General features: G+C 42.5%; 110 protein-coding genes and 2 riboswitches (2 of these 112 only partly in view). Of the genes, 62 read left to right on the top strand and 48 right to left on the bottom strand.

The window, feature by feature from the left end; genetic code table 11:
- The 3 genes from IUZ65_RS18415 to IUZ65_RS18405 form a co-directional block, all read left to right on the top strand.
- A protein-coding gene (locus IUZ65_RS18415) for a sodium ion-translocating decarboxylase subunit beta (RefSeq protein WP_195705490.1) crosses the window boundary here: on the top strand, positions 1–997 show its 3' portion. The gene continues 308 nt to the left of window position 1, outside the view; 997 of the gene's 1305 nt are visible here — the last part of the coding sequence; its start codon lies beyond the left edge, outside the window; it ends in the stop codon at positions 995–997.
- A 254-nt stretch (positions 998–1251) separates the two neighbouring features.
- Complete coding sequence (gene citG, locus IUZ65_RS18410; RefSeq protein WP_195705489.1) at positions 1252–2193, top strand: triphosphoribosyl-dephospho-CoA synthase CitG; 942 nt, start codon at positions 1252–1254, stop codon at positions 2191–2193.
- Between the two features lie 142 nt (positions 2194–2335).
- Entirely contained in the window at positions 2336–3118 is a 783-nt protein-coding gene (locus IUZ65_RS18405; RefSeq protein WP_195705488.1) for a DUF5718 family protein, read from the top strand.
- A 61-nt stretch (positions 3119–3179) separates the two neighbouring features.
- Here the strand turns inward: IUZ65_RS18405 and IUZ65_RS18400 are convergent, their stop codons facing one another.
- Positions 3180–3455, bottom strand: a complete 276-nt coding sequence (locus IUZ65_RS18400) for a hypothetical protein (protein WP_195705487.1) — start codon at positions 3453–3455, stop codon at positions 3180–3182.
- A 504-nt stretch (positions 3456–3959) separates the two neighbouring features.
- Here IUZ65_RS18400 and IUZ65_RS18395 point away from each other — a divergent pair.
- The 4 genes from IUZ65_RS18395 to citC all read left to right on the top strand — a co-directional run bounded on the left by IUZ65_RS18395 (position 3960) and on the right by citC (position 8344).
- On the top strand, positions 3960–4949 hold the full coding sequence (locus IUZ65_RS18395) for a Bug family tripartite tricarboxylate transporter substrate binding protein (RefSeq protein ID WP_195705486.1): 990 nt from the start codon (positions 3960–3962) through the stop codon (positions 4947–4949).
- 97 nt (positions 4950–5046) lie between these two features.
- Complete coding sequence (locus IUZ65_RS18390) at positions 5047–5541, top strand: tripartite tricarboxylate transporter TctB family protein (RefSeq protein ID WP_195705485.1); 495 nt, start codon at positions 5047–5049, stop codon at positions 5539–5541.
- Positions 5542–5551: 10 nt separating this feature from the next.
- Entirely contained in the window at positions 5552–7054 is a 1503-nt protein-coding gene (locus tag IUZ65_RS18385; RefSeq protein WP_195705484.1) for a tripartite tricarboxylate transporter permease, read from the top strand.
- A 198-nt stretch (positions 7055–7252) separates the two neighbouring features.
- Positions 7253–8344 (top strand): [citrate (pro-3S)-lyase] ligase, encoded by a 1092-nt coding sequence (citC, locus tag IUZ65_RS18380; protein ID WP_195705483.1) that lies wholly within the window; start codon positions 7253–7255, stop codon positions 8342–8344.
- Positions 8345–8438: 94 nt separating this feature from the next.
- Here the strand turns inward: citC and citX (IUZ65_RS18375) are convergent, their stop codons facing one another.
- Positions 8439–8963, bottom strand: a complete 525-nt coding sequence (citX, locus tag IUZ65_RS18375) for a citrate lyase holo-[acyl-carrier protein] synthase (RefSeq protein ID WP_195705482.1) — start codon at positions 8961–8963, stop codon at positions 8439–8441.
- Between the two features lie 357 nt (positions 8964–9320).
- Between citX (IUZ65_RS18375) and IUZ65_RS18370 the strand changes: the two genes are divergently transcribed.
- Positions 9321–10955, top strand: coding sequence for an ATP-binding protein (locus IUZ65_RS18370; RefSeq protein WP_195705481.1), 1635 nt, complete (start codon positions 9321–9323; stop codon positions 10953–10955).
- A complete protein-coding gene (locus tag IUZ65_RS18365; protein ID WP_195706428.1) occupies positions 10952–11644 on the top strand; it encodes a response regulator in 693 nt (230 codons plus the stop codon). The genes IUZ65_RS18370 and IUZ65_RS18365 overlap by 4 nt, the downstream gene beginning before the upstream one ends.
- A gap of 66 nt (positions 11645–11710) precedes the next feature.
- Here IUZ65_RS18365 and IUZ65_RS18360 read toward each other — a convergent pair whose 3' ends face one another.
- A complete protein-coding gene (locus tag IUZ65_RS18360) occupies positions 11711–11956 on the bottom strand; it encodes a hypothetical protein (protein WP_195705480.1) in 246 nt (81 codons plus the stop codon).
- Between the two features lie 48 nt (positions 11957–12004).
- Between IUZ65_RS18360 and citD the strand changes: the two genes are divergently transcribed.
- The 4 genes from citD to citX (IUZ65_RS18340) are packed head-to-tail and all read left to right on the top strand — an operon-like array spanning position 12005 to position 15243.
- Positions 12005–12298, top strand: coding sequence for a citrate lyase acyl carrier protein (gene citD, locus IUZ65_RS18355; RefSeq protein WP_195705479.1), 294 nt, complete (start codon positions 12005–12007; stop codon positions 12296–12298).
- Positions 12298–13176 (top strand): citrate (pro-3S)-lyase subunit beta, encoded by an 879-nt coding sequence (citE, locus tag IUZ65_RS18350; protein ID WP_229638238.1) that lies wholly within the window; start codon positions 12298–12300, stop codon positions 13174–13176. The genes citD and citE overlap by 1 nt, the downstream gene beginning before the upstream one ends.
- A 9-nt stretch (positions 13177–13185) precedes the next feature.
- Positions 13186–14715, top strand: a complete 1530-nt coding sequence (gene citF / locus IUZ65_RS18345; RefSeq protein WP_443083754.1) for a citrate lyase subunit alpha — start codon at positions 13186–13188, stop codon at positions 14713–14715.
- Positions 14716–14718: 3 nt separating this feature from the next.
- Complete coding sequence (gene citX / locus IUZ65_RS18340; protein WP_195705478.1) at positions 14719–15243, top strand: citrate lyase holo-[acyl-carrier protein] synthase; 525 nt, start codon at positions 14719–14721, stop codon at positions 15241–15243.
- A 308-nt stretch (positions 15244–15551) separates the two neighbouring features.
- On the opposite strand, the gene IUZ65_RS18335 is transcribed toward citX (IUZ65_RS18340), so the two are convergent.
- The 3 genes from IUZ65_RS18335 to IUZ65_RS18325 all read right to left on the bottom strand — a co-directional run bounded on the left by IUZ65_RS18335 (position 15552) and on the right by IUZ65_RS18325 (position 17747).
- A complete protein-coding gene (locus IUZ65_RS18335) occupies positions 15552–16748 on the bottom strand; it encodes an NnrS family protein (protein ID WP_195705477.1) in 1197 nt (398 codons plus the stop codon).
- Positions 16749–16794: 46 nt separating this feature from the next.
- The gene (locus IUZ65_RS18330; RefSeq protein ID WP_195705476.1) at positions 16795–17235 is read right to left on the bottom strand and encodes an Rrf2 family transcriptional regulator; all 441 of its coding nucleotides are present in this window, start codon (positions 17233–17235) and stop codon (positions 16795–16797) included.
- An 83-nt stretch (positions 17236–17318) separates the two neighbouring features.
- Positions 17319–17747: a hypothetical protein gene (locus tag IUZ65_RS18325; RefSeq protein WP_195705475.1), complete on the bottom strand. Its 429-nt coding sequence runs from the start codon at positions 17745–17747 to the stop codon at positions 17319–17321.
- A gap of 174 nt (positions 17748–17921) precedes the next feature.
- Here IUZ65_RS18325 and IUZ65_RS18320 point away from each other — a divergent pair, with 174 nt between their 5' ends.
- Entirely contained in the window at positions 17922–19121 is a 1200-nt protein-coding gene (locus IUZ65_RS18320; RefSeq protein ID WP_195705474.1) for a putative manganese transporter, read from the top strand.
- 196 nt (positions 19122–19317) lie between these two features.
- On the opposite strand, the gene pepE is transcribed toward IUZ65_RS18320, so the two are convergent.
- From pepE to IUZ65_RS18300, 4 genes are all read right to left on the bottom strand, one after another.
- Positions 19318–20049 carry a dipeptidase PepE gene (gene pepE / locus IUZ65_RS18315; protein WP_195705473.1) on the bottom strand — a complete coding sequence of 244 codons (732 nt, stop codon included), beginning with the start codon at positions 20047–20049 and terminating at the stop codon, positions 19318–19320.
- Positions 20050–20059: 10 nt separating this feature from the next.
- A complete protein-coding gene (gene pepT, locus IUZ65_RS18310) occupies positions 20060–21328 on the bottom strand; it encodes a peptidase T (protein WP_195705472.1) in 1269 nt (422 codons plus the stop codon).
- 64 nt (positions 21329–21392) lie between these two features.
- Positions 21393–22754: a C4-dicarboxylate transporter DcuC gene (gene dcuC / locus IUZ65_RS18305; protein WP_195705471.1), complete on the bottom strand. Its 1362-nt coding sequence runs from the start codon at positions 22752–22754 to the stop codon at positions 21393–21395.
- Between the two features lie 111 nt (positions 22755–22865).
- Positions 22866–23720, bottom strand: coding sequence for a MurR/RpiR family transcriptional regulator (locus IUZ65_RS18300; RefSeq protein WP_331275678.1), 855 nt, complete (start codon positions 23718–23720; stop codon positions 22866–22868).
- Positions 23721–24066: 346 nt separating this feature from the next.
- On the opposite strand from IUZ65_RS18300, the gene IUZ65_RS18295 reads away from it, so the two are divergent.
- A complete protein-coding gene (locus IUZ65_RS18295; RefSeq protein ID WP_195705469.1) occupies positions 24067–25056 on the top strand; it encodes a 2-hydroxyacid dehydrogenase in 990 nt (329 codons plus the stop codon).
- Here IUZ65_RS18295 and IUZ65_RS18290 read toward each other — a convergent pair.
- The gene (locus IUZ65_RS18290; protein WP_195705468.1) at positions 25051–25500 is read right to left on the bottom strand and encodes a DUF1499 domain-containing protein; all 450 of its coding nucleotides are present in this window, start codon (positions 25498–25500) and stop codon (positions 25051–25053) included. The two genes, IUZ65_RS18295 and IUZ65_RS18290, sit on opposite strands and share 6 nt — an antisense overlap.
- Before the next feature lie 21 nt (positions 25501–25521).
- Positions 25522–26412 carry a PA4780 family RIO1-like protein kinase gene (locus IUZ65_RS18285; RefSeq protein ID WP_195705467.1) on the bottom strand — a complete coding sequence of 297 codons (891 nt, stop codon included), beginning with the start codon at positions 26410–26412 and terminating at the stop codon, positions 25522–25524.
- 470 nt (positions 26413–26882) lie between these two features.
- Here IUZ65_RS18285 and IUZ65_RS18280 point away from each other — a divergent pair, with 470 nt between their 5' ends.
- The 3 genes from IUZ65_RS18280 to IUZ65_RS18270 all read left to right on the top strand — a co-directional run bounded on the left by IUZ65_RS18280 (position 26883) and on the right by IUZ65_RS18270 (position 29184).
- Positions 26883–27821, top strand: coding sequence for a LysR family transcriptional regulator (locus IUZ65_RS18280; protein ID WP_195705466.1), 939 nt, complete (start codon positions 26883–26885; stop codon positions 27819–27821).
- A 157-nt stretch (positions 27822–27978) separates the two neighbouring features.
- On the top strand, positions 27979–28569 hold the full coding sequence (locus tag IUZ65_RS18275; protein WP_195705465.1) for a YadA C-terminal domain-containing protein: 591 nt from the start codon (positions 27979–27981) through the stop codon (positions 28567–28569).
- 105 nt (positions 28570–28674) lie between these two features.
- A complete protein-coding gene (locus IUZ65_RS18270) occupies positions 28675–29184 on the top strand; it encodes a hypothetical protein (RefSeq protein ID WP_195705464.1) in 510 nt (169 codons plus the stop codon).
- An 87-nt stretch (positions 29185–29271) separates the two neighbouring features.
- Here IUZ65_RS18270 and IUZ65_RS18265 read toward each other — a convergent pair whose 3' ends face one another.
- Positions 29272–29631 (bottom strand): DUF413 domain-containing protein, encoded by a 360-nt coding sequence (locus IUZ65_RS18265; RefSeq protein ID WP_195705463.1) that lies wholly within the window; start codon positions 29629–29631, stop codon positions 29272–29274.
- A gap of 272 nt (positions 29632–29903) precedes the next feature.
- Here IUZ65_RS18265 and IUZ65_RS18260 point away from each other — a divergent pair, with 272 nt between their 5' ends.
- Positions 29904–30728: a mechanosensitive ion channel family protein gene (locus IUZ65_RS18260; RefSeq protein ID WP_195705462.1), complete on the top strand. Its 825-nt coding sequence runs from the start codon at positions 29904–29906 to the stop codon at positions 30726–30728.
- 22 nt (positions 30729–30750) lie between these two features.
- Here IUZ65_RS18260 and IUZ65_RS18255 read toward each other — a convergent pair whose 3' ends face one another.
- The 7 genes from IUZ65_RS18255 to IUZ65_RS18225 all read right to left on the bottom strand — a co-directional run bounded on the left by IUZ65_RS18255 (position 30751) and on the right by IUZ65_RS18225 (position 37154).
- Entirely contained in the window at positions 30751–31656 is a 906-nt protein-coding gene (locus IUZ65_RS18255) for a LysR family transcriptional regulator (protein WP_195705461.1), read from the bottom strand.
- A 69-nt stretch (positions 31657–31725) separates the two neighbouring features.
- The gene (locus IUZ65_RS18250) at positions 31726–33069 is read right to left on the bottom strand and encodes a magnesium transporter (RefSeq protein ID WP_195705460.1); all 1344 of its coding nucleotides are present in this window, start codon (positions 33067–33069) and stop codon (positions 31726–31728) included.
- Positions 33070–33076: 7 nt separating this feature from the next.
- The gene (locus IUZ65_RS18245; protein ID WP_195705459.1) at positions 33077–33526 is read right to left on the bottom strand and encodes an ATP-dependent zinc protease family protein; all 450 of its coding nucleotides are present in this window, start codon (positions 33524–33526) and stop codon (positions 33077–33079) included.
- Positions 33527–33555: 29 nt separating this feature from the next.
- Complete coding sequence (locus IUZ65_RS18240; RefSeq protein WP_195705458.1) at positions 33556–34560, bottom strand: succinylglutamate desuccinylase/aspartoacylase family protein; 1005 nt, start codon at positions 34558–34560, stop codon at positions 33556–33558.
- On the bottom strand, positions 34560–35465 hold the full coding sequence (gene rimK / locus IUZ65_RS18235; protein WP_195705457.1) for a 30S ribosomal protein S6--L-glutamate ligase: 906 nt from the start codon (positions 35463–35465) through the stop codon (positions 34560–34562). Before rimK ends, IUZ65_RS18240 begins: the two co-directional genes overlap by 1 nt.
- Positions 35466–35616: 151 nt before the next feature.
- Positions 35617–36441 (bottom strand): hypothetical protein, encoded by an 825-nt coding sequence (locus tag IUZ65_RS18230; RefSeq protein WP_195705456.1) that lies wholly within the window; start codon positions 36439–36441, stop codon positions 35617–35619.
- Positions 36441–37154 carry an IclR family transcriptional regulator gene (locus IUZ65_RS18225; protein WP_195705455.1) on the bottom strand — a complete coding sequence of 238 codons (714 nt, stop codon included), beginning with the start codon at positions 37152–37154 and terminating at the stop codon, positions 36441–36443. Before IUZ65_RS18225 ends, IUZ65_RS18230 begins: the two co-directional genes overlap by 1 nt.
- 272 nt (positions 37155–37426) lie before the next feature.
- On the opposite strand from IUZ65_RS18225, the gene maoP reads away from it, so the two are divergent.
- The gene (gene maoP / locus IUZ65_RS18220) at positions 37427–37708 is read left to right on the top strand and encodes a DUF413 domain-containing protein (RefSeq protein ID WP_195705454.1); all 282 of its coding nucleotides are present in this window, start codon (positions 37427–37429) and stop codon (positions 37706–37708) included.
- A gap of 84 nt (positions 37709–37792) precedes the next feature.
- Positions 37793–38353 carry a mechanosensitive ion channel family protein gene (locus tag IUZ65_RS18215; RefSeq protein WP_195705453.1) on the top strand — a complete coding sequence of 187 codons (561 nt, stop codon included), beginning with the start codon at positions 37793–37795 and terminating at the stop codon, positions 38351–38353.
- A 60-nt stretch (positions 38354–38413) separates the two neighbouring features.
- Here the strand turns inward: IUZ65_RS18215 and IUZ65_RS18210 are convergent, their stop codons facing one another.
- Complete coding sequence (locus IUZ65_RS18210; protein WP_195705452.1) at positions 38414–39340, bottom strand: sensor domain-containing diguanylate cyclase; 927 nt, start codon at positions 39338–39340, stop codon at positions 38414–38416.
- Positions 39341–39706: 366 nt separating this feature from the next.
- Positions 39707–40699: a sugar-binding transcriptional regulator gene (locus IUZ65_RS18205; RefSeq protein ID WP_195705451.1), complete on the bottom strand. Its 993-nt coding sequence runs from the start codon at positions 40697–40699 to the stop codon at positions 39707–39709.
- A 147-nt stretch (positions 40700–40846) separates the two neighbouring features.
- Between IUZ65_RS18205 and IUZ65_RS18200 the strand changes: the two genes are divergently transcribed.
- The 7 genes from IUZ65_RS18200 (at position 40847) to IUZ65_RS18170 (ending at position 48138) form a co-directional block, all read left to right on the top strand.
- Positions 40847–41278 carry an RbsD/FucU family protein gene (locus IUZ65_RS18200; protein WP_195705450.1) on the top strand — a complete coding sequence of 144 codons (432 nt, stop codon included), beginning with the start codon at positions 40847–40849 and terminating at the stop codon, positions 41276–41278.
- Positions 41279–41412: 134 nt separating this feature from the next.
- Positions 41413–42966: a sugar ABC transporter ATP-binding protein gene (locus IUZ65_RS18195; protein WP_195705449.1), complete on the top strand. Its 1554-nt coding sequence runs from the start codon at positions 41413–41415 to the stop codon at positions 42964–42966.
- Positions 42950–43933, top strand: a complete 984-nt coding sequence (locus IUZ65_RS18190; RefSeq protein ID WP_195705448.1) for an ABC transporter permease — start codon at positions 42950–42952, stop codon at positions 43931–43933. Before IUZ65_RS18195 ends, IUZ65_RS18190 begins: the two co-directional genes overlap by 17 nt.
- A gap of 16 nt (positions 43934–43949) precedes the next feature.
- Entirely contained in the window at positions 43950–44981 is a 1032-nt protein-coding gene (locus IUZ65_RS18185; RefSeq protein WP_195705447.1) for a substrate-binding domain-containing protein, read from the top strand.
- A gap of 91 nt (positions 44982–45072) precedes the next feature.
- The gene (mtnK, locus tag IUZ65_RS18180; protein WP_195705446.1) at positions 45073–46338 is read left to right on the top strand and encodes an S-methyl-5-thioribose kinase; all 1266 of its coding nucleotides are present in this window, start codon (positions 45073–45075) and stop codon (positions 46336–46338) included.
- Positions 46339–46347: 9 nt separating this feature from the next.
- Positions 46348–47454: an S-methyl-5-thioribose-1-phosphate isomerase gene (gene mtnA / locus IUZ65_RS18175; RefSeq protein ID WP_195705445.1), complete on the top strand. Its 1107-nt coding sequence runs from the start codon at positions 46348–46350 to the stop codon at positions 47452–47454.
- 39 nt (positions 47455–47493) lie between these two features.
- Complete coding sequence (locus IUZ65_RS18170) at positions 47494–48138, top strand: L-fuculose-phosphate aldolase (RefSeq protein WP_195705444.1); 645 nt, start codon at positions 47494–47496, stop codon at positions 48136–48138.
- 235 nt (positions 48139–48373) lie between these two features.
- Here IUZ65_RS18170 and IUZ65_RS18165 read toward each other — a convergent pair whose 3' ends face one another.
- Positions 48374–49912: a methyl-accepting chemotaxis protein gene (locus IUZ65_RS18165; protein WP_195705443.1), complete on the bottom strand. Its 1539-nt coding sequence runs from the start codon at positions 49910–49912 to the stop codon at positions 48374–48376.
- Between the two features lie 182 nt (positions 49913–50094).
- Here IUZ65_RS18165 and IUZ65_RS18160 point away from each other — a divergent pair, with 182 nt between their 5' ends.
- The 4 genes from IUZ65_RS18160 to IUZ65_RS18145 all read left to right on the top strand — a co-directional run bounded on the left by IUZ65_RS18160 (position 50095) and on the right by IUZ65_RS18145 (position 53550).
- Positions 50095–50295, top strand: a complete 201-nt coding sequence (locus tag IUZ65_RS18160) for a hypothetical protein (protein ID WP_195705442.1) — start codon at positions 50095–50097, stop codon at positions 50293–50295.
- Positions 50296–50342: 47 nt separating this feature from the next.
- Entirely contained in the window at positions 50343–51512 is a 1170-nt protein-coding gene (locus IUZ65_RS18155; RefSeq protein WP_195705441.1) for an alpha/beta hydrolase, read from the top strand.
- A gap of 221 nt (positions 51513–51733) precedes the next feature.
- Positions 51734–52498, top strand: coding sequence for a phytanoyl-CoA dioxygenase family protein (locus IUZ65_RS18150; RefSeq protein WP_195705440.1), 765 nt, complete (start codon positions 51734–51736; stop codon positions 52496–52498).
- Positions 52499–52680: 182 nt separating this feature from the next.
- Positions 52681–53550: a helix-turn-helix transcriptional regulator gene (locus tag IUZ65_RS18145; protein WP_195705439.1), complete on the top strand. Its 870-nt coding sequence runs from the start codon at positions 52681–52683 to the stop codon at positions 53548–53550.
- Between the two features lie 32 nt (positions 53551–53582).
- Here the strand turns inward: IUZ65_RS18145 and IUZ65_RS18140 are convergent, their stop codons facing one another.
- The 7 genes from IUZ65_RS18140 to IUZ65_RS18110 all read right to left on the bottom strand — a co-directional run bounded on the left by IUZ65_RS18140 (position 53583) and on the right by IUZ65_RS18110 (position 60387).
- On the bottom strand, positions 53583–53918 hold the full coding sequence (locus IUZ65_RS18140) for a fructose PTS transporter subunit IIB (protein WP_195705438.1): 336 nt from the start codon (positions 53916–53918) through the stop codon (positions 53583–53585).
- A gap of 95 nt (positions 53919–54013) precedes the next feature.
- A complete protein-coding gene (locus tag IUZ65_RS18135) occupies positions 54014–54691 on the bottom strand; it encodes a fructose-6-phosphate aldolase (protein WP_195705437.1) in 678 nt (225 codons plus the stop codon).
- Positions 54692–54721: 30 nt separating this feature from the next.
- Positions 54722–55585 carry an SDR family oxidoreductase gene (locus IUZ65_RS18130; RefSeq protein WP_229638237.1) on the bottom strand — a complete coding sequence of 288 codons (864 nt, stop codon included), beginning with the start codon at positions 55583–55585 and terminating at the stop codon, positions 54722–54724.
- The gene (locus IUZ65_RS18125) at positions 55585–56457 is read right to left on the bottom strand and encodes a [formate-C-acetyltransferase]-activating enzyme (protein WP_195705436.1); all 873 of its coding nucleotides are present in this window, start codon (positions 56455–56457) and stop codon (positions 55585–55587) included. Before IUZ65_RS18125 ends, IUZ65_RS18130 begins: the two co-directional genes overlap by 1 nt.
- Positions 56447–58747 carry a formate C-acetyltransferase gene (locus IUZ65_RS18120; RefSeq protein ID WP_195705435.1) on the bottom strand — a complete coding sequence of 767 codons (2301 nt, stop codon included), beginning with the start codon at positions 58745–58747 and terminating at the stop codon, positions 56447–56449. The genes IUZ65_RS18125 and IUZ65_RS18120 overlap by 11 nt, the downstream gene beginning before the upstream one ends.
- A gap of 116 nt (positions 58748–58863) precedes the next feature.
- Positions 58864–59181, bottom strand: a complete 318-nt coding sequence (locus IUZ65_RS18115) for a PTS fructose-like transporter subunit IIB (protein ID WP_195705434.1) — start codon at positions 59179–59181, stop codon at positions 58864–58866.
- A gap of 132 nt (positions 59182–59313) precedes the next feature.
- A complete protein-coding gene (locus tag IUZ65_RS18110) occupies positions 59314–60387 on the bottom strand; it encodes a PTS fructose transporter subunit EIIC (RefSeq protein WP_195705433.1) in 1074 nt (357 codons plus the stop codon).
- Between the two features lie 536 nt (positions 60388–60923).
- Between IUZ65_RS18110 and ptsP the strand changes: the two genes are divergently transcribed.
- From ptsP to IUZ65_RS18085, 5 genes are all read left to right on the top strand, one after another.
- The gene (ptsP, locus tag IUZ65_RS18105; RefSeq protein WP_195705432.1) at positions 60924–63428 is read left to right on the top strand and encodes a phosphoenolpyruvate--protein phosphotransferase; all 2505 of its coding nucleotides are present in this window, start codon (positions 60924–60926) and stop codon (positions 63426–63428) included.
- A gap of 13 nt (positions 63429–63441) precedes the next feature.
- A complete protein-coding gene (locus IUZ65_RS18100; protein WP_195705431.1) occupies positions 63442–63906 on the top strand; it encodes a heme-degrading domain-containing protein in 465 nt (154 codons plus the stop codon).
- Between the two features lie 852 nt (positions 63907–64758).
- Positions 64759–66225 (top strand): tryptophanase, encoded by a 1467-nt coding sequence (gene tnaA, locus IUZ65_RS18095; protein WP_195705430.1) that lies wholly within the window; start codon positions 64759–64761, stop codon positions 66223–66225.
- A 110-nt stretch (positions 66226–66335) separates the two neighbouring features.
- Positions 66336–67589, top strand: a complete 1254-nt coding sequence (locus IUZ65_RS18090; RefSeq protein ID WP_195705429.1) for an aromatic amino acid transporter — start codon at positions 66336–66338, stop codon at positions 67587–67589.
- An 83-nt stretch (positions 67590–67672) separates the two neighbouring features.
- The gene (locus IUZ65_RS18085; RefSeq protein ID WP_195705428.1) at positions 67673–68053 is read left to right on the top strand and encodes a RidA family protein; all 381 of its coding nucleotides are present in this window, start codon (positions 67673–67675) and stop codon (positions 68051–68053) included.
- Positions 68054–68139: 86 nt separating this feature from the next.
- Here IUZ65_RS18085 and epd read toward each other — a convergent pair whose 3' ends face one another.
- From epd to IUZ65_RS18070, 3 genes are all read right to left on the bottom strand, one after another.
- Complete coding sequence (gene epd, locus IUZ65_RS18080) at positions 68140–69159, bottom strand: erythrose-4-phosphate dehydrogenase (protein WP_195705427.1); 1020 nt, start codon at positions 69157–69159, stop codon at positions 68140–68142.
- A gap of 83 nt (positions 69160–69242) precedes the next feature.
- On the bottom strand, positions 69243–69980 hold the full coding sequence (pdxJ, locus tag IUZ65_RS18075) for a pyridoxine 5'-phosphate synthase (protein WP_195705426.1): 738 nt from the start codon (positions 69978–69980) through the stop codon (positions 69243–69245).
- Positions 69981–70464: 484 nt separating this feature from the next.
- Positions 70465–71394, bottom strand: coding sequence for a LysR family transcriptional regulator (locus tag IUZ65_RS18070; RefSeq protein ID WP_195706424.1), 930 nt, complete (start codon positions 71392–71394; stop codon positions 70465–70467).
- A 260-nt stretch (positions 71395–71654) separates the two neighbouring features.
- Here IUZ65_RS18070 and IUZ65_RS18065 point away from each other — a divergent pair, with 260 nt between their 5' ends.
- The 3 genes from IUZ65_RS18065 (at position 71655) to IUZ65_RS18055 (ending at position 75606) form a co-directional block, all read left to right on the top strand.
- Positions 71655–73625 carry an alkyl sulfatase dimerization domain-containing protein gene (locus tag IUZ65_RS18065; RefSeq protein ID WP_195705425.1) on the top strand — a complete coding sequence of 657 codons (1971 nt, stop codon included), beginning with the start codon at positions 71655–71657 and terminating at the stop codon, positions 73623–73625.
- 324 nt (positions 73626–73949) lie between these two features.
- Complete coding sequence (locus tag IUZ65_RS18060; protein ID WP_195705424.1) at positions 73950–74456, top strand: hypothetical protein; 507 nt, start codon at positions 73950–73952, stop codon at positions 74454–74456.
- A gap of 187 nt (positions 74457–74643) precedes the next feature.
- A complete protein-coding gene (locus tag IUZ65_RS18055) occupies positions 74644–75606 on the top strand; it encodes an aldo/keto reductase (RefSeq protein ID WP_195705423.1) in 963 nt (320 codons plus the stop codon).
- Between the two features lie 80 nt (positions 75607–75686).
- On the opposite strand, the gene IUZ65_RS18050 is transcribed toward IUZ65_RS18055, so the two are convergent.
- On the bottom strand, positions 75687–76115 hold the full coding sequence (locus IUZ65_RS18050; RefSeq protein WP_195705422.1) for a MarR family winged helix-turn-helix transcriptional regulator: 429 nt from the start codon (positions 76113–76115) through the stop codon (positions 75687–75689).
- A gap of 100 nt (positions 76116–76215) precedes the next feature.
- On the opposite strand from IUZ65_RS18050, the gene IUZ65_RS18045 reads away from it, so the two are divergent.
- Positions 76216–76956, top strand: a complete 741-nt coding sequence (locus IUZ65_RS18045; RefSeq protein ID WP_195705421.1) for a siderophore-interacting protein — start codon at positions 76216–76218, stop codon at positions 76954–76956.
- A 42-nt stretch (positions 76957–76998) separates the two neighbouring features.
- On the opposite strand, the gene IUZ65_RS18040 is transcribed toward IUZ65_RS18045, so the two are convergent.
- From IUZ65_RS18040 to IUZ65_RS17995, 10 genes are all read right to left on the bottom strand, one after another.
- Positions 76999–77499, bottom strand: coding sequence for a flavodoxin (locus IUZ65_RS18040; RefSeq protein ID WP_195705420.1), 501 nt, complete (start codon positions 77497–77499; stop codon positions 76999–77001).
- 74 nt (positions 77500–77573) lie between these two features.
- Positions 77574–81146, bottom strand: a complete 3573-nt coding sequence (nifJ, locus tag IUZ65_RS18035; protein ID WP_229638236.1) for a pyruvate:ferredoxin (flavodoxin) oxidoreductase — start codon at positions 81144–81146, stop codon at positions 77574–77576.
- A gap of 8 nt (positions 81147–81154) precedes the next feature.
- The gene (locus tag IUZ65_RS18030) at positions 81155–81382 is read right to left on the bottom strand and encodes a hypothetical protein (RefSeq protein ID WP_195705419.1); all 228 of its coding nucleotides are present in this window, start codon (positions 81380–81382) and stop codon (positions 81155–81157) included.
- A gap of 2 nt (positions 81383–81384) precedes the next feature.
- Positions 81385–82650, bottom strand: coding sequence for a 4Fe-4S binding protein (locus tag IUZ65_RS18025; RefSeq protein WP_195705418.1), 1266 nt, complete (start codon positions 82648–82650; stop codon positions 81385–81387).
- Positions 82651–82845: 195 nt separating this feature from the next.
- Positions 82846–83625: an ABC transporter substrate-binding protein gene (locus IUZ65_RS18020; RefSeq protein WP_195705417.1), complete on the bottom strand. Its 780-nt coding sequence runs from the start codon at positions 83623–83625 to the stop codon at positions 82846–82848.
- On the bottom strand, positions 83579–84316 hold the full coding sequence (locus IUZ65_RS18015) for an ABC transporter ATP-binding protein (protein WP_195705416.1): 738 nt from the start codon (positions 84314–84316) through the stop codon (positions 83579–83581). Before IUZ65_RS18015 ends, IUZ65_RS18020 begins: the two co-directional genes overlap by 47 nt.
- A complete protein-coding gene (locus tag IUZ65_RS18010) occupies positions 84309–85259 on the bottom strand; it encodes a FecCD family ABC transporter permease (protein ID WP_195705415.1) in 951 nt (316 codons plus the stop codon). Before IUZ65_RS18010 ends, IUZ65_RS18015 begins: the two co-directional genes overlap by 8 nt.
- Positions 85256–85993: an ABC transporter permease gene (locus IUZ65_RS18005; protein WP_195705414.1), complete on the bottom strand. Its 738-nt coding sequence runs from the start codon at positions 85991–85993 to the stop codon at positions 85256–85258. The genes IUZ65_RS18010 and IUZ65_RS18005 overlap by 4 nt, the downstream gene beginning before the upstream one ends.
- Positions 85986–86903, bottom strand: coding sequence for an ABC transporter ATP-binding protein (locus tag IUZ65_RS18000; RefSeq protein ID WP_195705413.1), 918 nt, complete (start codon positions 86901–86903; stop codon positions 85986–85988). The genes IUZ65_RS18005 and IUZ65_RS18000 overlap by 8 nt, the downstream gene beginning before the upstream one ends.
- A gap of 42 nt (positions 86904–86945) precedes the next feature.
- On the bottom strand, positions 86946–87980 hold the full coding sequence (locus tag IUZ65_RS17995; protein WP_229638235.1) for a sirohydrochlorin cobaltochelatase: 1035 nt from the start codon (positions 87978–87980) through the stop codon (positions 86946–86948).
- Positions 87981–88151: 171 nt separating this feature from the next.
- Positions 88152–88332, bottom strand: a riboswitch (cobalamin riboswitch).
- A 498-nt stretch (positions 88333–88830) separates the two neighbouring features.
- A riboswitch (cobalamin riboswitch) is annotated at positions 88831–89001 on the top strand.
- A 101-nt stretch (positions 89002–89102) separates the two neighbouring features.
- Here IUZ65_RS17995 and IUZ65_RS17990 point away from each other — a divergent pair.
- The 19 genes from IUZ65_RS17990 (at position 89103) to IUZ65_RS17900 (ending at position 109039) form a co-directional block, all read left to right on the top strand.
- Positions 89103–90320 (top strand): cobalt-precorrin-5B (C(1))-methyltransferase, encoded by a 1218-nt coding sequence (locus IUZ65_RS17990; protein WP_231363624.1) that lies wholly within the window; start codon positions 89103–89105, stop codon positions 90318–90320.
- Positions 90308–90961: a precorrin-8X methylmutase gene (locus IUZ65_RS17985; RefSeq protein WP_229638234.1), complete on the top strand. Its 654-nt coding sequence runs from the start codon at positions 90308–90310 to the stop codon at positions 90959–90961. The genes IUZ65_RS17990 and IUZ65_RS17985 overlap by 13 nt, the downstream gene beginning before the upstream one ends.
- Before the next feature lie 4 nt (positions 90962–90965).
- The gene (gene cbiE, locus IUZ65_RS17980; protein ID WP_195705412.1) at positions 90966–92219 is read left to right on the top strand and encodes a precorrin-6y C5,15-methyltransferase (decarboxylating) subunit CbiE; all 1254 of its coding nucleotides are present in this window, start codon (positions 90966–90968) and stop codon (positions 92217–92219) included.
- The gene (gene cobI / locus IUZ65_RS17975; protein ID WP_195705411.1) at positions 92212–92976 is read left to right on the top strand and encodes a precorrin-2 C(20)-methyltransferase; all 765 of its coding nucleotides are present in this window, start codon (positions 92212–92214) and stop codon (positions 92974–92976) included. Before cbiE ends, cobI begins: the two co-directional genes overlap by 8 nt.
- A gap of 12 nt (positions 92977–92988) precedes the next feature.
- Positions 92989–94644: a cobalamin biosynthesis protein gene (locus IUZ65_RS17970; RefSeq protein WP_195705410.1), complete on the top strand. Its 1656-nt coding sequence runs from the start codon at positions 92989–92991 to the stop codon at positions 94642–94644.
- Positions 94645–94674: 30 nt separating this feature from the next.
- Positions 94675–95547 (top strand): precorrin-3B C(17)-methyltransferase, encoded by an 873-nt coding sequence (gene cobJ / locus IUZ65_RS17965; protein WP_195705409.1) that lies wholly within the window; start codon positions 94675–94677, stop codon positions 95545–95547.
- The gene (gene cobM / locus IUZ65_RS17960) at positions 95544–96371 is read left to right on the top strand and encodes a precorrin-4 C(11)-methyltransferase (protein WP_195705408.1); all 828 of its coding nucleotides are present in this window, start codon (positions 95544–95546) and stop codon (positions 96369–96371) included. Before cobJ ends, cobM begins: the two co-directional genes overlap by 4 nt.
- Positions 96358–97731, top strand: coding sequence for a uroporphyrinogen-III C-methyltransferase (gene cobA / locus IUZ65_RS17955; RefSeq protein ID WP_195705407.1), 1374 nt, complete (start codon positions 96358–96360; stop codon positions 97729–97731). The genes cobM and cobA overlap by 14 nt, the downstream gene beginning before the upstream one ends.
- Positions 97721–98704 (top strand): adenosylcobinamide-phosphate synthase CbiB, encoded by a 984-nt coding sequence (gene cbiB, locus IUZ65_RS17950; RefSeq protein WP_229638233.1) that lies wholly within the window; start codon positions 97721–97723, stop codon positions 98702–98704. The genes cobA and cbiB overlap by 11 nt, the downstream gene beginning before the upstream one ends.
- Positions 98704–99765 carry a threonine-phosphate decarboxylase CobD gene (cobD, locus tag IUZ65_RS17945; protein ID WP_195705406.1) on the top strand — a complete coding sequence of 354 codons (1062 nt, stop codon included), beginning with the start codon at positions 98704–98706 and terminating at the stop codon, positions 99763–99765. Before cbiB ends, cobD begins: the two co-directional genes overlap by 1 nt.
- Positions 99758–100324, top strand: coding sequence for a bifunctional adenosylcobinamide kinase/adenosylcobinamide-phosphate guanylyltransferase (gene cobU / locus IUZ65_RS17940; protein ID WP_195705405.1), 567 nt, complete (start codon positions 99758–99760; stop codon positions 100322–100324). The genes cobD and cobU overlap by 8 nt, the downstream gene beginning before the upstream one ends.
- Positions 100325–100326: 2 nt before the next feature.
- On the top strand, positions 100327–101346 hold the full coding sequence (locus tag IUZ65_RS17935) for a hypothetical protein (RefSeq protein ID WP_195705404.1): 1020 nt from the start codon (positions 100327–100329) through the stop codon (positions 101344–101346).
- Positions 101347–101387: 41 nt separating this feature from the next.
- Positions 101388–102854, top strand: coding sequence for a cobyric acid synthase (locus IUZ65_RS17930; RefSeq protein WP_195705403.1), 1467 nt, complete (start codon positions 101388–101390; stop codon positions 102852–102854).
- Positions 102855–102865: 11 nt separating this feature from the next.
- Positions 102866–104185 (top strand): cobyrinate a,c-diamide synthase, encoded by a 1320-nt coding sequence (locus tag IUZ65_RS17925; protein ID WP_195705402.1) that lies wholly within the window; start codon positions 102866–102868, stop codon positions 104183–104185.
- Complete coding sequence (locus IUZ65_RS17920) at positions 104182–104745, top strand: histidine phosphatase family protein (protein WP_195705401.1); 564 nt, start codon at positions 104182–104184, stop codon at positions 104743–104745. Before IUZ65_RS17925 ends, IUZ65_RS17920 begins: the two co-directional genes overlap by 4 nt.
- A gap of 119 nt (positions 104746–104864) precedes the next feature.
- Positions 104865–105965: a tetratricopeptide repeat protein gene (locus tag IUZ65_RS17915; protein WP_195705400.1), complete on the top strand. Its 1101-nt coding sequence runs from the start codon at positions 104865–104867 to the stop codon at positions 105963–105965.
- Positions 105966–106001: 36 nt separating this feature from the next.
- Entirely contained in the window at positions 106002–107639 is a 1638-nt protein-coding gene (locus tag IUZ65_RS17910; protein ID WP_195705399.1) for a 4Fe-4S dicluster domain-containing protein, read from the top strand.
- On the top strand, positions 107639–107956 hold the full coding sequence (locus IUZ65_RS17905; RefSeq protein ID WP_195705398.1) for a hypothetical protein: 318 nt from the start codon (positions 107639–107641) through the stop codon (positions 107954–107956). The genes IUZ65_RS17910 and IUZ65_RS17905 overlap by 1 nt, the downstream gene beginning before the upstream one ends.
- A 213-nt stretch (positions 107957–108169) precedes the next feature.
- Positions 108170–109039, top strand: a complete 870-nt coding sequence (locus tag IUZ65_RS17900) for an AraC family transcriptional regulator (protein ID WP_195705397.1) — start codon at positions 108170–108172, stop codon at positions 109037–109039.
- 95 nt (positions 109040–109134) lie between these two features.
- Here IUZ65_RS17900 and IUZ65_RS17895 read toward each other — a convergent pair whose 3' ends face one another.
- The 4 genes from IUZ65_RS17895 to IUZ65_RS17880 all read right to left on the bottom strand — a co-directional run bounded on the left by IUZ65_RS17895 (position 109135) and on the right by IUZ65_RS17880 (position 113376).
- Entirely contained in the window at positions 109135–111408 is a 2274-nt protein-coding gene (locus IUZ65_RS17895; RefSeq protein WP_195705396.1) for a YjbH domain-containing protein, read from the bottom strand.
- Entirely contained in the window at positions 111405–112184 is a 780-nt protein-coding gene (locus IUZ65_RS17890) for a capsule biosynthesis GfcC D2 domain-containing protein (RefSeq protein ID WP_195705395.1), read from the bottom strand. Before IUZ65_RS17890 ends, IUZ65_RS17895 begins: the two co-directional genes overlap by 4 nt.
- A 3-nt stretch (positions 112185–112187) precedes the next feature.
- A complete protein-coding gene (locus tag IUZ65_RS17885) occupies positions 112188–112874 on the bottom strand; it encodes a YjbF family lipoprotein (RefSeq protein ID WP_195705394.1) in 687 nt (228 codons plus the stop codon).
- Positions 112875–113013: 139 nt separating this feature from the next.
- On the bottom strand, positions 113014–113376 hold the full coding sequence (locus IUZ65_RS17880) for a hypothetical protein (protein ID WP_195705393.1): 363 nt from the start codon (positions 113374–113376) through the stop codon (positions 113014–113016).
- Positions 113377–113733: 357 nt separating this feature from the next.
- On the opposite strand from IUZ65_RS17880, the gene IUZ65_RS17875 reads away from it, so the two are divergent.
- Both IUZ65_RS17875 and IUZ65_RS17870 read left to right on the top strand, forming a co-directional pair.
- Positions 113734–115077: a capsule assembly Wzi family protein gene (locus IUZ65_RS17875; RefSeq protein WP_195705392.1), complete on the top strand. Its 1344-nt coding sequence runs from the start codon at positions 113734–113736 to the stop codon at positions 115075–115077.
- Positions 115078–115151: 74 nt separating this feature from the next.
- A protein-coding gene (locus IUZ65_RS17870; protein ID WP_195705391.1) for an SLBB domain-containing protein crosses the window boundary here: on the top strand, positions 115152–115343 show its 5' end (the start). The gene runs 2436 nt beyond the window's last position; the window shows 192 of its 2628 coding nt (coding positions 1–192); it begins with the start codon at positions 115152–115154; the stop codon falls past the right edge of the window.

Genomic DNA, 115343 nt, shown 5'->3' with positions numbered 1-115343 from the left:
GCCAGAGCAAAAAATGCACCTTCACTTAATGGCCGAGCAGTACAAATATTCTGACGGTATGCTTTATACTTTTTATAATGTTTCTATTGCATCAGGTGTCGCTCCTCTGGTTATCTTTATGGGTGTTGGGGCAATGACTGACTTTGGTCCGTTATTGGCAAACCCGAAAACCTTGTTGCTTGGTGCGGCGGCTCAGTTTGGTATTTTTGCTACTGTGCTTGGTGCCTTGGCTCTAAGCCAATTTGGTATCATGGATTTTAGCGTGGCACAGGCGGCGGCTATTGGCATCATTGGTGGTGCAGATGGTCCAACCGCGATTTATGTGTCGAGTTTGTTAGCGCCCGAGTTGCTTGGTGCAATTGCGGTTGCGGCATACTCCTACATGGCGTTGGTTCCAATGATACAACCGCCGATAATGCGAGCATTAACTACGGAGGCGGAACGCAGAATTGAGATGAAGCAACTTCGTCCAATAAGTAAAATAGAGAAGGTATGTTTCCCTCTAATGCTGCTTATTTTGATTGCGATGCTGCTTCCTTCAGCAACGCCTTTATTGGGTATGTTTTGCTTTGGTAACCTGATGCGTGAATGTGGTGTGGTAGAGCGTTTGTCTGACACAGCACAGAATGGACTGATCAATATTGTGACCATTTTCTTAGGCTTATCGGTTGGATCTAAGTTGATGGCAGACAAATTTTTACAGCCTCAAACATTAGGGATTCTTGCGCTTGGTATTGTGGCATTCTGTATCGGAACCGCAGCTGGTTTGCTGATGGCTAAACTAATGAACCGAGTGTTCAAAGATAAGGTTAACCCCTTACTTGGTTCTGCCGGCGTTTCGGCAGTACCGATGGCGGCACGTGTCACCAATAAAATTGGACTAGAAGCGAACCCACAAAACTTCCTTCTTATGCATGCAATGGGCCCCAATGTTGCTGGTGTTATCGGTTCCGCAGTGGCGGCCGGTGTGATGATAAAGTATGTGTTAGGTGGTTAAGCTTAATAGCAAATAAACAATCTATAGCAAATAAACAATCTAATGGAAAAAGGGAGAGCAGTGCTCTCCCTTTTTTTGAGCTTAATTGATCCACTCCATAATTACCGTCATAAAAACCATAAATGATGTTTAACCTGTGCTAAAACTTGATTGCAATCGCCATCTTGTTTCTCTCTTTAGGAAACAATGATGATCTATATAGTGCCTGATTCAGTCGTTATCCAAATTGAACAAGAAATTGAGCGAGATTGTCTATGATTGCAAGTAATTCTATTCGATGGTTATTAGATGACTGTTGTCTATATGAACAGACAGCCAGTGGTAAATTAGAGCTCAATATCTGTGAGTTAGCAGGTAATCTTGCTTACCATGCGATGATGTTAGAAGCACACCTTACACCAAAAGCTGGTTTGGTTGATTGCCTGTCGACAGGCTCGCATTCAGACATGGATATCAACACGTTTATTGCTAGTTCAAATGCGTTAAGATCATTCATGAAAAAGTTTGTTCGAACCGGATATGACAATCATCACCTTCCCGCAAGTCAACTTTTGCCTCGCTTACGTCGAGTTGGTATTGAGGCAGAGAGGGCCATGTTTAACGCAACGGATGGTGTCAATACCCATAAAGGGATGATATTCACGCTTGGTTTGATCTGTGGTGCCGTTGGTTGGTTGCATAAGAAGGGCATTGCCTATGATGCGATCCATATTCGAAGTGTCATCATGGAATGTTGCGCCAGTTTAGTGAAAGATGACTTAAAGGAATCCGCTAAGATGCCTGCTACAGCAGGGGAAAGGTTATTTAGAGAGCACGGCTTGACCGGTATTCGGGGTGAAGCTGCGTACGGATACCCGACTATTTTTCAATACGGTTTACCCATTTACGAACGGTGCATTTCTGACGGAAAATCCGAAGAACAAGCGATGTCAAAAACACTATTGTCACTAATGGCGAATAATAGTGATACGAATCTAGTCAATAGAGGCGGTTTACAAGGCTTAACATTCGTTCAGGAACAGTCGAGAGATATGCTCGTAGCGTTTGATAGCAATCATCTTGATTATGAGAAGGTGATATTGGCGTTCGATGAGAAACTCGTCGATCTGAATCTAAGTCCTGGAGGAAGTGCAGACTTACTTGCTGCCACATGGTTGCTTGCGCAGCTCAATATATGTTCTGACGCAAACCCATAGGACCCAATGTAACGGGTTATTAATGAATTTTATTTATCACACTCGGTGAATTAGTGTGATAAATAGAGTTCATATGTTTTATATTATCTTCGATTTTCCCTGTAGCCTTCGTTATGGGGACTTTTTTTATTTAAGGGAAACCATGACTTCAAGTATATGTATCGGCATTATCGGTAATTATTTTGGCCATCTAAGTGGTGCGGAAAATGTGCAAGAACATCCATTGCCGAATGGCATTTTTGTCATCAATAAAGATCACGAAGAGACGCTAACCAGCAATGGACACGTGATGTACCCAAAAGCAGGGTCTAATGTTGATATTGAACCAGAATTCGTCATCAAATTTAAAGTGGCTTACCAAAATGGACGCATTGTCGATTTACAGCCGTTACAAATAACGATTGGTAATGATTTCACCATTCGAAAATTAGAAGGCTCACAGAAGATCTCCCAACGTAAAGCCTGGGGAGAAAAGTCAAAAGGGATCAATCAACTTTGGTGGGACATGAAACCCTTTACACCAGAGAATTACGGAAAAAACTTAAAACTGGTGTCATACATAGAACGTGAGGGCGAGTTCCACTGCGCAACGCCATTGGTTGATTGTTCTGATACGAAGGTTTTTTGCTCGGATCTAGTCACATGGATCGTGGAGCAAATTAACAATCAAAAAAATGAAGGGATGTATGAAGAAATATTGCCTTCAATCATTGAGAATAATTATCCTGAGGAATTGGTTTTATATACTGGCGCACCAAACTACTCAAAGTGGGGTACGGATAACTTTATTAAGGTGGGTGATAAAGTGCATATCGCGGCTTGCGACGCCGAGGTTTTGGATGAAAATGACATTAAAGCGCACTTCAAATCTGGTGAGTTAGTTAATAACCAGAATGTAATGACGTTTACACAAGAAATTATTTAGGCGTTGTTCTGAAAAAAAAAGAGCAATGAAAATAGTTCATTGCTCTGTCCCAATAAAATCCCTACAAGCACAGTTCCGCTGGCACGATATCAACTCTCTCGTCTATCTCGAGTTGACTTTGATAGCCATAACTATGTTCTTTGCACAAAGGAACAACAAAAAGTTTTTCTGAAGTCGGTGTTCTATGTTTGACTAAAACACCATGGTCATGTTTTTCAGTACAATTGACTTCAGAACAATAACAATAATCTTGTGTAGAAAAATGTTTCCAATATTTTAGCCAATGATTTCTAGCTTCTTCGGTAACAGTATCATCTGATATGTTGGTAACGATCATATTTATTATCTCGCGGCTGTGGAACGAGAGCAATGTTATATATTATATCCGAATCAATCTTTGAACTTCGACACACCAATAAACGGAGTTAAAGTATTTAGTGGTGTTATTGATTTAAACGTAAAATTTATTTAGAAAATTAACACGTACTCCTAAAAACTTATTTTGATAATATAATGTCAATTTATTATTTCAGTTGATGGATGTCGATATGTACAGTTATATTAATGTGTTTTTTTTGATTTCTGCGTTTGAATGCCTGAATTGTGTCTGTTTTCCATTGGCCCAGTTTTAATAAATCATTGTAATGTATGGGTATTGTTTCTTTAAATTCATTTACGCCATTTGTAACATTAAAGAACTACTTTTAAGAGTTTTAAATCACATAACCATTTCTCCTTATATTTAATAATGTTGTTATCAATTAATGATTGATGACAAATTCTCATACTAGCAATTTAGAATGAATACTAATAAATACTAATAAATATTATAGGTAATTCAATGAACATGAAACTCAAAAACGTGATGATGGGTGCTGCTATGGCTTCTATCGCTACAATGCCTCTAAGCAATGCTATTGCTAAAGATTATCCACCAAGAACTATTTCTATGGTTGCACCTTCTGGCGCTGGTGGCGGTTGGGATTTAACGATTCGTACTGTTGCAAAAACACTGAAAGATACCGGTCTTGTTGAATCTAACATGCCTGTTACTAACCGTCCTGGTGGCGGTGGTGCAGTCAACCTTGCTTACATGCAAACCAAAAAGAGCAGTGACAAACTTATTTCAGTTTATTCTCCTCCTATTTTGCTTACAAATCTTACGGGTGCAAGTAAGTACAGCTACCAAGATACAACACCATTAGCTCGTTTAATTACGGACTATGGCGCATTTGTGGTTTCTAAAGACTCTAAGTACACATCTATTAATGAAATAATGGAAGCACTGACGAAAGACCCTAAATCAGTGAAAATTGGTGGTACTTCTTCTGCTGGCTCAATGGATCATATCCAGTTTTTGATTATTGCTAAAGCGGCAGGTGTTCCTAACCTAAGCCAAATCGACTATATCTCATTCCAAGATGGTGGTGCGGTTGCTCAAGTTCTTGGTGGCCACGTTGACCTAATCTCAACTGGTCTTGGCGATGTAACTTCTCTTGTTAAAAGCGGTGATTTGCGTGCTTTAGCACATACGGCTGACAAACGCATTGGTGAAGGTTTGGTTGCAGAAATCCCTACAGTAAAAGAACAAGGGATTGATGCAACGTTTGAAAACTGGCGTGGACTGTTCGGGCCTAAAGATATGCCTGAATATGCGGTAACTTTCTGGAACAAGACATTGAAAGATATGGTTGCTACTCCAGAGTGGGCTGAAGCTCGTTCACGTAATGGTTGGGATGATGCTTATCAAAATGGCGAAGAATTCACTAAGTTCCTTGCTACAACGAACGAGCAGTACAAAGCTATCCTTGCAGAAATTTTTGCAAAGTAATTGATTAGTTATACGAAAATAAGAGGGAAGGTGACTTCCCTCTTCATTGTGTCATTTATCAATGTTCCTCCTAGAACTCCTAACATAAGGTTATTCCATGAATAGCAAGAATGTTCGCCCAAATTGGGACGCATTTACGGGTTTATTTAGCGTAGCATTCGGTCTGATATATGGCGGTCAAGCCTATACGATGCCAAGAGCGATGTTTGGTAACCCAATGGACCCAATTTATTTTCCATTAGGCATTGCAACTTTAGCAATTTTAATCGGTGTGTTATTGCTGGTTAAAAGCAACTTTAAAGCATCAATAATGGCTTTCACAAATATTATCAATGAAGACTCGGTCAAAAAAAATGATCGGAAAAGAATTTTTTACACTTGTATAATTTCTGTCGCATATGCTTTGTTATTTGAACATTTAGGTTATGTAATCAGTACATTCCTGTTTATGTCAGCCATGTTGACTATTACAAGTGGGCGCAGTGGTTGGAAAATGAGCATAGTAGTGGCATTGGTTTTCTCAGTAGCAATATTTTTTATATTCAACACTTTGCTCGCTGTAAGTCTCCCACCTCTGCCATTTATGGAATAAGGCGATAATCATGACTGATGTATTTGCGAACTTAATAAATGGTTTTGGCATCGCGCTACAACCATATCATTTACTACTTGTTACCGTTGGTGGCGTTTTAGGTACCATCGTAGGTATGCTTCCGGGCTTAGGCCCTGCAACCGGTGTAGCAGTGTTACTGCCACTGACTTTTGCTATGGGGCCTACAGCAGCACTCATTACCATGACTGGTGTTTACATCGGTGCGATGTTTGGTGGGTCTCGTAGTTCAATTTTAATAAATACCCCGGGGGATGGTGCGGCCCTTGCTGCAACTTTCGACGGTTACCCAATGGCGATGCAAGGTCGAGCAGAATCTGCATTAGCAATTTCCGCAATTGCCTCGTTAATAGGCGGCACAATAGCGGCCGTATTGATGACGCTTTTAGCTGAACCAGTTGCGGGCTTTGCCTTAAAATTTGGACCTGCAGAATACTTTCTGTTAATGGTTGCTGCGTTGTCAATGACAGCATCTATGTCTAAAAATAACATGTTGAAAGGATTCCTTTCAATGGTGGTAGGCTTAGCGATAGCGACAATTGGTATCGATGCACAGTCTGGACTTGACCGTTTTACATACGGCAGTTTAGAGTTGCAAACTGGCGTGGATTTCCTTGTTGTAATTATCGGTATCTATGCAATGGGAGAGGTGTTTAAGAGCTTCCGTTCATTGAGCGACGGAACCAAAAAAGCACAGACTAAATTCAAAAGAATTTGGATTAGTGGTGATGATTGGAAGCGTTCTAAATGGCCTATCCTGCGCAGTGCCCCAGTGGGTTTCATTATTGGTTCACTTCCTGGAGCTGGCGGTACAATGGCTTCACTTATGTGCTACAACAATGAAAAACAGTTGTCGAAAAACAGTGAAGAGTTTGGTAACGGTGCGATTGAAGGCCTTGCTGCACCAGAATCTGCGAATAACGCAGCATCCATTGGTGCAATGATCCCTATGTTAACATTGGGGGTTCCTGGTTCAGGTACCACGGCAGTAATGATGGGCGCATTGTTAATGCTCGGTATTCAGCCTGGTCCGCTATTGTTTACTCAGTATCCAGATACAGCTTGGGGCTTAATTGCGTCAATGTTTGTAGCGAACTTCATTTTAGCGATTGTAAATATACCGTTGGCAGGTGTTTTAGTGAGAGTGCTTGCTATACCACCTAAGGTTCTGTACCCGATTGTTCTTGGTCTTGCTTTTGTAGGCTGTTATGCAATCAGTAGTTCGGTGATGGATTTCTATATTCTGACTATATTGGGTGTTGCTGGAGTTGTCATGAAGCGTGCAGATATTCCTACTGCACCTATGATTCTTGCTGTCATCGTTGGTGGCACTATGGAACAGTCATTCCGTCAGGCTTACCGGATAGCGAACCAAGATGTATCAATATTTGTGGGTTCTTCTGTATCACAAGGACTGATATTAATTACTATCTTGTCCGTTGTTTTGCCAATCTTAGGTATGATGAGAAAACGTAAGAAAGAAGCAATCGCTTAATATAAAAGTGATTAACAACGGTGCAATCTATTAGATTCGCACCGTTTTTTTAATTTATATATATCTACCAATATTATTGGAATAAATTCATTTACGCCATTTAAATATTATTAACTAAATTCAGTTATGATTTAAATCATGATATTAATGCCGCATATAAACGATACTTAACAAGTTATTAAGTAGTAGGAAAAGTCAGTGGACTTCGCTTTCAATTTTATTCGTGTGAGCACGAAAAACAACCAAAAATTAGAAAAGGTAAAATCCTTTCTAGACAAAATGGGATTGGGTGTTGATTCCGATGTCGAAATGTTTGTGGTTGCTTTAAACAATGAGCGAGTAGTCGCAACCGGTGGTTTGGCTGGAAATACGCTTAAGTCGATAGCCGTTGATGACCGCTATCAAGGCTATGGGTTATCGACACAATTACTGACCGAACTGGTGACATATGCCTATGATATTGGGCGTTTTAATCTGTTTATTTACACTAAACCAGAAAATTATCAGATGTTTCATAAAGCAGGGTTTTATAAACTTACGTCAGTAAAGGATAGGGTGGTTTTACTCGAAAACAGCAAAACCAGGCTTAAAAATTACTGCAATAAACTGGCCTTATTGAAACGTTCAGGGGATAAAATTGGCAGTATCGTAATGAATGCCAATCCCTTTACTTACGGCCATCGTTACTTGGTTGAACAAGCTTCTCAGCAATGCGACTGGGTTCATGTATTTGTAGTTAAAGAAGACCGATCTTTTTTCACCTATGAAGATAGGTTGAATATGATCCGTGAAGGGGTAAAAGAGTTCCCTAATGTCATTATCCATCCTGGGTCAGATTACATCATTTCTAGAGCAACATTTCCAAGCTACTTTTTAAAAGATGACGGGGTGATTAACTATTGTCATACTGCGGTCGACCTGCAAATGTTCAGAGGATATATCGCTCCGTCCCTTGGTATCACCCACCGCTTTGTCGGTACGGAACCTATCTGTGCTGTGACACGTTTCTATAACCAGCAAATGCACCAATGGCTAACGACACCAACACTTGAGTGTGAGCCAGTAAATTTAGTTGAGTTTCCTCGTTGTGAGAAAGAAGATCAGCCTATCTCTGCCTCTTTGGTAAGGCATCTGTTATTCAATAATCAATGGGATGACTTGAAAAAACTTGTCCCACTCACGACCTACAACTATGTTAAAAACCTTTTTAGCAAAGAAAGTGAAGTGTACGAACTGAGGTGTAAAGAGGCGAGAGTTGCTCCGATTCAATACGAGGCAACGGTGCTGTAAATTTTATTGTTGAATCAAATACCCTAGAAAAATCAACTTGCTAATCACACGTTATCAAAGTGCTTGGTACGTGTGTTTAGCATGAGGAAAGCCACTATGAAATAACCATAAACGTTTCTAATATCTGTTTGATTTTGAGGTCCAAGTCAGCAAGGCTGTGCTGATGTTTTTTAGCACATTCAGGTGCAGGACAGTCACAAATTATGCACTTACGAGCCGAGAGTTCACACGAGCCCCTAGAGATAGTTTTGCCCTCGCGATTCATAACATTTAGATCCATTAACTGGCCTAAAGGATGTGTATTTTCAATGGCCATCATGAATTTTTTAAGTTCACTTGCTGAACGACATTGAACCGCTAGATATCGCTCTTCACCGACATTACTTTTGTGCTCGTCGTTACCGATGCAAGTAAACTCGTGTTGTGACAATACGTCTTTGACCGATAAGTAGGCTTGCTCGATGATCTCATTGACATACATATTACAGCGAAGCTCTTTGGGCATGTGAGCCTTTATCGTGATGAGTGGTGTTGCATACTTTTTAATTAGTTGCTGTTGTTTTTTAGCTCTGGTTTCTTTACAAAGAAAAGAGTCATATAGGGATACGCTGGTGCTCATTTACTGTCCTCCATAATCAATATGAATAAGACAATAACAGAACAATGCTCTTTTACTTTGAGAGTTAATGCATATATATAAAGCGAAAGAGCTTTAAATGGTTTTAATGAATTTAATTATTGTCGTTTAAATTAATTTAAGATATCTAATATAAATTGACGTCTAATTGAATGTCAAATTCATTGTTGTTAGTTTAATATAAGTAATGTTGATTTTATTATTGAGTATAAATATGTGACCTATGACTAACTATTGGTCTTATTTATAACTGTAAGCAATTATTTGTTGATTAAAATGCCAATAACAAATACCGTTTATCGTTAGGTTTTTGTCTTCGTTTGAAGGTGTAAAGATATTATGGAAAGTAGGACTGCGCGTTTGAAAGAGAGACTAAAAATAGGCATGTCCTTTAAAGGGCGCGTATTCGTGCTTATTTTGGGCCTCTTAATGCTACAAGCCGTCATCATGGGGTTCAATTTTCATAATGCACTAATCGATACGCTGCATCATCAAGTGGGTACTAGAGCGCTCATTCAAGCACAGGAAATTGCGAGTGACCCTGAACTGATACAAGAAGTTCGCATCAAAAATGTCCCAGCAGTAGAACATGTGATCGACAGGTTGCATGGGATATCAGACGCAAGCTTTATCGTCGTAGGTGACGAGAAAGGCATACGACTGTCTCATCCTGTAAAAGAACGAATTGGACTGCCTATGAAGGGTGGGGACAATGCGGGTGCTTTGGAAAGGGGAGAGTCGTATATTTCGGTTCGAGAAGGCAGCCTTGGGTATGGAGTACGAGGTAAAGCGCCAGTTATTGACTTTGATGGTCAAATAATTGGTGTTGTGTCTGTAGGTTATTTACTCAACCGATTTGAACAATGGTTTTTATTTTATAGCCAACCGCTTATCATAGAGATCGCGATCATACTGTTCTTAACCATGGTCGGGGCATGGACCTTTTCGTCTCATATCAAAAAGAAAATGAATGGAATGGAGCCGTCTGAAATTGCATTAGCCTTGCATCTACAAAAATCGATCCTAAGTTCTGTTTACGAGGGTGTCATTGCGATAGATAAGGCAGGATACATTTTAGCTGTTAATAATACGGCTAGAGAACTGCTCGGAACCGAAAGAGAGATTAAGTATCTAAAAACTCGCCAAATTATTGAATTTGTATCTCAAACACAGTTTTTCTTTCAAACCCCATTTGATAAAAATATAAAAGATGAAATTGTGTCGATCAACGGAAAGACATTGATAGCGAATAGAGTGGCCATTTTTGATGGAGACATTTTGAGTGGCTGGGTCATTAGTTTCCGACATAAAAATGATATCAATTCACTGACAGCAGAGCTAAGCCAAATAAAACTATATACCGAAAATTTACATGTAATGCGCCATGAGCATGCCAATAAACTGTCGACGATCGGTGGTTTGATTGGGATTGGTGATAGTGCCGCCGCACTGAGGCTTATCAATCATGAGAGCAACATGAAGCAGCAACTGATAGACTTTATCAGCACGAGAATTCAGTGTCGTCAGGTTGCCGGTATATTACTTGGGAAGTACTCTAGAGCTCGGGAGTTAGGGTTAGAACTCGAGTTTGATCCTACCTGCCAGTTATATCATTTGAATGAAAGAATAGAGCCTGATGAGCTCTCTGCAATCATAGGTAATTTAATTGATAATGCTTATGAAGCCACGCTCAATAATCCAGAAAGTAATAAAAAAGTATCGTTGCTCATCACGGATGCAAGCCATGAATTAGTGATAGAGGTAGCGGATAACGGTTGCGGGATCCCTGCTGAACTAGCCGCAGACATATTTAACCGCGGAGTAACGAGTAAAATGGATAGCGATGGTCACGGAATTGGACTTTACTTAATTAACCGTTACGTCACAAATGCAGGTGGGGTAATCTTAGTGGACAACGCCGAACCGAAAGGTTCAATATTCTCAATTTTTATACCAAATAGTGATGACAAATAATGAATATCATTGATGTGTTGATTGTCGAAGATGAATCAGCAATTGCTGAATTACATGCGCAATTTTTAAGGCAAACTCAACGATTTCGACCAATTGGAATCGCCTCGAATTTAAATATGGCTAGAACCATGATTAAGGTTCAAAAGCCAAAGTTAATTATCCTCGACAATTACCTACCGGATGGCAAAGGTACGGAGCTACTGAGGGAAATTGCCGCGGATAAAAGTGCCGACAAAGTAGACGTTATTTTAGTGACGGCGTCTAGCGAAATGGAGACAGTCAAAGAGGCGATGCACTGTGGTTGTTTTGACTACATATTAAAGCCAGTCGCATACGACCGATTGCAAGATACGCTGGATAGGTACTTAAAATTTACCAGCGCAATAAACGCCTTTGATAATATCAGTCAAAGACATGTTGATGATCTATTTAATATTCAAGCGCGAGATAAAACGACGGGTTCATTACCGAAAGGCATCGGTGATCTAACACTTGATAAGATTAAGCAGGTGTTTTTGCAGAATATTGGTGTCAAATATACAGCCGAAAGTTTAGGTGGCGAGGTTGGCATAAGTAAAACTACAGCCAGACGCTATTTGGAGTTTTGTTCCGCGAGTGGTTTTTTGATTGCTGAAAATGAACATGGTCGAGTTGGACGTCCTGAACGAGTCTATGTAAAAACTAGTTAGGTAATAGGTCAAAATTCCCTCGTTATTTTAGGATGATATCGCTTTTTATTCCGTCATTTTATTAGCCTAAATATAATAGTAAGAACCTACTTTTGGTGGCCGAGAGGTCACCAAATTTTGATAATTGAATACTAAGCAACGTTGTTTTCGCCAATTAACACCCATCATTCCTCCAACTTCCCAGTTAAAACCATTAAATACATAAACGATTTTTACCTTTCGATGAAACTTGAGTCTCATCATCATAAAGTCTTGCTCATCGGGGAAAATAACACCCAGATAATGACTTGGTCCGTGTTTATATCGTGCCATTTCTTAGTAAACATTTCCCCCCAAATTCTTAACTCATGAGGAGTTAACATGCAAATTAATCAGCGATCGTACGCTGGAGGTCTTGAATCTAGTGATCTGCTAGTTGAGATCTTGCCATCTGAAACAAACAGTTTAGAAATCGAACTTACCAGCTCTGTAGAACAGCAGTTCGGAGATCTTATTCTCAAGGTGGTTACCGATACTTTGAACGAGCTAGGTGTCACTAGTGCGACAGTGGTTATCAATGACAAAGGTGCATTAGATTGCGTGATTAGAGCTCGAGTTCAAGCGGCGGTTATGCGTGCGTCGGACAGTACAGAAATTGATTGGAGTGCGGTGTAATGAAAGCGAAATTACGTAGAAGCATGTTATTTGTTCCGGGTTCAAACGCAGCGATGTTGAGCAATACATTTATCTACACACCTGATGCGATAATGTTTGACCTTGAAGATTCTGTATCAATACGTGAGAAAGATACCGCACGTATGTTAGTGATGAATACGCTTCAGCACCCTCTATATCAAGATGTAGAAACCGTTGTCCGTGTTAATGGGCTCGACTCGGCGTTTGGACGTGATGATGTAAAGGCCGTGGTGAAAGCAGGCGTTAATGTTGTACGGTTAGCCAAAACGGATTCCCTTCAAGATGTATTAGATATGGAAGCCGAGATTGAAGCGGCAGAAAGAGAGTTTGGAAAAGAGTTGGGTAGTACCAAAATGTTGGCGGCTATTGAATCCGCGATGGGTATAAATAATGCTGTTGATATCGCTTTTGGATCGAAAAGACTGATCGGTATAGCGTTAGGTGCTGAAGACTATGTTCGTGACCTAAGAACAGAACGAACCGCCGAAGGTACCGAATTGTTGTTTGCGCGTTGTTCTATATTACAGGCTGCCCGCGCGGCGGGAATTATGGCATTCGACACCGTGTATTCTGACGCGAATAACGAAGAAGGGTTCTTGAACGAAGCAGAGCACATCAAATCACTCGGGTTTGATGGTAAATCGCTAATCAATCCGCGTCAGATCGAAATATTGCATAATGTTTTTGCACCTTCTCAAAAAGAAATAGACCACGCACACGCTGTCATCGAAGCGGCGGAAGAAGCGGAAGAAATGGGCTCTGGCGTGGTTTCGCTGAACGGAAAAATGGTCGATAGTCCAATTATTGAAAGAGCGCATTTAACATTAAAACGTGCCGAGTCTGGTATCAAACAGTAGGGTACGCTAATGAAGACAAATAACGAAATAACAGCCAATAATCCACAAACAGAACTGGACCAGCTTGCTATGAGACCTTTTACTGACGCGCACGAAATTACGCCGCATTTACTTAACAAAGAGACAAAAAAAAGCCGTAAGATTCATGAATCTTTACAAGATGCGATACGAGTGTCTGGGTTAGAAGACGGTATGACGATCTCTTTTCACCACTCTTTTCGAGGTGGCGACAAAATCATCAATATGGTGATGAACATTCTTGCTCAAATGGGCTTTAAAAACCTAACGCTTGCATCGAGTTCACTGTCCAGTATTCACTCACCTATCATAGGCCATATAAAAAATGGCGTTGTAAATAAGATATACACCTCTGGTATTAGAGGTGATTTGGCCGAGGAAATCTCTAGAGGCATCCTGGCAGAACCCGTTCACATCCATTCGCATGGTGGTCGAGTACACTTAGTAAAATCGGGCGAGCTGAACATAGACGTCGCCTTTTTAGGTGTTTCTACCTGTGATGAATTTGGAAATGCGAACGCAACGATGGGTAAATCGCGCTGTGGTTCGTTGGGTTATGCAAAGGTGGATGCAGAACACGCTAAGAAAGTAATCATACTTACTGAGAAAATCGTACCATTCCCTAACATGCCAGCATCAATTGGTCAGGATACTGTTGACGCCATTGTGCAGGTAGAGGAGGTGGGTGACCCATCAAAAATTGGTGGAGATGCCACTCGTTTAACGACGAACCCTCGTGAGTTACTTATCGCCCGTAAAGCGGCGGAAGTTATCGAGCATTCAGGCCACTTTTTTGATGGTTTTTCGTTACAGACAGGTTCTGGTGGTGCATCGTTAGCGGTGACTCGTTTCTTGGAAGAGAAGATGGAACGAAAAGGGGTGACAGCAAGCTTTGGACTGGGTGGCATTACATCAACGATGGTGAACATGCATGAAAAAGGGCTGATTAAAACGCTATTAGATGTGCAGTCATTCGACTCAAGTGCTGCAGACTCATTGGCCCGAAACCCTCTTCATATGGAGATTTCGGCCAATCAATACGCCAATCCATCTTCAAAAGGCGCAGTGGTTGATCGCTTGGATGTGGTTGTGTTGAGTGCTTTAGAAATAGATACAGATTATAACGTCAATGTTATCACCGGTTCTGATGGCGTTATACGTGGCGCGTCTGGTGGCCACAGTGATACCGCGGCGGCGGCGAATTTAACCATCATTGTGGCGCCATTAGTACGCGGTCGTATTCCGACGGTAGTGAATAAGGTGCTGAATATCATTACTCCAGGAACAGAAATCGACGTATTGGTTACCGACCACGGTGTGGCTGTTAACCCGGCACGTACCGATGTCAAAGTACGCCTGGCTCGATCTGGAATTCCGGTTTTTTCAATTGAAGAGCTTCAGCAAAGAGCTGAGCTACTTACTGGCAAAGGCAAGCCGATTCAATATTCAGATAACGTTGTTGGTTACATTCGTTACCGTGATGGTTCTGTTATTGATACCATCAAACAAATCAAAGAGTAGCCAGTGTATTCAGGTGAACCCGTTTCTCTAGAGCAGTTATTAAGCTCTAGAGAGCAACGAGGAATAAGACAAAGAGAGTGGCTGACTAAACACTCTCTACCTTTAATCAGTTTCACCATTAATATGGTGGGTGAGGTTAAAGTCAATACCTTGTCTACGGTTGCTTTCAAGCAAGGGATAGAAGCGATTGCTGAATGTTGCCAGCACGCATCCGTCTTTTTTTCTGAGTCCCAAAGCTTTGATCCGAATACTGGTTTGGAGTTTATCGCTGTAGCCAGCAATATCACTGCGCTTGAACTGAAAGCTCATATGGTGGATATAGAAGATAGTCACCCTTTGGGCCGTCTATTCGATATTGATATTATTGATAGCGATGGTGTTGCGGTTTCGAGAGACAGCATGTCGCTGCCAAGGCGTCGATGTATGGTGTGTAATGATGATGCAAAAATTTGTGCAAGAAGCCGCCGTCACGAAAAATCGGTGATCATAGAAAAGATGAGTGAGCTAGTGAGTTCTACCCTTCGGTAAGGCGTTGGTCATTTAATAAAGACCGAATCAAAAATGCTGCTAGTTTTTAGTACTGAGCATTTGATTCCCTGTACTCCACAAACAAAAAAACCAATCACTTTTTGGTGATTGGTTTTTATCTATCTAATTAACAAAGATTAAAAACTACTCTTCATCTTCTTGTTTTTCTGCTTCATCTTTTTTCTTTTCTTCTGGCTCGCTTCCACCACATTGTCCGCAACAGCTCATAATATTCTCCAATTAATTCAAGTAAATTTGTAAACAGCTTAAGGTGTGTTTGTTACCTATAATTCTATAAAAAGTAGGCGTTATCGTTTCGCACTGGGTTTCGTTAAAATAGGCAGATAAAGTACGACAAAGCAACCAAACCCTAAGGTCCAGAAAGCCACCGCTAAAGTGAGAGCGACGGTGTAGCTCTCTAACCAGTAAATGCCAAATACGCGAATGATGAACGCCAGAAGGATGGCAACAAATGCCACGATCATGGTTTTTCCAACAATGATTATTCGACCAGTATGACCGAGAGAAACACGAGAAATCATCGATAAGATCATAGAAGCCATTGCTCCAACGGTCAGGGCATGGATAGCCTGGCTGTGGCTCACAATTGTCGTGATTTCAGATAAACCAAACATCAATAAGCCAATCACAATACACCAGTAACTAAGATGTAAAGACCAGACTAATGGGGTTTTAAATGTCACCCATATCCGCCACCTGAACGCACGAACCGCATGAATAGTGCTAGTGCAAAAGAATATGGTCGCTACGACGACAGATGGGAGTTCAACAAAGCCAGCGCCTACAATGACGGCAATTAAAATACTGGCAATGGACAGCTTTTCTAAGGTTGGGATTGCATTCACTCGCGTCGTTTGTGTGCCGTTTGCCGTAAACATTGGGAATACTCGGCCTCCCATAATGCACATCACTAATGTCACCAGAAGCACCATAAAAGTGCTGGCTTTGCTTAATAGAAGATAATCACTGCTTGAAACGCTGTAATGAGTAAGGACATTGCTTATCGACATAACCAGTAAGATGGGTATAAAGATCAAGTTCCGCCACAATTTTGCTTTAATAATTGGGTAGGCGAGTGCTGCCGCCGCTAAAGGCAAAAAGGCGAGATCAAGGACAGCGATGAGTATATTAGGAAGTTGTTCGGGAAAGAAAAATGCAATACGAGCGCTCAACCAGACCGACACTAAGCCAAGTAACGTTTTTCCATTTAGCCCTCTGACGCCACTCCAATTTTGAACGGCGGTTAGTAAGAAACCAACAATAATAGCAGCCGTAAAACCGAATAGCATCTCGTGCATATGCCACCAGAGGCTACCACCATAAAGATTTACAACGATATTACCGCCTAAAACACCATTCCAGACCAACAAACTAATAACGCTAAATAGAGCACCAAGCAAAAAGAAAGGTCGAAACGCAAACTCTAAGAATGGCAGAGTGTCTATGGTTGTTTTTTTATTGTCTGGCTCGGAAATATTCATCATGTTGATGGTCCAATTATTCGATTATATTAGAAGTAAGGTAGTTCAATTAGGCTATTTTTATGGTCAATAAATCAACTAACGCTTTGTTATTATTGCCTATGATATCTTCAAGAGTGTAAGTATCGAGTGTTTTGAAAAAGTTTTCTTGAGCTTGTGAGAAAATATTTTTTAACTGACAACTTGGCGTTATCACACATTGATTACTTTCACCAAAACACTCGACGAGATTATTTTTGTCTTCAATGTCTCTCACTAAGCTGCCAATGTTTATTTCATCAACAGGGCGGTTTAGTTTAATGCCACCATTTTTTCCACGAGTGGCCAACAAATAACCTTGAGAATTGAGTTTCTGCACGATTTTCATCAAGTGATTTTTCGATATACCGTAACTATCCGCTATCTCACTGATAGTACAAAGTTGCTGATTATTGATTGCTAAATAGATCAATACCCGCAGTGAGTAGTCCGTATATCGAGTGATGTGCATGAAAAAATCCAACGCATTTAAAGATGCATATATTATGCATCTTTAAATGCGGCTGTAAACTGTTTTGTGAAAAATGCAGCGAATCAATGATATTTTGTATCGTCATTATTGATGATAGCAAGTTGTGATCGTAGTTTTTGCATACAGTTTTCACAGGGCGGATACACTTTAGCAAATTCCAATAACGGTGGTAGGGTACTATTAATTGCCTTTATGGCGATGAGTTCTATATCTTCATCACCGTTATTGTTCTCAGCCATATAGAGCATAGATTGGTGCGGTATGAGCAAACATTTTTGTGCCGTCTCTAACTCGCCTTTTTGCTGATGTATGGATGCTAATTTATGATAACTCGTAATCCATTCTCGAAGAGATTGAACGCACTTAGGATTGCTCGTGAGCTTTTTTTCTAGGAGATATATTACCTCCCGATGATGGCGCTCACTATGAGGTGAATCTCTATATTCAATGGGTAAAGAAACAATCGACGGTAAGTTATCTAAGATATTCATTTTGATCCTTTTATGCTAATGATTCTCATTCTCAATGTAGCATCGATTTGAAGATTGTGAAGAATTATTTGAACATAAATTGCAAAAGAACAAGCTAGATCAATATCTCCGATTGCGAATAATTCTCATTCGCATATAATGATAGTCATTATCATTCCTCTTGGTGTAAATATAATGACTACTTTTATACAAAGAGCCGTAACTCATCAGGTGAAGGGCTCTCAATTCAGTTTTAAGTACAAAAGAGCGCTGTTGCCTGCGTTTTTGATCGCATTATTGCTTACTGAACCTACTCGACATATTGCGGTAAAGACGCTTGCCGATGCTTTTTGGGCTGTGTCAGCCTATGTTGCTTTTACGCTAGCGCTTTATCACTATATTTCTCTTTTTATGAATCGAGAGAATAGTGTTATTCGCTTATACAATAGCTCTCGGCATTATCAGGTGTTATTTTCTGCTTTGCTTGGGGCGATGCCAGGTTGTGGAGGCGCCATCATAGTGACCACTCAATTTGTTAGTGGTCGAGTTGGGTTTGGTGCTGTCGTTGCTGTACTAACGTCTACTATGGGTGATGCCGCGTTTCTGCTACTCGCCAGTGAACCTAAAGTAGGGCTGAGTGTTATTGCTCTTGGCGTCGTAGTAGGTACATTATCAGGGTTGGTCGTTAATGCGATACACAGTGATGACTTCTTAAGACCTAAGCCTAAAACGGATTCCGTTCGCAGCAACAATGAAAAACATCATAGTACCTTTGAAAAAACCGCAATAAATTTACAAGGGAAGTTTTGGGGTATATTGATATTACCAGCCACTGTTGTCGCCTTGCTTGGTTCATTTCAAATAAATATCAACCAACTTATTGGCTTGCCGGAAGAAACAATGGAGTGGCTAGGGACAATTGCAATCATTACCTGCATGACGTTATGGGCTTTTACCAAAGAAATAAAAGATTATGAATCAAGCGTGTCTGAAGATAAAAAATGTATCACGTCACACCCTTTGCAGAAGACCGCTCAAGATACCAATTTCGTGACGGCATGGGTTATAGGTGCATTTTTAGCTTTCGAAATGATTACTGTATTCTCAAACGTTGATCTCGCAGAGTTATTTTCTGGTTGGGGAGTATGGATGCCTTTAGTTGGTTTGTTGGTTGGATTATTTCCGGGTTGTGGACCTCAGATATTGGTCACAAGTTTGTACATTTCAGGGGCGGTTCCTATGTCTACTCAAATTGCAAACGCCATATCCAATGACGGCGACGCGCTATTTCCTGCAATCGCTTTGGCCCCTCGTGCTGCGCTTGCGGCTACGTTTTATTCTGCATTTCCAGCTCTGATTGTTGGCTATGGATACTACGCATTGTTTGAAATATAGACGTATCTATTGCTGCATTAGTGCGCGGTATTACCTACATTAGGCCGCTTCATTAATAGTTCGAGACTTGTAATTAAGTAATATTAATAATCAGGCCTTTCAAGAACTTCTATTTACTCATGAGAAAGCATCACACAAGCTGATAAAAAACTCAGCCTATGGATGCTTTCTACTCTAAAACTAACGCTTTATGCCTTTAGCAGCTATGGTCTAGACAGTGAGTTAAATCGCTGTCACTGTCGACTGATAGGGCTGGCTTACCATGGGAAAATATTTTTAGTTTTCTCTCTTCTACAGAATGGTATGAGAGTTTTTTCCCTTCTACTTTTAACATGGAACCTTCGGGGATGGCGACGACAAATTCATGTTGGTTTAGGATCAAAAATTCTTCAATCCTTTCATCTCTTGTTTCGCCCATGTGCCCTGAAACACTTGCCTCAATGTAGTGCGGGTTGATCTGGAATGGTACCAAGTTCAAGGAAGGTAAAATGGCAGCGGTAACGATTGGCATATCGTTGGTGGTACGGATAGTTGGTGACGCAATATTGGTGCCCGCGCTCCATCCTATGTAGAGTTTTTCCTGCTTGATTATTGCATCTCGAAGAGGCCCAACCAAACCTTGGTCGTGGATCATCTTATTCAATACCCATGTGTTACCACCGCTAACGATAATACCGTCACATTCGTTAATTGCTGCAATAGGGTCATCGCATGTGTGAATACCAGTCACTTCACATCCAAATTGACCCAAGCCATCGTTGAGCTGCTGAGTGCGGTCGTCATAATGCCCACGAATCATGGCGTATGGGACAAACAATAGCTTTTTGGCATTGGTTTTTTTTATCATTGGCTTTAGCCATGAAAAACCGAATTCCAATAGCATTGTGTTTCCGGCAATCTTACCGTTACTAAATAACATGATGTTCATAAATTAATTCCTAGATCACAGCTTCGCTTTGAGCTTCAATACGCTGTTGGGTAATGATGACAATTGATTGAATAACCTTACTGGCAGCCTGTAAGGACGGAACAGGAAGGTATTCATAAATTGAATGAAAATTGTGGGCGCCAGTGAAAATATTAGGACAGGGGAGTCCTTTTTGAGAGAGTACAGCGCCGTCGTAACCCCCTCTCATGGGTGTTGTTTTCATATCTATGCCGTTGTCTTGATAGGCTTGCTTGGCAATAGCGATGGGATAATTGTGGGTGCCTTGAAGACGATTGGCCACATTCTCGTAGCGATCCATCAACGCCAACTCTACAGACTCCTCTCCCCAGAGTGACTGACAGTTTTGGCCGAGCTGTTCAAGAAAGGCCATGCGTTTTTTATACCCTGCTTGAGAGAAATCGCGAATGTCGAGCTTAAGTAGAGTGGATGCGCTATTACCTGACAGCTCTTTAACCCAATAGTATCCTTCTCTTCCTTCTGTATATTCCGGCGCTTCTCCAGCGGGTAGCATACTGATAAATTTGTGTGCCATAAGCAGTGAGTTTTTAAGCTTTCCTTTGGCAGACATAGGGTGCGCTGATTGGCCAACAAAACGCACTTCTGCATTACCTGCGTTCCAATTCTCGCAAACAAACTCACCAATACCACAACAATCGAGAGTATAGCCGAAGTCAGCACCAAATGATTCGACATCGAATGCTTTTGCTCCCCTCAACCCTTGTTCTTCGTCGGGCAAAAAGGCGATTTTAATATCACCACGTTTTAAGGCGGTGTCACCTTTTGATTCTAATGAAGAGAAGTGCTGCAACATATCCATAATGGCGGCAATGGCCGCTTTATCATCCGCACCTAACAGACTGGTTCCGTCCGTGACAATGATGTCTTGGTTTTCATATTGAGCAAGCTCAGGAAACTCTGATACTTTGAGCCAAACCTTTTTACTGAGTTCAATATCACCACCTTGATAATTGACAATATGAGCATTGGTATCGTTCGATTGCTCAGCGCTGGTATCGAGATGCGCAAAAAAAGACACGGTTGGTACATTGGCGTCATTTCCGCGTAAGGTAGCGGTGAGTATGGCCGTATCTCTGAGCGTGACCTCGTCGAGTCCGAACGCCTCAAGTTCTGCCTTGAGTAGGGTTGCTAATTCAAACTGGCCGGGCGATGAAGGCATGACTCCTTGCGCACCTAGTTCACGGTTTGTTGTTGTGTTGATTTTAGTATAGCGAAGAAACCGATCGGTAATATTTTCCATATTTACATCTTATGATTGTTATTTGTGTCGTGAATAGCAGGAGCATGCTCCTGCTATCGGCTATTTAAAGTAATACCTGAGAACAAACTAAAACAGTGACAAGGCCACCAACCATAGGGATGGCAGTGCGTTTTACAAGTTCCATTGGTGATACATTTGCCACACCAGCACAAGCAATCACGACACCAGCAACCGGTGATGCAGAGCGCATTAGACCCGATGCCAATTGCATTGGAAGTGCCACAGTTGCCGCCGCTGTTCCTACCTGTGCCGCTACATCCGGCGCTAAGTTAGAAAAGCTAAAGAATGATGCGTTACCTGAACCTGAAAGTAACGTGACAATGGCGATAATCGCGACAAGAACGAGTACCATTGCAATGTAGCCAAAACCAGCACTGGCTGCACTGTCTAATAATAGGTCGATAAATCCAATCGTTGAAAGGCCCGTAACAAAAACTTTTGCTGAGATGATAAGGCTAACAACACTTGCAAATACTGCCCCCATACCTTCTAAATATATTTTAAGGGATGCGCAGACTTTTTTGCCGTCTCTTGTGTAGATATAGTCACATATCATCGCGACGAATAAAGCAATAAACATTGCAGTAACCACATCAATTTTGACACTGGTAATTGCAAATTTGCTAAAGGTAAGTAGAAGGGCTAACGGTAGGACAGGAAGAATGGCAAACCATTTTGGTGCTTTTCGATGATCCTTACTTTCTATGTTGAAGTCGTGTTTGATGCCATTTTCTTCATCTTTTTTGTCAAAGTGTTTTTGACAAAAAAAGTGTAATACTGCAATCACTATTATTGCAATAACAGAGACGACCAATTGATAGCTGACAAAATACGTTGCGACATCGATACCAGATATCTCAGCCGCTTTGTTTGCAGCAGAAGACGCAGGGCCTAAGTCGAGACAACCAGTAGTGGCAACCACCGCCGCTGCCGCTGCAGGATTACACCCAACACCGACCAATACTGGGTACATAGCAACCAATAACAATAGAGCAAGCCCGGTTGCACTTGGAATAAATATATTGATCATCTGACCAATTACATACGCCATAGCAAGTACAACGTACGGATTCTTGATGCGTGACAATGGTTTCGTCGCAATCTGAACGAGGGCATTAGCGGCGCCAATGTGGCTCATGTAACGTGAGAACCCACCAACAGCCATGATAATCAGACCAAGCTTAGCGAGTGTTGATGAGGAGATAACTTTGATAACCTCAAAAAAATCGACAATAACGGAACCTGTCGACGTTCCGCCTTTCGGCATGAAATCTGGATTCCCTGAGATAACACCGAGTGCGATCATCGTTAAACCTGCCAAAAACAATACTGCTTGAGTATTGTATTTCTTTACTACGAAATAGCCGACGGAGAAAATAACCGGCAGTGCTAATAAAGTAATCATTTTTCTATCCTTGTAATTAATTAATTTTGTCTGTCAACTTAATTTTGAATGTGTTTATCCCTCAAATTAAATGAATATAATTCGATTGTATAAACGTGATTAAGTTAAGTGTTAATTCTTAAATATTTTAAATTCTTTAAAAATGTCTTCCATTTTATCAAATCTTTGTTTGTTATTTGTACGATTAGACATGCATTTAATCAATAGCTCGATAATGGAAAGCCCTGCCGAACGATTATTGAATATAGTACTACTTTCGCTCGCAACGACGATTTGAATATCGCTATAAGATACAAAAGGGTTAACCTCTTGATCGGTCATAACAACGGTTTTACCACCAACCTGACTAAACCAACGAACAACCTTAACCGTCGTACTTGAAAATCGGTGATAAGACATGGCTAGCAGCGTATCATCCTCGTTAATGTCGACAAGTTGGTGTGGCAATGTAGACGAGTCCGCGTTGAGCAAAATAACGTCTCTTCTTAGATAACGTGCTAATAAATAAAAATAATTGGCTAATGCTTCAGCGGATGCGCTTCCAATGACATAAAGTTTGCCTTGTGGATTGAGAATAAGATCTGTGGCTTTATCTATATTTAAGGCATCGAGTGATTGATAAGTTTTTTCAATATTATCCAGTATTTCTTTTTGATGTTCTTTAATTAATTGAGATGTAGAGTCATTTCTTTTTGTGTTATTACAGCGATCTACTGGAGTACTTAATTCAATAATTAAATCATTCGAAACCGCTTTTTTAAAATCCAGAAAACCATGGAACCCAAGGCGCTGTAAAAATCGACCAAGTGTTGCCTTTCCAATTCCAATCTGATGGCATAGGTCATTTATTTTGGCAAAAGGTAGCATTTCGAATTGGGCAATAAAGTGCTCAATAATTCTGTTGTCTGATTCAGTCAAGTTATCAATTGTATTGACTGATCTAATAAATTCTTGCCTATCCATCATTATTCCTTTTCTCTTATGGAGCGGATTGTCACGCTTCTATTTAGTGGGAGCAAGGGAAACAATTTTTCCCACAATCAAAGTGTGATCTTGTCGATTTTATTGGTCGATTGTCTTTTACGGTTCAGCAACAAAACGTTGTATAAGCCTGATAATACATGGCTTTTAGTGAATTGAGTTAAATGGATTTAATTGCGGTGACGATTCGGAAATGGTCGTACTTTGGCGTGTAATGAGAACCTTTGCACCCGACATTCTGATGGGGTACTGTGAACGTAACGCTAATCGAATGAACTCATCGAGTATTGTGTGGATATGCGCAGCTTTCAGTGTAGATTTGGGGAAAAACATGAAACATATAGCCTTTTTTAGTAGTAAATCTTATGACGAAAAATCCTTTGAACTGTTAAACGATAAAGATGAGTTTGTATTTCATTTTTATGACTTTAGGTTGACCACTAAAACGGCCGCCTTAGCGAAAGGTTGCGAAGTCGTCGTCGCATTTGTCAACGATGATCTATCGCGACCAGTGCTCGAAAGGCTTATCCAAGAAGGTGTTCGATTGGTGGCTCTAAGGTGTGCTGGTTTCGATAATGTAGATGCAGAGGCGGCGAAGAGCATCGATATGAAAATTGCACGTGTTCCAGCTTATTCACCAGAGTCAATTGCTGAGCATGCCGTGGGCCTTATGATGACGTTAAATCGGCGCTTTCACAAAGCTTATCAGAGAACACGAGATGCGAACTTTTCACTTGAGGGACTGGTTGGCTTTAATTTTCATGGGAAAACGGCAGGTATTATAGGGTCAGGAAAGATTGGGTTAGCAACGATGAGAATTCTGAACGGATTAGGAATGGATATATTGTGTTACGACCCTTACCCAAATGATGAGGCTATAATGCTGGGCGCTCGCTACTGTACGCTGGACGAGATTTTTAAAGAGGCCAATATCATCTCTTTGCATTGCCCTATGACAAAAGAAAATTATCATCTTTTAGATGGCGAAGCATTTCAAAAGATGCGCGACGGCGTCATGATAATCAATACCAGTAGAGGAGAGTTGTTGGATTCATCTGCCGCAATTGAAGCTTTGAAAGTTGGTAAAATAGGGGCGTTAGGTCTGGACGTTTACGATAATGAAAAGGATCTGTTTTTTCAGGATAAATCGAATGACGTTATCGTGGATGATGTATTCCGTCGATTATCTGCTTGTCATAATGTCATATTTACTGGACATCAAGGTTTTTTGACGGAAGATGCTTTACAAAATATTGCGGAAACGACGTTAGACAATATCCGATCGCTTGATTCCAATAAGACAAACAACAATTTTTTATAGTGAATCGAACTTGCCTCGAATACGCTCTATACGCGTTCGATTTACTCCAAAATCTGAGCGTCCAATTCGGGATGCAGATCGAATGTGTATCTGTGTCTTGTCAGGACGCTCTTCTACAAAGTAAAACTCTACGTCATCAACAAATTGAAAGAAAGTGGAGGTGTATTCTACATGGATGTAATTGCCTTCACTTTCTATGGTTTTTGCATTGCCTTCCGATTCAATTATCTGGACAAGAGCAGTATGTGCGTCAGACAACGTTCCTGAGTAAACAATGGACTCAACCTGATGTGTGTCGTCGCCACTGACTTGGCTATTTAGGCAGTTTGGTGTGTTAGGGCAAGGCGCGAGCTTGCCCTCATTTATACCTAGTAAAGGTGTAGTGCTTGAGCATCCAAATAACAGGGTTATGCTTATTAGAACAACGGCTATCTGAATGTTCATTTTGTTTGCCTTCGCGATATCTTAATCGCCATCAGTCCAATTAAATTTACTTTCGTCGACACCTTCCTTCGCCTCTTTTAAGCGCTCTCGCTTGTATCGCTCTTCGTTTCTGGCAGCATCAATTTCTTGCATAATTACGGTAATATCAGCATCGATATCACTTTCCGTAAATGTACCAGTTAGCTCACGATCCGGCGTGAGTTCGCCTTTCTCAAATAGAGCCCAAATCTCTTTGGCATAACTGGTGGTCAGTATCTCTGGAGCGTATTGGCCGTAGTAATCACGAATATTGTTAATGTCACGCTCTAGCATCCACTCTGCGTTGTTATTGGCGGAGGCGTCTACGGCTTGCGGTAGATCAATAATCACAGGACCATATTCGTCGACCAGCACATTAAACTCGGATAAGTCACCATGGATTAATCCCACGCAAAGCATCTTAACCACGTAAGACATCATGACGAGATGGTCTTCAATCGCTTGCTCAGCAGACATGGTGACATCGTTTAGCCTTGGGGCAACGTACCCGTCGTCATCTGTGACCAATTCCATAAGCAAAACCCCATCAAAGCAACCATAAGGTTCTGGCACTCTAACGCCTGCGGCAGCGAGTTTATACAATGCGTCGACTTCGGCGCTTTGCCATACTTTTTCTTGCTGTTCACGACCAAACCCCGAGCCTTTTTCCATGGCTCGAGCTCGACGGCTATTGCGGACTTTACGGCCCTCTCTATAGGAGACAGCTTGCTTAAAACTGCGTTGATTCGCTTCCTTGTACACTTTGGCACAACGGATCATATCGCCACAGCGCACAATGTACACAGAAGCCTCTTTGCCACTCATTAATTGGCTCTTCACCTCGTCGACCAAGCCATCGTCAACGAGAGGTTGTATTCTCTTAGGTATTTTCATAGCTTCGTTATACCTTAGTTAGCCAATGGATGTAATATTAAGCTGGCAAACGGAGTCAATTTATCATTGTTTTTATGACATTTCGGCGAAAAAACAACCAAATCGTATTTTGCTTAATAAGAGAATCATTATTAGTAGGCTAGTGATTATTCGTCTCATTTTGTCATTTGAGTTCTGAGTCGTGCAATGCAATCGAATACATCGCTCACCTATTCATGCCATGAATTAATGATATTTTACGCAGCGAAGCGTTTTTTCTGACGTGTTTTGTGAACAATATTCTACTTGAACATTATTAATAATAGTGGTCAAAATTGGTGTTTGTCGGAAAGGGAGCCTTCAGATAAACGAAGGTCTTATTAACGTTACGATACGTTCATATTAAGTGCCCAATTTTGTCGTAATGGCTGTCTTCTTATTGGAAACTCGAATAGACTGAGAATACCTGTGTTTAGCGCTAAATGGTCGGTATGAAAAAAGACTTATTCACTAACTTAGACCTTAATTTATTAAGGACCTTTTTGATACTTTCTCAAGAGCTAAATATGAGAAAAGCATCAGAGCGGCTTTTTGTGTCTCAACCTGCTATTAGTCAATCGCTTGCAAAGCTTAGACACCATTTTGATGATGAACTGTTTGTAAAAGTACAGAAAGGGCTACAAGCCACTCCGTTTGCCGAGGCACTCGCAACCTCTATATCTCCCCACATGTATGGTCTCGCTAATAGCGTTAATAACCACTTAGAATTTTCCCCGGAGACATTGGAAAAATCAGTAAAAATTGCCCTTTCTCCAGTGGTGCTCGCGAGCCTGTCCGGTTCGCTTTACCAAGCCTTCAAAAAAGCAGCGCCCAATGCCATCATTGATTTAGTGAGTTGGTCTGGCAGTACGATAGAGGACCTAAAGAGAGACAATGTTTACTTAGCGATAAGCTATGAAATAGAAACGCCATCTGAGGTATACGCCAAGAAGCTTGTGAGTTTAAACGGACAAGTCATCGTGCGAAATGAACATCCAATAAAGAAAACTCTGACCACTCCTGCAGACTATGCCGGCTATGAAATTGCGTCAATGGTTTCACCTGGCTTCAATGAAAACTTCAGTATTGCAGCTGATATCATGCAGCAGTACGGATTTGAATCCAAAGTAGGATTTCGCTCTGAAATCATGATGGCACTCATTGATATTATTCAACATACCGATATGTATCTACCCCACACGAATCTTTTTCCTATTCATTTGTATCCCAATTTACGTGCTTTGGATATTAATATTGAGGGAAAAGGTTACATGATTGACGTATATAGTTATTGTCACAGCCGACATAGAAATACAGCCATGTTTAACTGGCTACACAACCTGATATCGGCAGTAATACAAGAACAACTCGTCAGTCGTTCTAGCAAATAACGTTAAGCTTGATAAGCGTTGCTTATTACCAATATAAGGAATAACGTTTAGTCCGCACACCTAATTTTCAATAATATTCTGGCCATCGACAAGAAGTTGAACGCAATAGATGTTGCCAACAGAAGGATTTTTATTATTAAATATTTTAGGTGTGCAAATGAACAAATCAATCATCACTCTTTCTCTTATTTCAGTTTTTTCTGCCCAAGCTTTTGCAGGTGTTCAAATTGAAAACCCGATCTGGAACGATAAGCCAAGTATAGACAACAGTATTCCCGGCATTGCAGAACGTCCTCAACCTCAAGTGCCAACACAACCGCCTGTTGATAGCGTGCCTGATCGACCAGAGAAAGATTCAACACCAGATAGAATACAGCCTACCGACCCAGAATTTGGTCTTCCTTATGAACCTCAAATGCCATCCATATCAGATGGTCAGCGTATTTCCTCTCTTGAATTGGATTTCGAAAGAATGGCAAACCAACTAGAAGAGCAATCAGAGCAGATGGATGGCGTTCGCGCAAGCTTGCATGCGGTAACGAATGCCCGCCCATTTGTTACCAATGGTGAGTTTGCTATCGGCACCGGCGTTGGTTTTGCTGGTTCTAAAGAAGCTCTAGCCATAGGTGGTGCATACGGAATTAACGAGAAATTAAGTGTTTCAGGTACTTTCCACTATGAAACTAAGGGTAAACATTCGTCATCCGACGTGGCAGGCGGCGTTGGTGTTCAATACACATTTAACTAGCACACTAAGGCTGGCCAAGGACGGCTTAGTCCCTTAAAGGCGATGTAAAGAATATTCAATACTCGCACTGAACGGATTTTTATTTATTACTCTGAATGTGAAAGAATGAGAAAAATACTGTTTTTAATATTACTTGTTAGTGCGAGTAATATATCCGCTAATACATTGCATATTTCCCCAGAGATTAAGTTTGGGCCATATATTGGGGCAGGTATTTCTGGAGGTGGATTACAACTGGGTTTATCTGATAGCTTGGGTTTCGACGCAATCTACTTTTCATACAGCGACATATACGCCGAGTTTTTGTCTATTGATGAAGACCAAATACAGACTTATCGGCTGGGTGGCCAATATCAATTGGTTAATGTACCAAAAATGTCACTGCAACTTGAAGTTGGTGCAGCCAAGTACAAAGGGAATCGAAAATATGTAGGCGGCTCAACCCGCGCTTTAGAAGGCCAAGGAGGTAGTTTTTCGGCGTCATGGGTAATCGCGGTGACGGACAATATTGGTTTTAGAGCCGGAGCAGATTTCAATTATATTGATAAAGACAAAACGTTTTTACCCAATTCTCTTACGGCAACAATTTCTACAGGGGTCGTTTTTAGTTATTAATTGTGAGCGCATTGGTTATCGGTTAGCCCTATGCGCTCTAATTATTTTGTTCTTCAATACCGCATTTTATGTACAAATTGGGTCATATTATTCATAGGTTTGTTCCAAGTCATCGGAATAACTTTTTTCGTATATTTCATAGTGTTTGCTTCTGCCATTCAAGGTATGAAAGTTTTTCCTTCCTCTTGCCAGTCTAATGTACTTGAGCCATGTTCTTTCCAGTTTCGTCTTTGCTTTGCCAGGATTCTGCAATACCTTAATGAAATGTCTTTCTTCGGAGTTTATGGGTGAAATATCACTTTCTTCTAATGCAAGCAATGTTTGACCATATGAACTAAGAAGATAATCTTCCTCCACAGTGAAGTCCCCAGACTTACCAAATCCACGAGAAAATACATTGTTATCATAAAAACGTTTCTCTCCAATTCTAATTTCAGTATCAATCATTTATTTGCCCTTGAAAGCGTAAATCAGTGCTGTTGAGTGAACGATATTTCGTCTCTCAATAAAAATAAAGCAAATAATTTAACTCATGACGACAAAAACTTTTTGTCATCAATCTGGGTGATGATTGACAAATTATTTCAATCGTTTCAATAGAAATATTTTCACTTATAACATTGAAAATACAGGTTTTTTATGATGACAATGCGAGTTGTTTAATTATAATCACGGCGTTTACGTACTGTATTTATTAACCTAATATTTTGAGCTTGAAAATGCTGATATCCGAAATCCCTATGCCGCCAAAAATGATTATTACAATCGTTTTGATATTTAGCGTGTGGTCACTAAAATACCTCTGGATTGCGGCTATTCGACACCGCAATAGTCCTTTACAAGAGAGGCATAAAAACTGGATCAGTGTTGCCAGAAACTTGAGTAACCTTGGTTTGGTTATTGGCGTAGCGGTTGTTTGGCTTTCTGAACTACAGAATTTTGCAATTTCTGTCGCGGCATTCACTGTGGCAATTGTCATTGCCACGAAAGAGTTGTTGCAGTGTTTTCTGGGTTTCTTTTCATGGGTGACAAACCGTCCATTTAGAGTAGGGGATTGGATCGAAGTGAACGGCCATTGTGGTGAGGTGTCTGATATCGATTGGATAAAATTCCGGTTATTAGAGGTGGATTTGGAAAACGGCTACACATATACAGGTAAGTCTATTACGGTAATGAATAGCGTTTTACTCATCCAGCCAGTCGTTAACCTGAACTTCATGCGTAGGTATGTAATGCACAGTTTTTCCATAGTACGTGAAAATAATGTTAATTTATTCGAACTTAAAACACCAATTATGGAAACTATTGCAGAATTAATAAGCCCATTTCAAGACGTTGCTTCTCGTTACTCTAATTTAATCAGCAAGCGATTAGAGATTGAAGCGACATCAATTGAACCGTTTATTTATATTCATACAACCGATGTGGCTAATCAAGTGATCTCAATTACTATTTTTTGCCCAACGGAAGAAGCACATTCATTGGAACAAAAAATAACTGAGCGCTTTATGGCACTCTGGTATGAAAAATTGAAAGTCGTCTAAAATCAATAGATAGAGCGATGAATTATTCGCTCTGAACTTCCATATTTTCGGCCTCTCCGGCCTGAACCAAACTATATGCCGTGGAAGGCTCAATCTTATGAATAAGCTTTTCGACAGCAATAATGGCTTCTAAAGAGGTACTTTTCTTTCTATAGCTTAGGTATAACGGTCTATCCCAATTTAAGCTATTTTCTACCAACAGCAACTGTCCAGAATTTAAAAAAGGTTCAACAACCGATGCTGGTAAATAGGCACTGCCACCTTTTTCTAAAATGAAATCTAACGCGATTCTGCCTGTAGATGTTCTTAGGTAGGGGGCATTTATCTGAGGATGCCTATCAGCATGCTCGGAAGAGAAAGCGGTACCCCAATCTACGTATACGTATCTTTCGGCAAGCGCGTTCTCGACATCGCACTGAATGGTCGAGACCAGAACCAAAGTTAGATCAGCGATTTTTTTACACTCTAATTCTTCCGCCTTTAGGGGATCGAATGCAAACGCGATATCTAATGTGCGCTCAATTAATCCTCTGTTGATCTGATCTCTGCTCAGTACTTCCGCGTTAAAACCATATCCATGAAACTCATCGGTCACAATGCTAAGGCAATTTTGTAGATAGGCATCCCAAATATTGGGTGTTCCACCAATCGTAAGTTGGAGTGCTTTAGAGCTTTCTAGCGATAACTCATATTTGGCTTGTTGAAGGGTTTTGACCATGACTTCAGCGTAACCAATTAACCGTTCGCCTGAAGACGTTAATTTAATATTGTTTCTATCTCTGGTGAATAAAACAGTATTAAAGTAACTCTCTAACTGTTTTATTCTTGCACTAACAGCTGCCTGGGTAATATGTAGGTTTTCTGCGGCTCGGCCAAAATGCCTGACACGAGCCAACTCTAGAAATGTATTTAGTACTCTAACGTCCACTATTGATTTCTCTTTAGGTCTTTGTTTATGTCGTTATGATTACTCAAAGTGCAATAATTAGACATAACTTTACACTAAAAAGATAGCACCTAACCCGAGAAATACGAGGAAGCCAACGACATCCGTTACTGTGGTGAGAACCACAGAACCCGCTACGGCAGGATCTATGTTTAACTTTTTGAGCGTGAAAGGAATCAAGGTTCCTGACAAAGCCGCCGCCAGACTGTTTACTCCGATTGCACAACAGATGATCAATGAAAGCGGCATTGAGTCAAACACGTAGTAAACAATACCACCGATAACTGCCCCCATTACCACACCGTTAATGAGTGCAATTTTTACTTCTTTGTTTACAAGTAGCCATAAGTTACTTTGGTGTAAGTGATTCAGCGCAATGCCTCGTATAGCGACGGCGAGAGTTTGGCTTCCTGCAATCCCTCCCATGCTGGCAACGACGGGCATAAGAATAGCCAAAGCGACAACCTGCTCGACAACGTTTTCAAAAATACCGATGATTGCCGATGCGGCAAAAGCGGTGACCAAATTAATAACTAACCACAAAGCCCGCAGTCGTGTTGCGACTTTTAAAGGGGTAAACAGATCCTCTTCGCTTTTTACATTTTCAGCGACAACCGCCTGTAAGCTTAATTCTCTTAAGGTGAGCGCAATAGTGGTCATGGACATTACTCCCATGACTTTTCCCTCAGACAGAACGGGAAACCAGTAAGTATTGCCATCAATAGAGAGTTGTTTACTGATCTCTTTAATGTCTTGTGTATCCTCGAGAATAGGTGTGACAACCGCTAAATCTCTTAGTTTTTTCTCATCCTCTTGGACCAAAAATACCTCTGGTTTAACCGTGCCAACAATCCCTAAAGTATCCCTTACAATAACAAGACGGATAGGGTTTTCTGTTCTTTTTGAGATCTCACTTTTGATCCGTCCAACACTATTTTTAGCGTTAGCGACGAGAAAAAAGGGCTCAACATATCGCCCAACTTTGTCGTCTTCATAAGACAACGCTTGTTGAATATAGGCAACGGTCGCTTCACTTTGTGTAAGAAGATACTCATCAACAAATTCATTTGGTAAGAAGTCGGAGAAAGTAATGACATCATTTTCGCTAATACAAGAAAGTCTTTCAACGGCGAGTTCTTCAGATAGTGATTGATGGATATGCTTAGCAGTGTCGTACTGTAAGAAGTTTACAATGGTCCAATATCGATCCGCAGGGATCACTTCTACAATTTGTAGCCTGTATTGAAGGTTGACAGACTCCAATATATTGGCAAGCTCAGCATCCTGATAATCTTTAAGAAAACTTAGGTCAACGGACGATCCCATTGCGCTAATAAATTCAGCCAATAACTGTGGGTTATTCTCTGTAATTTGCATTTGATTAAAGTCGGTCATTTCAAATTTATCCTGATCTTGTGTCTGCAGATTCTTCTACTAATGTGAAGGCTCTGCTGGGATCAACATAAACGCGATCCCCCATACCTTCTCGGCCTAATAGCATTAGGTAGCTCATTTCTTTACGGTTGGTTAGTGTTATCTCAATAGGCCAAGAACGCCCTCCAATGGAGAAAAGTGTGCTAATTACAACACGCTGCTCTGACTCGCCATTTGAAGACTTTATTTTTCGTGAGTCGACGACCGGCGCGGATGTTTTTACCGTTTGCTCCATGTTGTAGATATCCGGGTGTAGGTCAAACTCTACATAGAGTTGGCCCTTTTTGCGAAACCGACGAATGTTGTCTACATGCATAGAGGATGTTTTGGCTCCGGTATCCACACGAACCTCTAAGTCTGAAATCCCTAGGTCTGGCAAACAACATAGTTCGAGGTTTCCAATTATCAGTCTGTCCATTGGTTTTCCTGTTAATCAATGTTTCTATTTTACAAAAGTATAGAGTCGTGCATCATTTCAATGTGTTCGGCGACATCATTTTCGTCTTTGCCAAAATAGGCAACATGGAACATAGCATCGCCTTCTTGTACTAAAGGTATATTCTGTTTGCCGATTATGATCCCTGAACGTGTAGACACGGCCTTATGAATCAACTCTCCTAGAGGTGAGTTAATCTCAGCAAGAATCTGTCCCTTTTCCACCTGTTCTCCAAGTTTCACAAATTCATGAACAAACCCACTTCCTGCGGCTCTTATCCAGTCACTTTTATTGGCGATGTAAGGTTCAATCTTTCGTTTACTCGGACGTTTTCGCAGGAGTCCGAGCCCCATTAATACTTTTTGAACACCTTTAAACCCGGCTTGGATAGACAGCTCATCAAAACGCAGTGCTTCCCCTGCCTCATATAATAGAATACGCGTTCCTCTGCTCGTGGCGGCCTCTCGAAGAGACCCATCTCTCAATACAGAATTAAGTAACACTGGAACGCCAAATGCTTGGGCAAGCTCTAATGTTTTATCATCACTCAAATCGGCTCTAATTTGGGGCAGGTTTGAACGATGAATGGCGCCTGTATGTATATCGATTCCGTAGTCACAATGCTCTACGACATTCTGCATAAAATCTTGCGCAAGCCTTGCCGCTAAAGACCCTTTCGCTGACCCAGGAAAACACCGGTTTAGATCTCTTCTATCTGGCAGATAGCGACTTTGATTAAGCACGCCGTATACATTGACCATTGGAACGAGAATTAGCGTTCCTCTGATTATGTTCAAGTTTGCTTCTATTAGTCTGCGAATGATCTCTATACCATTTAGTTCATCACCATGTATTGCCGCGCTTACGAATACAGTTGGTCCTTTCTTTACGGCTCTTTGTACATGAACAGGAATGGACAGCTCCGTGTTGGTATATAATTTGGCCACTGGGATACTAATTTGACACTTTGTACCTGCTAAAATCTCAGTGCCAGCTATCGATAGGCGGCTTGCCATCACCCTTTTCCTCGAGTTTTATTTGCATTTGGTTTCGCTGTTTTTTCAATAAAATCAAAAATCATTCCTGCAACATCTTTTCCTGTTGCGGTTTCTATTCCTTCTAGACCGGGAGATGAATTGACTTCCATGACGACTGGGCCATTGTTTGACTGCAGAATATCAACGCCACAGAGGTTGAGGCCCATGGCTTTCGCTGCGTTAACCGCTGTAAGACGTTCTTCTTTTGTTAGGCGTACTAACTGAGCTGAGCCACCGCGGTGCAGATTGGAACGGAATTCGCCTTCACCTGCTTGACGCTTCATCGCAGCAATCACTCGATTACCAACTACAAAACAACGAATATCGGCACCGCCGGCTTCTTCAATGAATTCTTGAACGAGAATATTCGCTTTTAGTCCCATAAATGCTTCAATAACACTCTCAGCGGCTTTATTTGTCTCAGCTAAAACAACGCCAATACCTTGAGTCCCTTCGAGTAGCTTGATAACAACCGGCGCTCCACCGACATTCTTAATAAGGTCTTGGATCTTGTCTGGTTTGCTAGCAAAACCTGTTTTTGGAAGTCCAATACCCTTACGTGATAGCAGTTGTAGCGATCTCAATTTGTCACGAGAGCGGCTTATCGCCACAGATTCGTTGATACAAAAAGTGCCCATCACCTCAAACTGCCTGACGACAGCGGTACCGTAAAAAGTGATGGATGCGCCAATGCGCGGAATCACTGCATCATAAGGCGGTAAACTTTCGCCGTGATAACGAACTCTAGGATTGCTACTGGTAATATCCATATAGCAATGTAATGTATCAATGATATCGACTTGGTGGCCTCTAGCTTCGCCCGCTTCCTTTAAACGGCGAGTAGAATATAAAGATTCATTGCGAGATAAGATGGCAATACGCATGTTAATTTTCCAACTATTTGGGATTTAATATGGCGCGAAAATAAGGCCAAAAAGGAACAATTGAAAGCAAATAATATCTATCTTTTCGACAAAGAATTTCTATGGTTATATTGCTATTGTTCATACCCATATTTCTTATGCAAGATAGAATTTATGTTCCGTTTTTTCTTATGATATTTAATACAGATTGTACTTCTTTCGCAAAAATTAGTGCGTCGTTGTCTCCCGTCAGCTGTATCAGTACGGTCTTGTTTGAATGGATACATCGGCTGACAATTGACAGCAACAAATCTAAATCAATTGCGTAAGGTGGCTTTATAGTCATTCCTCGAACAATCGTTTTTAAATCTATGTTTAAAGTAATAGCATTATGGTCAAAGAGAAAAATATCGAGTTCTTCGTATATAGATGGCGACGTTGAATAAAAAGCAGTGCTGTTGAGCCATTCAACCCCCATACTTTTCGCCAAATTTAGCTCTGGTATTGTATGAAAGTCTTCAAATACACCAATACTCAACATATTAATATCAGACTTTTGAGTGAGAATGGAGGCATATCCTTGCATCGGGATAAAGTTTAGTCGATTGACTAAGTCCACTCTGTGGTTGATGTTGATGACACCAATATCGCTAGTATCATAATCGGCTAGGCATTCAATGAAACTTTCACAACTATTTGAAAAAATAACGGGTAAGATCTCTTGTTCAAGTAAGCCATATATATACTGAGTAAACGCCATGCTTTCGATGATGTTTGAATTTGTGATAGGAAAGTATCCGCCATTTTTTACCGGAAGCGTGCAAGGTAAACCGGTTTTAGCGTACCAATGGTAGGTGTGTTCAATGGCTTCTTCTGCTTCCTCAAATAACAAGTTTTCTTCTTCGGAAGACTTAAAGCAAGTACCAACAAGTACGATTTGTCTGTTACGGATGTGAGACCTTCTTTTAATAAAGCGCTCAACCATATTTTTAAACATTATCTACTCCCATTTAGTATTGATGCTTCATTCAGTAGGTCTTGAATAACTCGTTCAAAACCTGTTCTTGCTCGTTCATTCGGCGCCATAACAGTAATAGCGCCAACTAACGTTTTTTTACGGATAATTGGAACACTAATGCCAATAACACCCGCATTGTATTCAGCCTTACTTATTGAAAATCCATCATATTTAGTTTTTTTGATAGATCGTTTCCAATGGGGATCGTAAGTATCTAGTTCATAATATTTAGCCACTTTTTCTTGTCGTTCTTTAGGCAAGTTTGCGAGTAAAACTTTTGACGAGGCCCCTTTTATTAACGGTTGTCTTTGTCCTACTTCAAATGTGCATCTAAGCGTCTCTTTACTTTCTTTACACACGGTACATAAAGCGTGGTATCCCGCCGGCACCATAAACATACAAGTTTCACCAGTAACGACACTCAATCGTTCTAAAGCAATTTCATACTCTCGATCTTCCAATTTTGCTTTTTCATGACTTCTAGCCAAAGCTAAGGACATCGAGCCAATGTAAATCTCTTTTGTGTAAAGGTTCTCTTCAATTTGGCGCCAGTCTTTTAACAGGGTTATATAGCGATACAAACTACTTAAAGGCATATTTAAGTCCTCGCTAAGTCTTCTTATGCTGACCGCTTTGTCATAGGAAGCTATTTGGTCTAGGATAAGAAATATCTTTTCGTTCGTATTACTCATATTACTCGATGGTAAGTTGATTGGTTGTTTAAGGGATATTCTCATAATTTGAGAATGAGCCAATTATGATTTTTAATACTATTCCTTAAGTCGATACGCGCCAATAAAAACTTTAAATAATTATTTTTATTAAAAAGATAATTATTTTTTGTCAATAAACAATGTTGGACTAATTAATTTATTTTATTAAATCGACTTAAAATATTTGTTATATTTATATTTGAAATGCTGCTATTACTTATCTGTTTAATCACTAACCCAAAAATAGAGCCATGGAACATATAAAGTTACGAATGGGAGAAAAATGCTTCGAAGATGAAGATATATTTCCTGATGGATTTGCAGAATCAGGTTCGTTTTCTTATGCGGAAGAAGAGTTGCTGACATATTGGGGAAAAACAATGTACGCTCTAGAGGTCGGGCACCTCATTCCTGAAAACTTAGAAGAAGAACATTTCGTACAAATGACTAGGAACCCCAAATTAGCTCGTTCTTGCCTTGAGAAAGTGTGGGTTAAATACAAAGCATTATCTAGATTCGACATACCTTCATGAAGATAGCGTTCTGCTAATACATGACGAGAAACCAATACTTCGCTATGCTTATAAACACTCAAAGCGTTAATTCTAGGTAGTTTAATGATTGATTACATTCAAAATAGTTATTTATTGCAACAGGTTGTCATTGGAACATTACTTTTAATCAGCTTTCGGGTTGCAAGAAAGGTTGTCCACCAGTGGCTAGAGAAACTAGCAGACAACAAACAAGTCTCTCTACAAAGAAAACAGTTTGTTATCAAATCATTTAATGTTGCTTCATTTGGTCTATTTGGCGCGATTTTTACGATTTTTTTAGGCATCGGCTTTGGGGATATTTCTCTTTTCTTGTCTTCCGTTTTCGCAGTATTGGGTGTCGCACTCTTTGCTCAATGGTCCATCTTGAGCAATCTAACCGCGAGCATACTCATTTTTTTCGTATTTCCTTACCGTATAGGAGACACGATTAAAGTGGCTGAAAAAGATGCAGATGTTAGTGGAGAACTCATAGATATTACTATGTTTCACGTGATTATACGTCATGATGATGGCAATATTATTACTTATCCAAATAATTTGATTTTACAAAAAGGAGTTACGAAGATTCTGAACCATTCAGGTCGTAGTATTGAGGCAATGGATAAAAATTCGCTCAACAATTAAATAACAGCCAAAGAGTGGTATTGTTGATTTAAACGGTGAGAAAGGGAGTGGTGGTGCTATTTATTGAGGCCTCATTATTGCGCTATCTAACTCTTTTACTAAGTAAAATTTGGCGCCAGTGGATTTTGCTAAATACATCGCTTTGTCAGCTAAAGAGATAAGTGATGATAGGTCTTTATTATCTTGCGGATATACACCAATACCTATACTTGCTTTAACTGAAACACTTTTGTTGGCGTTATCAATAGTGACAGGTTGTGATATTACGTTGTGTATTTTTGCACTAATGGCTTCTATTTCATAGAGGTGTTCATAGCCATTGGTGATCTTAAATAGTATTAAAAACTCATCACCTCCGACCCTAAATACATAATCATCGGCTCGCAACATACTATTTAATCTTGAACCTAATTTACCCAGTAATATGTCGCCAATATGATGACCTAAGGTATCATTTATCGTTTTGAATTTGTCTAAATCAAAGTAGACAACGCCGATAGAATTCGATGACCATTTGGAAAAATAGTTATTTTCCAACAAGTGCTGTAGAGACCTTTTGTTGGCTAAACCCGTGATAGCATCAGTATTTGCACTATTCTTTAATTCGTTAATTTCACTTTCAACATCGGAATAATCTTGTATCGTCGCGATGCCGTGTAGCTCATTATTGATCTCAATATAGGCAATTGAGATCTTGGCGTGAAACTGTTTTCCTTTAAAGTTGATACAGGGCAAGAGAGCTCTAGAACGCATCGTTTTAGCAGGTGATTTTTTATGAATGAACTGCTTAACTTTGTGCCTATGATTTTCTGCAGAGGACGCAGGTATTAGGTCATCAATGCGCATAGACGTTAATTCTGATTGAGAGTATCCAAATAGTGCAGAGCAGGCTGCATTCGCATAGACAATTTCAGAGGCATCATTGGCGATTAGAATAGCATCACCAAGGAACTCCAAAAAAGATCCAACTTCTGATAATTCTCTCATAATCATTCACCAAGCCAATAGAACTGACATATTTAATTAAAATGGGATTTATTTCAACCTTAGTCAATATTTATCCGATAATAGTGTCAATAACTATGATCTCACTGTTTCATTGGGGATAAAAATAAACTTTTTTGGTAGATAAGTCATAGTGAATTGAAAGCAGTAAGAACGAAAGGCGAGATAGCTAGAGTGATACAAATAGGCTCTGTCTGGTTGTATTACACTGGTCAGTGTTCAATGACTTGGCGGCAATTGTGCAGTGTTAGATTGGGTAGGGGCTTTCAGAGTCCTCCGAAATAGATGAAACTTTGGGATGGGCTTTATCTTTCAATATTAGAAATTGGAACCATGTCTACATATGATCTATTCCATTGAAGTATCGCAGGCTAATAAGTATTCTGCTGTCCCTTCGTCAATCATCAAGTCGGACACGTAACCACCTAAAATAGCGCCTAGCGTTGCCGCATAATTACGTTGACCACCTGCAACAAAAATTCGGCTATGAATTTGTCGCAACTGCGCCAGATTTATACCTAAAACTCTTAGGTCAACCTCGGCAACAACAGGTTGTCCGTATCTATCGTAAAAACGACCACAGATAACACCGACTGCGCCCATTTCACGGTATGTTTGCATCTCTTTTTTAGAGATAACACCCACTCGAATTAACGGATTTTCTTCCGAAACGTTACCGACTACAAATAGTGCTTTATTGCATTTCGTTAAGGCTTCAAAGTTGGAGCGAATAATTGGTTCGGCTTGCAGTTCTACGGCCAAACGGGAACTGGAGACAACCGCAGGAACGTGCAAGCTGATGACTTTTCCTGAAAGTTTGTTGGCAATCTGAGAAGACGATTCAATCGTAGTAAAATCGGGTTGAGAGGGCATAGAACCTAACATTTGCAACACCGTGACATTCTTACACTGCCTAGGTGTCATCACATTTCCCATTTGATGTATTGTTCTTCCCCATGCTATTCCGAGAATGTCGTTATCTTCAATAGTCTGGTTTAGATACATACCGCCCGCTTTAGCCAACCGTTCACGCATTAATTTGGAGTCTTCACGTTGTGTCGCCTGTTCACCATCTGGCACGATAACTACGCTGTTTAACTGGAATTTTTCTTTGATTTTCAAGGCGTGCTCTATGGAAGAAAATGCCTTTAAGTCGAGATCAAACTGCACCAACCCTTTTTCACGCGCTGTCTGTAAGTATTTGACAACCGTGACACGTGAAACACCCATCAGCTTGGCAACGTCGGTTTGACTTAGCCCTTCTTGATAATAAAGCCACGTCGCATGGAGAACGGGATCACTATTAAATGCGCTGATATTGTTTAATTCTGAACTTGTCATCAGCTATACCTCTTCTCATTTTAGACATCGATACGTGACCGGACTTTTATCAGTGAGTAATTTATCATTTTAGAAACAAGTTAACCACTTGATGTAATGACGACTCTAATATACATTTGAATTACTGTAAATACAAAGGTAAAGAAAATGCTTAAACATATTCATCCACTTTTTAGTGCAGATCTACTCTATAGCTTACAATCGATGGGTCACGGGGATACGTTAGCGATTGTTGATGCCAATTTCCCTGCGACATCGAATAGTCAGTTTAAACACATTCCAATGCTGGGGAACGATTGTTCACAGATGTTAGAAGCCATCTTGAAACATTTTCCACTCGATGCTTTTACTCCCACTCCTGTTCGTATCATGGCGCAAGATAATAGTGATCAACCTACTGATGCAGCTCAAGATTTTATAAAAACAGTCGAACAGTCTGAAGAGTCAGAACATAATAATCTTTTTCTTGAACGAAACGAATTTTATAAAAAAAGCAGGGAATGCCAGTTGATTATATCCACCAGTGATCTACGGCCCTATGCCTGTGTCATTTTACAAAAAGGCGTAATATTTGACTAGGTTCAAAAAAATGACTAATTAACGCTCTATTTATTGGTCATTTTTTAAACTGCTAGTCTTGTCACAGTTTACTTTACAATTGATGCGTTAGGATTACTTTTGTTAAATCCATTCACGGATAAATGGAGTGCTCCATGTCAAATGTAGTCAATGCAATTGAAATTAGAGCGATTAAAAAGAAGTTTGGTAGTAATACCGTCTTACATGATGTGAGCTTTAATATAGACGGTGGAAAAATACTGGCGTTGTTGGGCGCGAACGGTGCCGGAAAGTCTACGTTGGTTAAGATCTTAAGTGGCGTTTATCACGCGGACGAAGGGACGGTAATCATTAATGGTGAAACCGTTGATATCAGTAACCCTCAAAGTGCGAGAGATGCTGGCATTATTACGGTCCATCAAATTATCAATGACGGTGTTGTTCAAGATCTTTCTATAGCGGAAAACTTACTTTTAGACAAACTTTGCGACGGACGATTTTCAACATTCATCTCTAAAAAAGAGCTTCATAAACAGGCTAAACCATTAGCAGAGAAGATCGGGTTAGATGTTGCTCTCGATACGCAGGTTTCAGAGTTATCTCAGGCAGACCGACAGCTTGTTGCGATTGCGCGAGCTATTTCCGATAAACCCAAATTACTGATCTTGGATGAGCCAACATCGAGTCTGTCAGAGACAGAGGCCGTCAAACTATTTGAAGCGGTCAAAACAATGCGAGAGCAAGGCGTCGCGATTGTGTATATCTCACATAGAATGTCTGATATCCGATTGCTTGCCGACCAAATTGCCGCCTTGCGGGAAGGAAAAATTGTTGGTTGGTTTGAACCACCACTTGATTATGACGGTGCTGTGGATTCTATGCTTGGTCATGCCGTTGGAAAGGTACGCCATTCCTACGTAGCAGGTGACAAAGTGATGCTCGGCCTTGAAGGGGTTCAGCTCGACGCAAAATCGCTTCCTTTTAACCTGCATTTTAAAACAGGTGAAATTGTCGTACTGACAGGGTTGCTTTCTTCTGGCTGTGCATCTGTCGTTGAAGGTGTTTTCGGAATGAATTCGTTTGTCAGCGGCCAACTGAAGTTAGAAGAGAAACCATGGTCACCTGTCAGTCCACATCATGCTATTGATAATGGGGTTTACATGGTGCAAGAGGATAGGGGGAACAACGCGCTCGTTCCTGATTTTTCTATCGAACAGAATGTGAGTTTGCCATTTCTAAAATCGTTCTCCAAATTCGGTTTTATAAGCCGAAAAGCTGAAAAGCAACAGGTAAGTAAAGCGATAGAAACGACCAAAGTAAAATACACTGATCAAGAAGAGTTGATATTGACGCTGTCAGGCGGAAACCAACAGAAGGCAATGGTCGCTCGATGGATGTTGAATGACTGCAAAGTACTTTTACTGAATGAACCTTTTCAAGGGGTCGACATTTCTTCTCGACGCCAAATCGGCCAACTCTTGCGCTCTACTGCGAAAGACCGAACCACAATTGCTGTATGTACCGATGTCGAAGAAGCACTAGAAATCGCGGACCGAATAATTGTATTTAACCACAACAATATGGTTGGTGAACATCTTATTCATGAGATCCACATGCCAAGCCTCATCAACCAGATCGCCGCTGCGCCTGAACCGTATGATGAATCCCCACACTCAACAGAGGACATGACCAATGAAAGATATGCGTGAATTCGCGATTAAATATGGTCTTTTGATTTTACTTGCTCTAATGCTCGTTATTTTCACACTGGCAGAACCTGCATTTCTCAGCACCATTAATATGATGATCATCCTGCAATCGGTATCCATCGTAGCGATTCTTGCGCTGGGTGTTACCGCAACGTTGGCAGTTGATGGTTTTGACCTCTCCATTGGTTCAACGGCGGCCTTCTCGATGATGACCGCGAGCTATGTCATGGTGGTATTTGATGGTGGAACCACAATGGCGATACTTGCGGCCATTGGCGTGGGCGTCGTGGTTGGTTTAATTAATGGGTTTATGACGGTACAGATGAAGGTTCCGGACCTACTCACAACGTTAGGCATGATGTTTTTGTTACTTGGGTTGCAACTTATCCCTACCCAAGGACGGTCTATTTCTGCGGGCATGAGCCTGGGTGATGGCGAAACGGCGACAGGTGCTTTTTCTGAAAGTTTCTTGTTCCTAGGTCGAGCGAGAATTTTCGATATTATTCCTGTCCCTGTCATCATTATGTTGATACTGGCCGTCATCACCTATCTCTTTTTAGAAAGAACGCGCCATGGCCGTGTGATGTATGCCATTGGCTCTAATGAACAAGCAGCAAAACTAGCTGGAGCACGAGTAAAGCTCTATCGCTATGTTGCTTACGTTATATCCGGTGTTTTCGCTTCCATTGGTGGCATTTTATTAGCGGCTCGTATTGGGCGTGGTGATGTCAGTTCCGGAAATTCGCTGTTAATGGATGGCGTTGCTGGTGCGCTTATCGGCTTTGCAGTGTTAGGAGCTGCAAGACCTAATGCGCAGGGCTCAGCTATTGGTGCGCTTTTCGTTGGTGTACTGCTTAATGGCTTAACCATGATGAATACTCCCTATTACACACAAGACTTTATAAAAGGCTTAGTTTTGGTAGCAGCATTAATGTTTACCTTTGGCCTATCCAACAAACGTGCATAAAAATAAGGAAATTATAATGAAAACCCTACAAAAAATTGCTTTGGCTGTCTCTATTATGGGGGCATTGGGTACCACGGCTGTTAATGCAGAACCAACATCTCCTTTTGAAGGAAAAGAGATGAAGATTGCTCATGTTCGTTACTTGTCTCAAGGTGATTTTCCAGAACTTTATTTAAAAGGCGTAAAACGTCAAGCGCAGGCATTAGGTCTTAAGGTTGATGTTTATGATGCTAGACAGGACGCGGCTTTACAGCGTAACCAATTAGAACAGGCCATCATGAAGGGTTACGACGGTATTGTTTTACAACATGGTTTTACTGATTCAATAAAAGATCTTGCCGATTTAGCCGTACAAAATGGCATTAAGGTTGTGGCATTTGATGTCAATGTAAACAACCCAGAGATTCCTCAAATCAATCAGGATGACCATCTAATTGCTCGTCTTTCATTAGAGCAAGCGGTGCAAGACAACGGACAAGATTGGAAAGCCGCGTACGTATATGTTCCTGGTATTCCACCACTTGACCGCAGAGATGAGGTATTTACAGAGTTTAAAGATAAGTATCCAAACATCGTTGAAGTTGCTCGTTTTGGTACGATGAACAACCCTATCCCTAACCAAGTTGCTGACCAAGCAGCGGCGGTTTTTAGAGCCAATCCAGATATCACGGTTGCTTTCTCACCTTATGATGAATTTGCAAAAGGGATAAAAATAGCGGTTGATGAAGGCGGTCTGTCAGACAAGATCAAAATCTACAGCGCTGATATTTCTAACTCAGATATTCAAGCGATGAGAGAAAAAGACAGCGCATGGGTAGCCACTGTCGCGACGAATCCATCGATAATGGGTGAAGTAAGCGTACGTGCCTTAGCCATGTTAATGAAGGGCGAATCGGTAGAAAAGCAGGTTACTGTACCGCCAGTATTAATCACTCAAAAGATGTTGAATGAACAAAATATCAAAAATATGGATGACCTAGTTAGCAAGATCCCATCATTCTCGAAGTCTACTGTGCTGGTTCCAGATTGGATGCCAATGCCAAACTAATCAATGCAACAAGCTAACGCGTTATAAAAACGGTTGATAAGTGGTGAGATATTCACCACTTTGAGACCAACAATTTTAAAGGATGGTCGCTATGTCGAATATCGTACCAGAAGGGTATGTACCGCAAAATTGTGAGTCATTACCGTTCTATTTAGAAAAAAAACTGCCTGAAACTATTCAGTTAGGTGGTCTACCAAACGAATGGACAGTTAAAGAAGTGGGTGACGGTAACCTTAACCTCGTCTTTATTGTTGAAGGGCTAGAGCAATCAATTATTGTAAAACAAGCATTGCCATACGTACGCGCGGCGGGAGAAAGTTGGCAGTTATCTTTAACTCGGGCATTCTTTGAATATAACGTACTTGAAATTGAAGCTCGGTTTGCGAGCCATGATCTTGTCCCAGAAGTCTATTTTTATGACCCTAATATGGCCGTGTTCGCGATGGAATACCTCACACCGCACGTCATATTAAGAAAGGAACTCATCGCTGGAAAACGTTTCCCAAGCCTCGCTGAAAATGTGGGTTTATTTTTGGCTAAAACACTGTTTTACACTTCTGATTTAGGGATGAATGCGAAGAATAAAAAAGAGTTAGTATCTCAATTTTCGTTAAACCATGAGCTGTGTAAAATCACGGAAGATCTGATCTTCACCGAACCTTATTATGACGCAGAACGTAACAACTGGACCTCACCACAACTTGATGAAGATGTTAAGCGAGTTTGGCAGGACCAAGAGATGATCCAGGTTGCTATGCGTTATAAATATAAATTCATGACTGAATCTCAAGCCTTGCTGCATGGCGACCTTCATTCTGGTTCAATTATGGTTACAGATACAGACGTGAAAGTGATTGACCCTGAGTTTGGCTTTATGGGACCGATGGCCTTTGATATTGGTAACTATATGGGCAACCTATTCATGGCGTATTTTGCAAGGCCGGGTTGGGAATCCAACCCAGTAAAATGTGAAGAATATCAGCAATGGTTAATCCAACAAATGGATATAACGTGGGACGTCTTTGTTGCTCACTTTAAGCAGTTGTGGAATAAGAAAATAGAAGGTGAAGCGTACCCAGTAGAGCTATACCAAAGCGGCTTAGGGCAACAGGCTTTGGACTCGGCCCAAAACGAGTTTTTGGCCACTCTGCTTGAAGACACCATCGTGAACGCAGGTATGGAAATAAACCGCCGTATCATTGGCTTTGCTGGTGTGGCGGACTTTAAAGAGTTGCCTGATCCTGAGCAACGAGCTTGCTGTGAACGTAAGGCGTTGAAGCTCGCGAGAGAACTCATGTTAAATGCGAAAAATTATCAAAATTTTGCATCTATTAAATCCTACGCAGAACAGTGTTAAGAGGTCACTATGAAGATTAATGGTCAACATTATCGAACTGTCTGGATGGCAGAAGATGGTCGAACAGTTGAAATACTCGATCAAACTAAACTTCCATTTGAATTAGAAACCATTCAATTAACGTCGATGAAGCTTGCTGCCACGGCAATTAGAGAAATGTGGGTCCGTGGTGCGCCGCTTATTGGTGCTGTAGCAGCATATGGTATGGCTCTGGGAATGAAGGAAGACCCAAGTGATGAGAACTTAACTGCCTGTTATGATGTGCTCATTGACACTCGGCCCACGGCGATCAACTTAAAATGGGCGCTGGACAGGGTTAACAGACATCTTTCCAAAATTGCGCCGACCGAGCGTGAGCAAGCCGCCTATAAACTCGCGGCAGAAATTGCAGATGAAGACGTTCAATTGTGTGAACAAATTGGTGAGCACGGCTTGGCGATCATTAAAAAAATTGCCGCGAATAAACCCGCTGGGTCGGTCGTTAATGTCTTGACGCATTGCAATGCAGGATGGTTAGCGACGGTTGACTGGGGAACCGCCATTTCACCTATTTATAAAGCACATGAAGCGGGGATCAATATTCATGTTTGGGTCGACGAAACACGTCCCCGAAATCAAGGTCTACTCACGGCCTTCGAGTTGGGCTCACATGGTGTCCCCCATACGTTGATTGCCGATAACGCTGGTGGTCATTTGATGCAGCATGGAGAAGTGGATTTGTGCATTGTCGGTACAGATCGTACGACAGCAAATGGTGATGTGTGTAATAAAATTGGTACCTATTTAAAAGCGCTTGCTGCGTATGATAATGATGTGCCGTTTTATGTCGCTTTACCTTCACCAACCATCGATTTTACCGTGTTTGATGGCGTCAATGAAATTCCGATTGAACAGCGTTCAGGAGAAGAACAATCTCATGTATATGGCGTAGATGCAGACGGTCAGTGTCGCTGGGTTAATACGGCGCCTAAGGGAACGCAATGTGGGAATTATGCGTTTGATGTAACACCAGCACGTTACGTAACGGGTTTAATTACCGAGCGTGGTGTTTGTGTAGCAAGCGAGGAGGCACTCTCAGAACTATTTTCTGACCTTAAACAACCTACTTATGTCTAGTTTTTCTTGGGGCGATCCCGCCCCTTTTAAGGAAGTGTTATGAACCGTGAAACGCTATCACAACAAATTATAGATACGTGTTTAGAAATGACGGCACTGGGTTTGAACCAGGGTACATCAGGAAATGTCAGTGTCCGTTATAAAAATGGCATGTTAATTACACCAAGTGGTATCCCATATAACAAGCTAACGCCTAGCATGATTGTGTATGTTGACAATGACGGTAAAGCGGAAGTTGATAAGGTGCCGTCGAGTGAATGGCACTTTCATCTTTCTTGTTTTAAAGCCAAACCCGAGTTGAATGCCGTGGTGCATAATCACGCGGTTAATGCGACGGCGGTTTCGATATTAAACCGTGCTATACCAGCAATACATTACATGGTCGCTGTGACAGGGACAGATCATGTTCCGTGCATACCGTATTCAACCTTCGGTACTCAAGAGTTAGCCGATAACGTGGCCTTAGGAATCCAAGAGAGTAAAGCGTTTTTGATGCAGCACCACGGCATGTTAACCATGGAAGTTAATTTAGAAAAAGCGTTGTGGTTGGCAAATGAAGTCGAGGTACTAGCGAAGCTGTATCTGCACATTCTTTCTATTCAGTCAGATGTCCCCGAATTATCAACTGAAGAAATGAGAATAGTGTTAGATAAATTTAAAACATATGGTTTGAAGAGTGCATAAAATAAATACTAGAGATAGTTGATCTATAACATTGACTCTCTTATTGACACATTACATCAACGACAAAAAGGTTTTTACGGAATAATAAATTTCATTTAAGGTACTGACAACTTAACAACAATCACATAAGTTGACAGTACCTTCATTAAGAACAAATCGTTCTTGAGTCCAATGTCTAGAATAACCGCATTGGTCGCCACTCAGATCTGACTTGTAAACCGATTACACTGAGAGGCTATTTTTGAAAAGATAACCCTAACGATGCAAGTTGTTGTGCTTTACCTTTAATATTACGAGTAAGCCCTGCGACTTCGTTCACCTCTTTTAAGTTGCACTGTGAAGAATCTCGGATAGCCGCGACGTTTTGGCTTATATCATTTGCGACGACAGATTGCTGTTCGGTGGCCGTGGATATCTGGGTTGCCGCATCTTCTATATGCTGCATTACATTCGATAGTACGCCAATTTTGCTTTGTGTATTGGACGTGTATTCGATGCAAACCTGAGCGACACTTTGACCTTGTTTCATGGTTTCAGAAAGTTCGGCAACCGAACTCATCACGCTCCCCATTGAGTCTTGAATATTTTCAGTCGCTTTTTGAGTGCGTTGGCTTAGTGTTCTTACTTCGTCGGCCACGACAGCAAATCCCCGTCCATATTGTCCGGCACGAGCAGATTCTATTGCCGCATTCAGTGCAAGTAGATTCGTTTGCTCAGCGATGCTCTGAATCTCTGACATGATGGCGGCAATACTGGTCAGTTTCTTGGACAGATTTTCGGCAGACTTGAATGACGTTTCTACCTCGTCGACGAGCGCAGATACCTGATTTTGAGTTCTTTTGCTCCACGTGTCCGCTTCTTGGCAGGTGTTGTTTGCTGAAAGGACCTGATCCAATGTGGTGGCACTATTGCGAGCAACTTCTTCTATCGTCGCGACCATCTGTTCAACGGCGGAAGCAACATTCTCTATTTCAAGTGTCTCTTTTTCGATATTGATATGCGTACTTTCAGAGGCGTTTTCCAAGGAATGTACCTGTTTTAGTAAACTGCTGCTGCTGTCCTGCGTTCGACCTATGATCGTTTGAACTCGACCCTGCTGCATTTTGAGATGGTATTCTGCGTAGTTGGATTGGTCATCGCAGAAGACGAGACGGGAGATACTGTCATAGTCGCGTTTCAGCTCATCGTAGAACTTCTGACGAACAAATAGCTCATGGTAAAGCACCGTTATGGTCGCAAATGGTATGATTAACGTAGCCAGAGGGTTGACATAAAACCCGGTAATAACCGCACCCAACGTGACAAAAAATAGCGAGATTATCCTTTGTCTGGTAGTAAAACGGATATTGGATGTAAGATGTTTACCCTTATCCGCAATGGCATATAGCTTTATTGCACGACGCTTTACTTCAGGTGAAAGCTTTCGACGAACCGACTGGTACCCAACAAGTTGATTCTCTTCAAAAATAGGCGTGACAAAAGCATCAACCCAGTAATATCGTCCATCTTTACATATGTTTTTTACGGCCCCTCGCCATGGTTGTCCGTTCTTTAGGTGCTCCCATAGGTCCTTAAACGCCGCTTTGGGCATGTCGGGGTGGCGTATCATATTGTGATTTTTCTTCAGAAGCTCACTTATGTCATATCCGGATACTCTACAAAAATTATTATTTGCATATGTGATGACGCCTTCTTTATCAGTGGTTGAGACTAATTCTTCGTTTTCGGAGATTTCTATTTCTTCTTCTATTCTATTTTTTTCTGTTTTATTCATGATGTTTAAGCCTGACGTTATATTTATAATTTTAGTTTTAATGCAACTGAAGTTACATCTACAGTAAACATAGACAACATTACGCCTATTTGCTAAATACGAAGACAGAAAGGTAAACACCTCATTCATGTTGCATTCATCTTTTGTAAGCTATATTGACAAACACGATAAGAGAGGTAAATATGAAAAAAGTAGTGGTAACCGTATTAGTTTTAATGGCTGGCTTTATTGCTCTACTCAGTAGCTTAATCCTTGTTGTCCCGTTAACCATAGCGGGGTTGATTACAGGTAAGAAAATTGAAAAAAAAATGAAAAATCAAGGTTTCAAACCGACGTCAGAAAGGATTATAGAAGGCGAATATGAAGAGAAACAGTCCAAGTAAACGACCATCTAAGACATTGGCTAAACAATGTGTGGAAAAGATAATAAATGCCTAAAATCTCTCACTTCACTTTCATTTTATGTGTGGCAGTTTCAGTCATTATATTGGGGTGTACCAACCCGCCTATTGACCCAAGCTATAGTACCTCTGAGTCTTTGCCTAGCTATTCTCAATCGAACTTTGACCAGTATATTGAAGAGACGGAATCATGGCTTAAAGACAACCGAGTGTTCGTCACCGATGATAAAGACAAAGAAGTTGCGGCCAATGCACCCTATGAAATTAAGCCAAAAATCCCAAATGGTCAGGCGGTTTTATTGGTACATGGCCTTGGTGATTCACCTTATTCATTTATCGATGTAGCGAAGCATCTGGCACAACGAGGCTATGTTGTGCGGACCGTGTTATTACCCGGGCATGGAAGTAAAGTGGGGGACTTGATTCTGCCCAGTTTGTCCGATTGGCAGGGCGTGGTCGATCATCATATAGGCTTACTTAAACAGGAATATGATTCAGTTTGGCTTGGCGGGTATTCCACTGGCGCGAATTTAGTTACGTCAGAAGCGATGAGTGACCCGTCGATAAAAGGGCTACTGCTTTTTTCTCCTGCATTCCAACCTAAGTCGTCCGTTGTTAAATACGCGGAGTTTGCGAGTCACTTCATCACTTGGGCTGACCAAGATCCTGAGGATAATTATCTGCGATACAACTCTGTACCGATGAATGGTGCTGCGGTGTATTATCAGACGTCAACAGCAGTCCGACATGACTTAGAAGACACCGCTTATACTAAACCAGTATTTATCATTATGAGTGAAGGCGACAGCGTCATCGATACTCAGTATGTACAAGCAACGTTTGCCAATAAAATGGTCAACCCGAATAATCGTTTGATTTGGCAAGGGGAGACAGCACTAAAAGACAGCCGTGCGATCCAACTGACGATGAAATTAGATAACGCTCAGATCTCAAATGGTTCGCATATGGGGCTGCTTTTTTCCCCAGAGAATCCAGACTATGGAATCAAGGGAGACAAGCGTATCTGTAGCAATGGTCAAACGGAAGAAGGAGAAGCATCCTGTTTAAATGGGGAAAATGTTTGGTTTTCTGCATGGGGTTATCGACAGGAAGGTAGGGTATACGCAAGGCTGACATACAACCCCTATTTTAATCAAACCATGCAAATCATCGATCAGGTCATGTCTGAAAGCTTGTAGTTTGATAATTCGACACAATGAGATTACGAGCCAGTGTCTCATTGCAGAAACGTGAACTGTTACTTCACATTTTCTTTACAACTAAACAAATATCCAGTAAATCGAACAATATGCCTGCTTCTTTATCGCTGCCGTTTGAGTACTTTGTTATTACGCGATAGCTTTTTTTTGTCGCGAGTTCAGTCTTATAAATCAATGATAAAAAACTCTACAGGTACATTATGAATAATACGGCAGAATCTTATCTCGACGCACTTGGTGCAAGTACGGTATTGAACTCCAAGATGATTGAGGAACTTGATCTCTATGGCTTTACGGTTATCCATAATGTTATCGATGAAATCTGGTTAGATGAGATGCGTAGAACCTTTGACGCATTGGTCGAAAAAGAGGGTGACCAACTTGCCATTGAGCATCATCAAGAAGAAACGGTAACCCGAATTGCCAATCTTATTAATAAAGGAACGGTTTGGGATAAGGTCTGGACACATCCTCTTGTGTTGTCAGCGTGCAAACATATATTTTCGGGTGCGTTCAAAATATCGAGTTTGAATGCGCGTGAAGCTCATGCTGACGGTGGTCATCAACCTCTCCACGCTGATTGGAAAAAGCCAAGACCAGACTTTCCTAATGTGCATCTTGTTAACTCAATTTGGGCGCTCGATGACCTGAGTAAGGGAAATGGTGCGCCTCGCATCATTCCTGGCACGCACCTTCGACCTGACCTCCCGGACGAGGTGCTTGAAGATGTGAATGGTGCGCATCCTGACGAAGTGATTCTTGAATGCCCTGCGGGAAGTGTCATGATATTTAATGCGCACACATGGCATGGCGGAACCACCAACGTGCTAGGAAGTCGCAGAAGAGTATTGCATGGACTTTATATTGATAGAAAAGATGTCGCACAACAGGATCAAAAGAAATGGTTAACGCCCGCGACATCAAGCCGCTTAACGACGGCCCAAAAATGGCTACTAGAGGTATAGTCGTGTCTAGTCTGTTAATCGATACAGGTCAGAGATGCAGAGTGTTTACCCTCTCTCATTTCAGACCTGTTTTAATATAGGCTCTAACTTTATTACTTTTTATGCTCCCTGACGCAGTGAAATCTACACAATTCCTGTAAACTAAAATCCGTCCTTTTGAGTGGTTTATCCATAAATTTAAAATGAATCCAGACCTTCTACTTCCAACACAGTTTCTAGACAAATTATTGTCAAATTATTCTAATTCACCTACGGATATTGGTAAGGTATTTTTTGCCAGTAACCTGCCCGAGCCACCAGAATTGGCCTATCAGGTACATTTTCAGCGCTTGGAAATGGTGGTTAAAGGCTCGATTGTAATGGAAATGGGGAATGACACTGGTTTAGAAACGAAACATACATTGGTGGATGGGGATGTGTTGTATATTCCTTGCGATTGTTGGAATAAACCCCATTGGCTTGAACCCGTGACGATGTTGAATGTGTTGGTAGGTAAGCAAAACTTTGGAATAAGTGTGTTGCGGTGGGATGGTGAAAGTTTTCATACCGTGTTTAAGGACAACGTTCAACGACGAGGACCAAGAACCGGCACCTTTATATTGCAGTCACTGGAAGAGCTGCGTCGACACACGGAAGACAAACATACGACAAAATTATTGGTTGCGTCATTACTTAGCCATATCAACGATCTCAAGGTTAATCCTCCTGAAACCCTCTCACGAAGCAAGGCATTATTTGAGGCGGTACGAGATTATGTTGAACAAAAGTATCAAGAACCGCTCACTCGCGATTCGGTAGCGGAACAGTTCTATATATCCCCTAATTACCTTTCTCAGCTTTTTCAAAAAGAAGGCAAAATTAAGTTCAATGAACATCTCAACTATATTCGTTTGGAGAGGGCAAAGTTTCTTCTGAAAGAGTACGATATGAAAGTAAAAGAGGTGGCACATCGTTGTGGGTTTACGGACAGCAATTATTTCTGTCGGGTATTTCGAAATCAAACGGCTCGCTCACCGTCTGATTACAGGACTCAATATCGTAGCCATAACTAGCGCTCTATTTACGGTTGAAACGCTATTCATCATTAAAGTGTAATAACGGTATCTGGTGGTGAGTTATACGCCTTATTTAACAGGCTAAAAACACGGTCTGGACTACGTAGAAACGTTGATATATTGCTACGGATCTGGCGAGTATGTTTGAAGCGGTCGTCCCCCTCTATATTAATATCGGCAATAATCAATGCTACGTCTGCAGCATGAATAGCGTTTACAGATAGAAGGTTCTCTGTACCCAATGCACCTTGTGTTTCTACCACTATTTTGATGCCATTTTTCTGGCAGTATTTTTCTATTAACTCTGCCGCCATGTAGGTGTGGGCGACACCACTGATGCAAGCTGTAACCGCAACTATATTCATTTTCATCCGTAAAAAAATAGAGATATACCTCCAAGTATACCTCTATTTTTAGTGTTCTGATTTATTTAGTAAGATTTTGTATGTGCCATTGTGGATTAAAGCACATCCAGTACCGTCTTGCCTTCACCGTACACGGACTCCCAGTCTGCAGTGAACCCTGCAACGCCAGAATCTGTCAGTGGATGGTTGAGAAGCAGGTCAAAAACATCCGGTGCGATTGTTGCTGATTGCCCGCCAACTTTCGCGACACCATGTACTTGTTGAACGTTTTTAAATGAAGCTGCCAATACTTTCGCGCTTAAATTATGGGTTTTAAGCAGCTGCGCTATTTCCGCCACGACTTGAACACCGTCAGTACAAATGTTGTCTAATCGGTTGACGTAAGGGGCTAAAAATGCCGCCCCTGCAACGGCGGCCATCAACGCCTGTTGAGGCGTTAGAATAGCCGTGGCGGTAACCGGAATTGCTTTCTCTGACATCAGCTTTATAGCTTTGATACCTTGAGGTGTCACGGGTACTTTGATGTACAAACCTGAGTCAAATGCACGTAGTGCTTCGGCTTCTTGCAACATTATTTCTGCCGTTTTTCCCATTACCTGTACGTGCAGCAATCGTTCTGACCCTATGATTTCTCGAATGCTAAGAATAATTTCTTTCAACGGCTTATTTTCTTTAGAAATAATCGTTGGGTTTGTTGTTACTCCCGCAAGAGGGTAGAGATCAACCGCACGTTTGATGTCATCAAGGTTGGCTGTATCTAAAAAGTAAATCATGTTGATATCTCCATTTGAATTTTATAGATTTTATTTTTTGAAACCGAACTCTTTTAAGCATTGAGTAATCGCGGCTTTACTCTCGGTGAATGCGATGCCTTGGGCTGCCAACTTGGTTGTATCTAAACGCACATCGCGAGTTTTTGGTGCGTCCTCGGCTTCCAATAACTCATTGATACGAGGCGATTGTCCCATCTCCGTTAGTATGTGTTCGGCAATGTCATAACGGCTGTTCGGATTGTGAGCGCCGGTATGATAAGTGCCGTATGGAATATCGAATATCTTTTCAAACTGTTCGATTAGTTCGTGGATATAGGTAAGCCCACGGAACTCATTGCGGCGTTCAGCCATTTTTTCCCCATTGATTAGGGCTTGTAGCGTGTTCCATAATACATTCGGGTTGATGCTGGTATTTCGTTCCGGTAATCCAAACATCCACGTGAAGCGAAGAATCCACATCGTATCTAAGACCTTTTTGAGTTCTGCTTCCGCTTCAAGTTTATTCTGACCGTAAACTGTATCTGGATTTGGTATGTCGGTTTCTCTGTACGGTCCGGATTCTCGGTTGCCATTAAATACCTGTTCAGTACTTATAAACACAAGTTTGGCACCCGTTTCTTTACAGGCTTTTGCTACATTAATTGCACCTTGAACATTTACTTGATACGCCACCTCCGGGTGTTTGTTGCAAAAATCCGTTACAGCAATGGCGGCCGCATGGATAACATAATCCGGCTTTTCGTCTGAAAAAATCTTGTTCACCTGTGTCGCGTTGGTGATATCAAGTCGCTCAACATCTGTCGCGATAATATCGAATCTATGCTGATATTTATTTATGAATTGAGTGCCAAAGAAGCCGTTTGCACCTGTGATAAGAATTCTTTTTTTCATCATTAACCTCCAATAGTAACGCTGTAACCATGGGCCTCTACGTGTCTGCGTATAGAAGCGATTTCGTCTGTGGAAGGAACCGGCACCTTTTCAAGGGCGTACTCCATATGTAGGGTTTGGTATTTACTCGCGCCATATTGATGGAACGGCAATAGGTGGATCTCTTTTAGTCCAAATGGCTGGATAAAGCGAAGCACCTTATCCACATTAATAATACTGAGTGTGTATCCTGGAATAAGTGGTAAGCGTGGGATAACCTTTACTCCACTTTGTACCAATTGAGTGAACCCCTGTAATACCTTTTCGAGATTAATGCCAGTCACCTGTTTCGCGAGTTTTTGATCCATAATTTTGAAATCAAACAACACTTCGTCACACAGTTTACCTATCCTTTGTAACTGAGCATTACTGCCCTGACCTGAGGTTTCTATTGCGGTGCGGTAACCCAATTCACGCAGTCTTCTAAGTAGCTGGATAACAAAAGGTGCCTGAGAAAGTATTTCCCCTCCAGATAGGGTAATTCCACCACCAGAAGAGCGGTAGAACACCTCGTCTTTAGCTATCTCTTTCAGTAACTCGTCCAAGCTCATATCATGCCCAACCAATTCAACTGCACCACTAGGACATTCATCGACATCCATAGAGCAGGAATCACAGTGAATACATTTTGCTTCACGGCGAATCTTCTGTGGCTGGTGAGAGCGTGATTCAGGGTTGGCGCACCATGGGCAGTGAAGAGGGCAGCCTTTAAAAAATACGACCGTGCGGATACCTTCGCCATCGTTCAGTGAATAACGTTGAATGTTGAAGATATGCCCAACAGGTATTACGTTTTCTACTGGTTGCTCAGCCTTGATGCTTGAATTACAACTCATGGGACGTTCTTTGAATAATGTCGTCTTGGATCTCTTTCGACAACTCAACGAAGAAGGCACTATAACCTGCAACACGTACGACTAACCCTGCATAATCTTCTGGTTTTTCTTGCGCTTTACGCAATGTTTCTGCATTGAGCACGTTAAATTGAATGTGTTGCAGCTTTAGTTTCATAAAAGCACGCAAAAAGTCACCCAATTTGGATAGGCCGTTTACGCCATCTAGAGTTGACGGAGTAAATTTAACATTCAGTAAACTGCCGTTAGAGAGCAAGTAGTTATCGAGTTTTGATACCGATTTAAGCACGGCGGTTGGCCCTTGATGATCCTTACCAAGCATAGGTGAAAGGCCGCCATCGGCTAACTGTTCGCCAGAAAGTCGCCCATCTGGCGTTGCACCTACCACTGCCCCTAAAGGAACATGTGCGGACACCGTATACGATCCCGGTGTAAAATAGCCGCCACGTGGATTGTCATATTGTTCTACTTCCTTACAGAAAATCCGCAGTAACTCAGCACCGATAACATCCACTTCATCGATATCGTTACCATATTTTTCATATTTGTTCGTTAGTCGAGCACGAATCATCTTACCGTTTTCTACGTCGAAATTGTTATCGAGGATTGTAATAAAATCAGAAAAAGGCAGGCGTTTTTCTTCAAACACGAAACGTTTAAGTGCGTGCAGGGAATCGGATAAATTTGCAATGCCAATACCTTGAACTCCGGAAAAATTATAGCGCCCCCCGCCATAAGTAACGTCTTTACCTGACTCGACACAATCGCTGATAAAAGAGGATAACAACGGGACTGGGGCCCAATCTCTATGGCCAATATCACAAATGTTCGAACCTTCTACCATCAGTTTAATATAGTGACGCATGTCGTTACGAATCTGATCAACGACGCCTTCATAGCTCACATTCTCATCGAATTGATTACGTTTTAGGACGAGCTCCATTACCTTAAGTAGGTTGAACATCGCGATATCGTGTAAGCCATAGGTTTTACCCGGTATCGAAAGTTCTACGCAACCCACAACAGAATAGTCACGAGCATCTTCGAGGGATACACCTCGGTTTAGAAAAGCAGGAATAACCACTTCATCGTTAAATATCTGTGGAATACCAGTACCTAGGCGAATGGTCTCCGCTGTTTTGTGCATGAACTCCCGGTCCATCAACTCATTCACGCGAACGCCAAGATTAGGTTGTGGTAACTGTACGCTTTGATAGGCATCTAAACAGAGCGTAGAAAGCTCGTTAACTGCGCTTCGTCCTGTTTCGGTTAACCCTCCTAACAATATTGTGTAACCTGTCGGAAAACCGGCAAAAAACTTTGCACTACTAGAAGAACGAAGTAGCACTATGTCATTGGTCTTTATCCAGAGACTTTCTAAGTACTCTTTCAAATATGCTGGGTCTTCACCTTGCTCAATGGAGTGCCGATAAAAGGGCAGCATATATTGGTCAAAGCGGCCTAATGAAAGTGAACTTGCGTTTGATTCGTACTGCAAAATAATATTCATGTACCAAAATAGCTGGCACGCTTCGGCGAAGGTTTCAGGTTTACCCGTCGCGACTTTACCCGATATAGCAGCAATTGAACGTAGCTCTTTTTTCCTTACAGAGTCATGGCAGGTTACTGTCATCTCCAGTGCCATTTTTTCGTATCGACGAATATGGCGGATTGATGCCTGAAGAAGGATGACAACAGATTGATAAAAAGGATTGTCAGGTTGAGCCGCGTCGATAGATTCAAGTTCATCAAGGAGTTTACCAAGACCATTATTCAATAAACGCTCGTAGTCGATAATGATATGACCCTGGCCTTTGTCCGTCTGATTGACGCTAAATATTTTTTTCCCTACCGCATCTTTGATCTTTTCTGGTATTTGACTGTTGATAAAGTCCTTCATGGAGCGTTCTGACCAATAAGGGAGAAGTTCCTCTTTATAAATGCTTTTATCGCTTTCACTGATATAGAACTTATCTTGTGGACGGCTTTCGAAAATATCTAGCTCTTTCTCAATCCAATACGGGTCCATCTCTGGTGAGACGATGCCGGATCGAGGTTTGATAGTACGGTTACCTGCGACGAGTTCATCATCTCGAATGGAAATGGTGACATTGTCCAAGATATGAGCGGTCGCTTTGGCGCGTCGAAGTAGCGTATGTTCGCCTTCTGTAAGCTTATGACTTTCTGTATACAACAGAGCACGTTCTAGCGAGATCTCTCTCTTTGCTGTAAAAAGTGTCGATTTGAGGTTTTCGATTCTGACAGTGCTCATGGCAAGCTCCGTAGTGGCTAATTAAGGTTTATTTATTGGGCGAGGTTTGCGTTTTCTCGACTTAGATTTTTTATGTTTGCTTGCCTTTGCGGGTAGAAAAGACAAGCAAAGGCTTGCTACGCTGTTGTTAAATGGGCTTCGATTTTGTCGATAACCGCGCCAGCCCGTTTAACAGCATCACTTACGCCAATACGTACCACCAACTTGCCTTCAAATCGCTCTTGATTTTTGATATCGATATCTTTAGTTAAAATAACAACATCTGCCTGTGCGACTTGTTCGGCTGTGAGTGCATTTTCAATGCCAATAGACCCCTGTGTTTCTACATGACAGGTCCAGCCTTTTGCTTTTGCCGCTGATTCGATGGCTTCTGCTGCCATGTAAGTGTGTGCAACGCCAGATGGGCATGCGGTTACTGCTACTAAGTGAGTCATAATAATATCCTGTGATGTAAGACTTTTTACCCAAATAAAGGGTGGTAGAGTATAAAGTGCATCGTTGTATTTCGAATCGTGAGTGGGTTATCAATCGTAAGGGCTGATAACCCACCCAAAGAATGTGTTTGGTTATCCAATGCTAATATCAAGGTTGATATCGTCAGAGGCATTGTCTTTCGGCGTACCTATTTTACGTCGAGCTTTCAAGAAGTTGACTAAAAGTGCGGTAATCAGTGAGCCGACGGCCAAAGCAATGATAAAACCAAAGCGCCCTTCAACGACCGGTAGAACAATTAATCCACCCCATGCTGCAAAGCATTTCACACCAAGTAAGGCGGCCGTTACCGCACCACAAGCGGTACCTATCATAATGGACGGAATCACGCGTAGTGGGTCGGAAGCTGCAAACGGAATAGCACCTTCAGTTATACCCATGGTACCCATTAAGAGAGATGCACGACCTGCTTCTCGTTCGTCCGTTTCGTAGAGCTTTCGGTTTAGGAATGTTGCGAGGCCCATACCGACAGATGGTGTCGCAACCGCGACAGCAGAGATCCCCGCCACGTTATAGATACCTTCACCGACGCACAGAATAACGAAGGCATAAGCGACCTTGTTTACTGGCCCGCCCATATCAAAGGCGATCATTAGTCCCATAATAATGGCTAACACCACTATGCTTGAGTCTTGCATGCTTTTTAAGAATGCGGTGAGTCCAGCCGTTGCGGCGCCAATTGGTTCACCGATACCCCAAACAATGGCACCTGCTGTAATAAAGGTACCCACAATAGGAATAACAAAAATAGGCATGATGGAGCGAGCGAACGAAGGGACCTTTATTTTTTTCAGGTAGTGAACAACAATACCACCTAGTAGGCCAGCGAAAATGGCACCAAAGAAGCCCGTGTTATACATGTTAGCGCCAATAAAGGCCGCAATAGCTGATGGGGCAAGAGCCGAACGGTCTGCTATCGAGTAACCGATATAGGCCGCTAGTATTGGCACCATGAGTTGGAATCCGGCAACACCGATAAAGAAGAGGTCATGCAACCAGGTACCTTCTACAGGTACGGCACCTTCGCCATTAAGCATGACGGAAGCGGCGAGTAAAATACCACCAGCAACAACAAATGGTATCATATGTGATACACCAGTCATCAAGTGTGACCGGGTGTTTTTGAGTATGGAAATGATGTCGTTCATAACACTGTTCCTTAGAGCACAAAGTTTTTAATTAAAAGAATAGTTAGTTTCAATTTGTTCACGTTTACTCGCTGCGCAGCGTCTGTAATTTTTCCAACCATATATTTGGAATTGACCATCAAGGTTGTGCTCATAATATAGTGAGTAAATGTGCTATGCAGTTAGAGGATAAATCATCTATTTACTGGATTTTTGTTAGTTATGTTCAGGAAGGTGATCTATGACTCAAAATGGACTGACGTGATTTTATTGGCATAAAATTTAACCTATCCATTTGTTTACATGTAATTTAATCTAATAAAACTTGTTTTTGCTTTGTAAGCGGTGAGATCTGTATCTCACAATGGGTAGGATATTTGAGCTTGTTCACATTCGAGCGGATATCTAACAAATATCCAGTAAAACGAAGGTATGTCCAATAGAGGTGTATTTGATGACGTTATATTGTGTAACGAAAGCATATCAACCTATTCTACTTACGCTCTTGTTATACGTATTGAGGTTTGTAAGACAATCAATTCTGAGGCCAGAATTTCATGAAAACTTTATCTTTCTCTTGTGAATTACCAAATGGTGTTCACGCACGACCCGCTAGCCATGTTGAAGCATTATGTAACGAATTCAGAGCGGTCATTCAGTGGCAAAATGAACGTACCGGTATTTCTGCAAATGCAAAAAGTGTCCTTTCTCTTATTGGTACAGATACATTATTGGGTGACCACTGCCAGATAACTATTGAGGGTGAAGATGAAGAACAGGCATTGGAGAGAATTAGTCGTTTTATCAATACTGAGTTTGCACATTGTGACTCTTCTCTCGAAGTCGTGGAGCAACAGGTTGGTGATTTCCTTGCATTACCGCGAAGCTTTACCGCCCTTAATGCTCAGGTTTCTCGAGGCAATGCGGTAAGTGCCGGGTTTGGTATCGGTAAACTGATCCGTATTGGTGCTATAAATTTTGACACGCTAACAGACTTGCCCGAGAGCCGTGATATTGAACTTGAGCAAGAAGCGCTATTGCAGGGTTTAAAGCAGCTTATGAAAGCATTCGAACTTCAGTTGAAAACGGCCAGTCATACAGAAGGAGAAGTCGTCAATGCACACCTTTCAATAATAAAGGATGCCGAGTTCAAATCGACGCTAGAGAACAATTTAGTACAAGGTCGAAGCTGTGCCGATTCGGTCATTGCGACTGCCAAGCACTTTGGAGAGCAACTACAAAAGTCGGCGTCTAATTATATGCGTGAACGTGAGCTAGACATACGCGACGTATGCTTTCAATTGCTGCAGTCTATTTATGGTGAAGAGCGTTTCTGCAATACACTTAAATTAAGCGAACCGACGATTTGTATCGCGGATGATTTAACCCCTAGCCAGTTCTTAGAGCTTGATAAAGATCTATTAAAAGGCCTTATTTTAACCCATGGCGGCAGTACTTCTCATACCGTTATCCTAGCGCGTTCATTTGCGATTCCAACGTTGGTTGGTATTGACGAAAGATCCTTGACAACGATTCTTGATAATGAGGTTTTGGTGGATGGTACCCTTGGCCTAGTTGCGACAGAACTTGATGAAACGCTTCGACGTTACTACAAGCAAGAGCAGCGAGTTGTCGACATCATTGAAAAACGCCAGAGTCAGTATCGAGATCAAAAGGGGCAGACGGTGGATGGTAAGCCACTAGAAATAGCAGCGAATATTGCGCACTCTGTTGAAGCTCAAGCGGCATTTAATAATGGCGCGGAAGCAGTAGGGTTGTTTCGCACTGAGATGTTATATATGGATAGGTCGTCTGCACCAGATGAAGATGAACTATACAATATATTTTGTCAGGCGTTAGAGACCGCCCAAGGTAAATCTATTATCGTGCGCACCATTGATATTGGTGGTGATAAGCCGGTTGATTATTTGAATATTCCTTCTGAGAACAATCCGTTTCTTGGTTATCGTGCTGTGCGTATCTATGAAGAATTTTTGGAACTGTTTAAAGGTCAGTTACGCAGCATTCTTCGTGCGTCAGCTCATGGTTCTTTGAAGATTATGATTCCAATGATCTCTTCGTTGGATGAGATCTTGTGGGTAAAAGACATTCTGGCTGAGGTGCGCAAGGAGCTACGAGCCGAACAAATTCCATTCGATGAAAAAATCCCATTGGGCATTATGATGGAGGTCCCGTCTATTGCCTTCATTATTGATCAGTGCTGTGAAGAGATAGATTTCTTCAGTATTGGGAGTAATGACTTAACTCAGTATTTGATGGCAGTAGACCGAGACAATGCTAAAGTAACCAAACACTACAATAGTTTAAACCCCGCCTTTTTAAGGACGCTTGACCATGTTGTACGTGAGGTACATCGCCATGGGAAGTGGGTAGGTTTGTGTGGTGAGTTAGGTGCAAAAGGTTCCGTTCTTCCTCTGCTTGTTGGTTTGGGTTTAGACGAAATAAGTATGAGCGCACCAAGTATACCTGCGACCAAAGAGCGTATTGCGAATTTGGATAGCCGTGACTGTCGTCAGTTGTTGAATAAGGCGATGAGCTGTCGCACTTCGTTAGAGGTAGAACATCTGTTAGCACAGTTCCGCATGCATCAGTCTGATGCTCCACTTATTTCACAAGACTGTATAACCCTGGATAACGATTTACGTACCAAAGAAGAGGTGATAAAAACACTTTCTGAGAACCTGTTTTTGGCTGGCCGTTGTCGATACCCAACGAAACTTGCGGATGATCTATGGGCTCGTGAAGATGTATTTTCCACGGGGTTGGGGTTTGGGTTTGCGATACCGCATACCAAAAGCGAACATATAGAGCAATCGACCATTAGTGTCTCTCGCCTCGCTAAACCAATTCAATGGGGCGATGAAGAAGCTCAATTCGTCATTATGCTGACATTGAACAAGCACGCTGCGGGTGATCAGCACATGAAGATATTTTCAAAGTTAGCCCGACGAATTATGCATGAAGAATTCCGTCAAAGCTTGATGAATGCAAGTTCAACCGAAGAGATAGAAAGTATGCTGAAAATGGAACTGGAACTATAAAGAGGATACCGTAATGTCATCATTGCTCGAACAGATATTGGAACAGGAACAGCGCCTTCAGTTTACGTATTTTTCTCATCAAAGAGCGTGGGAGCTAGGCTGTGCCCTAAAAAGTGCCGCAGAGAACAAAAAGGTTAATGTTGCTATTGATATTGCGATGAATGGCCTCTGTATCTTTAGTTTCGCCATGCCCGGAACCCGGATTGATAACCTTGAATGGATCAGGCGTAAAAAAAATGTGGTTAATCGCTATCAAAATAGCTCTTGGTATATAGGAAACTATTACAAGAACAAAGGTGTTTCAATAGAAGAGAGCTCGCTCGTCGATGGTAAAGAGTATGCTCCCTTTGGTGGCAGCTTCCCTCTGACCATTCGCAATGTTGGCGTAGTTGGGACGATTACGGTGTCGGGTCTTCCTCAGGAAGAGGATCACCGATTAATCGTAGATACCTTAACGACTTTTTTATCTAAGCCATAATCCGTCCATATCATTATCTGAAAAGGTGCCGATGTCAGGCATCTTTTCTTTTTTAACGTCAAATGTCCTTCCAAATAATTCGCTATACCACGCTAAGTAAGTGTGTCATCAACACGAATGTCATTCCGCCGACCACTCTAGATATCCCTATCCAAGGGGCAAGGGCAATACGTATAAATAGGAGGTTTGTGACGGAGCACTTGTTACTCTAAATAGAGGTGAATAGTTTTCCTGTTTTGATCACATTTATCAATGCTGGGCATATATTTATCAAATTACCTACAGCATAATAATTGTGAATTTAAAGCATCGCTTTTCTTAAGTGGGAACATATAATGAACATGTACCTTAAATCTCAATATAGTTCAGAGCCAGCATTGCTCGCTTGGTATAATATTGATCACATACTCTCCTTTCATTTATCTTCAGAATAACTTCTTAGAGACGTTCCTACGTCACCTTAAAAAATTTCGGTAACATTTGACAATCAAATTTTATTATTGATTTTATTAAATCAACGTATTTATTTATATAAAATATGACGTATTGATCTAAAGTATTTTCATTAATAAAGAAGAATCCAAAAGTTACCTAGAATAGCCGTTGTCAATGCAATGGTAAATTATAGATAGACAATACCCATCTCAGTCTCTTTTTTAGATTGCGAGATTGTTTGTATCTATATATATCAAAAACATTTTTTGTATTTAATATTTCGTTATTATTATGGCACGTTTAATTCAGTTGAATTTTTATACGGCCTATTTAAAAAATAGATAAAAATAACGAGATTGTTCGTAACTAATTTAATCATGGTGAAATAACACCATGTAACTATATAAAGGCATTATTATGGAAAACTTTAAGCATCTACCAGAACCATTCCGCATTCGTGTAATTGAACCTGTTAAACGTACGACACGTGAGTATCGTGATCAAGCAATTATTAAAGCAGGTATGAACCCATTTTTGCTTGATAGTGAAGATGTATTTATTGACCTTCTTACCGACAGCGGTACAGGCGCAATTACGCAAAAAATGCAAGCAGCAATGCTTCTTGGTGATGAAGCATATAGCGGTAGCCGCAGCTATTATGCATTGGCAAACGCAGTAAAAGATATCTTCGGATATGAGTTTACAATCCCGACTCACCAAGGTCGTGGTGCTGAGCAAATTTACATCCCTGTTTTAATCAAGAAACGTGAAATGGAGAAGGGTCTTGACCGTACTAAGATGGTCGCTCTATCTAACTACTTCTTCGATACAACGCAAGGTCATACTCAAATGAACTGCTGTGTTGCGAAAAACGTATACACAGAAGAAGCATTTGATACTGCTGTAAATGCAGATTTTAAAGGCAACTTTGACCTAGTTAAGCTAGAAGAAGCGATTCTTGAAGCGGGTGCAGCCAACGTGCCATACATTGTGAGCACCATTACTTGTAACTCTGCTGGTGGCCAACCTGTTTCTATCGCAAACTTAAAAGCTGTGTACGAAATCGGACAAAAATATGACATTCCAGTCATCATGGACTCCGCTCGTTATGCTGAGAATGCTTACTTCATTCAACAACGTGAAGAAGCATACAAAACGTGGACAATTGAAGAGATCACTTTTGAATCTTACAAGTACGCTGATGCACTAGCGATGTCAGCGAAAAAAGACGCCATGGTACAAATGGGTGGCCTACTTTGTTTCAAAGATGACTCCCTAATGGATGTATACACTGAGTGTCGTACTTTGTGTGTGGTACAAGAAGGTTTCCCAACTTACGGTGGCTTAGAAGGCGGCGCGATGGAACGTCTTGCTGTTGGTCTTTATGACGGAATGCGTCAAGAGTGGCTAGCATATCGTATTGGCCAAGTTCAATACCTTGTAGATGGATTAGAAGGTTTGGGCATCGTTTGTCAACAAGCCGGCGGCCACGCAGCATTCGTTGATGCGGGCAAGCTGCTTCCTCATATCCCTGCTGGTCAATTCCCTGCACATGCTCTTGCTTGTGAGTTATATAAAGTTGCGGGTATTCGTGCGGTTGAGATTGGTTCTCTATTGCTAGGTCGTGATCCTGCAACGGGCAAGCAACATCCTTGTCCTGCGGAACTACTACGTTTGACTATTCCACGTGCAACATACACCCAAACGCACATGGATTTCGTTATTGAAGCATTCCAAAAAGTAAAAGAAAATGCAGCAAACGTTAAAGGTTTAGATTTCACTTACGAGCCAGCTGTTCTTCGTCACTTTACTGCCCGTTTACAAGAAGTTGAAGCGGTACAGCAAGCTGATAAATCAGAAGAAAAAGTTCTCGAAAAAGCTTAATTGCTATAAAAGAGGTACCCATTTGGGTGCCTCTTTACCTAAACAAATAATAAAATAATACGATTTAGGTATGTAGTCCAATAACGTGAAATAACAAGAGTGAATGAAATATGGAACAGAGTTCTACGTTTACATCAAATGATAAAGCTGCGGAAAAAAGCCCTTCACTGATTGGTGGTGCGTGTATTATCGCCAGTGTTTGTGTTGGTGCCGGTATGTTAGGCCTACCGAGCGCAGGAGCGGGTGCATGGACAGTATGGTCAATTCTTGCCATTACATTAACCATGATTGTGATGACAGTGTCTGGTTGGATGTTGTTGGAATCATTCAAGCATTATGACCTAAAGGTATCGTTTAATACGGTAACTAAAGACATGCTTGGTGACAAAATCAACATGTTCAATAACCTAGCGGTTTATTTTGTAGGAGGGATATTACTTTATGCTTATATCACATCTTCAGGCCTTATCCTTCAAGATACTTTGAATCTAGATAGTAAAATAGCGTCTATCTTATTTGTGTTAGTTTTCTCCGCCTTTGTATGGCACTCCACCAGAGCAGTAGACAGAATTTCAGTTGTTTTGATTTTATTCATGGTCTTAAGCTTTGTATTTGGTGTGTCAGGGTTAGCAATCAAAGTCGATATGTCGATACTGTTTGACACTATCAATGCGGAAGCGAACTACGCACCTTATGCTCTAGCAATGCTACCAGTGGCGTTAACCTCGTTTGGTTATCATCATTCGGTTGCTTCTATGCGAGCTTACTACGGAGAAGAAACAAGAGCGAAGTACGCTATATTGATTGGCACAGTAATCGCCTTGAGTTTGTACTTTTTGTGGCTGTTTAGTATCTATGGAAATCTACCAAGAAGCCAGTTCGGTCCTATCATCGAGCAAGGCGGTAACGTAGATGCGTTGCTAACAGCATTAGGTTCAGTTATTGAATCTGAAAAAGTAGCCAATGCGATTAATACCTTCTCAATGGCGGCAATCTTGTCTTCTTTCATTGGTGTTGGACTTGGCGTGTTTGACTATTTGGCGGACTTGTTCAAGTTTGAAGATACTAAGCAAGGAAGAGCAAAGACTTGGCTAGTTACCTTCTTGCCACCGCTTGTTTTATCGCTGCTTTTTCCATTCGGTTTTGTCATCGTCATTGGCTATGCTGGTGCTGCGGCAACAGTTTGGACGTGTATCATTCCTGCTCTTCTCGTTAGAAAAGCACGTATGTTAGAGACGGGAGACAAAGGGTTTAGAGCTCCAGGCGGTCAAGTTATGATCTATCTTGTTATGGGTTTCGGTGTACTAACTGCCGTGTTCCATATCATGTCGATGCTAGGCTTTCTTCCTTCGTACGTGGGATAGTCAAAATTAAGTAAACGTATCAATAACTAGCTGGTTATCTAACAAAATAGATAATCAGCCTCTCAAATAAATAGGAAAGTAAAATGGTTGCGATTAAAACATCCGGTGCGCCTGCAGCAATTGGTCCGTACGTACAAGGCGTGGATTTGGGCAGTATGATCATTACATCAGGTCAATTACCTATCAATCCAGAAACAAAAGTAATGCCAGATGATGTTGCAGAGCAAGCCACTCAATCGTTAGAAAATGCATTGGCGATAATAACTGAAGCTGGCTTAACGGCTAAGAATATTGTCAAGACAACGGTATTTGTAAAAGACCTCAATGATTTCGCACGCATAAATGAAGTTTACGAAGTGTTCTTCAATAAGCATGATGCGCCATTCCCTGCACGTTCTTGTGTTGAAGTGGCTAGATTACCTCTAGACGCGCAAATCGAAATTGAAGTTATCGCTGTTCGGTAGGTTTCTACGCCTTAGTGAAATAAGTCGTTCTAATAAAGAGTGCAACCCAATTCGGTTGCACTCTTTTTTTGTCTTGTTGATCGAGTCTAACGAAACATCGCGAGAGCAGTATCGAGCATTCGATTAGCAAAACCCCATTCGTTATCACACCAAACCAGCATTTTAACCAAATGCCCATTGCTCACTCGAGTAAGGGTTCCATCGACGATTGCACTGTGAGGGTCATGATTAAAGTCGCTGGAAACTAACGGTACCTCAGTATAATCGACAATACCTTGCAATGAATACCTAGAAGCTTCCAATATGGTTTGGTTGATCTCATCAATATTTGCGCTGGCGTGGATTGTGACGCTTAGATCCATGGCTGTGACATTGACGGTGGGAACTCTGACAGAAATGGCTTCAAATTTGTCAGAAAATTTGGGAAATATCCTTCCAATGCCTTTGTGAAGTTTTGTATCGACGGGAATAATCGAATGACTTGCTGCACGGGTTCTGCGAAGGTCTGAGTGGTAAGCGTCAATGACCGGTTGATCATTCATAGATGAATGAATCGTAGTAATGGTGCCGGACTCGATGCCGAAGCTTTCATCCAGTATTTTAATGATAGGAACAATGCAATTGGTGGTGCACGACCCGTTTGAAACAATATGATGTTCTGGTTTCAACGTCTCATGGTTAACACCGTAAATAACCGTGTTATCCAAATCGTTCGAACCTGGGTGTGAAAAAAGAACCTTTTTAGCGCCCGCCTTGATGTGTTTTTCGCCATCAGCTTTGCTGCCATACACACCAGTACAATCCAAAACGATGTCGACCTTGAGGTATTGCCAAGGAAGCGATTCTATATCAGAAAAATGAAAAATTCGGACAGAATCAACGCCATTATTTTCGCGATGAATGAACAGATGACGCTCGTCAAAAGTGATGGGGTTCTTAAAGCGTCCGTGTGTGGAGTCATATTGTAACAAATGAGCCATTGCGTTCGGTTCTGCAAGTTCGTTTACCGCGACAATTTCAATGGTCTTATGTTTATCGCTTTCATACAAAGCCCTGAGAACGTTTCTTCCTATGCGGCCGAAACCATTGATGGCAACTCTAATCATCTTTACATCTTCCTTCAGCTTAACGTGTTAAGCAGATATTAATAATTCGCTTTGTCATCATTTTTTAAAACGATGACAATCATTTATATTTTATCGCGCGCTATAGCAATAGTTTCTTTCATGTCAGAAACCGCTTTGCTTAGTCCATCAAATACAGCGCGACCAATAATAGAGTGACCGATGTTCAACTCATAGATATCAGGAAGGGCAGCAATCGCAGCGACATTGTGATACGTGAGGCCGTGACCAGCATTCACAATAATACCTAGACTGACGGCATAGGTTGCTGCAGTTGAGATTTTCTTGAGTTCAATCTGTTGGTCGAGCTCTGTTTTAGCGTTGGCGTAATGACCAGTATGAAGCTCAATAAATGGAGCCCCACACTCTTTGGCAGCAAAGATTTGTTCATTATCTGCGTCAATAAATAGGGAGACGTTGATACCTGCCTGACAAAGGGTTTGTGTGGCAGCTTTGACTTTATCTAACTGGCCTTTGACGTCTAATCCGCCTTCAGTCGTTAACTCTTCTCGTTTTTCAGGGACGAGACAGACAAACTCTGGTTTTACTTCTAATGCAATCGTTACCATTTCATCGGTAACAGCCATTTCAAGATTCATACGAGTTTGAAGGGTGTCACGAAGAATACGAACATCTCTGTCTTTTATATGGCGTCGATCTTCTCGTAGATGGATGGTGATACCATCTGCGCCTGCTCTTTCTGCTATTTCAGCAGCATGTACAGGGTCTGGGTATTTAGTACCACGTGCGTTTCGTAGTGTGGCAATATGGTCAATATTGACCCCTAATAAAACTGAGTTCATTCTGTTACTCCATTTTTGATTCTGGAATGATAAGTGTTGTGTTCGAGTAGGATGATAAATACGATTTATTATCGACTCTTATACCTTGTTCATCGTGATGTTGGTTCTGCTATAAATCGATAGTTAACAAAGATAAGGCGAAATAGAATTAACTACGGCATTAAAATAGCCGTTTACCAACATTGGGAAAAATTAAAAATATAAAATAACTTCAATTATTATAATTATTAATGGATGTAGGTTGTTCTCGGTTGGTGAGGGATCACCGAAGAAAAGATTAAATAGCAGAGATGCGTGCAGAAATATTGTAGTCGATATTAAACCAAGCCATTTGCATTAGCTCTAACACTGTTTTTTGATGTGTCTTCATCTGTATGATCCTAACAATGCCTATTTGTGTTCTCTATTGTATAGAGCAAGGAATAACATACAAATAATTCCCATGAAAACGTGAACACGTATACGTTTTAAAAATCGGCTTTCTTTAGAAACGATTTTTGTGCATTTCCATTACAATATATTTCGACGTTTCGATCAACTTATCTCTAAACCATTGATGACTCGGATCGTGATTGAACTTCTTTAACCAGATAAGATAATTTGACATCTTTTTGTGGTCAAAAGGAGGGCTAAAGATCTGCAATTTCAAATGATCTTCAAATTGCAACGCTATCGATAATGGGACGACAGTAATGTAATCTGATTGGCTACAAAATAGCAGGTTGTTAAATATTGACCGGCCATGATACGCGACCTTCCGCTTGCCAATATCTATGTTGGTATAGTGCCCAAGGCTGCGCATTTTGTTTCTAGTTCTTTCTAACACAACATGGGTTTCGTCCATATATTGAGATTCTGTCAGTTCGCCTTTAATCCGAGGATGACCTTTTCGGCAGACAATGACGAAGTCACTTTCAAATAATAGTGTTGACTCTATGCTTGGATGATTCGGCGGAAATATATCGACCATCACGTCGAATTTTTGCGTAAGCAAATCGTTGTACATCTTGTCATCATCATCGGGTTGGTCGAAGACTTCTAAGCTAATACCTTTATTTTTTTTATTGGCAAACCTATCGAGAAAAAGCCATTGAAGGTGCTCGGGCGCTGTCATGAAAAACTGCCGATTTGAAGCCTCAGGGTCAAATTCACCAAGGGCCTCAAATACGCGATTAAGTTGTAGAACTGGCCCTTGAATTTGCTCGTATAAGCTCGTTGCATAAGCGGTTGGTACCACACCTCGTCCACTTCGGATAAACAGATCTTGCCCTATCTCATTTTTTAGTCTTGTTAATGAGGTACTGATCGTGGACTGGTTAGTGCTCAAATGTTCTGCGGCCTTACTTAAACTACCGTGTTCCATTACGGCAGAAAACACGGCCAGCAAGTTAAAATTTGGAATATCGTTGCTCATAAGTTGTTGTTCTTCTCCCATTATACATCCCAATACTAATCAATCGTAAAAACGATGTATAGGGCGTTCATTGCCATAATATCAAGCCTTTTTACCGATGATATCGACTGTAGTGTCATTCTACTACGCTAATCTTACATAATACATCGTAATTACGATGTATTGAATTCGGATTGACCTGTGGATTCATGATGGTGAGTCACCTAATAATGACAGCAAGAAATTACTCAACTGTTTTAAAATAATATGAGGTCATTACCATGACTAATACGTTTAAGAAAATGGCTATACCCGCTGCAATTGTGAGTGCTCTACTTACATCGAGTTATGCCACTGCTACTCCTGTTGTAGAAGCAACGTCAAAAATAGGTCAAGAGCTTCAAACTAGCTCTGCGGCTCAGTACCAACATATCGATCTTGACGCACGTTATAAAAGTGACGTTTTATTCGAAAACAAATCAAACCTATTTTGGGGTGAAGGCAAACGTATCCAAGTATTGTCTAAGACAGGTAAGACTTTAGCGTATACAGCAGAATCAGAGAATGTGCATCCAACACTAACCAAACACGGGCGTAAGATGGATCAAGCACTCATTCAAATTGACGACAATGTCTACCTTGGTTACGGTTTCGGGCTAGATACCCCAGTCATGATTGTAGGCGATGACGGTATTATTATCGTCGATCCCGGCGAGTCAGTTCAGATGGCTGAGTCGGTAAAAGAGCAGTTCCGTACGATTACCGATAAGCCAGTAAAAGCGATCATCTATTCTCACAACCATATTGACCACATCTCTGGTGTTCGGGCGTGGGTAACAGACGCAGAAGTGGAATCTGGTGAAGTAAAGGTCATTGCACAAGAAGGGCTAACGGATGCAGTGGCAAACTGGTCTTCAAATCTTGGTACATTATTCGGTCACCGTACTTCTTACACAGGTGCTAAGCATGTTGAAGAAGGAGAGTTTGGCACGGTTAATGATGGGTTAGGTCCTCGTTTCATGCAGGGTGATATCTCATTTATTGAACCTAACATGGCTTTTAAGGATAAGTTAGAGATCACGATTTCTGGTGTTAAATTGGAGATCGTCAATGTGCCTTCTGAAACAAAAGACGAAATCGTTGTTTATCTGCCAGAACAAAAAATTCTACATGCGGCCGAAGTTCTACAGGGGGAAAACTTTCCTAACCTTCACACTATCCGCGGTACTAAGTTTCGCGACCCATCAATGTGGTTCAAAGGCATAGACACTATGCGTCAGTTTGATACGGAGATAATGATAAACTCTCATGGTCGTCCTGTTGAAGGTAAAGAAGCCGTTGCAAACGTCTTAACTGCATACCGAGATGCAATTCAATACACACATGATCAAACCATTCGTTTCATGAACAAAGGGATGACACCCGATGAGCTAGTAGAAGTTGTTAAACTGCCTAAGCATCTTGCTGAACATCCTTGGCTGGGTGAGCATTACGGTACTGTGGCTCATGCTGTTCGTCAGATCTATGTTGGTTACAATGGCTTCTTTGAAGGAGACCCATGGCAGTTAGAGCCGATGGCATATAACCAACGTGCTGTCGCCTTTGTTGAAATAATGGGTGGTCGAGACAATATCATCACGACGGCAAAAGCCGCGATCAAAGCAGAGAACTACACATTTGCAGCGGAGATTTTGTCTTATCCCATTACGGTAAATAAAGATGATTCAGAAGCTCGTCAATTAAAAGCCGCTGCTTATAAGGCGTGGGCAGCAAACCAAGTGAATATCAATTGGCGTAATTGGGCGCTTAATTCAGCGGCAGAATTAGAAGGCACACGCGACTTCTCTAACCTGATTAGTTTTGCTTCTGTTGATGTATTGACTGCGTTACCAAGCAAACAAATCTTCGACATGATGACGTCGACTTTGATTGCTGAGAACACGCTCGATGTACAGATGTCGTTGACATACAACTTTGTGGATACTAACGAATCATTCACTATTGAGATCCGTAACGGTATTGCTCAGCTGCATGAAAAAGCGTTGCTAGGTGCAGATGTCCAAATCAACACCACTCGTGTTGTTCTAAATCAAGTATTAGCAGCGGGACCGAACGCTCAACAGGTTATTGGTAAGAACCTGCAATCCGGTGATTTCACGTTCTCAAACGGTGACATAAAAGGGTTTGGCCAATTTATGAGTTATTTCGATAAACCAATGACCCCTGAAGAGATTATGCTCATTGTTCGTTGATACTTACGGCTGACTTAAGGTCAATTTTCATCATCCCGATAAAAATTGACCTTAATTCAAGAAAACTGACGTCATCCCCATGAAAATGGGGATCTAATATCACCAAGATTCCCGTTTTCACGGGAATGACGAAGTATTTAGCACCAACCGAACAGCAATACGTTTTCACAAGAACAACGATGAATTAATGAATATTTTGTCTTAAATGATTTGGCATAAGCCTTTACTGCCTTTCTTATTTCGAGTTTCAATACCTTGCGTTTCAAGTACCGTATTGTATTCACAATCCACATCAGAAAATATTGGATAGATTTGGTGACTTTTATGAAATTTAAAATCGTAATATTTCTTCTTGTCTTGGTTTCATCTTATAGCTATGCGTGTGGTTTACATCAAAGTACAGGGTTTAATTTTGTTACTGAACCCGGCTCGTTAGAGGTTTTTGAGAATGTTATAGCGGTAAGGCAATCCAATGCTTTGGGGAATGTAAAGAAGCCCGAACATTTTCTACTATATTCCTTTAAAGGTGCGCTCAATAAACCGTATAGCAATAGAATCAATTTCAGTATTTTTGAGGCGATAAAAGGTCACTACAGTGAGGTAACCTTCGGTTATTCTATTGATGTATTGGGCCGTGATACATTACCGACCGGAAATGATGTCTTGTTGATTACTGAGTTAGATGTGCTCGATGCATTAGCCACAAGGTCATTGTCTTGGTCGCAGGCTAAGGAGCAAGAATTAGTTAAAGTTAACGGTCAAGACCATGACGTCGATGTTTTAGATAACTGGTTTACGGCGCTTTTTCCTGACTCTATTCATGAAAGTTAACCATCGCTAATGTCGGTAAGGAACGACGCAAATGTGCACGCTTCTAACTTTATGAACACGCAGTAAGCGGAAGGTTGTTACTCGGTTTAAACTATGTAACCTTAGTGAATAGGCGATGAGAAAAACGGACCAATGCATTAGGGCTAATGTCACCGCATAATGATAATAGGTAAATCAAGGACGTCAAATGAGAAGCGAATACAAGATTCCAAAAATTGGTTTGGGTTTATGGAAGATCAATAAAGAACAGTGTGCTGATACGGTATATAACGCGATTAAACTAGGTTATCGACTGTTAGACAGTGCTTGCGATTATGGCAACGAGAAGGAAGTCGGTGAAGGGATAAAACGCGCTATTGCAGAAGGAATAGTCACCCGGAAAGAGTTGTGGATTACCTCTAAACTCTGGAATACATTCCATAAAAAGGAACATGTAAAACCGGCATTAGAACGTACGCTCTCTGACCTCGGTGTTGACTACCTAGATTCCTATCTTATCCATTTCCCCATCGCTCAACCCTATGTTCCATTTGAGACGCGTTACCCGCCAGAATGGCTGCTTGATCCAGTGGCCGACAAACCAACAATGGAACTCGCACCGGTTCCTTTATATGAAACGTGGCAGGGTATGGAAGCGCTTGTAGAATTGGGTTTGGTTAAAAATATTGGTGTGTGTAATTACAATACCGGACTTTTGAATGACCTAATGGCATACGCAAAAATTAAGCCGTCTGAACTTCAAATTGAGTCTCATCCTTATCTTACCCAGGAAAAGTTAATAAGATTGGCGAACAATTATGGTATTTCAGTGACCTCATTTTCACCTCTAGGTTCGCTCTCTTATCTAGAAATGAACATGGCAGATACGCTGGATTCTGTACTCGAAAAACAGGTGGTTATTGATGCGGCCAAGGCGCATAACAGAACTCCAGCACAGATAGTATTAAGATGGGGAATACAGCGCGGTTGTTCGATTATTCCAAAAAGCACCAACATCGGACGTCTGCAGGAAAACATATCCATCTTTGATTTTTCACTCACAGATAATCAAATGGCGGAGATCTCAGGCCTAAATATTAATCGTCGTTTTAACGACCCCGGTGATTTTTGTGAAGCTGCATTTGACCGCTTTATGCCGATCTACGATTAAGGGAATAGGTAAGGCGAGATAAGGTATAAGTCCGCGATTGCTATCGTCTGACTTTTCCTTAGCTCGCTTTGTTGGTTTGCTTAAACGTGGCGAAGATTGCACGAGATTATGTCGGCTACTCTTCTGAATTCAGTCAGTTCTTGTTCGGTGAGGTTCTCTTGCATTTTATTGTGCATACTGATCTGAGTTTCGGATACTAACTTCATTAACGCTTTACCACCCTCTGTCAGAGTCAAAAACTGGCTTCGTTTGTCCTCAGGGTTAGCACGCTTTGACAACCAACCTTTATCAATCATCTCTTTAATCAGGCGAGCTATCTGCGCTTTATCTCTAGCAAAGAAGTTGACAATATCATTAGCTGTACATGCTTCATTTTTATCTATAAAAGTTAAACACCTGATATGCATAGAGTTTAGACCAATTTCGCTCGCTTTAAGCGTAGAGCGCATAGTTAAACGGCATAAGTGAACCATATTGAAAATAGTGTCAGAGATAGAATCGTTGCTCATAAAAATAACCTCGCAATATAGTTGACATAGTCAACCATTGAGTAATATAGTAGACTTTATCAACTTATTTACTATTTTTCAAGTTAGAGGGAAAAGCTAAATGCGACCAAATAAACCAAAAGCGCGCTTAACGTATGTGTCAAAAATCATCGAACTCTCGCCACATATGCGTCGCATTGTTGTAACCGGAGAAAGTTTACTGGACTTTCCTATTGATTTGGAAGGTTCATATGTGAAGGTGGTCTTGCCGTCACAAGATGAAAATGAACGCAAGATGCGGTCATATACCATTCGCTTTTTTGATCCACAGACGAGAGAGTTGGGACTGGATTTTGTCATCAACCGCCATAATGGTCCTGCGACCGATTGGGCAAGGCAGGCAAAAATTGGAGATAGCATTATGATTGCTGGTCCAGGGCCGATGAAAATGACCAACTACGACCATCATAGCTATTTGTTGGTTGGGGACATAACCTCGATAAATGCAATAAACGGATATGTACCAAGGTTTCGGTCCGGAACGGACGTGAAAGCGATCATTGGGGTTCCTACTCGTGCAGACATAATAGAGATGGATTATGACGATTCACAAAATACAGAATGGTTTGTGGAGGATGAAGCCACGATGACCCTAGAAGAAAAAGTTCTAAAGGTGGCACAGGGGATGCTGAAAGACACTCATGTGTTTTTGGGGTTGGAAGCCAGAAGCATTCGTTCACTTCGCCCTGTATTACAAGAAGACATCGGCCTTGATAGGCTGAATATTTTTGCTGTAGGTTATTGGAAGAAAGGCGTCGATGCTGACCGATTTGGCGCTCAAAAGAAAGCTAACCCAGTATAGACGTTAACGTTATAGTCTATTTATCGACCTTTCGACGCGCTTTTATTCGTTCATGAATGACTTTAGCTGACTTACCCAGTTTTCAACTCGCTTATGTGTTTGTTCCGCTTGTCTTTCCATATCGATAGCAAGGCCGACAAAGAAACCGTTTTTCTCGGCCCTCGATTCCGAATGCGTATAGCCTTTAGAAGGCCACGAACCGATAAGTGTCGCGCCTGCTTCTTCGCATGTCTGCGCAAGGTCGGCCATGGCATCTACAAAAGTGTCGGCGTAGTCGATCTGATCTCCTAAGCCAAAGACCGCAACCTTGGTATCTGTCAGATTAAGATCTTCGATGTCATCGAGTACATAGTCCCAGTCAGACTGAATCTCGCCGTTATTTACTGTAGGCGTACCGAGAATAATAAGGTCATATTGTTCTAGGTCCTCCAACTCTACATCTGCGATGTCGTTGCTATCGATATCAAATTGCTGAGCGATAAGCGCGGCGACTTTTTTTGTCGAACCGGAATCACTTCCATAAAATACGGCGATGTTTGCCATTGTTGTTCTCTCTGTTTATAGGGTTTATACCAATTTTAAGTGTATGGACTAATCGAATGTAGAAACGTTTGGCGTTATTTCCATTCAGCCAATTGATTAAGCAATGACTGTCTATGTTCGACTTGAGATTGTAGTGACGCGATCCCTTGTAAATAGCGTTCATGGTCTCTTGCTGAAAGCTGCTTAAATCGATTCTGGTGTTCAATAAAGTGTTCTACCCCAAGTTTCGCTGGACGTGAATCAAGCTGAAGCGCGGCTTTACCTTTGATTTTTCGTCTAGGATCAAATCGGTAGAGTGGCCACATACCGGTATCGACGAGCCTTTGCTGTTGCTCGATACCTTCAGACATGTCGATACCGTGGGTAATGCACGAAGCGTAAGCGATAATTAAAGATGGTCCGGGGTAAGATTCTGCTTCTTGAATTGCTTTCAAGGTCTGATTCATATTCGCCCCGATGGCGATAGTGGCTACGTAGGCATTGCCATTCATCATGGTGGTAATACCAAGATCTTTTCCTGCTGTCTGTTTACCTTCGCTAGCAAACTTGGCTATGGCACCTGTCGGTGTTGCTTTCGATTGTTGTCCACCGGTATTGGCGTAAACCTGATTGTTTAGGACTATGATGTTGATGTTTTTTTTGCCTGCTAGTACGTGGTCTACGCCGCCATAGCCGATATCAAATGCCCATCCGTCACCCCCCATAATCCATACGGACTTTGCGACTAATGAATTGGCATACTGTGTCATTGAGTGTTTCTCATCAATCCGTTGTTTCAGGTGCCTGATATTCTCGCGTTGCTTCGCGATGCCTCTGACTGAGGAATCGTTAACCAGTTTGATGATATCTTCGAATAGCGGTTTCGGAAGAGAGTCTTGCACGGTTTTAAGTTGAGTCAGTGCGATATCTTGTTCGCTTTCTAACGCCATCCGCATACCCAGACCAAACTCTGCGTTATCCTCAAACAGGGAGTTTGCCCATGCAGGCCCTTGCCCTTGTTTGTTTTGGCTATAAGGTGTGGTGGGTAGATTTCCTCCATATATCGAAGAGCACCCCGTTGCGTTGGCAATCAGCATATGATCACCGTACAGCTGAGTGAGCACTTTAATATAAGGGGTTTCCCCACAGCCAGAGCAGGCTCCTGAAAACTCAAGTAATGGCTCCAAAAGCTGGCTGCTTCGGGCATCGATGCGTTTGATTTCGATAGGTTTAAGCTCGGGTAATTGGGTGAAATATTCAAAATTCTGGTTTTGTTCTTTTGATACTGATGCCCTAGCTACCATTTCCAATGCTTTTTTTGAAACATCGCTTTCATTCAGACTAGGGCACATATCCACGCAAAGCTGGCAGCCAGTGCAATCCTGAGGTGAAATTTGAAGGGTGTATCTTTCACCATGGAAATCGCGCAATTTATAGTCTGTAGTTATGAAGGATTTAGGCGCATCCTTTAATGGCAAGGTGCGGCTGACCACTTTTACTCGAATAGCGGAATGAGGACAGACTAAGCTGCAGATATTGCATTGGGTACAACTTTCTTTATCCCATTGTGGGACAAAACTTGCTATATCTCGTTTTTCCCATTTGCTGGTGGCCGTGGGCCACTGACCATCAACGGGAAAGACACTTACAGGTAATTGATCGCCACGGTTTTGTAAAAGTTCAGCCGTTATGTTTTTTACAAACTCTGGGGCATGATGCGAAACAATTGGCACGTTTTCAGGCTTTTTCAATGTGTTAACATTGGGTAAAACCTCAAATAAAACGGCTTCGGTTTTCGCTACCGTCGCCAGATTGGCATGGATTAACTTATCCCCCTTACGTTGATAGGTTTGTTTTATGGCTTCGTTTTGTCGTTCAAATGCCTGCTTAGGTGTGAGTAATTCGGTCAATAAAAAGAAAGCACGCTGCATAATATTGTTAATACGACCGCGAATACCGTATCGGTTTGCGAGGTCGTTGGCATCGATTGTGTAAATCTTTAAATTCTTTGTAAGGATATGGTTTTGTTCGCGGTAATTGAGCTGGCTCCACAACTCGTCTGCGGAATGGACCGAATTAAATAGAACGGTTGCACCCCGTTTGGCATGGGCAAGAATGTCGTTGTTTTTAAGCAGGCTAAACTGGTGACAACCAAGGAAGTCGGCTTCATCTATGAGATAAGGTGCATCAATTAGGGTGTTATTGAATCGCAAATGAGAGGTAGTCATCCCCCCACTTTTTTTGGAGTCATAAACAAAATAACCTTGGGTAAACCAAGGGCTGTCGGAGCCCACTATTTTGATGGTGTTTTTATTTGCACCGACGGTACCGTCTGCTCCTAACCCATAAAAAAGCGCCCGGAGTGTTGATTCATCGTAGTCGATGCTTGAATGAACTAACGGTAGCGAAAGATTGGTAACGTCATCGGTTATACCGACCGTAAAGCTCTGAAAAATGGTACCAGACTCTATAGCCGTATAGATTGACTCTGCATGGTTAGGGGTAAACTCTTTAGATGAAAGACCGTATCGACCACCAAAAACCTTCGGGGTAGGGGTGTTATGGTGTGCGTGCCAATCTCGTGAAATTGCGACAACGATATCGAGATAAAGTGGTTCGCCGATGGCGCCAGGTTCTTTGGTCCGGTCCAGTACTGCAATGTTTTGAATCGTTGATGGTATAACGCTTAAGCAATGCTCTACAGAAAAGGGGCGGAATAGATGAACGCATAGAACACCGACGTGTTTACCCTTTTTTTGCAATCCAGCAACGGTTTGCTTCACGGTGCTTGTGGCGGAGCCCATCACGACGATAAGTGCGGAGGCTGTTTCATCACCAATATATTGAAAAGGGTGGTAATGACGTCCGGTAAGTTCGCCAAATTTGTCCATCATGTCGACGACGATGTTAGGGCAGGTATCGTAATAGCGGTTTACCGCTTCCCTTGCTTGAAAGTAGGTGTCTGGGTTCTGAGAAGACCCTCTGAGTGTCGGGGCGTCTGGTGTCAGTCTTCGCTGAAAGTTTTGCGTAATGGTGTTTTCATCTAGCATCTTTTCTATTGTGTCATTATGGATAGTTTGAACGTGGTTTAGCTCATGAGAGGTCCTGAATCCATCAAAAAAGTGCACAAAGGGGATGCGGCTTTGTAACGTGGCAGCTTGAGCAATTAATGCTAAGTCGTGGGCTTGTTGGCTGTTATTACCTGAAAGTATAGCAAAGCCAGTTTGACGTACGGCCATCACATCGGAGTGATCGCAAAGGATAGAAAGGGCGTGTGTTGCCACTGTTCTCGCCGCAACATGCAGTACAAAGGGAGTGAGTTCGCCCGCTATCTTATACATGTTTGGGACCATTAATAACAATCCCTGTGATGAGGTAAAAGAGGTGGCCAAAGAGCCTGCCGTTAATGCCCCGTGTACAAGACCTGCCGCTCCGGCTTCCGACTGCATCTCGTAAATACTGGGTATGACGCCTCGGAAGTTAGTGACTTGGTCATTCGTCCACTCTTCGCAATGCTCTGCCATGGCTGAAGATGGTGTGATCGGATAGATGCCGATGACATCGTTACAACGGTAAGCGACAGAAGCTGCGGCTTCATTGCCGTCCATTATCCTAATCTCTGTTTCTTTTTTATCGGTGGTGGTACCCACCTTTTTGCTCATGTTCATGTTCTACCTCAGTCGTGGTTAGGAGCACTTGGGTCGTATCCTTTGGCCCACTGGCGAATGATATCCATGTCTTCTTGCTTGCGTTTTTCAGCATTGTCATCGGTGATTTGGCTAAAAACATATTGAGGTTTGTTGGAACGACTGGTTTTCAAAACCAGGGTAATGTCTTGATGCAAAGCCAATAGGATGAAGCCGGATGTCACGGCATAAAATAGATACAAAAAGTGCTTTCTCATGCCTATGACTCCTCAACAGAAATGGCGATTGGTTGCTCGTTTTTGAGGTGTATATTGGTGCGCTTGTTTTGAGTTAGTTTGTCCTTTTTTCTGGTAGGATTTTTTTTGCTCCTTTTCGGTTTGGTTACCTGTTTGTACCACTCTTTAATAAAGAGCAGATAGTCGGTCATCGCATTAATAGGGCAGAGGGTTTTACACCAAGGACGATGAATGAACAACGAGGTGATAAGCAGCAAAATAGTTGGTATAAATAGGTAGATAGAGCCCACCATGCTGAACATAATACCGAATGGTTCAAAGGTGAATGCCGCCGGATTTCTAAAGTACAAACCACCGCTCAACGTCGCCAATAAAATAAGCCTTGGGAACCAATGGAAGGCTTTGTGTTTAAGGCTGATGGTTTTCGCGTTGGTAAGCTTAGAGAGACATTGTTGAGTGGTACCCATCGGGCAGATCATCTGACAGTAGATATTTTTGTTGAACAAAAGGATATAAACGACACTGAGTATCAGAAGAATAATGGCCGTATAGTTTCCAAGGCCTGATGCCCATGCGCCCGAGATTAATATGCCCATGGTGGCCGAAGAAACCAATGCGGCCGAGTAGAAACCAAATATAAGCAGAGCGGAAATCATCACGGCCCATTGCATCTTGTTTTTATGGATGCTGGTAGAGCGGCTGATATAAATGGCCAATAGGAAGAACACCACTGCGAGTCCATCAAGAAAGCCTACCGTATCAAATGGGCTAGACGCTTCTTTTAGGCGATAGCCAAATATCTGTTCACGAATTGGGTCCACGGCATTATTCGCGGCGTTGAGAATGCCATTCGAAGATAGCGTTGCGCCGCTTATGGCATCTACGTGAATCTGACTTCTGCCCATTGTGCTAAGGAATTTATTCACTAAACCATGTTCAATCACCTTGTTGACATAAGAGGCGGTGTCCTTGATGGATAGGATACTGGCTTGTTCAATGGTGCCTTGTATATTCATACGGATTGCGACGCTAAGCTCACCACCGTAGCCAACCCCTTGTCCGACGCCTAACCATGCTTTTTGTTCGTTGTTTTCGATGATTTTGTAAAGGTTATCGTCAACCTTAACGAGTTGCTGGTTCTCTTCTAGCAACGAATTTAGCATGGTGCTTTGACGCTGAGATATCTCAACGCCGCCAAACCACCAAGCGGCAATAAGCAACAATAACGAAGCTATAGCGGCAATTTTTTCGACGACAAGGTTAGATTTCTTTTTAGATCTTCGAGCCATGACCTACCTACCAAAAGGGTATAAGCGTAATTTTTGCTCATGGTAGCGTTATAGCGAATGGTATAAAGGTAGATAACAACCCATTTCAGATACAAAAAGTCCAAACATGGTTAAGGTTGATTTTCATCAATGGTTAGGGGGAATGATGAGTTATGTTTTCCCCCAATGATATATTTAGGCTCGAAATAAGGTCAGCTATTGTTGTGTATTAAATCGATGATTTAGTTCCAATGAAAGATAGAAAGACCGAGTGTTTGCCCGCGAAAATTCTAATTGGTCCACCTTCATAAATTTGCTACTGAGTATACTGTAGTTTGGTCTATTTGATGGCAGAGTGGGGCGCTTGTTCATAGGCCCGACTTGATAGATATAGTAATCCGGGTCTTCAATCAGGATGCTCTCGATGTTAAATTTGGCAACCTTGCGCCCCGTGGGCGCGATAAGGTTGCCGCCCGCAGCGCCGATAATACCGTTCACAATACTCTTATCTCCTGCCACCATAAATGGGCTTTCTGTTACTTCAAAGACCACCCTTGGTTTCTGCCTTAATGGTTGAATTTGTTCGCGAATATGAACAAGCTCTTGGACAAGTTTATCGGCCTCAGACGGCCTATTTACCCGCTCACCTAAGCTTGTTATTTGCGTAAGAATTTGATCCAACGTGACGGGGTCGTACTTCATCACCTCTACGTCCAGTTGCTGCGACATATACTCAGAAAAAAATCGATTTGAGCTGATGATAAGAAGGTCAGGTTTTAGGCCTTTTAGCAACTCGACATTTGGCTTGATGTGAGAACCTACCTTTAGCGCATTGGGGAAGTCGTCGTTACTGCGAGTAACGCCGACTACCTTGTCCTGAACGCCAAGTTTAATCAATATATCACCGGCTGCGGGTGCAAGTAGGACAATTCTTTCGTAGGCTAAAGCTTCAGGAACAGAAACTAAAGCTAGTAGTATCAGAAGACACCGTAACATCGTAGACCTCGGAGAGTAGTTGTGGGGTTACTTGGTCCCTAAGGACATCATAGATAAGCTCCCCTTTTTTAAAGAAAAGGAACCGTTCAAAATAGCGATACGCAAGGTTGATATCGTGTACAGAAGTGATGACCGTCTGCGGTAATTGGTGTAGGTGGTCAAATATCTCTAATGTATGACGGATATCTAAGCTGGAGTTAGGCTCATCTAAATAGATAATCGGCGCTTCCTGATTTAACACGCGCGCTAACATTACTCGGCGTTTTTCACCGCCAGAGAGGTCTGAATAACTGCGTTTCTTATACTGTTCGATATCCAGTAACTTCAGCAGCTCGATGGTCTTGTCTTTATCCTGTTGTTGGAACTCATTGGTTTTCAAGTGGACATATCTTCCGAGCAGCGCAACCTCAAGGACGCTAAACGGAAATGAGATATCTGAAAACTGGGGTAGAACGGAAAACAGTCTCGCCCGTTCTGCATGAGTGATCTCTTCCAATGGTTGCTGCTGATAAAATATGGACTGTTGAGGGCTTTCTATTAACCCAGCAAGCAAATTTATCAGTGTACTTTTTCCGCAACCGTTTTCGCCCATTAGTGCCACTTTCTCACCAGATTCTATGGTTAATGAAGGGACGTTAAGGGAGAAATCGCTCCTGCGATATTCTAGATTTTGAATCTTGATATTAGCCATTCCAGAAGTGCTCCCTTCGGTGCTTTAACAGATAGAAGAAGAACGCACCACCGAATACCGCCGTCATAATACCGACGGGTAGCTCAGCCCCACCCGGAATTATCACTCTCGCAATCGTATCCGATGCCATAAGAAGAAATGCACCAAACAGACTGGAATAAAAGATATTATGTTTCATATCGCTGCCAAAAAGACTGCGAGAAATATGAGGAACGATAAGACCAACAAAGCCGATAATCCCTGAAAAACTGACCGCTACCGAAACCAGTAAGGTCGAGGCGATAAACACTTTAGAACGGAGGCGATGGACATTGACACCAAGGCTCTGCGCCGAGTGTTCATCTAGAGCCAAGATGTTCAGTTTCATTGAATTACGATGAAGATAAAAGAAGACGCCAGAAAACAATAAGGTGCAGATAGTTAGCCTTTCTATGTTGACCATAAAAATACCCCCCATTAACCAATAGACAATGGAGTTTAGTGAGTCCTCAAAATAGTACTTAGAAAAGCTTATCACCGCCGAGGCGACCACATTCATGACGACCCCTGCTAAGATCATCGTAATTGGATTAATTCGACCGGCGGTTAGGGACATCCGATAAACCATCGTGAGTCCACCTAACCCTGTTATAAAAGCAAATACAGAGACAAAGTGAACTGGCATGCCAAGGGAAATGGCTAACACGGCCCCTAATGCTGAAGACGAAGCCGCGCCAGTGGTAAAGCTGTCAGCCAAAGGATTTTTCAACGTAAGTTGATAGATACTGCCGCTAAGACCGAGCATAGCACCGATAACGGCCGAAAATAACACTCTAGGTACCCGAAGTTCGGTCAGAATTTTGTATTCGATCGGCGACATATCAAAAGGGTTGATCCAATTGGGACCGATTAGCGTTGAAAGCAGCATACAAACAATAAAGAGAGTAACTAATGTCCACCTCATGCTTCGACCTTATATACAATTCGATTAGCAACAAACAGCAGTATGAGAGTTAAAACAAACAATATAGCCAATGACGAGGTATTAAATGGGGTATCCAACAGAGAAGAACGAATGAGATCTGCGCTGTAAGTGAGTGGAGAAAACTTGGCCAGTATCTGAATAACCATAGGCATCTGATCGACAGGAAAAAATGTACCGGAAAGAAACATCATCGGGGTAATCACAAATGAGTTCATGGTCGCCTGATCTCTATGATTTTTCATTTTGAGTGAAATGATAAAACCAATAAGCGCAAAGGCAATTAGATGCAGCAGCAACGCCAAGGCAAACTGAATTGAAAAATGCAAAGTGATACCACAAAAAACGCTATAAATTGCCACTATAGCGACAGGAATCATGCCTTTGGTGACACCATAAGCCACTTCGCCAGCCACGATTTGCCACCGCTGGTTAGGTGCCAACAGGTACTCCTCAAAGATCTTAAGATAGAAACGACTGATATTGATTTCGCTCGCGATATTATAGCTATGGTTCATGCTCGACATCGCTACAAGTCCCGGTAACAAAAATGTGAGATATTCGATACCTTCAACGGTGGTTCCTTTGCCTACGCCATAGCCGAATGCCATCAGATATAGGAACGGAGGAACTGCTGCTGCCAATATGACACGGACAATCTTTTTCTTTAATACGGTGCATTCCCGATAGTAAATGCCTACGACACCATCAAGCATTCTTTATTAGCCTTTTTCCAGTGAAATGAAGGAAAACATCTTCCAATGTGGTTTCTCTGACGCTGGTTTCTCTGACTCTCGTTTTCTTAGAACTGGTTTCCATAGGTTCGTTAGAGATATTAGCGAGTCTTTCCAATGCTTGCTCTTGGTCATCAAAAAACTCTTGATGGAAGTCCTCGGTTTCTATTTCAAGAACATAGCGCCCCAAGCTGTGCTTGAGCGTTTCTGCGGTTCCTTGTGTGATTATTTTCCCGCTATCTATAAAGATAACGCGATCCGCTAATCGTTCGGCTTCCTCTATATAGTGAGTAGTGAGAAAAATGGTGCAGTTGCGTTCTTTGTTGATTTTATTGAGAAAAGACCACATTTTCCTTCGACTATGAGGGTCCAAACCCACGGTAGGCTCATCCAAAAATAAGATCTTCGGTTTGTGCATCAGTGCGCGAGCGATAACCAGTTTTCTCTTCATTCCGCCTGATAGCTTTGAGGCCGGTTTGTCTTTATGCTCTGTTAGCCCGGCGAACTCGAGACACTCATCGATGGCTCGTGCAAGGTCAGCACCGCGCATTTTGTACAATAACCCGTGAACCTTAAGGTTCTCAACCGAGGTGAGCTCTCGGTCAACATTATTGTGTTGAGGAACAACCCCGATTAATCGCCTCAGTTCATGTCTGTCAGAGCGATTTTCTGCTTTCTCATAAAGAATCTGACCAGAGTCGGGTTCGAGCAGTCCAGTCATCATTTTGATTGTTGTGGTTTTTCCTGCTCCATTCGGCCCCAGAAAGGCACATACTTCTCCGCGACGAAGGGAAAAACTCATCTCATCGACAGCTTTGCTTTTACCAAAATACCGGGTTAATGACTTAACCTCGATGAAAGCGTGGTCGGTGTGATGTTGATCTGAAATCATGGTAGTACCGCTCTTTCTATTAAATGAAGGTGATCAACGTTGTTAGCGCAGGGCTATGTTGGCATCTTTTGCCGCATCAATTAGGTGTTGAAGATACACCTTCTGAATCGACTCTTTACTACCTAAGCCTTCGAGGACAGGCGTAACTTTGATGTTCTGTTTTGACAGCATCATTTTCCATGAATCGTCTTCATCACCCGCCATATCTATACTTGCATGGTTTCCGGCGACAACCATCAGAGGTCTAATAGTGACACTTTGTATGGCATCATTGTTTAACTGCTCCATTATATTGTCGAAGTTAGGATAGCCTTCTACTAGACCAACATAGATATTTACGTCGGGGTAACGTTTATTCATCACCTCTTGCAATTCATAATAGAGACCAGTAGAAAGATGGTCGTTACCATGACCCATATAGATCAAAGCAGTGTTGCTTTCCTTTGCTCGTTTCACATCGCTAGCGAGTGCTTCAGCCAATTGGTCTAAGTCTTCTCGGTACGGCTGATGTGATCCCCATGTGCCCATTAACGGGCGTCCAAGAACGACCTTATTAAACGGTTTCCATTTCTCTTTTATTGTCTGAATGGAAGCCAGAGCGTCGACTGTGGCTTTAAGATCGATAAACTCTTCACCGTGTGATAACAGAGTCGTTTGAACCACGATATTCTTATAGCCCTCGTTTTGTAGATCAGCCATCGTACCGAGTACATTCTTCACTTGGTAAAAACCTTGTGGTACCTCGGGATGATTTTTTTGATATTCCTCATCCGATGCACGTCTATGCCAGATCTTACGAATAATACTTGAGGTAAATGCAAATCGAACGGGTGTATCAGGGTAGGCGTTTTGTACCTGTTCTTGTATGCCAATAAGTGACCCGATTGCCGTGTCATAGCTTGTACCAAATGCGGCGAGTACAATAGCGGATTTTTCTGTTTTAGCGGGTGGTTCAGAAGCATGAGTTACAGGGATAAGAGGCAAGGTGGTCAATAGCCCGATAGAGATGATCTTTAGTGCCTTGCGCGGTATTTTATTTATATTAAACATATAATTAAAACGGTTAGATTTTAACATTTTTATATTCCGTAAGTTTGAGTACAACGTCCTTTCCATCATATGGTGAGTCTATTGATGGCGTTCGTGTGCTCATTATTATTGGCTTACAGGATTGAATATCGGGCCTGGTCATAGATAGACCAGTAAACCACGAGTAACCCGCTCGCCTTTACAAACTCTAGTTTCAGAGTTTTTATCATTATTCAGGCAGGTCTCCTGGCTTTTGGGTCAACATCTGGCAGCGCGCCTTCCCGGATACTATCCAGTGGACTAATGTCTGCCGACTCTCCAATTACAGTTGCGGGCACAGCTCAAGCATCTAACTTGATTCCCTATTAAGTGTTATTTCACCTAAACACAGAATTAATGGGCATTGAATGATGTCCATTAATTCTGTGTTCAGGTCATTTTAATAAATATCACACCTGAATGAGAAACATATTGCCTTAAAAGCATCCATTATAATAGTGATTAATATCAACAAATATAAATATGTTTTTTTATGCGGCATATAAAGAAAAAGAATCGTGCCACTATTTAACCATGTCAAATTAAGCAATGACTTTGTGTGTAAATTGTCAGTTATGGTAAATACCCTCCCATTTAGGATAGAAATAAGCCATATGTCGATTTTATAATCGTAATGTCCTTTTTTTGAGATCTCCGTCACTGTTTTTCGTCGAATTTATTTAGATTAAAATTCGCAGAGATCAATAAAATGCTATTTTTATTCAATGTTATTAGTGGTTTATGTTTGTCTGTTAAAAGTACTACATATCAATTATTACTATTTTTAATGATTATAACTTTATCATTTAATCTAAATTGATATTTATCAATTTTAATATCGATGCGGTATGAGAGACTTTGAAGATATTTAGTGATAAGTAGTGCTTGTTTATATCTTCTGAGCATTATTTTATAAAGTGAATCAGGTTAAATTCCTGAACTGTACCCGCAACTGTGAACGAAATATCTAATCTTGTGTGATTGAATATATACTTCGTAAGTCAGAACCTGCTAAATAACCAACAATCAAACAGCCTGGGCGGGATCACTCAGAGTCATTGTATTTCGATTTCGGCCGCATTTAATGTTTGATTATATATAACTATCCCGACTGTGCCGGAGTTTCTGTTTGTGGGTAAATTAAAGCGTTCGAAAAGCAATAAAGAGCTGCGTTGGGGATATTCCACCGGAGCTTGTGCGGCCGCGGCGGCTCGCGCGGCGGTGCGGATGCTTATTTCGGATAAGCCGTTCTCTCAAATAAACATTCAACTTCCCAATCGAGATTTTGTGACGTTTCAGCTGGTTCGTTTAGAACGAATCGTTGAACGACAAGCTAAGCAAGTACTGGCCGGTATTATTAAAGATGGGGGAGATGACCCCGACTGTACCCATGGTCTAGAAATTCAGTGTACGGCTAAATGGAGTCATCATCCCGGAATTCAACTCAAAGGCGGGGAAGGGATAGCAACCGTGACGCTTCCGGGCCTTGAACTTCCGGTCGGCGAACCCGCTATCAATCCGATACCTAGGGCCAATATCCTCGAAATGGTGCAACTAGAGTGGGATCATTTAACGTTAACATCTCCACCAAACGGCAATAATGCTTTGGGCGAACCCTATTCTGGGCTCGAACTCACTATTTCGGCTCCCGGAGGAGTAGAAGCCGCGAAACAGACCATCAGTGAAAGGCTAGGTTTGATTGGTGGAATCTCCATCTTGGGCACGCGTGGAACGGTGAAGCCATTTTCTACCTCTGCTTATGCGGCGTCAGTAAGACAGTCGGTTCAGGTTGCAAAAAGCAATGGCCTAGAACACGTTATTTTGACCACGGGTAGCCGTTCAGAAAAATCGGCGATCAAGCAATGGCCAGAACTGACAGAATTGGCGTTTATTCAGGCCGGTGATTTTATTGGCGTTGGGTTAAGAGCGGCGAAACGCTTTCACTTAAAGCGCGTCACTTTGGTGGTCATGATCGGTAAATTAGGCAAATTAATTTCCGGTCGAATGATGACTCATGTATCTGGTCATGCTATCGATTTTAAACATCTTAGCAAGCTTGCCAGAGAGGCAAATGTACCCTCTTTCTTATGCGATAAAATTTCTGACGCAAACACCGGACGCCATGTATTAGAACTGGTTAGAGAAAACCAGCCAGAGTTGTTTCTTGAGCGCTTGTGTCAGGAGGCAAAAACTCATGCGGACCGTTATGTAACAAATGCGTTAGATATCGACGTTGTTTTAATCGATTTCGACGGTAAACCTTTAGCCCGATATTCCGATGTAAATTCGATATCAACCCCCAGTAAACCTATTGACCCAATTTCAGGTGAAAAGACATGGACACAATGAAACAGATGACCCAGCAAGGGCAGGTAATAGAGAATGATTCGTTCTCTATTATCGATCACGAGGTCCGCCAATTTCACGGTGGCCACCAGTTTAACGAGAAGCAGTGGCCCGTTGTGCGAAGGGCCATTCATACCACGGGTGATTTTGAGTTTGCTCAGTTGTTTCGGTTTGGTGACGGGGCGGTCGAAGCAGGAATTGAAGCGCTAAAGGCAGGTTGTCCGATTATTAGTGACGTGACGATGATCACCAGCGGCCTAAGCGCCCAACGTTTATCGGTATATAAAAATGATACACACTGTTTTATCAGCGACGAAGCGGTGATCACCATTGCGAAAGCGAAGGGTGAAACCAGAGCTATTTGGGCTATGCGTCGAGCACGGGATCTGGGCTTACTAGATGGTGCGATAATTGGCATCGGTAATGCCCCTACTGCGCTGTTTGAAGTACTAAGGATGGTGGAAGCGGAAGAGATAAAACCGGCACTAATCGTTGGTATCCCTGTCGGATTTGTTAAAGCTAAAGAGTCCAAACAGGCCCTCATTGACCAGAACAAGGTGCCTTATATTGCAAGTGTCGGCCGCAAAGGCGGTAGCCCTATTGTGGTGTCAACTATTCACGCACTTCTCTATCAAACGGTATAAATATATGGCAAGTATTACGGTAATTGGTGTTGCTGAAGATGGTTGTATGAGCTTAACCAGCAGGGCAGTTAATGCCGTGTCGAAAGCCAGAGTTGTCGCAGGCCATCCTCGTCATATGGCATGGTTTCCTCAATTCGATGGTGCCTTTCTCGATATGACCCAGGGTTTTTCAGTCTGGTTAAACAAGGTGATTGATGCGTCTGAAGAAGGGGATGTTGTGGTTCTTGCATCCGGAGACCCTCTTTTCTTTGGAATCGGAACAACCTTACTAAAAAGGTTACCGGCACAAGAACTTCTGTTCATTCCAACCCAAAGTTCGGCCCAACTTGCTTTTTCCCGATTGGGATTAACGTGGTCGACGGCTCAGTTTCTCTCCTGCCATGGTAGAGAGCGTGCTGGAATAGTGGCACAGATGCAGTCAGGTAGCCTGTTTGCGATCTTGACGGATTATAAAAACACGCCGCAAATTGTGGCAAAGCACATGCAACAGTTCAATGAAACCGGCTGGAGACTCACCGTCTGTGAGCAACTCGGTGGGACGGCAGAGCGCATTCGCTCGTTTTCGGTCGAAGAACTGGCCTGCAGTGACATCCTGTTCGATGGATTGAATATCATTGTCGCGCAACGGGAAATACACGCAAGATGGGGCGGAAATGGTCAGTTTTCTAGTGATGATAGCTTTGTCATGCGTATGCCACAAAAGGGACTGATTACTAAGCAAGCGGTTCGACATCTTGCTCTCACCAGTATGTGCATTCAGTCAGAAGACACGGTTTGGGATATCGGCGCGGGCTCAGGGTCTATCTCGATAGAGTCCGCTAAATTTGCCACAAAAGGCAAGGTGTTCGCTGTGGAATGCAATCAAACTTGCTTTGAAAACATTGAAGCGAATATACGCGCGCATGCGACCGATAATGTTCAGCTTATCTCTGACGCTGCCCCGAATGCGCTGACAGACCTGCCTAGTCCCGATGCGGTTTTCATTGGTGGGAGTCGAGGTGCGATGAACGATATTCTTTCTTATGTATGGGCCGCACTCAATATCGGTGGCCGCTTAGTCGTTTCAGCCGTCACGATGGACACTGTCGTAGACATTTATCAATGGGCCAAATCTAACGACCTCAATTTTGATGCACAGCTAGTGAATATCTCTAATACCCAACCACTGGCGCAATACCTTCGCTATCAGGCGGAAAATCCTATCCACCTCTTTTCAATTGTGAAATCTAAACACCCTTCGGGAGAAATTAATGAATAACGGCAAATTTGGTCAACTATACGCGGTTGGTGTCGGTACCGGTGATAGTGAATTGTTGACGCTGAAAGCGGCGCGACTAATTCAAGAAGCTGACGTTGTAGCGATTCCAGAAAAAAATAAAGGAAAAGCGGATTCATTTGCTTGGGAGATCGTGAGCGGCGCATTGCCAGAAGAAGCTATCCCGGGAGAGCGTTGTTTTTTGCATTTCCCCATGACTCGTGACGCGAGCGTAAATGTTCCGGCATGGCGTGTAGCCGCAATGACCATTCTTGATCGTCTCAAGCAGGGTAAATCCGTGGTTTTCGTTACCGAAGGTGACCCATCAGTCTTCAGCACATGGGCCTATATTCAAGAAGAGCTTGATGAAATAGCCCCCGAAATTGTGCCGATTATTGTGCCAGGAATTACCTCAATTACGGCGGTTCCTGCGGCGACAAAGATACCGTTGGCGGATGGTATGGAACGTTTTTGCGTCGTTCCAGCGACCTACGGAATTGAGAGCCTTGACACTCTAGTAAAAGAATTCGATACCATCATGCTTATCAAAGCAGGTCGAATGATCCCTCAGTTGTCGGCGAAACTGAAACAACTTGGTCTGAGCGATATGGCGACGTATGTGTCTCACGCTAGCACCGATAAACAAGAGATCTACCATGATCTCGACCAAGTACCGGAAGAGCATCGTTATTTCTCTATGGTGCAATTATCGATTCGTAGCCGCCGTGGCGTCTTGCGCGGCAAACAGTCGGTAGCATAAGTAGGTGAGAAGATGAAACTTGCGATTTACACCATCACCGTAGCGGGCGAAAAACAAGGGGCTAAGCTGAAAAGGGCGCTCCCTTTTGCCGATCTCTTTGTTGCCCCAATTGCGTTAGAAGTGTCACCAGGCGCGACACTATTGACGCTGCCGTTATCGAGCTTTGTGGCTGATAGATTTAGTCAGTATGACGGTCATATCTTCATCTGTGCAAGCGGTATCGTCAGTCGAATCATTGGGCCATTGTTGAAGGACAAAACAAGCGACCCAGCGGTGGTCTGTCTGGATGAGCAAGCGACGTTTGCTATCTCTATGCTTTCAGGGCACCGCGGTGGTGCAAATCAATTAACCGAACGAGTTGCCCATGTTGTTAAGGCGACGCCCGTTATAACAACGGCGTCTGATGTTTCTGAGACGGTCTCCGCGGATATGCTTGGTTCGCCATTTGGTTGGGTTCTTGATGCCATTTCAGAACCGTCAATTACAAAGGTTTCGGCCGCTATCGTCAACGAAGAGCCAGTGATAATCGCCCAACAGACGGGTAATAAAGATTGGTGGAAATACGACAAGCGCATGCCCGTTAACCTGATTAGCCATACAAGCCTAGATGGTGTCGAAAGTGCCCATTATCGGGGTGCAATCCTCATCAGTGATGAAAACCAAGTTGACCTATCCGGCTGGGAAAATAAGGTCGTACTTTGGAGACCAAAATCGTTAATTCTTGGTTTAGGTTGCGACCGAAATACGCCCTTGTCAGTATTGAAAGCGGGGTTAGAAGCCTTTAGCGAACAGTTTAATCTCTGTTTAGAATCCGTCGAAGCCTTCGCAAGTATTGACCTCAAGGCGGACGAAGTAGGGCTGCAACAACTGTCGGAACAGAATCAGTGGCTATTTAGCACCTATCCACCGCACCAACTGGATGGACTTGAAGGCATAGAAAGCCCGTCAGATTACGTCAAGAAAGTGACTGGCAGTAATTCTGTGGCAGAAGCGGCAGCATTAAAACGGAGTGGGACTAAACAGCTTGTCGTGCCCAAATGGGTATTCAAGCAAGATGGTTTTAACATGACGATAGCGTGTTGTCGCCGCGAATTTACCGAATCTTTGGTCAGGCATAAGCGTAAGAACTGGTTTGGTGAAAAAAAACATGGCAGCGAAGTTCGACATGGTGATAGTGAGTTAAACGCCACTGAGATCAAAGTAAATGCTTACGGTAATGAAGTGGTAGAAGGCTATCAATGCAAGCCAAAGCATGTGGATTTGGATCGGCCAATGCTGTTCTATAAACATCATATTTTGATCTGTGAAGGCAAACGCTGCGCCAAGGCCGGAAGTAAAAATCTTGCACACGACTTGCGATCAATATTGAAAGCGATGGGATTGTCGACTGGAGATCAGCGAATAAAAATAAGCAGAACCATGTGTGCCGGCGCTTGTCGCAATCGTTCGACAATGGTGGTCTACCAGCGAAGTGACAGATCTCTTTCTTTTGAAAACCAAGAGCCCTCTGAAAATAATGCGCTTTGGCTGCGAGGTATCGAAGCGTTTTCCGAACAGGAATGGAAAGCGTTGTTTAACGCGTTGGCAAATAACAGGCCGCTTTCTGAAGTGATAGACAATAAATATTTCGCGCAGATAGAAGGCGCGGACGAGACGAACCAATTATGAAAAATATAACACCTGCCGAGGAGGCAAACTGTGGCTAAATTATCTTTGGTGGGGTTAGGACCAGGAAGCGTAGACTTGATGTCGATCCGCGCTCAGGAAGTGATTAAACAAGCCGACGTGATAGTGGGCTACGGTCTCTATGTGAAACTTATCTCCTCGCTTATCAACAAACAGGCACTGGTAAGAACAGGAATGACCAAAGAGTGGCAGCGTGCCGATGCGGCCATTAAACTGGTTCAAGAAGGTAGCAATGTGGCCTTGGTTTGCTCTGGTGATGCTGGCATGTATGCGATGGCGCCCCTCGTGTTTGAACTGCTCTCTTCGCATCAGATTCATATTGAGGTGGAAACCATTCCCGGGATTACCGCGGCCAATGCTTGTGCGTCGTTAGTCGGTGCACCGTTAGGCCATGACAGTTGCACGATTTCGCTGTCCGATCTATTGACCCCGTGGGAGGTGATTATTCGTCGAATAGAAGCGGCAGCAATGGCTGATTTCGCGATTACCTTTTATAATCCGAGGTCGAAAAAACGTCAAAATCATATTGTAGAAGCGCAACGAATCATTCTTAAACACAGACCAGCGACCACGCCTGTGGCCGTTGTCAATGCGGCCTATCGAGATGAACAGAGTGTGCAGCTTTCGACGCTGGATAGTTTTACCGATCTTGAGTTTGGAATGAACGCGGCGGTTATTGTGGGGAATGAAAGCAGTTATCGTTTCAAGGACTGGATAGTGACTCCTCGCGGTTATAAGAACAAATACATTTTAGAAGATGGCGAGACACGAGAGGGTCAAACTCCGGGGCGCTCCCTTGAATACGCTTCAACGGAGATATCTTCCATTGAACCGCAACAATCTCTTGATAAAGACATGCTACAAAACAGTAAGGAAGTCGTATGACCGTTTATTTTATTGGTGCCGGACCGGGTGACCCAGATTTGATCACTGTAAAAGGTGCAAAACTAGTAGAGACCTGTCCGGTTATTCTTTATGCGGGAAGCTTGGTTCCTAAAGCGGTTATTGAACGCGCCCATCCAGAGGCGAAAGTGTACAACTCTGCCAGTATGGATCTGGATGAAATCACCAAAGTGTATACCGACGCCCATGAGCAAGGACAAGATGTTGCAAGGGTACAGACGGGGGATTTATCTATATATTCTTCCCTTGCTGAGCAAACACGCCGACTTAAGGTGCTAGGTATCGACTGGAAAGTCATTCCCGGTGTGTCTTCTTTTCAAGCATCTGCTGCGGCTTTGGGGCAGGAGTTGACGCTTCCAGAAGAGTGCCAAACGATTATTCTTTCACGTGCTTCTGGTCGTACTCCGGTACCAGACAAAGAGAATCTTAAGTCTTTAGCTCGACATGAAGCGACGCTATGCTTGTTTTTAAGCGCAACCTTGATAAGAAAAGTTGTTCGTGAACTTAGTGACGTTTATCCACAAAACTGGCCAGTTTGTGTGGTGGAAAAAGCCTCGCACCCAGAGGAACGCATTATTCGCGGCACCTTAGCGGACATCGCCGACAAGATGCATGACGCGAATATCCGTTCAACGGCCATGATTATTGTCAGCAAGGTATTTGCCATAGACGATTTTGTTGATTCTAAGCTGTACGATCCCACCTTTTCACACGCATGCCGTAAAGCGAAAGTGGTTGAGCCTTCTTCTCGTCGTGCTTTAGAAGTAGAGACCTCAGTAAAGGGAGAGTCACATGACGAAAGGTAAAGTCTATCTGATTGGTGCCGGTCCGGGCGATCCGGGGCTGCTTACCTGCCGAGCAAAACAGTTGCTGAGTACCTGTGATGTGGTTTGTTATGACAAGCTTGTGAGCGCGGCAATTCTTTCCATTATTCCAGAGCACGTTCAGTTGCATCAGGTCGGTTATCGCGGCTATCAAGGTATCCATATTGAATACGGTATGCACCCAGATGTAACGGAATTTGCGTTAGCGGGTAAACGCGTCGCTCGACTTAAAGCGGGTGACCCGTGTATCTTTGGTCGCACAACAGAAGAGTGTCGCGATCTAAAACAACACGACATTCCATATGAAATAATACCGGGTATTACCGCAGCATTAGGTGCGGCTTCTTACTCCGGTTTTCCTTTGACAAGCGGTGGTATCGCTTCTAGTGTCACCTTTGTCAGCGGACATAAAAATACGGAGACGCTTGCGTCATGGAGTAGACTTGGTCAAGCGGGTGGTACATTAGTGCTTTATATGGGCGCCAAAAAACTGGCACAGCATACCCAAAACCTTATCGAAAATGGCAGAAGTTCGCATACCCCCATCGCGTTAATATGTTCGGCGACAAGTGCTGATCATCAGTGTATTACGGGCACACTGGGTACGATCGCTGAAAAAGTCGATCATTCTACGCTTAAGGGACCGGCTTTAGTGATTGTTGGTGAGGTTGTTGCCCAAGCTGAGGAACTCAACTGGAGAAATAGCCTGCCATTAACTGGCGTTAGGATGCTTGTTTGTGGTCAGTATGAAGAAACGGCCTATTTACGTGACAAGGGCGCAGAGGTTATCGCGATCGAAAATGCCAGAGTCAGTTCGTTGATCGATCAGGAAGACCTAGACTATCTAGCAACGGCGCCGGAACTCGTTTTCGGCGACTTGCCCTCGTTTAACCTTTGGTGGAATGCAATACAAGAACATCGTTGGGACATCAGAAAGTTCGCGATGCCATTGGGTAGTAACAACCGGTTTGTTAGAAGTGCGTTGAAGAATATTGGTATTCAAGCAGAAAAAGTGTCTGACAATGCGTTAACATTGACGGTAAATGAAGAGAAAGCGTTTGGTGAAAAAAACCGATACTATCTTGTTGGACGAGTTAATAGTGAGCCACTTAGCTATACGATTCCAATGGTCGATTGGTTATTAGTAGAAGATATCGCGGTACTTAAATCCATCATTTCACACCATTCTATTGCATTGGAGAACGCTCAATTGGTTCCATTAAACGAAGAAGTTCGCCAGTGGGCAATCCAGCACGGGTATCTTTTAGATAATAGCGACTATCCTGAATTCATTGATATGTCAGACGTATTGAGTTCGCGAGAACGCGCTGATGTTGCCTGATTTCCTGCTCGCTAATGTCGAGTTGACCGTAGGGAAGAGCATGTTAGTTAGTGCGGTTATCCTTGTGGTTGCTTTGTGGTTGGATCGATGGTTTGGAGAACCAAAACGGTTCCACCCATTGATCGGCTTTGGGCGCATGGTAAATAGCCTTGAAAAGACGTGCCGGGCGTGTTCGTTCATTAGTGAAAAACAGCAGGGTGTACTTGCGTGGACAATGGCGGTTATTCCCGTTGTGGCCACGACGTATATTCTTTTGTCATGGGTCGCGCAGATATCTTTGTCATTATGGTTCGGGCTGAATGCGATAGTGGTATACCTGACAATCGGTGGGACAAGTCTTATCGAACATGCGCAGAATATCTATCGACCACTAAAAGCGGGTGATATAGATCAGGCGCGCTATCAGGTGTCGATGATTGTGAGCCGCAATACCGAAAAAATGGTTGAAAAAGAGATCACCTCTTCAACGATTGAGTCTGTCTTAGAGAATGGAAATGATGCTGTTTTTGCCCCTATGTTCTGGTTCTTGATCTTTGGCGCACCGGGAGCGGTGTTATTTCGTCTTGCTAATACGCTGGATGCTATGTGGGGCTACAAGAATAAACAGTATTTGAATTTTGGTTTTTTTAGCGCAAAAAGTGATGATCTTCTCGGTTGGATTCCAGCTCGCCTTACCGCGGTGATTTACGCGTTTCAAGGTAACTTCAGCAGTGCGATGCAGTGTTGGCGCGAACAGGCAAAACAGTGCAGCAGCCCAAATGGTGGCGTCGTGATGACAGCTGGCGCTGGCGCGTTACAAGTTATGATTGGTGGACCAACCTATTATCATGGCGTACTGCACGATAAAAAACCGATGGGCATAGGCAAGCCGGCTCAATGGCAATCAATCCCTGCGGCCAATCGATTGGTCTCACGTGGGAGTTTTGCTCTCGGTTATCTCTGGTTAATTTGTGTCATCGTAGGAGTAAGTTGATGGCGATTAAACATGGTGGCAATCTGAATAAGATAGCCGCTGAATATGGTACCGATCCAGAATGTTGGATTGACCTGTCAACGGGAGTGAGTCCTTTTACCTATCCAGTAGGCGACATCCCTCTCTCTGTTTGGAACCAACTCCCTCAAAATAATGATGGTTTGGAAGTGACGGCTAGGCGTTATTATGGCGGATTTTCTGACCCAGTTATTGTCGCGGGATCTCAGGCCGCCATTGTCTCTCTACCCGCAGTTCTTACTAAAGAAATGGGTCGCTGCGGTACAATATTGCTGCCAAGGGTTGGTTACAAAGAACACCAACATGCATGGACACAGTTTGAGCAGGATTCATGTCGCTGGAATGTACTGTTTTATGATGGTTTTCCGTCGGAACAACAGGTTGCAGAAAGTGACGTGGTATTGATAATTAACCCCAATAACCCGACGGGCAAGTTTAGTCCTAAGGATATGTTGGTTGCAATCGGCCAAAAAATGCAAGAGAAAAAAGGCTACCTTATCGTTGATGAGGCATTCGCTGACTGCACACCAGAGATATCGATGCTGAGTACTAACGAGCAACGGAGTAGCCTGATTGTTCTTCGCTCGGTAGGTAAATTTTTTGGGCTAGCGGGGGCCAGAGTAGGGTTTGTTTTTGCGTCGGAAAACATTAAAGGGTCACTCGAAGCATTGCTTGGTCCGTGGACAGTTACAGGCCCCGCTCGCTGGGTGATGAAAAAGGCACTATCCGATCTCCAATGGCAGAAAGAAGCGGCACGCCGTATCAAGTCGGCATCCATTCGATTGAATGGTCTTTTGGGTCAATATCTTGATGATAGAACATCGGTTACCGATCTCTTCATCACCGTTTACCTAGATGAGGCGACTGCGTGTCATGATTTTCTTTGCCAACAACACGTGCTAACACGCCTTTGTGATGAGAAAAATGCGCTTCGCTTCGGTCTGCCAGCGGATGAAACCCAGTGGAAAAAACTGGAATCAGCGTTATCTCTTTTGGCAAGAAATAGAGTAGTTGCACGGAACAAGGATCCTATCTATGAGTGAGTTAGAAACCGGCATAAATGCTATAGATGCTGACGAAACCGCCGATGTTGAACTGGTACTTGGTGGTGCACGGTCTGGTAAAAGTAGTTATGCGGAAAACAAGGCTAAAGCCTGTGGAAAAAGAGTCATTTATATCGCGACATCTGAAGTCAGAGATCAAGAGATGGCGAAACGGGTAGAAATGCACAAAATTCAAAGACCGTCTGAATGGCTGGTTGTTGAAGAGCCGTTTGACCTGTCTGAAACGCTAATGCAGTACAGCGATGATAGCAACTGTATACTGGTTGATTGCCTGACGCTTTGGTTGAGTAATTGCCTGTTTGGTGAGCAACCAAAAGAGTGGGCAGAGATCAAAGCCGAATTTATTCAAACGCTAAAGACCTTACCTGGGCAAGTCATTCTGGTCAGTAACGAGGTAGGCTGCGGTATTATTCCGATGGGTGAGATGAATCGCCGATTTGTTGATGAGGCAGGTTGGCTTCATCAAGCCATTGCTGCGCAGATCCCAAAAGTTACCCTTGTGACCGCCGGACTGCCATTAACGCTGAAAGGAAATTAACGATGACTTGGTTGAATTACATTACCTTGAATTCTGTTGCACCCGTTCCTAACCTGCATCTAATCAGTGATGCTGGTGCGGGTGAAGGATTAATGCAGCTTCATCCAACCAGAGATACAGAGCTCATTGCTTGTGGCAAAGCCAATACCCTTTTAAATGGTGAATACTTGCCTTCTCCTTTGTTGGGTAATGGTTCAGTTACTCCAGCGATATTGGTCCATGGACTTTTTAGTGCTTTGCAAAAGAAAGGGTTCAGAATACGTCTTCATTGTTATCAGCTTGGTTTGGACAATGTGCCAGATTTTAGTGACTGCAACATGGACGACGTGGTCATTCATTCATGCCAAACAGGTGATGAGTCGGCCCTAATTCAACAGGTTCTTGTGCCGGAACTTCGTCGCCAAGCGCTTGAGAAGGAAGAACATCTGATAGCGGAGTCTGGAATAGGTGGTACGACATTTGCGACGCTTTGGCTGCGACGCTTGCTCGACGAATCGCTCTGGTTTTCGGGGAGTACTAAAGACCCAGAAAAATTAATTAAAAAATCTCAAGCTGTCGATGATTTATGGAATAAATCTGCATTAATGGGCAACGATGTGAGTGGCTATATCAATAATATGGAATGTTCAGATCCGACTCAGCGAGCGTGTTGTGCTCTGCTTAATGCCGATTTGAACGGCCTTAACTTTGCAGGAGGCACAATGGTCTTTGCCCCTGTTATTGCCATGAATGGTAAGACTAAATCAAAGAATGTTTCTGTTGCGACGACTCGTTGGATGCTTGATTCACGCGACTCGAAAATAGCCGCTAATGCGCTACCGGACGAGTGCAGTTTAACCACGCCAAAGGTGGATTTTCTTCAGTCAAAATTTGACGCTATTCGGATGTACGAAAGAGGGTATGTCGTTGAAGGCTGTGGTCTAGGAGCGTGTCTGGTTTTTGCAGAACAACACGGCCTCTCACAGACTGAAATAATAGAAAGTATGGATAATGCGGTTGCACATTGGTTTACTGAGGTTTAGATAAGCCTACTGGAAAAAGAATGGCCCTAGGAGATAGAAAAATGCAGTCTTGCTCTAAAGCGTTAATGGTTCAGGGAACCACCTCTGACGCGGGTAAAAGCGTTCTGGTTGCTGGACTTTGCCGAGTGTTGGCCAGAAAAGGGGTCAATGTAGCCCCATTTAAACCTCAAAATATGGCATTAAACAGTGCGGTTACCGCAGACGGCGGTGAGATAGGGCGTGCTCAAGCGGTTCAGGCTTATGCATGTCGCGTAGAACCCACAACCGATATGAACCCCGTACTGTTGAAGCCTAATTCCGATACCGGTGCGCAGATTATTGTGCATGGCAAGGTATTAACGGATATGGATGCAAAGGGCTATCATAACTTTAAGCCTAAGATGATGCCGTATGTTATGCAGTCGTTTGATCGGTTGCAAAGTGTGTTCCAAACCGTCGTTATTGAAGGGGCAGGTAGCCCTGCTGAAATCAACCTACGCGACCACGATATTGCCAATATGGGTTTTGCTGAAGAGGCCGATATTCCCGTTATTATTGTCGCAGATATTGACCGTGGTGGTGTATTTGCACACCTATATGGCACGTTGGCATTGCTAAGTGAGTCAGAACAAAACCGAGTGGTTGGTTTTGTTATCAATCGTTTTAGGGGGGATATTGCGCTTCTGGTGAATGGTTTGGAATGGCTGGAAGAAAAGACCGGGAAACCGGTTATTGGGGTATTGCCGTATCTTCATGGATTGATGTTAGAGGCTGAAGACGCGATTGATGTCAGCCAGTTAAATAATGATGAACCACAGTTAAAAGTGGTTGTGCCTGTCCTACGACGTATCAGTAACCATACCGATTTTGATCCATTGCGAATGCATCCTAATGTCGACCTTGTCTTTGTTGGCAAACATCAACCTTTGCCTGCGGCTGACTTGATTATTATTCCGGGCTCAAAGAGTGTCCGCAGTGATTTAGCCTATCTTCGAGAACAAGGTTGGGACAAACAGATTGAACGTCACCTCCGCTTCGGTGGGAAAGTGATGGGTGTTTGTGGTGGATACCAAATGCTAGGCGAAAAAATATCGGATCCGTTAGGGATTGAGGGCGAATGCGGAGACAGCAAGGGTTTAGGTTTTCTGCCATTGGAAACAGAGCTCAAAGAGACCAAACAACTCAAGCAGACCAAAGGAAGTTTGACCCTTCCGGGCCAAGAGAGCGTTGAGGTGTTTGGCTACGAAATCCACGCGGGAGAGACCAAGGGCGTGACCGAAGATGCACCGCTAACACTCGAGGATGGTAAAGATGGTGCGATGGGATTCGAAGACCAAGTGTTTGGCAGTTATCTGCACGGTATCTTTGAGTCACCTGATGCCTGTGGTGCCATTCTTCGATGGGCCGGATTAGAAGAAGCTAAAGGGTGTGATTTCGCTCAGATGAGAGAAGACGGTATCAACCGTGTTGCTGATGCGATTGAGCAACATCTTGACCTAAAAAAACTCTGGCCGGATCTGGATTTGTAGGAATAAATATCATGAATGTCATTAAAGAAAGTTGCCCCGCATTAGTTGTTGCAGCGCCGAGCTCTGGCAGCGGTAAAACCACTGTTGTTGCTGCCATAGCACGCCATTTCACCAACCAAGGAAAGAAGGTTAGGGTATTTAAAACCGGACCTGATTTTATTGATCCGAACTTCCTCTCGTTTGCCTCTCGTCAACCGGTGTACCAGTTGGATTTTTGGATGTGTGGTGAGGATCACTGTAAACAAATGGTGACGGAAGCCGCTAAAGATGCCGATTTAATTCTGATAGAAGGGGTTATGGGGATGTTTGACGGTCAATGTTCTAGCGCTGATATTGCCGCGACACTTGGTATCCCCGTGATGGCGGTTATTGATGCTGGTGCAATGGCTCAGACGTTTGGTGCCGTTGCATACGGTTTAGCTCATTTTCGTGACGATATTCAGATGTTCGGTGTTTTTGCAAATCGAGTTGGCTCTGCTGGTCATGCCGAAATGCTCAAAGAGTCGCTGCCAGATTCGTTAGAATTTTGTGGTTATTTGCCCAAGAATAGCGGACTTACATTACCAGAAAGGCATTTGGGTTTGGTTCAGGCGCAGGAATTGGAAGACCTTGATGAGCGATTAGACCTTGCGGCAGAATTGATCGCTCAGACTGGAAAAATACCACTGCCACCGGCTGGAGAGTTTACATCTACGGCCCCAATCCGAGTCGAACCGTGCCTAGAAGGGACGACTATCGCTATTGCGTATGATACGGCGTTCAGCTTCCTCTATCAGGCGAACCTCGATCTGCTAAAGGAATCTGGAGCCACGCTTACGTTCTTTTCTCCTATCAATGGCGAGTCTCTTCCTGTGTGTGATTCGCTTTATCTGCCGGGCGGTTATCCCGAGTTATATCTTGACGAATTATCATCAAACCTCGAACTGAAATCTCAGATTAGAGCCCACGTGGAGGCGGATAAGCCGATTGTGGCAGAGTGTGGTGGCATGCTTTATCTAAACCAGACGTTGGCGGGTATTGATGGGGAATCCGCATCAATGTGTGGTGTGCTGGATGCCGATTCGCAGATGCAATCGTCGTTGGCTGCCCTCGGTTTGGTTGAAGGTGAGTTAGCCAAAGAGCAGATGTTGCGGGGCCATACATTCCATTATTCTAAAACGGAATCGAAGGAACCACAGTTATGTATGCCTGTTTCACAGCGTGGTCGCAAACTTGACCCTGTTTGGAGACATAAAAAGGTTATCGCTTCTTATATCCATTGGTACTTTCCTTATAACCTTCCGTTGGTGGAAAAAATGTTTAAAGGTGAGTTGTTTGGAGATGAATATTGAGGTTTGTATTGATCCGCCATGGGCAAACAGAATGGAATTTGGAAAGAAGAATTCAAGGCTGCCGAAATAGCGATCTTACCAAAGACGCAATAAGCAAGCTTAAACAAATAGAACTCCCTAAGCTCCGTTATCCTGTTATGTACACCAGTGACTTAGGGAGGGCTTGCGAGTCAGCACGTATTATAGCGAATCTTATTGGTATTGAGTTTACGCAGGATTCTCGCTTGCGCGAGCGTAAATTTGGTGTGCTTGAAGGCAAAGTAGTCAACCAAGATCATCAACTACGCAAACAGTGGCAGGCCTATCACCAACGCTATATAGAAAAAATAGGCAATGAGTTCGGTTTCGAACCTGAAGCCGATTTTGAACAGCGTATTTGCTCCTTTCTGTCAGAGTTAGATAAGCATCCCTCTCAATCAGATATTGTCATTGTTTCTCATGGCGAATGGATACGAGCCTTTATTAATGTTGTAGAAGGGAGCCCCTCATGGCATAGCGGTCGCGGTATTGAGGCCAATGGGTTGCCTGTTATTATAGATGCGCTCGTCGAGATAAATTGATATTTATCAATGTTAACCCTAACGGCTGATTTGTATCCCCCACCTTACTATTTCTACCTTTAGCCCTTAGCCTAATTCTATACCCTACTCATAATAAGGTTATATGGGATAGAAAATGAATGGACCACAATAAGGCGAGTTGGGTAGAAGAACTGTTTCTCATTCTAGATATCGATGCCACTAAACAAGAGTGGCAGCGTAAGGTTGAAGAGACTCTACACTCATTGAAAAATGAAGTGCAGTTTATGGTGTCTACATTAAATAATAATGAAAATCAGCTTATTCAAGAGGCTCAGAAACGCGTAACAGGCTTTTATATCAATGGATCAAGAACCAATCTGACGATGGGTATAAGAGTGATCGCCAGTGAAATTCTGCTGCGTAATCAACAACCAGAACTCGCGCTCACGGTATTGCAACCGATAGAAATGGATGGAAGCAGCGAATATCTTATCAACTTTGGCCGGGCTCTGATGCAGATCGGCATTCTTGATCAAGCTAAGCAATGCTTTATGAATGCCTGCGAAAAGAACCCGGAATCACCGGAACCATTTTTTCATCTGGCGTTCTGCTCCAGTGTCAGCGGGGATACAAAAAGCGCAGCTGGTTTTTACAAGGAAAGCTTAGAAAAAGACCCGAAACATATAGGCAGTTTATTGAACCTTGCCTACCTCTACTACCAACTTGAACAGTTTGAACCTGCCATTGAATACGCTAGACAAGTTATCACAATAGATAAAAACAACCCAGGCGGTTATCTCACGATGTGTGCCTGTCTAAATGCAACCAAACGGTTTGTTGATAGCGCTAGCTATATTGAAAAAGCGCGCATGTTATGCGGTGACAACATTCTTGAGTTGGACGAACTTGAGTGCGTGATTTGTTATGAGCGTAAACAATATCAGAGAGCGGTTGATCTGGTTACTCGTTATCTGATGGCTTACCCGAAAGCCATTGACCTACGCTATATCCGTGGAAATTCAAATATACAGCTAGAAAACTGGAATGACGCTCTGGTCGATATGGATGAGCTGCTGTCTCTTGAACCATTTGATACACAAACCCTCGAATCGAAATTTATTGTTTTGTATCAGGCTAAGCGTTGGCAGGAAGCTGAGATCGCGTATATCAAGCTATTAGCAAACGCACCCCACCTGAGGGTTCAATACACAAACGAATATACAGAAATCAGAACGAACTTGGCCATTGTGATTGGGTAATCCATCGGTTTACCCTTACTTTAAGGAAGCAGTTAAATGAAAAAAGACGATAAAGCGGAGAACCCAAGCCGTCGTGATTTCCTCAAGATGGGGGGCGCAACCGCGGCGGTGGCGACCGTCGGCGTAGGAGCAGCGACAGGTTTTGTGTTAGGACGAGAGCCAGATCAAGATACAGGCTGGGGAAGAACGGCAGCAGGAAAAGACATGTTCTTTGACCGGGAACCGTTTCGGGTCGACATCGCGCCCACATTGATTAAAGTGGGTACACAACAACGCCCAGAAAGGGAAGACTTTTTGTTCAAACGCCTCGGCATGATCGGTGGTGCGATACAAGGTGGTTGGGATCCTGCTGGTGGGTGGCAAAGCTGCCCAGATGAGCGTGTTGTCAATTACTACCGTAAATTTCCTGCACGCTGGCCAGAGATCGTCGAAGCATTTAAACAGGGCGCTATCTCGGCAAAGATGCAACATAAATACATGGATCGCTTCGTCATTGCCCATGCTTATGATCATGCTAACAATGCCTCTATGTATGGCCAAAATGGGGTGGAGATCAACTGGCCTCTTCCTCCTCATGGTGACCCTTCGGTTGCTGACTTTAAGAGCATCTATGATGACCAATATGGTGACCCATCCGCAGGTCGTGTTGGTTTAAAAAGCTCGGGTTTGACGAGTGAAGAAGATAAGGTCAATGAAAACCGACCAATAATTAAAAAACGTGAATTTAAGACACCTGCTCATGCGAGTAAATTGATTAAAAAGGTGGCTCATCAAATGGGATGTAGCTTCGTTGGTATCACCGCCATTGATCCGGATTTCATCTTTAAAAATATCATGCGTGGTGTTGAAAATGATGGCGAAAACTGGGGCGACAAAATCCCGGATCATTGGAAGTCGGTCATCATTCTTGGCGTCCCAATGAGTTGGGATGGCATGTACGCGGCACCGGGTTACGGTACGTCTTATGAAGCCTATAGTGAAGTGCGTTTTGCCGCCGGTAAATTAGAGGTATTCTTAAATCGTCTAGGTTGGGCAGGGCGAGCCATGGTTCCGGGTGGGGACTATGAAATGACGTTGCCGCCGCTAGCCATAAAAGCCGGGCTTGGAGAGTCGGCTCGAAACGGTTGCTTGATAACGCCAGAAGTGGGGCCCAATATTCGTCTAGCATGTGTGGTCACGGACCTAGAATTTGAGCATGATAAGCCTATTGATATCGGTGTTCGAGACTTCTGTAATGAATGTAAAATCTGTGCGACATCTTGTCCAAGTGGGTCCATTAGTTTAGCGGACGAACCCGATACAATACAACGGGGCTACAAGATCTTCGAGTTCAACCAAGATAGCTGTTATCGCATGTGGTCGTCATTGCCTTCTAATGGTCAACAAGGGTGTCGGGTCTGTATTGCCGTCTGTCCGTATACGCGGCGTAATAACTGGATCCACACTTTGGTTAAAGAAGCGGATCCCCGAGACCCGACAGGATTAACACGAAAAGCATTATTAGCGATGCAGCACAACTTTTTTTATTATCCCGATGCAGAGTCTTATGCCGCACCACATAATGGAGGTCGATTAGCAAACTACCACCAACCTCCAGAATGGTTGCGTTCGGAAGAGTTCTTCAAAGGCATTGATAAAGACTGGGATTATGACGGTAACTGGGAGGGATTCTAATGTTTCCACAATCAACGATTTTAGATCCAATTTTTTGGATGGTACTTGGCGCCGTGCAGGTGTTTATCTATCAGTCAGCTAAGCTATGGGCGCAAGATTACGGCCTTAGTATGAATGGCTGGAAATGGACACTAGTCATGGGTTGGTGGTTTTCTCTTATCCTTACCATCGCAGGTGCCTTTACGCTGCTTGGTGAGAATGAAGGCGATGCTGGTTGGTATTTCCTTGGTTTCGTCGGGACGGCAATTATCATTGGGGGCGCGATTTTGCTGAAGATTCTCTTAGTTTTGAGTGAAAAAGCAAAACTGACAGCTTAACGTCATACTAAACCTTCCGCATGTAACTTGTGGAAGGTTTCCCTTTTTCCTTCCTCTCTATTCTAAAAATAGTTCAATAACCTGATTAAAATCAAGGTCATTACCAAAGGCAGAAATGTATCCTTCAAGGGTCTAAATAGACCTTTAGCCAACGTCTGAATTGGCTATCCTATAAACCCAGATAGATGAGCTAACCATAGATAGAAATCTAGTATGATTGAAAACATTTGCTTTGATAACGATAGCTACTTGATGGGTATTAGTGTTGGTAGCATAAAGAACCTTATTTTTCGTAGAGGTAAGGACGAGTTGGTGAAACCTCATCGAGTCGAGTTTTACGCGTTAATTTTGATAACAGAAGGCAATGGCTACCATTATATTGATAACAAACTCTTCCATTGTCGACCGGGTACGTTATTGGTGTTAAGCCCTCATCAGGTTCATTATTTTGATTCCCTTTTTCAGTGGGATGGGTATGTTGTCACTTTCCAGGATTCGGAAGTCTTTCCCGTTGATAATTTATCAGTAAACTTCGCGATTACGAAAGCGATCAGAAGTGTTGATAACATGAATGATGTGTTGGATTTGGTAGGGCGCGAGTTCAGTATGTTGTACGAAGAGTGTCAGGCCCGTCAAGACCTAGTGAGTGCCAGACTACAAAGAAACCTGCTACAAAGTATTCTTTATAAAATATTTTTTAGGCATAACTACTGTCAACAAGCGATGTGTTGCAGTAAAGAGTTTGGGTCGTTCCAAATATTCAGTGACTCGGTAGAGAAAGGTTTTAATCATCGACACAATGTAAGTGACTACACAGACGATGTGCGGATGTCGGTTAAACGGCTCAATTCAGTCTGTCAAAAGGTGAAAGGCGCGTCAGCTAAGCAGGTTATCGATGCTCGATTGGTACTTGAAGCAAAACGATTGATTGGTTACACCGCTACCCCTATCTCTGACATTGCATTTAGTCTTGGGTTTAATGAACCAACGAATTTAGCCAAATTTTTTAAAAAACACACGAATATCTCGCCAACGGAGTTCAGAAATTTGTCTAAGTTTTTCTCCGAGAACAATCACGCTTAATAGGGCTATTTTGTCGCATTACAAATGGCTGATACTCGTAATTCTCACGAATATCAGCCATTTCCCTACTCTCTATACGGTCGTTTATTTATCGATTAATGGGAGACGGGTTTTGTAAACCATGGCGATCGGGAATCCGTCACTTCAAATAGTTCATATTTTCTATTCAAGGTTTGTCCACCATCTCTTGTGATGGGCTGCCAATTAAAGCTCGCGCGATTACGACTAGGTTTCACTGTTAAGATATCAAGTGGAAACGAGATATAGAATCCTTTGGTAAAGCTACCTTCGCCATACTCGTCTGCAGTAAGATCCGAATAGCTTGCATATGCACCTGCTATCACACCAGAATCAAACTGCTTCGAAAAATCGGCTCGCACCCCTTTATCTTGCCCCAAAAACTGACCAAAACCGACTTTAAACTTGGTGTTACGCAGTAACTCCCATTTTGGCATGTAGTACAAGTTGACGAAACCAGTGGTGCCTTTTGAAAGGACATACGCCGCACAAGAAGTGGTGTAAACGCCACCTTCACAACCCGAATCAAATTCAAAATAATCGTCAGAGTAGACAGAGAACCAGCTGTTTGGGTCACGTTGGGATACAAGGTTAACATCAGCACTGATTGCCCAGTTAGAGTTTTGTTGACGATACAGAACCTCACCACCAACACCGGCAAACATAGACTCTAAGTAACCGCCGTAACCTTGAAAATAAATATTTTCGTTAAGTTGCTCAAACCAGGTTAACTGTAAGTCGTTCATTCTAAGTGGATTGTCGTGAACATAGTATCGAAACAGCGTTCTAACACGCGGAACTGCGAAGTTATCGATATGTGGGTCGTCTTCAATGTAGTTAAACTTATCGTAGTTATCAGCAAGATTTAAATAGAGAGAACTGCTCAGCTCCAAATTGTTAGTTAACCGGTAACTGGCACTACCTGTAACACCAAGCGAATAGAGGTAGAACCCTTCGGGGCCACCGAAACTTTGCGTTAATGTTGGTGCAATACCATAAGATAATGGTTCCTGGTAGGAAGCGAGTTGCGTTTCCGGTTTTTTAGGCGCACGGTTGTCCTTTCGCACCATTTCGCCGAACTGCTTTTCCTTAGAGCCTTCTGGCAGGAGAGCGTCGGTAAAACTCGCGTCGGTATATTCACTGTTGGCATAAGCGTCGAATTTATCGGCGTCATAATGCGTTGTTTTTAGGGTAAGGTCCCTGTTCTGTTCGACAAAGGTATACGTAGTAACCTCATCCGAGCGATTTTGAGACAAGATTAACGCAGTGCGTTCATGTGCCGTTTCAGGCGTTCTATATTTTTCTGGTTCACCTTGTACGGTGATATTTGTGCCAGAGGTAGAGATGCTGTTTTGCGCATAACCCGCGTTGTCATTTATCTGTCTAGCGACCTGTTGCCAATCTGGTTGTTCAGAATTTGCTCTCGGTTTATAAGCGGCTTTAGGCGTATCCCGCCAAGTAGAATGCATGTCATTGAAGTTGCTATGCAGGTTTACACCCACCGTTAGAGTGTCTCCGCGTTCGTAACTTACCCGAAAGTCGCCCCATCCTTGAAGTGCGTAAAGTACGCCAACGTTCCAAGGTGTATGTGGTGCTAAGTCTTTACCCCCTCTAGTAACTGGGTAGTCTTCACTGTAGTCGTTGCTATCGTATTCAAGCTTAAACCGAAGTGGCTGATAAGGGGTTTGGTATTCTACACCGCCGAAAATGGCAGTAGGGCCTTTAAACCAGCGTTCATAGTCGACAGAACCTCCATTATTTTTGTAAGTATCGTCTCTAGTGCAATAGGTGTCCGATGCTTTGCAGAATGGATTGGATATGTTGTCTCGCGTCCCTAGGTAACCCCAGCCGATGCCGAGGGTAAAGTCAAGATTGCCAAATCGTTTGGTTGCCGCGACAAACTCACCATCGAACAGCCCTGTACCGCCAAAGTCTCGGATGCCGATGGATGTTTCTGGTATCCAGTCGCTCTCTTTTAACAGGCGGGCTTTAAAATCCATACCCTTATCTGTGTATTCGTTGTCACCGCTATAGTCATAATTACTATTAAACAACATGTCTTGAACTTGGGTATAACGAATGGTTGTCTCAAGCCACGGCATTAACTGCAAAGAGACAAAGCCGTGGTAATAATCTTGGTTGAAGGTGCCTCCAAGATTGAATTCGCCTTCTGGTGCCACTCTTCCAGTTGGCATTTGCATTAAACCTACCCCACCAAAATCTGACTGTGAGGTGTGCAAAGTGGCATCATTAAATGTATCTGCGTAAGCAGCACTACAAAATACGGCGGCGCTTAAACATACCGATTTGCAAACAAAACGGAACGAAGAAGTTCTGATATTCATGGTCATTTGGCCTCTCCTTCAAATGCGTTTTCTTGGATAGGTTCCATATATCTAAGCAGCTCAGCGATCTGTTGGTTCAACAAGGCATACTCTTTAGGCAGTGAATCAAAGCCCGCTAAAATAATGGCTCCTGGAGCCAGGTAAGTTTTGTTATTTTGCCAAATGGGATTGGAAAATGAGATCACATAGCCATCGGGCTGAATGATAAAAACATGGGCAATATCGCTACCCGATGGTAACGAAACAGCGTCTAAATAGGCCAATGGATTAGCACTGTTTTGGTGTGTTACCGGAGTAATAGCTTGCAATGTACCTACCACGTAAACCTGTCTAGGCCGAGGCGGTGTAATTAGCGTATAAGTGCCTTTAAGCAATGGGTTCAATTGGCTTTCTAGCCGAATCTGGTCATTATCTAAAGGGATAAAATAGCGATGGTTGAAGTGGTTTTCATTAATAGCAGTGCGAATACTATCCGCTTTCGGAGCAAATTCTGGATGATATTTAGCGAGATACTCTAGCTTCTCTAAGATTTTAGATTTCTCTATCTTTATATCTTCATTCAGGTCGGGTTGGATCAACTGTGCACGCAACCAAAACGGGGTAGCGTACCGGTTTTTGGCCACAAGGTTATTGGTATCCGAAATAACCTGATGCAGCCGATAGGTTTGCGGATAGGATAGGTTGACAGAATACTCTGACAAATTGACGGTCAGCGTATTGGCAAAAGCAAAAAAGGTAAAAAAAGGTAAGCTTGCCAATAGATATTTAAATGGTTTTAGCATGGTTTATCCGGCATAAGGTTTAAGAATCGTCATATCGACGCTGGACATATCAGGACCGATGTATTGGATGGACTTTACGACCTCATGGGTGATGGCGTCTAACCAAAACTGGTTGGTAAACTCAACGTCTAAAGAGGGAATATAGACCTCCTCTCGATAATAATTGGTTTTTTTAGTCCACGCTGCGGATGTAAGGTCTTGTTGTGAAACAAAGTGCCAGTTTATCTTGGCAACAAAGTGATAACGATAGTCTGGTTGCCAGTCGTAAACTGCGTGCCATGTGTGTTGATTTGGTTTTTGACCATAAAGGGCGAGCGGGTCACCACTGTTTGTATCGGCTAAACCAGCTAAATTATCTTGTGGCAGCTTAAGGGTTTTGACGAGGCGGCCATTTTCGGTCACGAGCATGCCGTAGTCTGAACTTGTCCATTTTAGTTGGGTTTGGCCTTTATTATTGCTTGACGGTTCTACTAACGCTAAAACAACGAATATCTGGCTACCATCATCTATGGTTACGTTACTGCTTGCGTATGGTAGCCCGGCGATTTCTTGTTCGGATTTATTAGCATCGTCAAAACCGAACACTCCCTCATTAATGGTTGAGTTAACGTGTTGAAAATTTTGGGTACAGCCAGCGATAAATATCGTGGATAGTGCAACTGTCAGAACGGAAATCTTGAGGATTTTCATTGGTAACAACTTCTATATGATAACGAATGTACAATACCGTTCAGCTCAAACAGATTAATCAAAGAGGAACAGTGAAAACGGATCAGTAAAAAAAGCCATCAAGCAACTTGCCGATGGCTTTTAAGTTACTAACACAAACTTAGTTGGTACCAGTGGTGCCAGTGGTACCTGTGTTGTTGTCGTCATCAGCAACAACAGCAACAGTGGCAACCGCTGCGACCGCAATTGCTGTAAGCCCTACGGCGGAAAGGCCACCCACAGCCGCCGCGCTAGCAGCAACCGTTGAACCAGCGGCAACGCCAGTACCAGCAGCAGCACCAGTACCAGCAGCAGCACCAGAACCAGCAGCAGCACCAGAACCAGCAGCAGTACCAGAACTAGCAGCAGTACCAGTACCAGCGGCACTGCTACTACCAGTACTAGCGGCACTGGTAACCTCACCCGCAGCCATGGCTGAGCTAGCGAATAAAGCAAGAACCAGAGCAGTTAAACTCTTTGTCATAGTAATTTCCTTTTAAAACATCGATGTTTCACTAACCTTTATTAGTCAGCTCCGCACAATATATCAAATAAACTCAAAAACGATAAGCGCTAATTAATTGGATTAACAGAATGCCAAATTTTTGATATTTATATCAATTGTCTTAGATTAAGTACTTGGTACTAAATACGAAATTCTCTTTGCTAATTAATACATAGTTATGGATAATGCACCGAAATTGGCTGCCTATAAATAACCTGTCTTTGCGCTGTATAGTTTTGCGCTTACACTAAGGGGCGGTAGCGTACCTAATTAATGAAAGAGCAGCTCAGACTAATGTTGGTTAACTTGGTATGTCGGTGAGAATTTTGAGTAACAATGATTTTGAATAACGATAATGTTGATATCGTAGCAAGTTGGCTGAGAAAGTCGGTGCTTTTTTCTATATTGCTGGTATCACCCATATTAGAGGCTTCCCCTTGGCTAGAAGCCCAAGACCCATTCCTACGATCTTCTATTGTCCTCTTATCCGACTCTGGTCAAATCGCCTCTCCTACTGGTTATTACCCGCTGCGTTGGGCATTGTTTGGTGATGATCTCGCAAACGGTTCGGCGTCTGAATCTTACGCTGTTAGTGTTGCGGCAAGTGAGCTGCAATATAGTTTAGACTCAGCACGATTGAATCGTGGCAATCGTTCTGCCAAATTTATTGCAGCTACTGAACAACCCATTAACTCTGGTTTTGGTCAATTTAATAAAGATGAGTGGGGCAGCTATGTGAGTTATGAACACCTAGATAATGATTATGCCTTTCGCATAACGTCTGGGTATTCTAAATACAATGATGAAAATGATATTCGTTGGGATGACTCTTATCTTTCGCTTAATGCCGGAGCGTGGCTTTTTTCGATTGGGAATATTGATCGTTGGTGGGGTCAAGGGTGGCAACATAATTTAATCTTAGGCTCTTACAATAAAGCAACACCTGACATTAGTGCCAGCTATATAAATCAGAATGAGTGGCTCGGTGTTTGGAGCGTTGAGAGCTTTTTAGCAAAGCCAGATGATGCCATATTCGATTTTCATAGCGCCACAAAAGTGGCCGCCAAACCGTTTGAAAAGTTGGCCGTTGGTGTCACTTATCAAGCCTGGTTTGATGACGCGAATTTTGACCAAGGGGATGAGCAACTCGCGTTGGATTCAAAGTTAACTTTACCTGAAATACCCCTGCTTGGGTCAAACCTTCTTTATCACAATGTTTACGCTGAAGTGGCTTCAACAGCCAAGGTATCGCAGGTTGGTGCCTGGTTAATAGGTTGGACCGGGAGTTTTAGTGTAGGGTTACATACGGTTCGGGTTGTATTAGAGTCTCAACAAAGTACCGACCATCATTCATCAACACCGTGGCAACAACCTGATACGAGTAGGATGATGAAGGCATATCCAGGCGGTTACAAAGAGGCGTCGACCAATACGTACCCAATGGATGAAAGTGTTTCAGCGGCATTTTATCTTCAATTACACAATAACCATAATGTCGGGTTTAGCTATCAGAAGTCAGAATACAACCAGAAGGATCGTTTTTTTACACAAGTTAATTATCGGCTGCCTGCATTCGCTGGAATGGTGCATGCCGGTTTAAGTTATTCTCAGCTAAAAGCCGAGGCATCATCAAAAGAGAATCAGACAACGTTTTGGACGGGTTATGAATTCAGATTCTAATTGGTTAAAAACGCCGTATTTTTATTGTAAAATAACTCTTTTATTTATTATCAAAAACTCACGCAGAACTTAACATGTCTATAAAAAACACCGTCATTGCTGTCATTGCCAGCGCCGTTAGTTTTAGCGTCTTGGCATTTACACCGACACCTGCTCAAATTAAACAGTTTCAAAACCTGCCTAAAGCACAACAAGAACAACTCGCTCGTCAGTATGGCGTGGATGTCAGTGCGCTAACCGGTGAGGCGACTCAAGCGGTAACCCAA

This window comes from Vibrio sp. VB16, assembly GCF_015594925.2.
In the GTDB taxonomy this organism is placed as follows: Bacteria; Pseudomonadota; Gammaproteobacteria; order Enterobacterales; family Vibrionaceae; genus Vibrio.
Note: the sequence above shows the minus strand (reverse complement) of the source record. Positions and strands in the feature narration are given on the sequence as shown.

Excerpts from the sequence above, each read along its gene's own strand:
- IUZ65_RS18325 (WP_195705475.1), bottom strand. The coding sequence starts at position 17,747 with ATGAATATCTTAGATAACTTACCGTCGATTGTTTCTTTACCCATTGAA.
- IUZ65_RS17900 (WP_195705397.1), top strand. The coding sequence starts at position 108,170 with ATGATTGAAAACATTTGCTTTGATAACGATAGCTACTTGATGGGTATT.
- IUZ65_RS18285 (WP_195705467.1), bottom strand. The coding sequence starts at position 26,412 with ATGAAAATACCTAAGAGAATACAACCTCTCGTTGACGATGGCTTGGTC.
- citF (WP_443083754.1), top strand. The coding sequence starts at position 13,186 with ATGAAGACAAATAACGAAATAACAGCCAATAATCCACAAACAGAACTG.
- IUZ65_RS18265 (WP_195705463.1), bottom strand. The coding sequence starts at position 29,631 with ATGATTGATACTGAAATTAGAATTGGAGAGAAACGTTTTTATGATAAC.
- pdxJ (WP_195705426.1), bottom strand. The coding sequence starts at position 69,980 with ATGAACTCAGTTTTATTAGGGGTCAATATTGACCATATTGCCACACTA.
- IUZ65_RS18045 (WP_195705421.1), top strand. The coding sequence starts at position 76,216 with ATGCGACCAAATAAACCAAAAGCGCGCTTAACGTATGTGTCAAAAATC.
- IUZ65_RS18145 (WP_195705439.1), top strand. The coding sequence starts at position 52,681 with ATGAATCCAGACCTTCTACTTCCAACACAGTTTCTAGACAAATTATTG.
- IUZ65_RS18090 (WP_195705429.1), top strand. The coding sequence starts at position 66,336 with ATGGAACAGAGTTCTACGTTTACATCAAATGATAAAGCTGCGGAAAAA.
- cobI (WP_195705411.1), top strand. The coding sequence starts at position 92,212 with ATGAATAACGGCAAATTTGGTCAACTATACGCGGTTGGTGTCGGTACC.
- IUZ65_RS18205 (WP_195705451.1), bottom strand. The coding sequence starts at position 40,699 with ATGACAAGTTCAGAATTAAACAATATCAGCGCATTTAATAGTGATCCC.
- maoP (WP_195705454.1), top strand. The coding sequence starts at position 37,427 with ATGGAACATATAAAGTTACGAATGGGAGAAAAATGCTTCGAAGATGAA.
- IUZ65_RS18010 (WP_195705415.1), bottom strand. The coding sequence starts at position 85,259 with ATGAGGTGGACATTAGTTACTCTCTTTATTGTTTGTATGCTGCTTTCA.
- IUZ65_RS18025 (WP_195705418.1), bottom strand. The coding sequence starts at position 82,650 with ATGGCTCGAAGATCTAAAAAGAAATCTAACCTTGTCGTCGAAAAAATT.
- IUZ65_RS17880 (WP_195705393.1), bottom strand. The coding sequence starts at position 113,376 with ATGACAAAGAGTTTAACTGCTCTGGTTCTTGCTTTATTCGCTAGCTCA.
- IUZ65_RS18275 (WP_195705465.1), top strand. The coding sequence starts at position 27,979 with ATGAACAAATCAATCATCACTCTTTCTCTTATTTCAGTTTTTTCTGCC.
- IUZ65_RS18300 (WP_331275678.1), bottom strand. The coding sequence starts at position 23,720 with ATGATGGATAGGCAAGAATTTATTAGATCAGTCAATACAATTGATAAC.
- pepT (WP_195705472.1), bottom strand. The coding sequence starts at position 21,328 with ATGGAAAATATTACCGATCGGTTTCTTCGCTATACTAAAATCAACACA.
- cobA (WP_195705407.1), top strand. The coding sequence starts at position 96,358 with ATGACGAAAGGTAAAGTCTATCTGATTGGTGCCGGTCCGGGCGATCCG.
- tnaA (WP_195705430.1), top strand. The coding sequence starts at position 64,759 with ATGGAAAACTTTAAGCATCTACCAGAACCATTCCGCATTCGTGTAATT.
- IUZ65_RS18040 (WP_195705420.1), bottom strand. The coding sequence starts at position 77,499 with ATGGCAAACATCGCCGTATTTTATGGAAGTGATTCCGGTTCGACAAAA.
- IUZ65_RS18155 (WP_195705441.1), top strand. The coding sequence starts at position 50,343 with ATGCCTAAAATCTCTCACTTCACTTTCATTTTATGTGTGGCAGTTTCA.
- IUZ65_RS18065 (WP_195705425.1), top strand. The coding sequence starts at position 71,655 with ATGACTAATACGTTTAAGAAAATGGCTATACCCGCTGCAATTGTGAGT.
- IUZ65_RS18000 (WP_195705413.1), bottom strand. The coding sequence starts at position 86,903 with ATGATTTCAGATCAACATCACACCGACCACGCTTTCATCGAGGTTAAG.
- mtnK (WP_195705446.1), top strand. The coding sequence starts at position 45,073 with ATGTCGAATATCGTACCAGAAGGGTATGTACCGCAAAATTGTGAGTCA.
- IUZ65_RS18390 (WP_195705485.1), top strand. The coding sequence starts at position 5,047 with ATGAATAGCAAGAATGTTCGCCCAAATTGGGACGCATTTACGGGTTTA.
- pepE (WP_195705473.1), bottom strand. The coding sequence starts at position 20,049 with ATGAACATCATGTTATTTAGTAACGGTAAGATTGCCGGAAACACAATG.
- IUZ65_RS18015 (WP_195705416.1), bottom strand. The coding sequence starts at position 84,316 with ATGGCTAATATCAAGATTCAAAATCTAGAATATCGCAGGAGCGATTTC.
- IUZ65_RS18230 (WP_195705456.1), bottom strand. The coding sequence starts at position 36,441 with ATGTTTAAAAATATGGTTGAGCGCTTTATTAAAAGAAGGTCTCACATC.
- IUZ65_RS17905 (WP_195705398.1), top strand. The coding sequence starts at position 107,639 with ATGTTTCCACAATCAACGATTTTAGATCCAATTTTTTGGATGGTACTT.
- IUZ65_RS18120 (WP_195705435.1), bottom strand. The coding sequence starts at position 58,747 with ATGAGCACTGTCAGAATCGAAAACCTCAAATCGACACTTTTTACAGCA.
- IUZ65_RS18115 (WP_195705434.1), bottom strand. The coding sequence starts at position 59,181 with ATGACTCACTTAGTAGCAGTAACCGCATGCCCATCTGGCGTTGCACAC.
- IUZ65_RS18395 (WP_195705486.1), top strand. The coding sequence starts at position 3,960 with ATGAACATGAAACTCAAAAACGTGATGATGGGTGCTGCTATGGCTTCT.
- IUZ65_RS17930 (WP_195705403.1), top strand. The coding sequence starts at position 101,388 with ATGCAGTCTTGCTCTAAAGCGTTAATGGTTCAGGGAACCACCTCTGAC.
- IUZ65_RS17985 (WP_229638234.1), top strand. The coding sequence starts at position 90,308 with ATGGACACAATGAAACAGATGACCCAGCAAGGGCAGGTAATAGAGAAT.
- IUZ65_RS18400 (WP_195705487.1), bottom strand. The coding sequence starts at position 3,455 with ATGATCGTTACCAACATATCAGATGATACTGTTACCGAAGAAGCTAGA.
- IUZ65_RS17910 (WP_195705399.1), top strand. The coding sequence starts at position 106,002 with ATGAAAAAAGACGATAAAGCGGAGAACCCAAGCCGTCGTGATTTCCTC.
- IUZ65_RS18215 (WP_195705453.1), top strand. The coding sequence starts at position 37,793 with ATGATTGATTACATTCAAAATAGTTATTTATTGCAACAGGTTGTCATT.
- cobD (WP_195705406.1), top strand. The coding sequence starts at position 98,704 with ATGGCGATTAAACATGGTGGCAATCTGAATAAGATAGCCGCTGAATAT.
- IUZ65_RS17995 (WP_229638235.1), bottom strand. The coding sequence starts at position 87,980 with ATGTTAAAATCTAACCGTTTTAATTATATGTTTAATATAAATAAAATA.
- IUZ65_RS18085 (WP_195705428.1), top strand. The coding sequence starts at position 67,673 with ATGGTTGCGATTAAAACATCCGGTGCGCCTGCAGCAATTGGTCCGTAC.
- IUZ65_RS17935 (WP_195705404.1), top strand. The coding sequence starts at position 100,327 with ATGACTTGGTTGAATTACATTACCTTGAATTCTGTTGCACCCGTTCCT.
- IUZ65_RS18185 (WP_195705447.1), top strand. The coding sequence starts at position 43,950 with ATGAAAACCCTACAAAAAATTGCTTTGGCTGTCTCTATTATGGGGGCA.
- IUZ65_RS18160 (WP_195705442.1), top strand. The coding sequence starts at position 50,095 with ATGAAAAAAGTAGTGGTAACCGTATTAGTTTTAATGGCTGGCTTTATT.
- IUZ65_RS18100 (WP_195705431.1), top strand. The coding sequence starts at position 63,442 with ATGTCATCATTGCTCGAACAGATATTGGAACAGGAACAGCGCCTTCAG.
- IUZ65_RS18240 (WP_195705458.1), bottom strand. The coding sequence starts at position 34,560 with ATGGCAAGCCGCCTATCGATAGCTGGCACTGAGATTTTAGCAGGTACA.
- rimK (WP_195705457.1), bottom strand. The coding sequence starts at position 35,465 with ATGCGTATTGCCATCTTATCTCGCAATGAATCTTTATATTCTACTCGC.
- IUZ65_RS18260 (WP_195705462.1), top strand. The coding sequence starts at position 29,904 with ATGCTGATATCCGAAATCCCTATGCCGCCAAAAATGATTATTACAATC.
- IUZ65_RS18290 (WP_195705468.1), bottom strand. The coding sequence starts at position 25,500 with ATGAACATTCAGATAGCCGTTGTTCTAATAAGCATAACCCTGTTATTT.
- IUZ65_RS18165 (WP_195705443.1), bottom strand. The coding sequence starts at position 49,912 with ATGAATAAAACAGAAAAAAATAGAATAGAAGAAGAAATAGAAATCTCC.
- IUZ65_RS18070 (WP_195706424.1), bottom strand. The coding sequence starts at position 71,394 with ATGAGCAACGATATTCCAAATTTTAACTTGCTGGCCGTGTTTTCTGCC.
- IUZ65_RS18140 (WP_195705438.1), bottom strand. The coding sequence starts at position 53,918 with ATGAATATAGTTGCGGTTACAGCTTGCATCAGTGGTGTCGCCCACACC.
- IUZ65_RS18030 (WP_195705419.1), bottom strand. The coding sequence starts at position 81,382 with ATGAGAAAGCACTTTTTGTATCTATTTTATGCCGTGACATCCGGCTTC.
- IUZ65_RS17895 (WP_195705396.1), bottom strand. The coding sequence starts at position 111,408 with ATGACCATGAATATCAGAACTTCTTCGTTCCGTTTTGTTTGCAAATCG.
- IUZ65_RS18005 (WP_195705414.1), bottom strand. The coding sequence starts at position 85,993 with ATGCTTGATGGTGTCGTAGGCATTTACTATCGGGAATGCACCGTATTA.
- IUZ65_RS18135 (WP_195705437.1), bottom strand. The coding sequence starts at position 54,691 with ATGATTTACTTTTTAGATACAGCCAACCTTGATGACATCAAACGTGCG.
- IUZ65_RS18150 (WP_195705440.1), top strand. The coding sequence starts at position 51,734 with ATGAATAATACGGCAGAATCTTATCTCGACGCACTTGGTGCAAGTACG.
- IUZ65_RS18110 (WP_195705433.1), bottom strand. The coding sequence starts at position 60,387 with ATGAACGACATCATTTCCATACTCAAAAACACCCGGTCACACTTGATG.
- IUZ65_RS18270 (WP_195705464.1), top strand. The coding sequence starts at position 28,675 with ATGAGAAAAATACTGTTTTTAATATTACTTGTTAGTGCGAGTAATATA.
- IUZ65_RS18295 (WP_195705469.1), top strand. The coding sequence starts at position 24,067 with ATGAAACATATAGCCTTTTTTAGTAGTAAATCTTATGACGAAAAATCC.
- cobU (WP_195705405.1), top strand. The coding sequence starts at position 99,758 with ATGAGTGAGTTAGAAACCGGCATAAATGCTATAGATGCTGACGAAACC.
- IUZ65_RS17915 (WP_195705400.1), top strand. The coding sequence starts at position 104,865 with ATGGACCACAATAAGGCGAGTTGGGTAGAAGAACTGTTTCTCATTCTA.
- IUZ65_RS17875 (WP_195705392.1), top strand. The coding sequence starts at position 113,734 with ATGATTTTGAATAACGATAATGTTGATATCGTAGCAAGTTGGCTGAGA.
- IUZ65_RS18130 (WP_229638237.1), bottom strand. The coding sequence starts at position 55,585 with ATGATGAAAAAAAGAATTCTTATCACAGGTGCAAACGGCTTCTTTGGC.
- IUZ65_RS18170 (WP_195705444.1), top strand. The coding sequence starts at position 47,494 with ATGAACCGTGAAACGCTATCACAACAAATTATAGATACGTGTTTAGAA.
- IUZ65_RS18320 (WP_195705474.1), top strand. The coding sequence starts at position 17,922 with ATGACTACTTTTATACAAAGAGCCGTAACTCATCAGGTGAAGGGCTCT.
- IUZ65_RS18195 (WP_195705449.1), top strand. The coding sequence starts at position 41,413 with ATGTCAAATGTAGTCAATGCAATTGAAATTAGAGCGATTAAAAAGAAG.
- citX (WP_195705482.1), bottom strand. The coding sequence starts at position 8,963 with ATGAGCACCAGCGTATCCCTATATGACTCTTTTCTTTGTAAAGAAACC.
- IUZ65_RS17925 (WP_195705402.1), top strand. The coding sequence starts at position 102,866 with ATGAATGTCATTAAAGAAAGTTGCCCCGCATTAGTTGTTGCAGCGCCG.
- IUZ65_RS18050 (WP_195705422.1), bottom strand. The coding sequence starts at position 76,115 with ATGAGCAACGATTCTATCTCTGACACTATTTTCAATATGGTTCACTTA.
- IUZ65_RS18200 (WP_195705450.1), top strand. The coding sequence starts at position 40,847 with ATGCTTAAACATATTCATCCACTTTTTAGTGCAGATCTACTCTATAGC.
- IUZ65_RS18125 (WP_195705436.1), bottom strand. The coding sequence starts at position 56,457 with ATGAGTTGTAATTCAAGCATCAAGGCTGAGCAACCAGTAGAAAACGTA.
- mtnA (WP_195705445.1), top strand. The coding sequence starts at position 46,348 with ATGAAGATTAATGGTCAACATTATCGAACTGTCTGGATGGCAGAAGAT.
- IUZ65_RS18360 (WP_195705480.1), bottom strand. The coding sequence starts at position 11,956 with ATGGCACGATATAAACACGGACCAAGTCATTATCTGGGTGTTATTTTC.
- IUZ65_RS17970 (WP_195705410.1), top strand. The coding sequence starts at position 92,989 with ATGAAACTTGCGATTTACACCATCACCGTAGCGGGCGAAAAACAAGGG.
- citG (WP_195705489.1), top strand. The coding sequence starts at position 1,252 with ATGATTGCAAGTAATTCTATTCGATGGTTATTAGATGACTGTTGTCTA.
- citE (WP_229638238.1), top strand. The coding sequence starts at position 12,298 with ATGAAAGCGAAATTACGTAGAAGCATGTTATTTGTTCCGGGTTCAAAC.
- cobM (WP_195705408.1), top strand. The coding sequence starts at position 95,544 with ATGACCGTTTATTTTATTGGTGCCGGACCGGGTGACCCAGATTTGATC.
- IUZ65_RS18370 (WP_195705481.1), top strand. The coding sequence starts at position 9,321 with ATGGAAAGTAGGACTGCGCGTTTGAAAGAGAGACTAAAAATAGGCATG.
- IUZ65_RS18330 (WP_195705476.1), bottom strand. The coding sequence starts at position 17,235 with ATGCACATCACTCGATATACGGACTACTCACTGCGGGTATTGATCTAT.
- epd (WP_195705427.1), bottom strand. The coding sequence starts at position 69,159 with ATGATTAGAGTTGCCATCAATGGTTTCGGCCGCATAGGAAGAAACGTT.
- cbiE (WP_195705412.1), top strand. The coding sequence starts at position 90,966 with ATGGCAAGTATTACGGTAATTGGTGTTGCTGAAGATGGTTGTATGAGC.
- IUZ65_RS18245 (WP_195705459.1), bottom strand. The coding sequence starts at position 33,526 with ATGGACAGACTGATAATTGGAAACCTCGAACTATGTTGTTTGCCAGAC.
- IUZ65_RS18280 (WP_195705466.1), top strand. The coding sequence starts at position 26,883 with ATGAAAAAAGACTTATTCACTAACTTAGACCTTAATTTATTAAGGACC.
- IUZ65_RS18385 (WP_195705484.1), top strand. The coding sequence starts at position 5,552 with ATGACTGATGTATTTGCGAACTTAATAAATGGTTTTGGCATCGCGCTA.
- citD (WP_195705479.1), top strand. The coding sequence starts at position 12,005 with ATGCAAATTAATCAGCGATCGTACGCTGGAGGTCTTGAATCTAGTGAT.
- IUZ65_RS18055 (WP_195705423.1), top strand. The coding sequence starts at position 74,644 with ATGAGAAGCGAATACAAGATTCCAAAAATTGGTTTGGGTTTATGGAAG.
- IUZ65_RS18190 (WP_195705448.1), top strand. The coding sequence starts at position 42,950 with ATGAAAGATATGCGTGAATTCGCGATTAAATATGGTCTTTTGATTTTA.
- IUZ65_RS18060 (WP_195705424.1), top strand. The coding sequence starts at position 73,950 with ATGAAATTTAAAATCGTAATATTTCTTCTTGTCTTGGTTTCATCTTAT.
- nifJ (WP_229638236.1), bottom strand. The coding sequence starts at position 81,146 with ATGAACATGAGCAAAAAGGTGGGTACCACCACCGATAAAAAAGAAACA.
- dcuC (WP_195705471.1), bottom strand. The coding sequence starts at position 22,754 with ATGATTACTTTATTAGCACTGCCGGTTATTTTCTCCGTCGGCTATTTC.
- IUZ65_RS18225 (WP_195705455.1), bottom strand. The coding sequence starts at position 37,154 with ATGAGTAATACGAACGAAAAGATATTTCTTATCCTAGACCAAATAGCT.
- IUZ65_RS18335 (WP_195705477.1), bottom strand. The coding sequence starts at position 16,748 with ATGATGAATATTTCCGAGCCAGACAATAAAAAAACAACCATAGACACT.
- IUZ65_RS18405 (WP_195705488.1), top strand. The coding sequence starts at position 2,336 with ATGACTTCAAGTATATGTATCGGCATTATCGGTAATTATTTTGGCCAT.
- cbiB (WP_229638233.1), top strand. The coding sequence starts at position 97,721 with ATGTTGCCTGATTTCCTGCTCGCTAATGTCGAGTTGACCGTAGGGAAG.
- IUZ65_RS18210 (WP_195705452.1), bottom strand. The coding sequence starts at position 39,340 with ATGAGAGAATTATCAGAAGTTGGATCTTTTTTGGAGTTCCTTGGTGAT.
- IUZ65_RS18250 (WP_195705460.1), bottom strand. The coding sequence starts at position 33,069 with ATGACCGACTTTAATCAAATGCAAATTACAGAGAATAACCCACAGTTA.
- ptsP (WP_195705432.1), top strand. The coding sequence starts at position 60,924 with ATGAAAACTTTATCTTTCTCTTGTGAATTACCAAATGGTGTTCACGCA.
- IUZ65_RS18020 (WP_195705417.1), bottom strand. The coding sequence starts at position 83,625 with ATGTTACGGTGTCTTCTGATACTACTAGCTTTAGTTTCTGTTCCTGAA.
- IUZ65_RS17885 (WP_195705394.1), bottom strand. The coding sequence starts at position 112,874 with ATGAAAATCCTCAAGATTTCCGTTCTGACAGTTGCACTATCCACGATA.
- IUZ65_RS17890 (WP_195705395.1), bottom strand. The coding sequence starts at position 112,184 with ATGCTAAAACCATTTAAATATCTATTGGCAAGCTTACCTTTTTTTACC.